Below are 96,627 nucleotides of genomic sequence, written 5' to 3' on the forward strand. Positions count from 1 at the left end.
ATCACGTAGAGCGTGGCCGGCAGGCGCTGCAGGATGAGCGTGTCGACGTTCATCCGGCTGACAAAGGAAAAACCCCAGTCGCCGTGCAGCATGGCGTTGAGCCAATGCAGATAGCGAAGGTAGATCGGATCGTCGAGACCGAACCTGGCCCGAAGCGCAGCTTGCACTTCGGGCGGCACGTTCGGATTGGTCGCAAGCTCGCTGAAGGGGTCGCCCGGCGCGAGCGCCAGGACGACGAACAGGACGAGCGAGATTCCGAGCAAGCTCGGAATCGCGATCATCAGACGGCGCAGGACGTACTGACTCATGAGCGAATAATCCGCCTAGACGCCCGTGCTCAGCCCTCTCGGTACCAGTCCTGCAGATTGTCAGTCTGGTTGGCCCAGCCCGACAGCGCCGGCCGAAGCGTGTTGCTGGCAGCCTCCACCGCGAGACGGTGCATCACGGGAATGACGACGGTGTCCTGCCACATCAAGTCATTGCACTTGATGTAGAGCGCCGCGCGCTTGACCGGATCGATCTCGATGTCGGCGGCGTCGATTGCCGCGTCGAATTCCTTGTTGATCCAGCGCGGGAAGTTCTGGCCCTGCCACTTGTTCTCCTTGGTAGCCACGTTGCGCGAATGGTAGCGGCGCATATGGAGGGCCGGATCGGGCTGCGTCATCGGGATCTGGAACATCTCGATGTCGGCGTAGAACTTTGAATAGGTATCGGGGTTGGCGACGTCGGAGGAGAAGAACACCGAGGCCACGACCGATTTCAGCTCGACGTCGATGCCCGCCTTCTGGCAGGCCTGCTTGACGATCGCCTGGGTCTTCTGGCGCGGACCGTTGATCGAGGTCTGGTAGACGAACTTCAGCTTCTTGCCGTCCTTCTCGCGAATGCCGTCGGCACCGGCCTTCCATCCGGCCTTCTCGAGCAGCGCGATCGCCTTGTCGACACTGAACTCCCATTTGGTGTTCTTGGACACGAAGTCATCGGGACCATTGAGATAGTTCGCGGTGGCGCGGCCGGCGCGGCCGTAGATCGCCTTCTTGATGGAGTCGCGATCGACCAGCAGCGCGAGCGCCTGGCGCACTGCCGGGTCCGACAGGGACGGATGCTTGGTCTTCAACGACGAACGCTCGCCGTCGACCTCGGTGTTGGGATCTGTGAAGTTGATGGCGATGAACTCGATGTCGCCGCCGACGGCGTAGAGGGTCTTGCCCTTGCCGCCCTTTTCCAGGCGCAGCAGGACCTCGTCCTCCACCTGCATGTTCCAGGCGAAATCATATTCGCCGGTCTGGATCACGGCGCGTGCCGCCGAGACCGCGTCACCACCGCCCTTCATTTCAACGCTGTCGAAGAACGGCCGGTTGGCCATGTGGTAGTCGGGATTGATCTCGCCGCGCACCAGATCGCCCGGCTTGAACTCGACGAATTTGTAGGGGCCGGTACCGACCGGCTTCAGATTGTTCGGCGCCTCGCGCGATTTCGCGCCCTTGTACTCGGCGAACAGATGCTTCGGGATGATGCAGCCATAGGCGCCGACGAAGGCGTTGGCCCAGAACGGAGTCGGGTTCTTGAAGGTGATGCGGACGCTGAGGTCGTCGATCTTCTCGACGGTGAGGTCGCTATAAGGACCGCTCGAAACCGCTGCCGTGGCAGGGTCACTGGCATATTCCCAGTTGAACACGAGGTCGTCGGCGGTGAGGGGCTTGCCGTCGTGCCATTTGACGCCGGGCTTGAGCTTCCAGATCACGGTCTTCGCGTCGGCGGACAGGCCGCCATTCTTGATCGACGGAATTTCGGCGGCGAGGATCGGATTGAGATGGCCGTCGACGTCCCAGCTTGCGAGCGGCTCATAGAAGAGACGCGAACCGTCCTGATCCTTGGTGCCGGTCGCGAAATGCGGATTGAGCAAGGTCGGTCCCTGCCACCACAGCAGCTTGAGCGGGCCGCCGCCACCGCGTTTTGTCGGCGGATAGGGCGACGGGCTCTGGGCCATGGCGACGCCGCCGATGGCGAGGATCTGGTTGGCCATGGGGGCGGTGAGACCGACGGCGGCCAGGCGCCGAATGAAGGCGCGGCGATCCATCCGCCCGTCCTTCACGTCACCGATCATCGAACGCAGTTCTTTGTCCAGCATGGTTGTCCCCCGTCTGGTTCCCGTATGGATGCAGGCGGCCGCGGGACGGCCGCCGGGTTTTGGCTGGCGGTAGATGGCACACTGAATAGGCCGCGCGTCAACTGCGACCGTGTGTGTGCAAACGGTCTTCTGGCTGTCTGTTGAGCAAAACTACCTTCCGCAGCCCAACGGTTCGGCATTCCCGCGTCAAAATCCGCCGGAAACCAAGTTGCACTGCGGAAAATTTGTTCTCCAGATCAGACGAAGTATCGAGATCGAATTCTACGCCACGGACATATCGAGCGGCGGCGCAACATGGTCCGGCAGCGGGCAGATATAAGGCGTCTTGGTCGTCCGCTTCGTGAGGTCAGCCTTCGCGGCCTTGATCAGTTCCGGTTCTGTCAACGCCTTGATGCCAAGGCCGGCCATCGCCTTGGCCGCCTGCACCATCGCCTTGTGGGCATGCGGGCTCTTGCCCTGCGCCACCACCTGCCAGGTGTGGAATGGCGTACCGATTGCAACCGTCGGTGCGTGAACCTGCACGGTCGGCACCACCCAGCTCACGTCGCCCACATCGGTCGACCCCACCAGCGGGTTACGCTTGGCGTCGAGCGGCACCAGGAAGTCGGCCAGCGGCCGATCGGTCGGCTCCATGCCGATCGCGTAGTAGACCGACGCGATGTCCTTGTCGGTCAGCGTGCCGCGAATCTGGCTGGCAAAGCCCTTGTCGGCGTCGTCGAAATGCGGCGGTCCAAGCTCCTCCATGACCCGATGCAGCGCCTGCTCCAGCGGCGTGTTCGGCAGGATGTTGGAGACCGCGGAGATGATCTTCATCTCGACCTTGGTCTCGGTCATCAAGGCCGCGCCCTCTGCAATCTTGCTGACGCGCCCGACCAGCTCGTTCATGCCGGGGAGATCACGGGCGCGAATGGAATAGCGCACGCGGGCATGGGCCTGCACCACGTTGGGCGCAATGCCACCGGTGTCGAGCAGCGCGTAATGCACGCGTGCGTCGCTCGGCATGTGCTCGCGCATATAGTTCACGCCAACATTCATCAGCTCCACTGCGTCGAGCGCGGAGCGGCCGAGATGGGGCGAAGCCGCCGCGTGCGAGGTGCGGCCGGTGAAGATGAAGTCGGCGCGGGTGTTGGCGAGCGACGGCGTCACCGCAACTTCCCAGAAGCTATGCGGATGCCAGGTGATGGCGATATCGGCGTCCTCGAATGCGCCGGAGCGCACCATGAAGGCCTTGGCCGCGCCGCCCTCTTCCGCCGGGCAGCCGTAATAGCGCACGCGACCCGGGACCTTGTTCTCGGCGAGCCAGTCCTTGACGGCCGTGGCGGCGAGGAGCGCCGCGGAACCGAGCAGATTGTGGCCACAGCCGTGACCGTGACCGCCGGTCTCGACCGGACGGTGCTCGGCAACACCAGCCTCCTGGCTCAGGCCCGGCAGCGCGTCATATTCACCCATGAAGGCGATGACCGGACCGCCCTCGCCCCATTCGCCCATCACAGCGGTCGGAATGCCCGCCACTTTCTCGGTGATGCGGAAACCCTGGTGGCGCAGCTCAGTGAGATGCTCGGCGGCGGAACGCGCCTCGGTGTAGCAGACTTCGGGCATCCCCCAAACCTTGTCGCTAAGGTCGATGAAACGTCCCTTGATCGTGTCGATGCCACGCCAGATGTCGCTGCGATTGTCCATGGTTTGGTCCGTGATCTCTTGGTCAAGCGAAGCCGCAATGGTTAGCAGCTTCATTGAACCCCGCCTAGCATCTCGCGGGACACCAGCCATGCGACCGATGCCGGATTGGGCAGCTGCCGACCGACTTCAGGCGAACAATTCCTGTCATGTTCGGAAATCGGCGGTGCGACTTCTGAATAGTTGCGGTCAAGTCTTTCAAGACGGCCTCCTCCGGCCTAAATTATGCTTGCTTCGCGCGCCGTTCCGCAGCCATGGCGGAGCGATGCTCTCAGCCAGGAGAACTCGATGGCCGCCTTGACCGAATGGAGAGTACCGCCGGCCAATCAGCCGCGAGCGAGCGATTACGGCTTCGATCTCGACCGTGCTCTCGCCTCCGTCGTCGGCCTGCACGCCATCATCCCGCCGGACGCCTTCAGCGCCGAAACGCTAGGCACCGAGCGCGCCGGTAACGGCGTCGTCATCGACGACGGGCTGGTGCTCACCATCGGCTATCTCATTACCGAAGCGGAATCTGTTTGGCTTCACCTCGGCGATGGGCGCGTTGTGGAGGGACATGTGCTCGGCTTCGATGCCGTCACCGGCTTCGGCCTGGTGCAGGCGCTCGGCCCGCTCGACATCGAACCGCTGCCGCTCGGCTCGTCGGCGCAGACCCGGCTTGGCGATCGCGTCGTCGTCGGTGGCGCCGGAGGCCGCACGCGATCGGTCGCGAGCCAGATCGTCGCCAAGCAGGAATTCGCCGGCTACTGGGAGTATCTGCTCGACGAGGCCTTGTTCACCTATCCCGCCCATCCGAACTGGGGCGGCACGGGACTGATCAACGAGCGCGGCGAACTGATCGGCATCGGCTCGCTCCAACTCGAGCGAGAACGCGACGGCAAGGCTGAGCACGTCAACATGATCGTGCCGATCGACCTGTTGACGCCGATCCTCGACGATCTCCGCAAGTTCGGCCGCGTCAACAAGCCGGCGCGCCCGTGGCTCGGACTCTATTCGACCGAGATCGACAACCGCGTGGTGGTCATCGGAATCTCCGCCAACGGTCCCGCCGCGCGCGCGGAACTCAAGACCGGCGACGTCATTCTTGCCGTGGATGGCGACAAGGTCACGAGCCAGACGGAGTTCTACAAGAAGATGTGGGGCCTCGGCGCCGCCGGCGTCGACGTGCCGCTCACCGTGCATCATGAAGGCGTCACCTTCGACGTCACGGTGACCTCGACCGACCGCTTCAAGCTTCTGAAAGCGCCGAAGCTGCACTGACCCAGCCAAAGGAAGCGGCGATGACCGAGGCCGTCGTTGACGACATCGTAGCCGTGCTGCCGCCGCTGCTCAATGCGCTGGAAGCGCTCGGCTACTTCGCCCGGCATTTGCATCCGCCGGCCTTCGCTACGGTGATGAATGCCATCGGCGCGCCGGACGATGCGCTTCAGTCGGCACATGCAGCGATTGGAGAATGGCCGGAGCAATTCGCCGGACTGCGAGACCGGCTCGATCGCGCCTGCAACGAGACACTCGCCGCTTTCGCCGGCATCCGCGACGTCGAGCGCGGCAATGGCGATCTTGTCGCTGTCTTCCGTGCGCTTCGCCATCTGCCCCGCGCGCAGGAAGCGCTGTATCCTTTATCGACCCAGTTTCCGCCGGTGAGCAACTTCTTCCTCAACACCGCCAGTCGCGGCAATGACGATCTGCTGGCGCGGCTGGAGGCCGGTACCAGCGAGAACACCGGCGTCTTTCACGATCACAACGAACCCGCCAGCCGCGGCGGCTTCTCGGTCTATGTGCCCGAATATTACACGGCCGATCGCACCTGGCCTCTGGCGATGGCGCTGCATGGCGGCAACGGCAACGGGCGTGGCTTTCTGTGGAGCTGGCTGCGCGATGCCCGCAGCCTTGGCGCGATTCTGGTGGCGCCGACCGCAACTGGCCAGACCTGGGCGCTGATGGGCGACGACACCGACACGCCCAACCTGATGCGGATCCTCGAAACCGTGCGCGGCCGCTGGTCGATCGATGCCTCACGGATGCTGCTGACCGGCATGAGCGATGGCGGCACCTTCAGCTATGTCAGCGGGCTGGATCACGCCTCGCCCTTCACACATCTCGCACCAGTCTCGGCGACCTTCCATCCGCTGATGGCCGAGATGGCCGACGCCACGCGACTGCAGGGCCTGCCGATCTTCATCACCCACGGCAAGCTTGACTGGATGTTTCCAGTGCAGACCGCACGGCAGACGCAAGCGGCACTCACCGCCGCGGGCGCCAATGTCACATACCGCGAGATCGACGATCTCAGCCACACTTATCCGCGCGAGATCAACACCGAGCTGCTGCAATGGCTGAATGAGGGATGAACGAGTCGTCCTTAGCTGCGCCGTCGTGCCGCGGAACCATCATTCCGGGCCGACGTTATCCGCCCGTCACCGGAGGTTCGCTATGCAGACTTTGTTCGGAATGATTTTGGGTGCGCTGCTGCTCGGCTGCGGCGTGTATGTCTACGATTCCATGCAGACGTCGTCCGTCGCCAATGGAGAGGTCGCGACTGCCAATCGCACCATCGTGAACTGGGATGTCGCCAAGGCCGACTGGAATGCGCTGCAAGACCGCGCGCACAGGGACTGGGTCCGCATCTCGTCCAAGTAATCGCGATCGACCAGACATAAACAAGGCGCCGTCGCATCCGCGGCGGCGCCTTTGTCGTGGCTGCGATCAGCCTAGCTCAGTTCATCTTGGCCTTGCGGGCGTCGGCGATGACCTGCTCGAACTCGGCCATGCTGAGCACACCGGGCACGCGGTACTTGCCAACGATGAAGGACGGCGTGCCGCGGAAGCCGAAGGCTTCGGCCTGCTCGTTGTTACGCTTGAGGATACCGTCGATGTCCTTGCCGTGCGCGGTGAGGTCGCTCTTGAGTCGGTCCATGTCGACGCCGGCAGCTGCCAGCAACTCGTTGACGCGCGACTCCGTCAGGCGCGAGCTGACGCCCATCATGGCGTCGTGGGCCTTGTGGTATTTGTCCTGATACTTCGCCGCGAGCGCAATCCGGGCGGCCGTTACGGAGACGGGCCCGAGGATCGGCCAGTCCTTCAAAACCAGCCTCACCTTGCCGTCGTCCTGAATGACCTGGCGCAGCTCGGGCTCGAGCTTGCGGCAATAGGGACAGTTGTAATCGGACCACTCGATGATGCTGATGTTGCCATCAGGATTGCCGGCAACGGGGACATCGGGATCGCGCAGCACCTTGGCTTCGGTGAGCACTTCGTCATCACCGGTGGCCGCCTGCGCCAAGGTCATACCGCCGGCCGCGATGGCGCCTGCCCCGATCAGCGTCAGCGCCGCGCGGCGCGTCGGCCCAAGGCCCTTAGTCCTGAATCCAGCCATATCTCGTCCCGTTTCGGTCCCATCACCGCAATTACGGCTCAGGACCGGGAAGTGTTACGCTCCATATAGAGTGTCGCGAGGGCGATGTCATCGCACCAGCAGCGTGACCACCAGGGGGACCAGGAACGAGGTCAATGGCAGGCCGATGCCCAGGACCACGGCCTCGCCGATCAATTGGCAGAGCAGGATGAGGCTGAGACTCGCAAGCATGACGCATCAAGGGATGCGCCACGAGGCCTGTCAATTGCTGCGCTACGCGCGGGCCGCAACGCGGGGCAGCATCGCCATCAGCGTTCCGGTCATCGTCGCGATCAGCGCGGTCTTGCCCTGGTGCTCGGCGAACGCCTTCGCCTCGCAGAAGGTCAACGTACGGCCGGGCTTGACCACCTCGGCCTTGAACACAAAACGTTCGCCCCGGGCGGGAGCGAGCAGCGTGGTCTTGAACTCGACCGTGAGGATATCGGCCTCGGACGGCATCAGCGTGAAAGCGGCGACACCGCAGGCGTTGTCGAGCCCGGCGGTGATGATGCCGGCATGGATAAAACCGTTCTGCTGCGTGAATTCAGCTGAGTGCAGCATGGCCAGCTCGACCTCGCCCGGCGCGAGGCGGACGATTACGATGCCAAGCGTGCGCATCGCCGGCTGTCCCTCGAACATAGCGATGGCCGCCGCACGGTAGCCCGGGTTCTTCGGCTCGAACGCAGCCATGGCTCAGGCCTCGACCGGTTCGGCAAGATATTTGAGCGCGGTCTCCCGGAATTTGCCGACATACCACATGATGTTCATACGACCGACATGATCGCACTGCCACGGGTAAACCGTGCCGCGATAGGTCGCCTCCCGCTCCATCGCCATTTGCTGCCCGTCTGTCTTTTGATCTTGATACGGTAGCGTATCAAGCATGAGACGCGTTAGCAATACGGCACCGTATCAAGAACCGGTGAGGCTTCCTTCATGAACGACGGCAGGGGCGATGTCTGGGTCGAGGCAGGGTTTACCGAGCTCGCCCGCGCTGGTGTCGAGGGGGTGCGAGTCGAAGTGCTCGCCAAGAATCTCGGCGTCACCAAGGGCGGCTTCTACCGCCGCTTCGCCGATCGCGCCGCGCTGCTCGAGGCCATGCTGGTGCACTGGCGCGAGGGACGCTCGGCCTCAATCGCACAGCAGACCAGCCTGGACGGGCAAGAGCCCCGCGAGCGGCTGAGGGCGGTGATCCAGCTCTATTCGGAGCGGCTCAATCCCGAGGGCATGGCGATCGAGCTCGCGATCCGGCAGTGGGCGCGCTCCGACGAGAGCGCCGCGGCGGCGGTGGCGAGCGTGGATGCGGCGCGGCTCAAGCACGTTGCCGAGCTCTATCGCGCGACCGGCCTCGGGGCCGAAGAGGCCGAGGCGCAGGCCTTCCTGTTCTATTGCTTCATCTTCGGCCAGAGTCTCTTGTTCGTCGAGCGCGGCCCGCGCAAGCGGTCGCAGCTCGTGGCGAAATCGGCCGAGAAATTGCTGGATTAAGCAAAGAGGCCGGAGCGTTGCTCCGGCCTCGGTGTCATCTTAAAGCTCAGGCGGCGCCCTTCAGCTTCTTGTTGCATTCGCTGTAATAGCCGCCGCCCTTCTCGATCCACTTCATGCCGCCATTGCCGTTGGTGGTCTTGTTGGCGTTGTACTGGTCGACGCAGGTATGAAGGCGAGCCTTGCCGGCGCTCTCCTTGGCATATTTCGCATCGACCGCGTTCGGGAAGACGGCGTTGCCCATCGGCATCGTCGGGGCCGGGGCAGCTGCGGGGGCTGTCTCCTTCTTGGCCTGCTTCGGCTCGGCAGCAGGCGGAGGCGCAGCCGGGGCGGCCGCGGTCGGAGCGGCGGCGGGCGTTGCATCGGCGCCGCACTGGGCCTTGCGGAAGTCATTCCACTTCATGGTGCCGAGCGAGCCGTCCTTCTTGGCGGCCTGATATTTTGCGCTGCACTCCTGCGACGTCAGCGCCTGCGCCGGCGCACTCACCATCAGCGCGGCAAATCCCGACACCGCAACTGCACACAACAATTTGGCTTGAATGGTCATCCTTGGTCTCCCTCAGGAAAGCAAAACGAGGACTGCTATCCTAGCGTGCTGGAAACATCCGACAAGGAAGTGATGCCGCTCGGCGCCAAAATATAGTGATCGCACCGTTCAGGATTATTCATGTGGCGTTCAGCAAGGCGGGCCGACGTTCGCGTCCCTCCGCAACTCTCGCAAGAAGAGCCACATCATGACCCTCGCCTCCCGTCTCGCCGTCGTTGCGATCGCCTCCCTGTTCGCCACCGGCACCGCCTTCGCGCAGACCGCCGCGCCGGCCGCCAAGACTGATGCTGCCGCCACCACCGACAAGAAGGCACCGAAGGAGCACTCGGCCGAGTCGCTCGAATGCTCCAAGCAGGCGGACGCCAAGGGCCTGCATGGCAAGGAGCGCAAGAAATTCCGCTCCGATTGCATCAAGACCGCCAAGGGCGGAATGGCTGCTCCGGCCGCCGCCGACAAGAAGTAAATCGGTCACAATTCTTCCCGCGTTTTTGGCGAGGGCGCGCGCATTGCGGCATGACGTAGCCGCAATTGTGCGCCTCTCGCCAATTTGCGATAAGGCGGTGTGAAGCAAATCACCGCCTCCCGTCCGTTTGAATGGCTGAGCCGTGCCAAGGTTTTGAGCACTGCGGAGACGCTCGTCATCGGCGCGGCCGGCGGGTTGGCGTTCCTGGCTGCGGGCCTTCCGGGCGGGTTGATCTCGGGCTCGATGATCGCGGTCGGGATCGCCGCGATTGCCGGACGCCAGCTTGCGGTGCCTCCGCTCCTGACCCAGACCGTGCTGGTGTTGCTCGGCATTTCCCTGGGCTCCGTGGTTTCGCGCCATCTGATCCAGCAGGTCAGCGCCTATCCGCTGACCATCGGGCTGTTGGCGCTCGCCACCTTCTGCTCGACCTTCGGCTCGAGCTATTACCTCCAGCGCATCCATGGCTGGGACCGCACCTCGGCTTTCCTCGCCGGCAGCCCCGGCGCGCTGTCGCAGATCACGATCTTGGCGGTCGAGCGCGGCGCCGACCTGCCCGGCATCGCAGTGGTCCAGACCGTGCGCGTGATCATCCTGACTGCCGCGCTGCCGATGGTGCTGGCGATCGCGGGCGTCGCGCCCTCTATCGCGCCCTCGCTGACGACGACGATTGCCTCACCGCTCGATCTCCTGGAGCTGGTTGCGGCTTCGCTGGCGGCATCGCTCGTGCTGCGGCTGATCAAGTTTCCCGCGAGCTGGATGTTCGGCGCGATGATCGCCTCCAGCGTGCTGCATGGCGCGGGCTGGGTCGAGGGCGGCTTGCCGAACTGGGTGCGCGGCGTCGCGCTGGTCGGCATCGGCGCGCTGATCGGCAGTCGCTTTGCCCGGATGCGGATCAAGACGCTGGCCGGCCACATCAACGCCGCGCTGGGCTCGTTCGCGGTCGCCATCGCCGTCTCCGCCATCTTCGTCGGCATCGTCGCGCTCACGACGGAGGTGAAGATCTCCGACGTCGTCGTCGCCTACGCGCCCGGCGCGATGGACGCCATGCTGGCGCTGGCGCTGACGCTCCACATCGACCCGATCTTCGTCGGCGCCCATCACCTCTCGCGCTTCGTGTTCGTCACGATCGCGACGCCGGGCATCGTGCACCTGTTCGGCCGCACGCAGGACGATGTCGACGATTAGCTCGTCTCTGCCGTTGCCTGCCCCTTTAGCGCCGCGACCTGCGCCTCGAGCTCCGCGATCCGCTGGTCCCTCGCAGCCAGCGCCGCCGCCACATCCGCGGCGTCGAACTTCTGCGGAATGTGCTGCGGGCAGTTGGTGTCCCAGGCCGCGATCTTGAACACGATCACCTGCTCGGGCCGGGCACGATAGCCCTTCGGCATCAGCGCGTCCGTCAGCGCATCGTCGTCCTCGACCACCCGCGCCTCACCCCAGATCTTCACTCGGCGTCGATGGGCGTAATCCATCAGGAAGATATAGGCCTTGGGGTTCTCCGAGAGGTTGCCCTGGGTCAGATATTGCTGGTTGCCGGCATAATCGGCGAAGGCGAGCGTCTGCTTGTCCAGCACCTCGAGAAACCCCTTTGGGCCGCCGCGATGCTGGATATAGGGCTGGCCGTCGGCCGAAGCGGTGGCGAAATAGAAGCTGTTGGCATCCGCGAGGAAGGCTTCGAGGTTTTCATCGACCTCGGTGCGCCAGCCGCGCTGCTCGACGCGGCCATAGGCTTCGCGGGAGCCCTTGCGCGCCTGGATGGCCTTCACCGCGGGGGTAAAGGCCACGTCGCTGGCATAGGTATGAATTGCTGTCATCGGAACATCTCCTGAAAATTCCGGCGCATCTCTGCGTCTTCGGCACCTAAAATGGACCTTCCACCGATCAAAACAATCAGCCCGCTTGACACTTCATCGTTGCAATATATGCAATAACGTCCATGGACCGCCTCGAAGCCATGCACGTCTTCGTCACCGTCGCCGATCTGCGCGGCTTTGCCCCGGCGGCACGAAAACTGCGGCTGTCGCCGTCCGCGGTAACACGGCTGATTGCTGCACTTGAAGAGCATCTCGGCGCGCGGCTGCTGCAGCGGACCACGCGGCAGGTGAGATTGACCGACGTCGGCACGCGCTATCTGGAACGCGCCCGGCGGATCCTCGCCGATGTCGAGGAGGCCGACGGGTCGGCGCGGGAGGAGCGCAACCGGCCCAGCGGACGCCTGGTGGTGTCGGCCCCGGTCGGCTTCGGCCGGCTGCATGTCGGCCCGGTCATGACCGACTATCTCAAGCGCTATCCGGAAGTGGCTTGCGAACTCAGGCTATCGGACAACCTCGTCAACCTCGTGGAGGACGCAGTCGACGCCGCCGTGCGGATCGGCCACCTCGCCGACTCCTCGCTGGTCGCGCGCCAGGTCGGCGAGATGCGGAGGATCACGGTGGCCACGCCGGGCTATCTGAAACGCCACGGCGAGCCAAAGACACCGGAGGCGCTGGCCGAGCATCAGACCATCCTGTTCGGTCCCACGACGGCGTGGCGCTTCGCGCAGGACGGCCGCGAGATCGAGGTGGTGCCGTCTCCCCGCTTCACCAGCAACAGCGCCGACGCCGCCCTGCAATATGCCGAGGCCGGCGGCGGCATCACGCGCGTGCTGGCCTATCAGGCCGCCGAGGGCCTGAAGCGCGGGCGGCTGAAAATCCTGCTGGCGAAATACGAGCAGCCGACGCTGCCGATCCACATCGTCTACCCGACCTCGCGCCTGCTCTCGGCCAAGGTGCGCGCGTTCATCGATCTCGTGGCGGAGACGGCGGAGTGGAAGTTTGGGTAGGCTTCGGCACCACGCGAAACGTGCCGCTCGCACGCGCGATCACGGCACCGTCGGCCTTGATCAGACTCTGCGCGAAGCAGATCGTCTTGCCGGTCTTGATCACGTCGCTCTCGATCGCACACCATTGCCCGATCTCGGCCGAGCCGACGAAATCGATCGAGAGCGAGACCGTCACGAACGACGTGGTCCAGTTCGTCACCTGGGCGCAGCTGTAGCCCATGGCGTTGTCGGCGAGCGCGGTGATCAGACCGCCATGGATCAAGCCACGGCCATTGGTGTGCGGTCGTGCCAGCCGCAGGCCAATGACGACGGCCCTCTCGGTTCTCTTCGCGTAGAGCGGCTCCCAGGGTTCGGTCATCGGGCTCTTGCGAGACAACGGCTCGAAGCCGTCAGGAATGTCGGTGTTGGTCATGTCTGTTCGGGTCCGTCGCAATGATTTTCGCCATTGAACGCGACGGACGCGACAGATGCATCAATTACAAAGTTTTAAACGGGATTTGCGCAGGTGTTTGAAACGCGGCGCGCCGCAACGACAGAGCCGGGTGAGCAAAGCGAAGCATGCCCCAACTTTCTCAATGGTGGAGAGATGGTGGGCACTGCGCTCCGCGCCTTTGCCCACCCTACGGCACCGACTCCGCCGCCCTCAGAACGGCAATCCCACGTAATTCTCCGACAGCGACGTCATCGCAGCCTGCGACTGCGTGACGTAGTCGAGCTCGGCAACCTGGATGCGCGCGCCGATGCTGCCGTTGTCAGGGAATTTGTGCAGCATCGAGGTCATCCACCACGAGAAGCGCACGGCCTTCCAGACGCGCGCAAGCGCCTTGGCGGAATAAGCATCGATGCCGGCGCTGGATTTCTCGTCGTAGAATTCGCGAAACGCGCTCGACAGATAATGGGCGTCGCTTGCAGCCAGGTTCAGCCCCTTGGCCCCGGTCGGCGGCACGATGTGGGCGGCATCGCCGCACAGGAACATCTTGCCGAAGCGCATCGGCTCGGCGACGAAGCTGCGCAAGGGCGCGATGCTCTTCTCGATCGAGGGGCCGGTGATGAGACTGTCGGCTGCTTCCTGGTCAAGGCGGCGCTTCAGTTCGTCCCAAAAGCGGTCGTCCGGCCACTGATCGACATGGTCGTCGAGCGAGCACTGCACGTAGTGTCGGCTGCGCTTCATCGAGCGCATGGTGCAGAGCGCAAAGCCGCGGGCGTGGTTGGAATAGATCAGTTCGTGGCTGACCGGCGGCGTCTCGGACAAAATGCCGAGCCAGCCGAAGGGATAGATCCGCTCGAACTCCTCGATCGCCGAGGCCGGAACGCTGGCGCGGCTGATCCCGTGAAAGCCGTCGCAGCCGGCGATGAAGTCGCAATCGAGCGTGTGGGTAACGCCGTCCTTGACCCAGGTTACGCGCGGGTGACTGCCGTCGAAATCGTGCGGCTGCACATCCTTGGCCTCGTAGACGGTCGTGAGTCCGGCAGCCTCGCGCGAATTCATCAGATCGAGGGTGACCTCGGTCTGGCCGTAGATCATGACCGTCTTGCCGGTCGCGCCCTTCATGTCGATGCGATGACGGCGGCCGGCGAAGGCGAGCTCGATGCCTTCATGCACCAGCCCTTCGGCATGCGCCCGCGCACCGGCGCCGATCTGATCAAGCAGCCCAACCGTTCCTTCCTCCAGCAGGCCGGCGCGAATGCGCCCGAGCACGTAATCCGGGCTCTGCCGCTCCAGAATGAAATTATCGATGCCGTATTTGTGCAGAAGTTGCCCAAGCAACAATCCTGCCGGCCCGGCCCCGATGATTGCGACTTTTGTCCGCAATACTTGCTCCTCCCGATCCTGTAGGCTTTCGTCGCGGCTCGCTTGTCGCGGTCGTCCGCGCGCGATAATTATATCATATAACGGTTGGGCAAAAGGGGAGGCTGGTCGCCGGGCAGCGACAAATCCATGCAACATCGCTGACGTAGATGACGCACCGGTTCCGGCTTGAACGCGCCGGCTAATTAGATAACATGTTAACTAACGAGACCGGGCCATCGAAGCCCGCCGTCACAAAGAGGGAGAGACACGTGATGAGGAAAGCCTGTCTGGCTTTGCTGCTGGCAGCAAGCGTGACGCCTGCGTTGGCGCAGGACAAGACCATCGACCTGAAGGTCTCGCACTGGGTGCCGGCTTCGCACCCGCTGCAGAAATCCCTGGAAGACTGGGTGGCCGCCGTGAACAAGGATTCCGGCGGCACCATCACGGGCAAGGTGTTTCCGGCGCAGCAGCTCGGCAAGGCCTTCGATCACTACGACATGGCCCGCGACGGCATCGCCGACGTCACCTACGTCAATCCCGGCTACCAGCCCGGCCGCTTTCCGATCATCGGTGCCGGCGAATTGCCGTTCCTGATCTCCGACGCCAAGGGCGGCTCGGAGGGCCTTGACGCCTGGTATCGCAAATATGCCGCGAAGGAGATGAAGGACGTCAAATACTGCCTCGCCTTCGTCCACTCGCCCTCCTCCTTCCACTCCCGCACCAAGAAGATCGTGATGCCGGAGGACGTGAAGGGGATGAAGATCCGCCCGGCCCACGCCACCATGGCGAATTTCGTCACCGCGCTCGGCGGCACCAACGTGCAGTCCTCGGCGCCTGAAGTGCGCGACATCATCGAGCGCGGCGTTGCCGACGGCGTCACCTTCCCCTGGGGCTCGCTGGTGCTGTTTGGCATCGACAAGGTCACGAAGTACCACATGGAGGCGCCGCTCTACACCACGACCTTCGTGTTCGTGATGAACAAGGACAAGTACGATTCGATGTCCGACAAGCAGAAGGCCGCGATCGACAAGAATTGCTCGACCGAAATGGCCGGCGTGGTCGGCGAGCACTGGGGCAAGTTCGAGGATGCCGGCATCGACAAGGTGAAGGCGGAAGAAGGTCACGAGGTCTACAAGCTGACGCCGGACCAGACCGCCGCCTGGAAGAAGGCGGCCGAGCCGCTGGTCAAGACCTGGGGCGATGGCGCCAGGAAGGCCGGCGCCGATGCCGACGCCGCGCTGGCGGAACTGAAGGCGTCGCTAAAGAAATACAACGCGCTGGCGGAGTAGTTTTCACCGAAACAGAAGCGGCAGCGGGAATCCCTCCCGCCGCCGCTTTCCTGCAAATCTGAGGACCCTCCGCCCATGAAGCGCTGGATGGATCGCGTCATCGACTCGATCGAATGGATCGCGGCCGCCTTCGTCGGCATCGTCGCGCTCGACATTTTCCTGTCGGTGCTGCTGCGCAACACGCTGAACTATTCGATTCCCGATAGCTTCGACATCGGCCGCATGCTGCTCGGCATCCTCATCTTCTGGGGCATCGCCGCGACCTCATATCGCGGCACCCACATCACGGTCGACCTGGTCTGGGGCAATGTCGGGCCGCGCTATCAGCGCTGGATCGACGTGTTCGCGACGCTGGTGCTGCTGTTCGTCGTCACCGTGCAGACCTGGACGCTGTTCGACAAGGTGCGCGGCACCTACAACGACAACGTCCAGACTTTCGACATGCATATGCCGACCTGGCCGTTCTTCGCGATCGCCTGGATCGGCGACGTCTCGGCCGTGCTGCTGATCGCGATCCGCACTTACCGCCTGATCTTCCATCCCGAAGAGATGCACGACCCCAAGCTGAAAGCGACGGAGTAATCATGAGCACCGATGCCGTCGCCGTTCTCGGCTTCGTTTCCCTGTTCGCGCTGATGCTGCTGCGCGTGCCCGTCGGCATGGCGATGGGCCTCGTCGGCGTCTCCGGCTTCTCCTATCTGGTCGGCGCAACGCCGGCGCTGAAGCTGGTCGGCCAGACCTCGATGCGCACGGTCACCGACTACACCTTTGGCGTCATCCCGATGTTTCTGCTGATGGGCTCCTTCGTCAGCAATTCCGGCATGAGCCGCGAGTTGTTCCGCGCCGCGAACGGTTTTGTCGGGCACTTGCGCGGCGGCCTCGGCATTGCCACGGTCGGCGCCTGCGGCGGCTTTGCCGCGATCTGCGGCTCGTCAGTGGCAACAGCCGCGACCTTCTCCGCTGTCGCCTATCCCGAGATGCGCCGTTTCGGCTATCCACAATCCTTTGCGACTGGCGTGATTGCGGCCGGCGGCACGCTGGGTGCGATGCTGCCGCCCTCCACCGTGCTTGCTGTCTACGGCATCATCACCGAGCAGGACATCGGAAAACTCTTCATCGCCGGCATCATTCCGGGCCTGCTCGCGATGACCATGTACATGATCACGATCTTTCTGATCGGCTATTTCCGCCCCGATTTCCTGCCCAAGGGCAAGGTGCTGCCGTGGCGCGAGCGCTTCGCCGGCCTGAAGGATATCTGGGCGCCGGTGCTGCTGTTCGTATTCGTGATCGGCGGCCTTTACGGCCTGCCGTTCCTGCCGCGCTTCACGCCGACGGAGGCCGGCGGCGTCGGCGCTGCCGGCGCCTTCATCATCGGCGTGGTTACGGGGCGGCTCGACCGTGAGAAGGTGCTGGCCTCGCTGCTGCAGGCGACGCGCACCGCGGCTGCGGTGTTCACCGTGCTGATCGGTGCGCTGATCTTCGGCTATTTCCTGACGGTGACGCAGACGCCGCAAAAGGTCACGGAGTTCCTCACCGGCCTGGGCTTGGGCCCCTACGGCGTGCTGGCGCTGATCATGATGATGTATCTCGTGCTCGGCTGCCTGATGGATGCCATGGCGATGATCATTTTGACCGTGCCGATCATCTTTCCCGTGATCACGCATCTTGGTTTTGATCCGATCTGGTTCGGCGTCATCATCGTCATGACCGTCGAGCTCGGCCTGATCCATCCGCCGGTCGGCATGAACGTCTTTGTCATCAAAAGCGTGGTGAAGGACGTCTCCTTCTCCACCATCTTCAAGGGCGTGATCCCGTTCGTGGCGACCGACCTGGTGCGTCTGGTGATTTTGATCGCGTTCCCGTTGCTGGCGACCTGGTTGCCGACGCGCATGATGGCGCATTGAGGAGCGTGATACGGTTGCCTGCCTTACGCCACGCTGTCTTCCCCTCTCACCTTGTGGGAGAGGGTGGCTCGCCGCACAGCGGCGAGACGGGTGAGGGGTCTCTCTCCGCACGTAGAGCTGCCGCAGTTCGCTGAAGCAACCCGCTCATCCGGCGCCATAGCCGAAGCTTCGCTTCGGCGTTCCTGAGAACGGCGGCCGAAGGCCGCCTATGCCACCTTCTTCCACAAGGGGAGAAGGAAGAGCAGCGCGTCGTTGGCGCGCTACATTGGAGGCGACTGATGACCACACCGACGCTCGAGACAAAATACGTGTTCACCATCACCGCTGAGATCGGCGACGTCATCACCGCCGGCGAGACCGGCATCGGCGTCCGCCGCATCATCCCGATCATCGGCGGCGAGGTGAAGGGAACGATCACCGGCAAGGTGCTGCCATTCGGCGCCGACTTCCAGACCATCCGCCCCAACGAGCTGATCGACCTCGAAGCCAAATACGCCTTCGAGGCCGACGACGGCGCCGTCGTCTATGTCGAGAACAAGGGCATGCGCTTCGGCCCGGTCGAGCTCTTGCAAAAGCTCAAGCGCGGCGAGCCGGTCGATCCAAAGCTGATCTATTTCCGGACGATCCCGAAGTTCGAGACGGGGCACGAGAAGTATCGCTGGCTGATGGAGCACATCTTCGTCGGCTCGGCCGCGCGGCATGCGGATCGCGTCGTGATCGACGTGCATCAGGTGGTGTGACCACACACTCCGCCGTCGTCCCTGCGAAGGCATGGCCTGCGCAGGGACGACACCGGCTTTGGGGCAAGGATCTTACCCACCTGACTTGCTCCATCCTCAGGGACCCCACCGTCCCCTCCTTGACTCCTCCAGAATTCGTTATACAACATAACTATTCTGATAAGGACGCAAATGACACAGGGAAACGCCGAGACCGCTGACGCGGGCGCCTCCGGGCTGCTGAGGATCGAGCGGGTGGACCGGGTTCTGACCGTGGGTCTGAACCGGCCGGCCAAGCGCAATGCGCTCAACGACGGCATCATCCTCGAAATCGGCGAATGCTTTGCGTCCCTGCCCGAGGACATCGGCGCGGTCGTCATTCACGGCATCGGCGATCATTTCTCCAGTGGACTCGACCTCTCCGAACTTCAGGATCACGACGCCACGGGCGGGCTCCTCCATTCTCAAATGTGGCACCGGGTGTTCGACCGCATCCAGTACAGCCGCGTGCCCGTGATCGCGGCGCTGAAGGGCGCGGTGATCGGCGGCGGGCTCGAGCTTGCCTGCTCCGCCCACATTCGCGTCGCCGAACCCACGGCCTATTTCGCGCTGCCTGAGGGGCAGCGCGGCATCTTCGTCGGCGGCGGCGGCTCGGTGCGGCTGCCGCGGCTGATCGGGGTCGCGCGCATGATGGACATGATGCTGACGGGCCGCGTCTATAGCGCGACCGAGGGCGCGTCTTACGGCTTTGCGCAATATGTCACCGAAGCCGGCAATGGCCTCACCAAGGCGCTGGAGCTCGCGACCAAGATCGCCTCCAACGCGCCGCTGACGAATTTCGCCGTGCTCCAGGCGCTGCCGATGATCGCGGAGGCCAATCCACAGACCGGCTTGTTGATGGAATCGCTGATGGCCACCGTCGCGCAAAGCGACAAAGAGGCAAAACGCAGGATCCGCGAATTCCTCGAGCACAAGACCGCCAAGGTAAAGCCGAAGTCATGAGTGCGAAGCCGTCCTCTTCCAGCACAGAGCGCGGCGAGAGCAATTCTCCGCTGCGGCCGATCTCGTTCGGCGATCCCGTCATCGACATCGAGCGTCGCGCCGACGGCACAATCTATCTACGGCCGAAGCAGCCGCTCGGCGATTATCCCGTCCGCATCACCGACCGCCTGCATCACTGGGCGACGACGACGCCGGATCGCGTGTTCATGGCGGAACGCGACGGCGGTCGCGGCTGGCGCAAGATCACCTATGCCGAGCTGCTCACCGCGAGCCGGCACATTGCCTCCGGCCTGATCCAGCGCGGCCTGTCGGCCGAGCGGCCGATCGTCATCCTCTCCGGCAATTCGATCGACCATGCGCTGCTGGCGTTCGGCGCGCTCTATGCGGGCATTCCGTTCTGTCCGGTATCGCCGGCCTATTCGCTGGTCTCGAAGGATTACGGCAAGCTCTCCTACCTGATGAAGCTGCTGACGCCCGGCCTCGTCTTCGCCGAGGACGCCGGCAAGTTCGCGGACGCGCTTGCCGCCAATGTCTCACTCGGCACCGAGATCGCCGCATCCTATGGCAGCGTGCCGGGCCGCGACGTCACCTTGCTCGCCGACCTCATGGCAACGCCGATCCGCAGCGACCTCGACGCCGTGCATGGCAAAATAGGCCCCGACACGATCGCAAAATTCCTGCTGACGTCGGGCTCGACCGGCAATCCCAAGGCCGTCATCAACACCCAGCGCATGATCTGCGCCAACCAGGTCATGCTGCGCGAGACGCTCGCCTTTCTCAAGGACGAGCCGCCCGTCATCATCGACTGGTTGCCCTGGAATCACACCTTTGGCGGCAACCACAATATCGGGCTGACGCTCTACAACGGCGGCTCGATGTATCTCGACGCCGGCAAGCCAATGCCGGGCGGCATCGAGGAGACGGTGCGCAATCTCCAGGAGATTTCGCCAACGGTCTATTTCAACGTGCCCAAGGGCTACGAATCGTTGCTGCCCTATTTGCGCGACGACCAGGGTCTTCGTGCAAAGTTCTTCGACCGGCTGCATGCGATGTTCTTCTCGGGCGCGGCGCTGTCGCCCTTCGTCTGGAACAGCCTCGACGAACTCGCGGTGAAGGAAAAAGGCTATCGCGTGCCGATGCTCACGGGCCTCGGCGCAACCGAGACCGCGCCGTTCTTCATGTCGGTCAATCCGCGCACCAGCCGTTCCGGTCATGTCGGCCTTCCCGTGTCGGGCAACGACGCCAAGCTGGTGCCGAACAACGGCAAGATGGAAGTTCGCGCCAAGGGCCCGAATGTGATGCCCGGCTACTGGCGCCAGCCCGACATCACCGCAAAATCCTTCGACGAGGAAGGATTTTACAAGTTGGGCGACGCGCTCAAGCCCGCCGATCCCGACAATCTCAACGCCGGCTTCGATTTCGACGGCCGCGTCAGCGAAGATTTCAAGCTTGCGAGCGGCACCTGGGTCAGCGTCGGTCCGCTCCGCGCGCGCTTCGTCGCGGCTTGCGCGCCGCTGGTGCGTGACGTCGTCATCGCCGGCATCAACCGCGACGAGGTCTCCGCGCTGGTGCTGCTCGATCTCGACGGCTGCCGGCTGATCAACCCGACGCTGCCCGCCGACAGTCTCACCGTCACCGCCCGCGACCGGCTGGTGCGCGAAGCCTTCCGTGAGCGCCTGACCCGCTTCCTCTCTTCGGCCACCGGCTCCTCGACGCGGATCACGCGTGCGATCCTGCTCGATTCGCCGCTGTCGATCGACAAGGGCGAGGTCACCGACAAGGGCTCGATCAACCAGCGCGCGGTGCTCGAGCATCGCGGCGCGCTGATCGAGGAGCTCTACGCTGCCAATCCATCGGACCGTGTGATATCGGTTGGCTAAGAATTCATCGAAGGAGAACGCCATGTTGTTGAAGGATCAGGCAGCCATCGTCACCGGCGGCGCATCGGGACTGGGCGCCGCCACCGCGCGAAAGCTGGCGGCACAGGGCGCCAAGGTCGCAGTGTGCGATCTCAATACCAAGCTTGCGGAAACCGTTGCCGCCGAGATCAAGGGCGTGGCCGTGACCTGCGACGTCTCCGACGCGGCCTCCGCTGAAGCCGCGATCGCTCAGGCGACCAAGGCCCATGGCCCGGCCCGCGTGCTGGTCAATTGCGCCGGCATCGGCGTGGCGAAGCGCGTGGTCGGCCGTGACGGTCCGATGGCGCTCGCCGATTTCGACAAGGTGATCAAGGTCAATCTGATCGGCACCTTCAACATGCTGCGCCTCGCCGCGACCGAGATGTCCAAGCTCGAGCCGCAGGCGAGCGGCGAGCGCGGCGTCATCATCAACACGGCCTCCGTTGCCGCCTATGACGGCCAGATCGGCCAGTCGGCCTATTCGGCCTCCAAGGGCGGCATCGTCGGCATGACGCTCCCGATCGCGCGCGAGCTGGCCCAGTTCGGCGTGCGCGTCCTGACGATCGCGCCCGGCCTGTTCCTGACGCCGCTGCTCGCGAACCTGCCGCAGGAAGCCCAGGATTCGCTCGCCGCCGCGATCCCCTTCCCGCGCCGGCTCGGCCACGCCGACGAATTCGCCGCGCTCGCGCTGCACATGGTCGAGAACTCCTACCTCAACGGCGAAGTGGTGCGCCTCGACGGCTCGCTGCGCATGGCGCCGAAGTAAGAGCCCCGCATGTTCGTGAACCGGCGCGACGTCCAGATCCAGTGGGGCGACTGTGACCCCGCCAACATCGTCTACTACCCGCGCTATTTCGCGATGTTCGACGATTCGACCTCGACCCTGTTCGAGGTCGCCGGATTCTCCAAGCAGGATCTGGTCCGCAAATACGGCCTGGTGGGCATCCCCATGGTCGACACGCGGTCCAAGTTCTACATCCCCTCGACCTATGGCGATTGGATCACCATCGAAACGAAGATCGAGAGCATCAAGCGCTCGAGCTTCGAGGTGAAGCACAATGTCTACAAGGGCGAGGCGCTCGCCATCGAAGGTTTTGAGACCCGCGTCCTGGTCGGCCGCGATCCCGTTAACCCCGACAAGCTGAAATCGGCACCATTCCCTCCGGAAATGGTAGCCAAATTCACAGGAAGCCAGGTCCGGAGCTAAATCGCCGCATCACCGAAAGACGGGGCTGAAATAGCCCCGAATTTCTGCTTTCAAAGAAACACGAAAAGGGAGGAATCAATGAAACGCTTTTACCTGACCGCCGCCATCGCCGCGGTGACGCTGGCACTGCCAACGTTGCCGGCGCTGGCGCAGACCGCTGAAATCACCGTCGGCATCACCACCACAACGACCGGCCCGGGCGCAGCGCTCGGAATTCCCGAGCGCAACGCGCTGGAATTCGTGCCGAAAGAGATCGGCGGCGTGCCGCTGAAGGTGATCGTGCTCGACGACGGCGGTGATCCCACCACCGCAACCACCAACGCCCGCCGCTTCGTGACCGAATCCAAGGCCGACGTGATCATGGGCTCGGCGGTCACGCCGCCGACGATTGCCGTGTCGAATGTCGCGAACGAGGCCGGCATTCCGCATTTCGGCCTCTCGCCATTCCCGATCACGCCGGAACGCATGAAGTGGTCGGTCGCAATGCCGCAGCCGATTCCAATCATGGGCAAGGTGCTCTACGAGCACATGAAGGCGCACAACGTGAAGACGGTCGGCTATATCGGCTATTCCGACTCCTATGGCGACCTCTGGTTCAACGACCTGAAGGCCCAGGGCGTGCCGATGGGCCTGACCATCGCCGACGAGGAGCGCTTCGCCCGTCCCGATACGTCGGTGACCGGACAGGTGCTGAAGCTCGTCGCAGCCAACCCGGACGCGATCCTGGTCGGCGCCTCCGGCACCGCCGCGGCACTGCCGCAGACCGAGCTGCGCGAGCGCGGCTACCAGGGCCTGATCTACCAGACCCATGGTGCGGCCAGTATGGATTTCATCCGCATTGCGGGTAAAGCCGCCGAAGGCGTGCTGATGGCGTCGGGCCCGGTGATGGACCCCGAAGATCAACCCGACAGCGCGCTCACCAAGAAGCCGGGCATGGCGCTGAATTCCGCCTATGAGGGCAAGTATGGCCCGAACAGCCGCAGCCAGTTCGCCGGTCATTCCTACGATGCCTTCGAAATCCTGAAGCGCGTCATCCCCGTCGCACTAAAGACGGCAAAGCCCGGCACGCCCGAATTCCGCGAGGCGATCCGCCAGGCGCTGCTGTCGGAGCGGGAAATCGCGGCGAGCCAGGGCGTCTACAATTTCACCGAAAAGGATCGCTACGGCCTCGACGACCGTTCGCGCATCCTGCTCACGGTCAAGGACGGCAAGTACACGCTCGCGAAGTAACCAGCGACAGTTTCCAAGACGAGAGCCGGCCGATGGGCCGGCTCTTTTATTTTACGCCACCCGCGTGATTGCGTCAGGCCGCCTGCTGCAGCGGCGTCCAGGCGAACTCCGGATAGTACGTATCCATCATCCGGTCGACATAGGCGGTGAGGTTTTGAAATCCTTCCGCGCGCTCGCGCAGACGGGATTCGAAGAACGGCGTCAAGATGCCCGCAAGCGCTCCGAACGCGGTCGCGTCGACCCCACTGGGCTTGTTCCCCATCAGATAGGATTTGTCGCCGAGCTGTACCGACAGTGCGAACAGCGAGCGGACCGCGAGCTCGACGTCGTCGTCGGGTGCATGACGACCGAGGCCGGAGAGCAGGTAATTCTCGGCGACGCGGAATTGCGCGTCCTCGCGCAGCTTCTCGCGGTTGTGCTCGGGCGCCCCGTCGAAGAAATGCGCAGGCCCCTTGGCGAAATTGGCAGCATCGACCCAGCGCGCACCGACCAGCGACCAATAGACGTGGTGCTCGATCATGCGCTCGAACGCCCAGGCCTGGGCGCGTTCGTGCAGGGAAAGGCCGGCGTCGAAGTCGAAGCCGTAGCGGCGCTCGATATGGGCGCGGATGAACGTGGAATCGGCCACCGCCTCGCCACCGTCATCGATGAAAGGCAGCTGCCCCTTCGGTGAAGCCGGCGGCATCGCGCGCTCCTTCCGGTAGGGCAGCCCCGCCATCTTGAGCTGCACCTCGGTCTTGGTGACGAAGGGGCTGATTTCCGGCAGGCCGAAGCCGGTGCCAAAGCCGTAAAGCGTGATCATTGAGCTCTCCTGAACCTGCCGAAAGAGTTGACGGAACCTAGTGCCGGGCTGCTGCCACCATGGTGGCAGCAGCCGTGATATCTTCTGCGAAACGGGCTCCCCGCCAGGCGCGGCCCATCACATGGCGGACCAGCGCGTCCGCAGCCTGGACCAGCGAGCGTGTCAGCATGGTCACGAGCGCGATTCGGAGGTCGACGACGGTGAGATCGAAAATCGTGAGGCGGCTGAAGGCCCAGGCATACAGCGAGGCATGCAACGAGGCCTGGCTCCGCCACAACGGACCGGCCGGACCGAAATGGGTTGGAATGATCATGGACAAATCCTCTTCAGTCGATGTGTTGTCCCGGTATAGAACTCCCCTGCTGCCAACATCCTGTCAGCAGTCACGCGCCGTTTTCTGATGTGCCCCCGATGAGAGAATTGTCATGAGACGCGCCGACCGGCTGTTTCAGATTATCCAGGTGCTGAGGCGCACCCGTAAGCCGCTGACGGCGGACGCGATTGCGGCCGAGCTCGAGACCTCGAAGCGAACGATCTATCGCGACATCGCAACACTGATGGGCCAGCGCGTGCCGATCCGTGGCGAAGCCGGCATGGGCTACATTCTCGAGAAGGGTTTTGACCTGCCGCCCTTGATGCTGACGCCCGACGAGATCGAGGCGGCGGTACTGGGCGCGCAATGGGTCGCGGGCCATGCCGATTCCACGCTGGCGCGCGCGGCGGAAGATCTGATGGCCAAGATCGCCGACACTGTACCCGAGCGCCTGCGCCCCTTCGTGCTGGAGCCTGCGAGCCGCGCGCGACCGAGCTGGAACAGGGAGCCGGACCGCCTCGACATGGCGCGCACGCGCACCCAGATTCACGAAGGCAAGAAAATCATGCTGCGCTATCGCGACGAGCAGGGCCGCCCCAGCGAGCGCTTGATCTGGCCCATCTCGGTCGGCTATCTCGAAGCCGTGCGCCTGCTCGCGGCGTGGTGCGAGCTGCGCAGCGACTTCCGCAGCTTCCGCACCGACCGCGTCGTCGATGCGACCTATCTCGACGAACGATATCCGGAGCGGCGCGACGTGCTGCGCGCGAAATGGCGGCAGAGCCTGGTCTGGGGCCCGCCCAAGGATACCTGATAAGGACACATGACGCTGATGGATGAGACGTCCGCGATCGACCTGTCGACCTGTTGCCAAAGCTGCGGCGCTTGCTGCGGCTATTCGCAGAACTGGCCGCGCTTCTCGATCGAAAGCGACGAGGAGCTTGCAGCTATTCCGGAGACCCTCGTCAACGCGCGACAATCCGGCATGCGCTGCGAAGGCGATCGCTGTTCGGCACTGCAGGGCGAGATCGGCAAGGCGACCTCGTGCGGCATCTATGCGGTGCGGCCGGAGGTGTGCCGCACCTGCATGCCGGGCGACGCCGAATGCGCCATGGCGCGGCGGAAGTTCGGGCTGCCTGTGATCGAGGCCGCTTAAGCGGGGACGGCTTCGCTGATCTCGTCGTCGATTTCGTCGTCCAGCGGTGCGAGCACCGAGAGCGGCTTGGTCGACAGCGTGATCGGCTTGCGGCCACCGGACAACGACGGTGACGATTTGGCCGAACCCGCGCGCGACAGCGCATGGAGCGTCGAGCCGACACGGCCGCCGTTTTCGATCAGGTCGCGCTCGCTGCAACTGGCTGCGATTGCGAGGGCCAGCGAATGAAGATGGCTGCGGTGATAGCAGAACAGCGCCAACTTGGCGCGCGCGTCAGGGGAAACACTCTCAACCAGCCTCGGCAGGCCACTCTCGCTGGCGCGGTACATCTCGCCAAGGAGTTCGTCGCGAACCGGGCAGAATTCGCTTTCATAAGCGTCGCGGCTTGAAAACATTGCAGTTCTCCCTCGTGTAGGGAAGATGCAGCGCAATTCTCTAATGAAAGGTTAACCACCCCGGGCGGTAGTCACCCGGGGGCGCTTGCGCACTGGCCGCGAATCAGTGCCGCCCCGGGCGGCTGAAAGCCGGATTGGCGACCACCACGTGGCCATCCTTCGAGACGTCCGCCTTTGGCGGGCTCTCAGGATGAGGTCGGATTCCACTGAAAAATTCTCACCCGTCATGGTGAGGAGCGCGGCTTGCGGCCCGTCTCGAACCACGCAGGCCCGGCGCCCATCGCAGGTAGCCGCCTCAGTTCGCCGCCATGAAGATGGAGAGGCCGAAGCCGGTCAGGTGGTGCAGCGCCTGGTCGACGCCGATCAGGGTCCAGAACCAGGGGTGCTCCTGGTTGACGCCGAAATTGGCCGAGACCAGTCCCTTGGCGCGGTCGATCGTGATGTGAATGATGAAGTCGATCACCGCCACGAACCAGAACTTTGGCGCGACGATCAGGATCAACGACAGCGCAACTGCAAGGTGAATCAGGCAATGCACCAGAAGCGGCAAAGCCCAGCCGTGCTTCTGATCCTTGCCGTGCGCCATCCAGGCGGTCTGCAGCACGAAATCTGCGATGATGTGCTTGAAGGTGAGCAGCAACATCCAGCCAATGAGCGCTTCGACCGGAACCGCCGATGACAGAGGTGGAAACGACAAAGCTGACGCCCTCGTTGACCTAAAAGAAAAATGGAGCGTTCAGCGCAGCTTCTTCTTGGACCCGTCAGAACGTCGGGACCGCTGATTTATGACATTTCCCGCGACGGAATGCAGCCGGGGGAACTGGAAAATCGCCAACTGTGGCTAAACGGTGATAGCATGGCCGAACCACGCGGATCGGTTGGGTAAGGTTACCTTCGGCGCGGAATTTGCATTCTCTCGCTGGAGCGCTATCATCCTCAGGTAGAGGAATATCGTTCTTTTTTCAGATGCTTACAAATTTTTCGAGCGTGCCGCCGACGATGGCCGTGCTGCCCGCCATGCCAGGAATAAGGCCAGTGCTGCGATGAGTGCTGAAGGCCCGACCTCGTCAACCGAGATCCCACCGCCACGGCGCCCCAAGGTGATCAAGACCAATCAGCAGCAGGTCCTGCTGTATGTCGTCCTGACCCTGCTCTTGTCGCTTGCGACCGTCTGGGCCGGGCGCGCCTGGTGGCACAATTCGGAGACGCTGACCTTTGCCGTCGGCGCTCCCAACAGCGACGAAGCACTGTTCGCGACCAAGCTCGCCACATTGCTGAAGAACAACGCCTCGCGTTTCCGGATCAAGATCGTCAACAACGCCGACAGCGCCAAGGCGCTCGCGCAGTTCGATCGCAGGCAGGCCGATCTTGCCGTCCTGCGCACCGATGCCAAGGTGCCGCTGCGGGCGCGCGCGCTCGCGATCCTCGAGCACGATCTCGTGCTGCTGCTCGGCCCCGGCAACAAGAAGATCAAGTCGCTCGCCGAGCTCAAGAAGAAGAAGGTCGCCGTTCTCGCCGAGAATGATTCGTCCCTCGCCTTGGTCCGCAGCGTCCTCGACATTCCCGCCGACAGCCCCGACGCCACGAAGATCCAGATGGCGCCGCAGGGTGCGACGCTGGATAAGCTGTTCGCCCCGGCCAACGGCTTCGGCGCGGTGATTGCCGTCGTCCACGCCTCCAGGGCCGTGCGCGACAAGGCCTATCAGCAGGTCGCCAAGCGCGGCGGCTTCACGCTCAATGCAATCGACGAAGCCAAGGCGCTGGCACGTAAATTCCCCGGTATTTCCGAGGAGACGCTGACGGCCGGCACGCTGTCCTCCTCGCCCGAGATCCCCGACGACGATCTCGACACGATCGGGCTTGAATGGCTGCTGGTCGCGCAATCCAGGATGTCGGCGACCACCGCCGGCGATCTCGCGCGCATCGTCTACGAGAACAAGTCCGCGCTCGGGCTCGACAGCGGGTTTGCGACCCATATCGAGCCGGCCTCCGTCGAGAAGGACGCTTACGTGATGGCGCATCAGGGCGCCGCCGACTACATCAACGACGACACCAAGTCGTTCATGGATAAGTACAGCGACATGATGTATCTGGGCGCCGCCGCGCTCAGCGTCATCGGCTCGATCTTCGCGGCGATCTACGCCAAGATCACAAGGATCGCGCCGGAGAAGGCTGGCGAGCTTTCGACCGCTGTCCTCGACGTCGGCGAGCGCATCGAGCACGCCCATTCGCTGGACCAGCTCGAATGCCTGCAGGACGAGCTCGAAAGCATCTTGCGCGGCGCGGTGATCGGCTTGCGCGACGGCACGATCAGTACCGACGGCCTGGATACGTTCAAGCTCGGCTACGAATTCGTCCGCGACGAGATCGGAATGCGGCGCGACTACCTCAAACGCCACGCCAGCGAGATCGAAAAGGCAACAATCCCTGCCGCGCTCCCCCCGCCGGAAGACAGCAACGTGGTGGTGGTGAAGACAGCTCAGAGTGCCTGACCTATCGATTCGCGCCTGGCCACAGGCCCGGCACGTTCCCAGCCACTGCACGAAGCTTCCGCGCCCTGATTCGGACGGATGGTGCGACTGCCCGCCCCGTCGTTGACGGCCCCGGTGCGGGCGGGCACTTTGGCGCCGAGGTCCCGGCCCGGGACCGCTAGAACCAGCACCGAGCCGCCATTTCGCATGTCCAAGCCGATGTTTCCCGCTCTGGCCCAGTTCGTGGCCGCGACTGCCGGCCGCAACATGACAAAGGCGGCCTATGTGGCCGTGACCGTCGGCGTGGTCAGCATGGTGCTGCTGACGGTCGATTCGACGTATGAGACGGCCCATCGCTGGGTGGATTTCCTGCTGTGGGCCTGTCTCGCCTATTTCGTGTTCGAATGGCTGGTGCGGCTGCGCCACATGGCACGGCAGGGACGGCTCGCCCTCTACATGTCTTCCTCCGCCGGGCTGGTCGACGCATTGGGGGCGCTGGCCGTGCCGGTCGCCCTGGTCCTCGGCGCCGAACCCAAGACGGCCTGGCTGCTGAGCGTGCTCTGGGTCTTGAAGGTAGTGCCGGGCATTCCCGGCCTGCGCCAGCTCCGTCGTGTGCTGGTGCTGGAATCGGGGCCGCTGGTCAGCGTGCTCGTGATCTTCCTGATGGTCGTCTTCCTCGCCTCCGTCGCCGAATATTTTCTGGAGCGGGACGTGCAACCGCAGACGTTTGGCAGCGTCCCTGCCGCGCTGTGGTGGGCGGTCGTCACGCTGACCACGACAGGCTATGGCGATGTCGTGCCGGTCACGCCGCTCGGCCGCATGGTCGCGGCATTGGTGATGATCTCCGGTCTTGGCGTGTTCGGCCTCTGGACCGGTATTCTGGCGACCGGATTTGCGGCGGAGACACGTCGCGACAACTTCCTCAAGACCTGGGAATCCGTCAGCAAGGTGCCGTTCTTCGCGGCGCTGGGCCCGGCGGCCATCGCCGACGTCACCCACATGCTGCGCACCATGGAGCTGCCGGCGCGCACCATGATCATCCGCAAAGGCGCGCAGGGCGACTGCATGTATTTCATCGCGGCCGGAGCGGTCGAGGTGGACCTGCCCGGCAAGAAGGTCCAGCTCGGCGAAGGTGCCTTCTTCGGCGAGATGGCCCTGCTCGGCAACAACATGCGGGGCGCCAATGTCTCGACCACGAAAGTGTCGCGGCTGCTGGTGCTCGACCTCGTCGACTTTCGCGTACTGATGGCGCGGCACCCCGACCTCGCCGAGACCATCGACGCCGAAGCGAAGCGCCGCACGCTCGAAAACAAATAAATGGAGACAAGAATGTCGGACACAGCCGACGCGGCCAGTGGCCCCGTGCTCGAGACCAGTGGTGCACGCGCCACCATCCGCCTGAATCGGCCGAAGCATCTCAACCGGCTCCAGGCGGAAGATCTCGGCGAACTGGTCAAACTGTTCGATCGGGTCGAGTCCGATCCTGATATCCACGTGCTGGTGCTGACCGGCACCGGACGCGCCTTCTCCGCGGGCTACGACCTCAATTCCGTCGCCGAGCGTGCGGTGAGCGCCAACGAGCAGCAGAGCGCGGGCTCGGCCTTCGAAGTCGTCGTCAACCGGCTGGAGGATCTCGGCGTGCCGACGATCTGCCGGCTTAATGGCGGCGTCTACGGCGGCTCGACCGACCTCGCGCTCGCTTGCGATTTCCGCATCGGCGTCGATACCGCCGAGATGTTCATGCCGGCGGCGCGGCTCGGGCTGCACTATTACAGGAGCGGCATCAAACGCTACGTGACGCGGCTCGGCGTCGACAACGCCAAGAAGCTGTTTCTCACCGCACAGAAAATCGGTGCGCCGGAGATGCTGCGGATCGGCTATCTCTCCGCCATGGTGCCGGTGGAGACACTCGACGAGGAAGTCGACAAGCTCGCCAGCATTCTCGCCGGCAATGCCCCGAACGCGATGCGCGGCATGAAACGCGCAATCAACGAATTCGCCCGCGGCGAGCTGGATGAGCAAGCTGCCGATCAGCGCCACCGCGACAGCATGCGCGGCGACGAGATCAAGGAAGGCATCAAGGCGTTCGCGGAGAAGCGTCTGCCGCGGTTTTGAGGATTAACCCCGTTTCGACCGCATCGCGCGTACCTGCGTGAGCTTTGGATCGCTCGACAGCGCTTGATAGCGTTTGCTGTCGACGGCGTAGATCGCGATGCGGCCTTCGCTGTCCGCATGCACGCCCCAGCCGAAGCGCTTACCGAGGCTTGAGGCGCGCATGCAGGCCTGCCCACGCGAGAAGAACGCTGCGTGGGCGGCGCTCTTCTCCGCCTTGGTCGCCTTGACATCGAGTTCGCGCCCCGGCGCGGAGGTCGCGAAGATCACGTCGTCGGACGTATACTTGTAGGGTGCCTTCATGATCATCGCATATTGCAAGCCTGCCACCGTCGGCTGTCCCGCGCGCGGCGGCGGCTCCTCGCCGGAGCGTGCCGGACAGTCTTCGGCAACCCGGATGAACGTGTCGAAACAGTTCGTCGTTTGGATCGGCTTGTTCATATGAGATCGGGCCTCTTCATCCTCCCGCAGCCACAGCGTGCTGCGCCGCCATCTCGTCATCCGCAGCATTGATGCGCTGGTACGTCGGCCGCGACGTGATCCGCTCGCTATAGCGGACGAACACATCCTTCTTCGGCACGATGCCGAACATCATGGTCCAGTTGAACGCGACGCCCCACAGGATATCGGCGGCAGTCATTCGCTCGCCGAGCAGATACGGCCCCTTCGACAACTGCGCCTCGAGCGCACCCAGCATGGTGTCGTAATCGGCGTAAGGTGACTGCGTGATCGGCGCAGGCTCGCGCTGCATGAACTTGTCGATCAGCGCGGGCTCAAAGGAGGAGCCGTAATAGGCGGTCCAGCGCAAATAGGGACCGCGCAGCGGATCGTTGAGCGCGGGCGCAAGGCCGGCCTGCGGAAACAGGTCGGCGAGAAAAATATAAATCGCGACCTGCTCGGTCACGAGCGCCTCGCCATGCCGGATCGCCGGCACCTTGCCGAGCGGATTGATGGCGAGATAGGGAGGCCTCCGCTGCTCGCCGGCCTTCATGTTGAGGACGTGGAGATCATAGGGCGCGCCAAGCTCCTCCAGCAGCATCCTTGTGCCGGTGGCCCGGCTTTGCGGCGAATAATACAACGTGATGCGGTTCGGATCGGTCATGGCGGATCTCCCTCGGGCCGGCTTGCGATGGAGACGCTTGTACTCGACCATACCTGACATCCTGTGTCAGGTATGGTTTAAAGGGATCATGCGCGCAAGCCGGATGCTGTCTATCCTCACCACTCTCCAGGCCAAGGGACAGGTCACTGCGCCCGAGCTTGCAGAGGCTTGCGAAGTCTCGGTACGCACGATCTATCGCGACATCGACGCACTCGCGGCATCCGGCGTCCCCGTCTATGCCGATCGCGGCGCGGAGGGTGGCTACCGCCTGCTCGACGGCTATCGCGTACGGCTGAACGGGCTGTCGCAGAGCGAAGCGGGCGCGCTGTTCCTGGCGGGATTGCCGGGCCCGGCAGCGGCGCTGGGGTTGGATGCCGCCATGATCGCCGCACAGAACAAGCTGATGGCGGCGCTGCCCGCAAACCTGCGCGAAGACGCCGGCCGCATGCAGGAGCGTTTTCATCTCGATGCTCCAGGCTGGTTCGGCGAGGCGGAGGAGCCAAACCATCTGCGCACCATTGCTGGCGCTGCTCTGCGCGGGACGCTGATAAAGATCCGTTATCAGAGTTGGCGGGCCGAAAAGCACCGCCATGTCGCCCCGCTCGGCCTCGTGCTGAAGGGCGGCAGCTGGTATCTCGCAGGCCAAGTCGATGGCAGCGTGCGCACCTATCGCATAGCGCGCGTGCTCGACTGCACGGCGCTCGACGACCGCTTCGATCGCCCCGCCGATTTCGATCTCGCCGGCTACTGGCAGGATGCGACGATGCGCCTCGAGGCAGAGATGCACCCGAACGTCGCAATCGTGCGGCTGTCGCCACTCGGCGTAAAACTGCTCGATGCGTTGAGCCAGCCTTACGTCAGGGCGCGCACGCGGATCGAAGAGACGACTGATGCCGACGGCTGGCGCATCGCAAGGGTGCCGACCGGGAAGACGTCGTGGCATGCCGCGTCCGAATTGCTACGGCTCGGGTCTGAGGTCGAGGTTCTCGAGCCCGTCGACCTCCGCGAGAAGATGGCCGAGATGACGCAGGCGATGGCCTCGCGCTATCGCGCGGCGCGGAAAGCCTGACGGCGGCGCATCTCGCCGCAGCCGACGAAACAATCCTGAAACACGATTCTCCTTTTCTCCGTGTGAACGCAATCACGCTTCAACCCGACCGAGATGCAGGGACACAACAACGGCTTCGCGCCATACTGGAGAATGAAAATGTTTCGTAAGCTTGCTCTTGGTCTGATCGCCGCCGGTTCGCTCGGCGCTGCCGCCCTCGCGCCCACCGCCGCGTCGGCCCACGGCTTCCACCACTGGGGTCCCGGCTGGGGCTTCGGTTATGGCGGCCTCTACGTCAACACCGGCGTCAACAATTGCTACCAGGAGCGCGTCGTCCAGACCCGCCACGGCATGCGCGTTCGCGTCGTAAACGTCTGCGCGTACGGTATCTACTGATACCGTGCCTTCGCGACAAAGCTCCGGTCGCATTGCGGCCGGAGTTTTGCGTCGAGCTAGGCGCTCTTCCGCTGCCGACGAAACCAGGTCCAGGTCTCGCCTGTCGTTCTGATGTACCCCCGACCGCGATAGACGATCTCGCCATCGACGATTCCGTTCAGCTTTGGCAGCGCGTGAAACGGGATCGAGGGATAGGCGTGGTGCTCGACGTGGTAGGGCATGTTCCAGGCAATCCATTTGACGATGGCGCCAGTATAGGTGGTTCGGGTGTTCTGGAACGCGCTACGAGTTCGCTCGCAACCGGTGTGCTCGGCGTAGAGATAGGGTCGCAGGAAGAATTGCCCGATCATCAACGGCACGATCCAGACCCACGGCAGCAGCGCCGAAGAGAACCACAGCGACAATGCGAGCAACAGCGCGTAGGACGCGACATAGACCCGCGCCTCGGTCACGATAGTGCCGCGCCTGTTCTCGGGAATCCAGGGTACGACCACCTTGCCGGTGACGGCATGGCCGAGCATCAGCCGGACGCGGCCGGCAACCTGGAGCAATCCGCTATAGGCGATCGCGAGTTGCGTATCCGATGTCGGCTTCACGCCGACGATCAGCTCCGGGTCCTTGTCCGGATCCTGGGTGTAGCGATGATGATCCCAGTGGAACAGGCAGTAATATTCGTAAGGCAAGCCGATGATGAAGGCCGAGAGATAGCCGACCGCGAGGTTGAGGCCACGACTCCTGAACGCGGTCTTGTGCGCAGTCTCATGCACCGCCATGAACAGGAACGCGACGAGATAGCCCTGCACCGCCATCAGCGGCGCCGCCCAGAGCACGCCATAGCGCGACGACACCAGCCAGATCAGCGCGCCCACCAGCACGATCATGCCGTAATGACCGAGGCTTTGCGCCGCACCCCTGAGGTTCGAGCGCACCGACAATTCGCGGAGCATGGCCGGACTCAGCGGCTTCAGGCGATGGCCAGGCTCTGAAACGGTCGCGTCTGTCATGATCGGTTGCCTGCGTTACTTGCTGAGAAGCGCTGCGACCTCGGCCTTGAGGAAGGCCTGGTCGCGCGGATTGTTGACGGGATTGCCGGCACGATGGCCGTGCAGCGACGGGATCGGATGCAACACGGCTGATTTTGCGTTGACCAGCTTGCCGAGCTCGTCTTCGTTGTCGCGGACGTCGAAATAGCGATCAGTCGCACCCGGCATCAGCAGCACATGAGCCTTGATCGCGGCGAGCGCCCGATCCAGGTCGCCGCCGAAAGCCGCGCAAGCGCTGATGTCTCCGCCCTGCCAGATACCGGCTTGCGCGAGGAGATCGCTGGCGTCGCGGCGCGCAAAAGTCGTGTCCCAAGCGCGGACGAGATAGTCTTCCAGCGAGGTGAAACCCGCCTCACGCCACAGCTCGTCGCGATAAAAACCATGCGACATCGCCCAGCCGGCATAGACACGCCCCATGGCGCGATAACCGCCGACAGGCTTTTCGACGAAGCGGCCATCGCGGAAGGCGGGATCGCCGGTCAGCGCGGCCTTCACGCTCTCGAGGAAAACATAGTTGTAGGGCGCGCAACGCGCGCTGCCGCAGACAACCGCGGCGCGATCGACCATCTCCGGATGGAGTGCCGCCCAGTGATAGGCCTGCATGCCGCCCATCGACCAACCATAGACCAGCGCGAGCTTTGTGATGCCGAAGCGCTCGGTCAGCAGCCGATGCTGGACCGTAATCGCGTCGTGATAGGTCAGTTGCGGGAACGGCCCATTGCCAGAGTTCGACGGCGAAGACGACAAGCCGTTGCCGAACAGATTCGGGATGATGATGAAATAACGCGTGGGATCGAGCACGCCGTCGGGCCCGATCAGCCACTCGGTGTCGACATGCTGCGCACTGAACGAGGTCGGATAGAGGATGACATTATCTTTGGCCGGGCTCAGCGTGCCATAGGTCTTGTAGGCAAGCTTCATCGCGGGGAAGACGGTGCCTGACTGAAGCGTGGTGTCACCAGCCTCAAAGATCTCGTAGTCGCGCTGCCCGGTCATGCGTCCAACTCCCGCTCACGCGGCCGCAAAACACGCCCGCCACGACCACGATGCATCGACCGTGCTGGACCAGCAAACGCGTCGTTGCGCCGCGCTTAATAATTGTACAAATAGTACATTTAATCGACTGAGGCAACGGGATTCTGGCCGTCGCCTGGCTCAAGCAATGGCCGCGATGTATCGCTCCACCGACGCCGCGAAGGCGGCCTTCGCGCCTGAGGCGATGTTACGGCCCCACCAGGCGCCATAGATGCGGTCGAAGGCCAGCGGCTCGACGGCCGCCGCGATCCGCCGCACCGCGGCGGCGTTGAGCGGCATGTAGTTCGGATAGGAGTACATGAAGCTGAGGAAGCGGCGGTCCATCGTCACTTGCGCGATATCGCCGGTCAGCAACGCGCCTTTGCCCTCCGCGCCGCGCTTATGATGCAGCATGGTGGCGCCTGCGAAATGGCCGCCGGTGCGCAGCAGCGACACGTCATCGGAGATGCGCTGGTGATCTCCAGTCCAGTGCACGATCGACGGATGTGGACGCGTCACCCATTCGCGATCATCAGCGTGAAGATAGACCGGCACACCACCGAACGCTTCGCTCCAATCCGCAAGCGCGCCATAGTAGTGGGGATGCGAGATCGCGATCGCCTTCAGCCCACCAAGCGCGCGGACATGCGCGATTGCCTCCGGTGTTGCCAGCGGGATGCAGTCCCACATCACGTGACCATCATCCAGCGGGACCAGAAGCGCCCGTTGACCGATCGCAAAGCTCGGCTCGAGCGCGATGCCGGTGAGGCCGAGATCGTCACGCCAGACGAGGCGGTGACGTTCAGCGAGCGTCTCGGGCGCGAGGAAGGTCTGGCCCTTCCAGTTCACGAATTGCCGCTCGTCCTCGCAAATCGGACAGGATGCGGGTGGCTTACCGCCGTCCGGGAATTGGGAGCCGCAGGTTTCGCAGGTCCAGAGAGGCATGGCCGTGATCCAGAAATGAGACCGTCGCAGATATGAAATGACATCGCGGTCCGGCGATCGCAAGTCCGGAGGAACCAACGCGGTTGGCACTGGTTACTTTCCTGTCCGCCCCGGCACGAATGGCCGGCCATATCCGCCTGCGCGAGACCACAGTCGGTCGGCAGCATCACGTTTAGCGTCTCGATGACATCGCGCCCTTCCTCACCTCGTCTCTGGCCTCTCTACGCCGTTAACTTCTTCATGGCCGACATGCAGTCCGGCATCGGGCCGTTCGTCGGAGTGTTCCTGCAAGAGCGCGGCTGGGCCACCGGATTGATCGGCACGGCACTGACGATCGGCAATGTCGCGGGCATGCTTGTCACGACCCCGATCGGCGGCTTCATCGATTCCAGCCGCCACAAACGGCTGTGGGTCGTCATCCCCGGCATTTGCGTCGTGCTGGCCTCCGCCATCATCCTGATCTCGCAAAATTTCTGGGCGGTGACGTTCTCGCAAGTGGCGCAATCGCTGGCGAGCGCTGCGATCGTACCGGCGGTCACCGGCATCACGCTCGGCATCGCCAAGCAAAAGGGTTTCAATGCGCTGAACGGGCGCAATCAGGCCTTCAACCATGCGGGCAACATGGTCGGCGCGGCGCTGTCGGGCTATCTCGGCTACAAATTCGGCTACGTCTGGGTGTTCGTTCTGGCTGCCGTCTTCGGCGCGGTCGCCGTGGCTTGCGTCCTGATGATTCCGGCCAAGGCCATCGATGACCGTCAGGCTCGCGGCAGCAAGGAAGACGAGAGCAAGAACCCGCCGGCAGGTCTCTCCGTTCTCCTCAAGCACAAGCCGCTGCTGGTGCTGGCGCTGGCCTTGGCCGTCTTCCATCTCGGCAACGCCGCCATCGTGCCGCTCTATGGCCTTGCCGCGGTGAGCGCGGGCCAGGCCAATGGTCCAAGCTTCGTCGCGACCATCGTCGTCATTGCGCAGGGCGTGATGATCGTGACGTCCCTGGTCGGCATGCAGGTCGCGGGAAAACGCAACTACTGGCCAGTGATCCTGGTCTCCTTCATGTTCCTGCCCATCCGCGGTGTGCTGGCGTATTTTCTCACCGGTTGGTGGGGTGTCGTGCCGGTCCAGGTGCTCGATGGTATCGGGACCGGTCTGCAGACGGTCGCCGTCCCCGGCATGGTCGCGCGCTCGCTCGACGGCACCGGCCGCATCAATCTCGGCCAGGGCGCTGTGATTACGGTGCAGGGCGTCGGTGCGAGCTTGAGCCCCGCGCTCGGCGGCTGGATCGCGCAATGGATCGGCTACGGTCCGACCTTCCTGCTGCTCGGCTGCTTCGGCCTCGCCTCAATGGCACTGTGGCTGGCGTTTGGCGCGCACGTGAAGAAGTACTGAGGCCAACAGGCCTTCACGGAAACTCCACCACGATCTTGCCGAAGTGCCCGCCCTGCTGCATCAGCCGTAATGCATCCGGAACCGCATCAAAGCCGAACACGCGGTCGATCACCGGCTTCATCGCGTTGCGCCCGATCGCAGCGGTCATCCCTTCGAACATGCGGCGGCTGCCGACCGAGAGGCCGATGACATACAAATTCCTGGAGAACAAAGTCGGCATCGCGATCTGCTGCGAGAAGCCGGAGAGCACGCCGATCACCAGGACGGTGCCGCCGACCCGCGCCGCCTCGAGCGACTGCGCAAACGTGTCCTTGCCGCCGACCTCGACGACGTGATCGACGCCGCCGCCGGTCCACTCCGCGGCGGCCTTGCCCCATTCGGGGATCGAGCGATAGTTGATGGTGTGGTCGGCGCCGAGCGCCCTGGCGCGTTCGAGCTTTTCGTCGCTCGACGACGTCACGATCACGCTGGCGCCGGCGAGCTTTGCGAATTGCAGCGCGAAGATCGAGACACCACCGGTGCCCTGCACCAGCACGGTATCGCCTGGCTGCACCCTTGCTTCCTCGAACAGCGCGCGCCAGGCCGTGAGCCCGGCGCAGGGCAGCGTCGCCGCTTCCTGGAACGACAGATGCGAAGGAATGCGGCTGACGCCCTCGGCGTCGAGCACCATCACTTCCTGCAATACGCCCGGTCGCGTACCGCCGAGCGCATAGCGGCGGGCAGCCGCCGACACCCTTCCATCGATCCAGGACTGGAAGAACATCGGGCAGACGCGATCGCCGACGGCGACGCGGGTCACACCCTCACCGACGGCGATCACCTCACCCGCTCCGTCGGAGAACGGGATCAGCGGCAATCTCGTGACGCCACCCTTGCCTTGCACCGTGAGCAGGTCGCGAAAGTTCAACGATGCCGCCTGCATCCGCACCGCGACCTGGCCCGGGCCAGTTGTCGGCTCGGGTAGATCGGCAAGCTCCATCCCCTCGATCGACCAGTCGCGCGCGACCTGCCAGACCTTCATGACGACCGCTCCGCCTCAGGTGCCAAAGCTTTTCTGGACCGCCTTGTCGAGGGTATCAGCCCCGACGAAGCGCTGCCGCAGTTCGCGCTTGAGCAGCTTGCCGCTCGGGTTCTTCGGCAAGCTGTCGACGAAGATGACGCGCTTTGGCACCTTGAAATGCGCCATCTGACCAGCGCAATGCTGGATGACGGCGTCTTCATCCAGCTTCTCGCCGGACTTGACCACGACGATCGCGGTCACAGCCTCGATCCAGCGCGGGTCAGGCAGGCCGACGACGGCAACTTCAGAGACCGCAGGGATGCGATAGACCATCTCCTCGACCTCGCGGCTCGCCACGTTCTCGCCGCCGGTCTTGATCATGTCCTTGACGCGGTCGACCACGGTGATGTGGCCCTCGGCGTCAACGGTGGCGAGATCGCCGGAGTGAAACCAGCCGCCGGTGAACGCCGCCGCTGTCTTCACGGGATCGTTGTAGTAACCGGAAAGAAGATGCGGCGAGCGGTGTACGATCTCGCCGACTTCGCCGACCTTGACGTCCTCCATCGAGGTGTTGACGACGCGCGTCTCGACATTGAGCACGGGCTTGCCGGCCGAGCCGGCCTTGCGCCGCTGGTCCTCCGGACGCAACACGGTTGCAAGCGGCGCGATCTCGGTCTGACCGTAGAAGTTCCAGAATTTTACGACGGGCAGACGGCGCTGCAATTCGAGCAGAACTTCCACCGGCATGATGGAGGCGCCGTAATAGCCCTTCTGCAAGGTCGACAGGTCGGCCTTGTCGAAATTGGGCGAACGCAGCATCGCGATCCAGATCGTCGGCGGCGCGAAGAACGAGGTGATCTTGTGGGCCTGGATCAGCGCCAGAATGTTGTCGGCGGTCGGCTTGCCGGTGATCACGCCGGAAGCGCCGAGATAGATTTGCGGCCCCAGGAACACATCGAGCTGCGCGCAATGATAGAGCGGCAGCGCGTGCAAGAACTTGTCGTCCACCCTCATGCCGCCGTCGATGATGCAGCTGACATACTGCCACATCACCGCTTCATGGGTCAGCATCGCGCCCTTGGGCAGGGATTCCGTACCGCTGGTGTAGACGATCTGCGCGAGATCGCGGCTGTCGACGGACGCCTCGAGGAACGAGCCGTCGGCATGAAGCAGACCGTCGAAGGTGGTGAGGTCCGCAGGCGCGGTGGCGGGATCCTCGCCCGGCAGCCAGATCATCTTCTCGACCGCGCAATCCTTCGCGCTCGCGGCCTTTGCCGGCTCGACGAAATCGGGGCCGGTCGCGAGCAGCTTTGCGCCGGAGCTTTTCAGGATGAAATTGATCTCGTCCGGATTGAGCATGAAGTTGATCGGCACCAGCACGGCGCCGATCCGGGCCACCGCGAAGCGCAGCGCGGCGAAGGCATGGGAATTGCGCGAGAGCACGGCAAGACGATCGCCCTTCTTCACGCCCAGGTTGAGCAGGCCGCGGCCGAGCCGGTTGCAGATCGTATCCATCTCGGCAAAGGTCCAGCTCACGCTGCCACAACTCACCGCGAGCTTTGCCGGCTCCCGGCCCGCGGAGCGGCGCAGGAGATCGCCGATGGAATGCTCGCGCGCTTTCGAAATGGTGGCTGCGATATCGCCGGTCATGTATCCCTCCGTGTGATGTCTTTATTTTCTGAGTTTATTCGTTTGAAATCTTGCGTCTTGTCCGTTCGCGCTATCTGCGCCGGGCCGCCTGCGCGTGCTCCATGTACACGTGCTCGACCGACCGATCGAGCGAAGCGATCTTCTCGAAACCGCGGCGCCAGTCCTGCAAATGCCGGCGCGTCCAGAGCACGCCGGCCTCGCGGTCGCGGCGACGGATCGCGTCGATGAGATGACCATGTGCGGCAACGAGGCGCGGGCCGCCTTCCGCCACGCCCGTCACGATCATCTCGGTGGTCGGATAGAACAGCTGCGCTGCGGGCTCGCGGGCGAGCTGGAGCACGCGGTTCTGCGACGCCTTTGCGACCAGCACGTGGAATTCGGCATCGCATTCGGCCAACGCCGCGGGATTGCCGACCACCGCCTCGCTGCGCACGAGATTGTCAGTGAGCTCCGCAAGATTCTCCTCGGTTGCGCTCTTCACCGCACCCTCGACGCTGGCGACCTCCAGCGTCATCGAAGCCTCGTAGAGCTCGCGAAACGTGACCTCATGCAGCACCAGCGCGCGGCTGAGACGGCTCGCGAGCTTGCTGTAGCGCGGCAGGCAGGCATGCAGGCGGCGCGAGGAGTCGCGGCTGATCAACCCGCCCTCCTCCAGCACCCGGATGCCTTCGCGAATGGTCGAGCGGTTGACGCCGAACTGCCGCACGAGGTCATGCTCTGTGCCGATGGGATCGCCGGGCTTGATGCGGCCGTTGACGATCTCGCGCTCAATGGCGTCGGCGACCTTCTGATAGGCCGGCGCGACATCGATCGGACGAAAGAGCGGCGAGACTGGCAAGACGACTCCTTATGGCGATTGTCCGACAAACTATAAGAGCGGCCCAAAAGGGCGTCAAACTCTGTCATTGATGACGCATCTGCAGCAAATTGACTCTTGCGGAACCCCACTCTAACTTTGTCGGACAAAGGGACGGAACAGTCCCGCAAGAGGAAACGTGTCCATGAGACCTATCGCAGCATTCGTGTCTGCGGCCGGCTTGCTGTCGGCTGCCCTGATCATCCCCGCCTCTGCACAGCAGACCCCGCTCAAGATCGGCGTGCTCTCCGACTTCTCCTCGGTCTATTCCGACATCGGCGGCCAGGGGAATGTCGAGGCCACCAGGATGGCGATCGAGGACTTTGGCGGACAGATGTTCGGCAAGCCGATCGACATGGTCGCCGCCGACGTGCTCAACAAACCCGACGTCGCCTCTTCCCTTGCGCGCAAATGGTGGGAGACGGAAAACGTCGACATGATCATCGACATGCCCACCTCGGCCACCGCGCTCGCCGTGATGGAGCTGTCGAAGCAGTACGAGAAAGTGCTGATCGTAACGGACGCGGCAAGCTCCGACATCACCGGCAAATCCTGCTCGCCCTACACCGCGCACTGGACCTACGACACCTATTCCAACGCCCACACCGTCGGCAGCGCCATCGTCAAGAACGGCGGCGACAGCTGGTTCTTCCTCACCGCCGACTACGTGTTCGGTCATTCCATCGAGCGCGACACCGGCGATGTCGTGAGGGCCGCCGGCGGCAAGGTGCTCGGCAGTGTCAAGCATCCGCTCAACACGGCCGACTTCTCGTCATTCCTGCTCCAGGCCCAGGCCTCCAAGGCCAAGATCATCGGGCTTGCGAACGGCGGCGGCGACACCATCAACGCGATCAAGCAGGCCGGCGAGTTCGGCATCGTCGCCGGCGGGCAAAATCTGGCGGCGATCGTGATGTTCATCTCCGACGTGCACAGCCTGGGGCTGAAGCTCGCGCAGGGGCTGATCGTCACCGAGGCCTATTACTGGGATCTCAACGACAGGACCCGCGCCTTCGGCAAGCGCTTCATGGAACGCGTCAAGCGCATGCCGACGATGAACCAGGCCGCCACCTACAGCGCGACGCTGCATTACCTCAAGGCCGTGCAGGCCGCCGGCACCAAGGACACCAAGACGGTGATGGCCAAGATGCGCGAGCTTCCAGTGAAGGATGCCTTCACCGACAACGGCATCCTTCGCGAAGACGGCCGCATGGTGCACAGCATGTTCCTGTTCCAGGTGAAGAAGCCCGAGGAATCCAAGGGCCCGTGGGACTATTACAAGCTGCTTGCCGAAGTCCCGGCCGACCAGGCTTTCCGTCCGCTGAAGGATGGCGGCTGTCCGCTGGTAAAGTGACGCAGCCGACGGCGGACCTGCATCGCATTGCACGCTGCAGGTCCTCTAGCGGCGCCGCAAATCCGACGGGCTGTGCCCGAACTTCTTGCGAAACACCGTGCTGAAATATGACGAGGAGCTGAATCCCAGTTGATAGGCAACCTCGGTGATCGACAGGGACCGCAACTCGGGACGCGTCAAGACGTCGTAGCAACGCTGCAACCGCCGATCCAAGATCCATTCGGACACCGAGACATCCGTGAGCCGGAAGAGATAGTGCAGATGCCTGAGCGACACGCCATTGCTCTTCGCGATCCTCTCCAGCGACAAGTCCGCATCGGTGAGGTGGGTCTCGATCCAGGCCTTGACCGAGCGCAGACGCGCCTGCTGCGCGCTCGCATCTTCGGAGAATTCGTCCCGGTCGCCCATGTCGAGCGCGAGCGCCAGCACGTCCATGAGCTCGCCGCCAAGGCGGGTCCTTACGGTCTCGTCGAGCGAAGCGCCTTCCGCCGCAAGCGTCGCGCAGAACTCGGCGGCAATCCGCCCAAGACCACGGCTCGTCGCCATGGTCGTGACCACAGGCAGGCGCCCCTCGCTGAAGCGGGCCGAAAATTCCGTACGGGGGATTTCGAGGTAGAGCGACCGGACCTTACCGACGCATTCGAGATCATAGGCTTCCGAGGCCGAGAAGATCGCGCCGACGCCGGGATTCGAAAGCAGGGTCTGGCCGGCCTGGAGCACGTTGACCCGGCCCTGCTGGACGAATTCGACGTAGTAGCAATCCTTGTCGAGTTTTGCGATGTGGCGCTCGCGCCGCGAGATACGCTGCTCCGACAACAGCACGTCCGTCATGGTGACGGCGCCGAAATGCGCCTCGCGGATGAAGCCGTGATAGTCGGACCGCTCCTCGGCATTGACGTCGACATGAACGTAGACATCGCAGATGGCGCCTTGCCATGCGGCGTAACGCTTGGACGGCTCCAGATCGTCTGTCGTGAATACCAGGTTCATCGTCAGCCCACCCATCGCGCAGCCAGAATGAACGTCGTTTGTGCGTCGCACAAGTTCGCCCGGCGCCGAGATTCTAGATGGCCGCCGCCTGCACGCAAGACCGGTTTGCGCGGACAAGCAAAAGCTTTGCGCTCCGGAGCAAGCCGGGTCCGGGCGTGTGGCCTATGAAGGACAAAAATCGGTCAACGTGCCAGGCAGGAAACGCTCGCTTGCATCAGGATAGATCAACTGCTGCACAATCCGCCGTGCCGCTTGGATGGTGGTGTCCGTGAGCGCGCCCTCGTTGATCACGACACGGTTCACGCAGCCGATCCGAACCATCGCCGACATCGAAGCGCTGGAAAGGCTGCCTTACGATTCCCTGATCCCTTCCCGTAATCTGCATGATCTCTTCGAAGCCACGGCGCGCCTGCATCCCGAACGTCCCGCGCTGACGGTGCTGACCAAAGGCTCGCGCGAGCCCGGCGATGTCACGCTGACGCATCGGCAATTGCTCGCGGAGATCACGCGCGCGGCCAATCTTTTCCGATCGCACGGCATCGACGGGAGCGGCGGCACCGTTGCGTTCCTCTGCCCGATCCTGCCGCAGCTCTTCCCGGCCTTGCTCGGCGCCCAGATCGCGGGTGTCGCCAGCTCGATCAACTATCTTCTGAACGAAGATGCGATTGCCGATCTGCTCGAAGCACAGAACGCAACTGTCCTGGTTGTCGCGTCAGAAGCGGCCGATCGTGCGATCTGGACCAGGGCGGTCAATGTCGCGCGCCGCGTCCCATCGCTCAAGACGATCTTCGTGATCGGTCCGAACGGCCGCCTGACCAGCGGCGCCGTGAGCTTCGACGAGGCGGTCGCGACCATGCGCGACACGCTGGACTTCGCACCATCGCAGGATCGCGACACGGTCTGCGCGCTGTTTCACACCGGCGGAACCACCGGACGACCCAAACTCGTGCGCCTGACACATGGAAACCAGATTCATGCGGCCTGGAGTTTCGCGCAGGTCCATGGGCTCGATGAGCTCGACGCCGCGATCAACGGCTTCCCGCTGTTTCACGTCGGCGGCACGATGACACTCGGCTTGTCCATTCAGGCGGCCGGCGGCCACGTGATCATTCCCTCGCCCTACAGCCTCAGAAGCCCGGATGCGATCCGCGACTATTGGCACACGGTCGAGCGGTTCGGCGCGACCATCGTCAGCGGCGTGCCGACCTCGATCGCCGCGCTGGCCGAAGTGCCGATCGGGTCATCCGATGTCCGCTCCGTCCGCATGGCCCTCACCGGCGGGGCGGTAGCGCCGAAAGCCGTTAGCGAGCGGTTTCAGGCCCGGACCGGGATCACGCTGTTCGAGACCTACGGCATGACGGAGACCGCGGCGGCGATCGCGTTCAATCCCGGCCGCGGCACACCGGTGCAGGGCAGCGTCGGCTTCAGGGCGCCGTTCGCGCAGACGAAGATCGTCCCGCTTAGCGATGCCGACCTCAAGACGGAATGCCCGCCGCTCACCAGCGGCCTCGTCCTTGTCAGGGGGCCGCAAGTGTTTCCCGGCTACGTCGATCCCCAGCACAACAAGGGTGTACTCACCGGCGGCCACTGGATCGTCACCGGCGACGTTGGCTACCTCACTGCGGACCAGCGACTGGTGCTGACCGGACGCGAGAAGGACCTGATCGTGCGCAGCGGTCACAACATCGACCCCGCCGCGATCGAGGACGTCGCGAATGCCTTCCCCGGCGTGCAGATGAGCTCAGCCGTCGGCATGCCGGACGCCTATGCCGGCGAAGTTCCCATTCTCTTCGTGGTACCGTCGCCGGGACAGACCATCGACCTGCCGCAACTGCGCGAGCATCTCGAACGCAATGTCAATGAGCCTCCCGCCCGGCCGAAGCGCGTCGTTCTGCTCGAGACTCTCCCCGTTACCGCTGTCGGCAAGATCTTCAAGCCGAGGCTTCGCGACCTCGCTGTGCAGGAAAAAGTCCGAACCGAGATCGATCGCATCTTCGGTCCGGACGCCCCGGCAGACATTCTCGTCGACAAAGACGCCAGACTGAATACGCTGGTCCACGTCTTGATCGGCTCCAACGACCAGGACCGGCTGAAGGCACTCGCGGAAAGCCTGACACCGCTTCCACAGACCTACCGCATAGAGACCCGATCGTCATAACGGCTCCACAGAGGCCGACGTCGAAGAAAGGCAATAAGGGGATGAAGCGCTTTCGGTTCAATCAGCAGGAGATCGTCTTCGCGGTCTTCGCGCTGCTGTTCCTTGTGTTCTCGATCTTCCTGAACGGTTTTCTGACGGCAGAAAACATGCTGACGCTGCTCCAGAACGTGGCAGTGCTCGGCATCCTGGGCCTCGCCATGGCGATCGTCGTGATCGGCCGCGGCATCGACATCTCGCTGATCGCGGCCCTCGCCGTGCCCCCGGGGCTCGCGCTTCAGATGGTGCAGAACGGCCATTCGCTGCCGTTCTCGCTGCTGATCGCGGTGCTGCTCACGATCGCCTTCGGCCTCGTCAATGGCTGGCTGATCGCTTATGCCGAGGTGCCCTCGCTGTTTGCGACGCTGGCAACGGGGCTATTGCTCGCCGGACTCGGCCAAGCTGCGCTGTTCCAGCTCGACGTCGTGCAATGGAGCCCCGGCATGGACGGCTTCGAACGTCTTGGACAAGGCACCGTTCTCGGTGTTCCGACCTCGATCTGGATGTTCGCGATCGCCTGCATCGTGGTCGCATTCCTGCTGCGCCAGACCCGCTGGGGCGCCTATATCTACGCGATCGGCGACAATCCTTACGCCGCGCGCGTCACCGGCATTCCCTCTCGCCCGATCATCGTGCTGCAATATGTGATCACCGCCCTAATCGGCTGCTTTGCCGGCCTCGTGCTGGCGGCCTCCGTCAATTCGATGCCGACCCGCATCTTCAACTCGACGCTGATCTACGACGTGATCCTGGTGGTCGTGCTGGGCGGCATCGGACTGTCAGGCGGACGTGGCGGCGTGCTGAACGTCATCATCGGCACGCTGCTGATCGGCACCATGCTCAACGGGATGACCATCATGGACATCTCCTACGCCGGACAGAATCTCATCAAAGGCGTGGTCCTGCTGCTCGCCGTCATCACGGACTCCTTCCTGAATCCGCGCAACGAAGAAACGGCACAGCAGGGCGACATCTGAACGACCGACAAGAACGACAACCATAACCAAGGAGGAAGCAATGAAGACCTTTGGCAACCCGACAAGGGCAACCCTCGCCGCACTGGCTCTCGCGACGCTGACCGGACCGGCTCTCGCCCAGCAGGGCCTGGACGAGCCATTCCAGAAACCATTCAAGGAAGCGCTCGCCGGCAAGACCGTGGCCTATGTGCCGGTGGCAATGAACTTCGACCTCACCGAGGGCTGGTATGCCGGGCTGAAAAAGGAGCTCGAGCCGTTCGGCGTCAAGTTCGTGATCCGCGACGCCAACTGGAACACCAATGCCGGCGCGCAGGCCGTCACCTCGCTGATCTCCGAGAAGCCGGCGGTGATCGTGGTGCATAATCCGGACGTGCAGACCTACGCCAAGCTGCTGCAGCGCGCTGAGAACGAAGGCATTTACGTCATCCAGATCAACATGGGCTCGGCTTATCGCAGCTCCGCCTTCGTCGGTGCCAACTGGGTCGAGATCGGCGAACGCCAGACCGAAGGCGTGGTCAAGGCCTGCGAGGGCAAGTCGAACAAGATTGCGATCATCCAGGGTGCGCTGTCCGCGGCAGCAAGCGCCTATACGCTCAAGGGCGTCGAGAACGTTCTCGCCAAGCATCCCGAGATCAAGGTGGTGTCAAGTCAAGCCGCCGATTGGGACGCCGCCAAAGCCAAGGCGATCACACAAACCGTGCTGAAGCAAAATCCCGACCTCTGCGGCATCGTCGGCTTCTGGGACGGCATGGACATCGGCACCGCGGCCGCAGTCAAGGAAGCAGGTCTCACCGGCAAGGTGTTCCTCGCGACATCGGGCGGCGGCGAGCGCAAGGGCGCCTGCGAGCTGGTGAAGTCGGGCGCATTCGATCTCAACATGAGCTACGACGTGCCGACCCAGGCGGCTCAGATGGCCGGCACGATCAAATGGCTGCTGTCGTCGGGCGCCAAGCCCGGTTCGATCAAGGGCTCGGAATACACCACGCTGATTCCGATCACCAAGGAGAACGCCGACAGCCCGATGTCCTGCTGGAATCTCAGCGACCTCAAGAAATAGTCCGACGCTGACGCTCGAAGTCCCCGAGGCCACACCTGCCTCGGGGACTTCCCTCCCACCATTGTCCATGCACTGCTGGAATGTCGATGCGCGATACCCTGACAAGCCTGCGTTACCGCTACTGGCCGGATCATCTGCTCGGCGAAATTCTGTCCAAGCGTTGGACCGAAACAGCCATTCCGGTCATCCTTCTCCTGATCGTTGGCTTTGCGTTCAGTCGATCCATCGACAACTTCCTGTCGCCAGCGAGCCTCGCCGACACCGCGCGCCAGGCCGGCGAGATCGGATTCATCGCGCTCGGACTCGCGCTCGTCGTCACCGTCGGCGGCATTGATCTGTCGGTCGGCTCGATCTTCGCGCTGACGGATTTTTGCGCGCTCTATCTGCTTGACGTCGCGGGCTGGCCGGTTCCGGCCGTGGTGGTTGCCACGCTGTTCTGCGGCGCGCTGCTCGGCGCCGTCAACGGCGTCCTGGTCGGATATCTGCGGCTGCGCGCCTTCATCACCACGCTGATCACGCTGATCATCTACCGCTCGGCCTACGATCTGCTGATCCAGCGCTACTCCAACGCCATCGCCTCGGCCTTCCCCGATATCCCGTCCTGGGATTTCATCGGCGCAGGTAGCGTCTTCGGCATCCCCACCGTGGCACTGGCCTATATCGTCATCGCGATCTTCGGCCACATCTTCATGACCCGGCTGCGGCCGGGCTGGCACATCACCGCGATCGGCGGCTCGCGCCGCTCGGCGTACAATTCAGGCATTCCCGTTCGCCGCACGATTGCGCTCTGCTACGTCGCGAGCGGCGTGCTGACCAGCGTCGGCGCGCTGTTCTTCGCCTCCCGGCTCGGCACCGTCGGCGGTGACATCGGCGTCGGCCTTGAGGTGATCGTGCTGACCGCGACCGTTCTGGGCGGCATCACGCTCGGCGGCGGCAAGGGCTCGGTCGCCAAATCGGCGGTCGGGGTGCTGATCGTGCTCCTGATCACCAACGGTCTCACGACCATGAACGCGCGCGGCGGCGTCAACCGCATGGCGCTGGCCGGCATCCTGCTCGTCGCAGCAATGGTCGACATTCGCTGGCAGAAAAACCGGACCCGCATCATCAGCAAGGTCTATGTCGCGCCGACCTACCACGAATTGCCACCGCCGCCACCGACCGAAATCGGGCAAGGCGGACCATTCGAGCAGAACGACAAGCTGCGTATCGTCGAGGCGATCGGCCTTGGCCGCATCGAGGCGCCGGAAGACGTCATCCTCGATCGCCACGACAACCTCTATGCCGGCTCACGCCATGGCGACATCATGCGCTTCCTCGCGCCCGACTACCAGAAAATGGAAGTATTCGCCCATATCGGCGGCCAGCCGCTCGGCATGGCCTTCGACCGCGAGGACAATCTCTATGTCTGCATCGGCGGCATGGGGCTCTATCGTATCAAGCCCGACGGCACGGTGGAAAAGGCGACCGACGAGACCAACCGCAGCATGCGCTCGGTCAACGACGACAGCCGGCTGCGGCTCGCCGACGACCTCGACATCACCGACGACGGACTGATCTTCTTCTCGGAAGCGACAGTGCGTTACGAGATGGACGAATGGCCGATCGACGGGCTGGAAGCGCGCGGCAACGGCCGCATCATCTCCTACGACACCAAGACCGGCGCGACACGCACCGAACTGCGCGGCCTCAAATTCCCCAACGGCATCTGCGTCGCCAGCGACGGCCAGTCGATCCTGTTTGCCGAAACCTTCGGCTGTTCGATCAAGCGCTATTGGTTCGCAGGCCCGAGGAAGGGCGCGGTCGAGGTCGTCATGGACAATCTGCCGGGCTACCCCGACAACATCAACCTCGCCTCCGACGGCAATTACTGGCTGGCACTGGTAGGCATGCGCAGCCCCTCACTCGACCTCGCCTGGAAGATGCCGGGCTTCCGCCGTCGCATGGCCAAACGCGTACCGGTCGACGAATGGCTATTCCCCAACATCAACACCGGCTGTGTGGTCAAGTTCAACGAGCAGGGCAAGATCGTCGAATCATTCTGGGATCTGCACGGCGAGAACCATCCGATGATCACATCGATGCGCGAGCATCGCGGCTATCTCTATCTCGGCGGCATCCTCAACAATCGGATCGGCCGCTACAAGCTCGACAATGCCGATCCGAACTTCGTCCAGTATGACAAGCGGTGGGGGAAGCAGTCGTGATCGCTGCCGTCAGAGACTTCGCCAACCGCTTTCTCGGGCGCGGCGACGCCACCATCACCGTGCCGTCCTTCGACGGGGCATTGAAGCCTAACCAGAAGCTGGAATCGGCCGAGACCTTGCTGACATGCGAGGCGCCAGAAGATCTCGCTACCGACGGAAGCAACCTGTTCATCGCTGACGGCCGGCGGCTGATGTGCCTGAGCGGCGGCACGGCATCGGAAGTGCGCAATTTCGAGCAGCCTATATCGGCACTCTGCGCCCTTCCCGGCGGTGGCCTTACCGTCGCGCTCGGGGGGCGCGAGGTGCGTATGTACGCGAGCCCCTCGGCCGAGCAGCCGAGCGTGACGTTCACCGACGCCGCGTTCAACGCCGTCAATGCGCTGGCGCTCGGGGACGACAACACGCTGATTGCGACGGACGGCTCAACGACATGCGGCGTCGACGATTGGGCACGCGACCTGCTGGAGCTCAACCGAACCGGCCGCGTGTTCAAGCTCGATCCCGGCAGCAAAGCCGTGACGCGATTGGCCCAGGGGTTCGGCTATGCCTTCGGCGCCTGCGCCTACGGCAATGCCATGCTGGTCAGCGAGAGCTGGCGTCATCGGCTCGTTCTCGTCTCGCCCGGTGCATCGCCAAAGGTCGTGCTTGCTCACCTTCCCGTCTATCCGTCGCGGCTGTCGAAGGCCTCAGGCGGCGGTTACTGGCTTACCGCTTTCACCGCGCGGACCCAGCTCGTCGAGTTCGTGTTGCGTGAGCCCGGCTATCGACGCCGCATGATGGCCGAGATCGATCCTGCCTATTGGGTCGCCCCGCGCCTGCGCTCCGGGCGTTCGTTCAAGGAGCCGATGCAGGGCGCGCACATCAAGACCATGGGCGTCATCAAGCCGTGGGCGCCGCCGCGTTCCTACGGCCTCGTCATCCGTCTCGATGCGGACGGCCAGCCGCTCTATTCGCTGCACAGTCGGGTCGACGGCTTCAATCACGGCGTCGTCGCCGCGATCGAGATGGGCAACGATCTCGTTCTGATCGCCAAGGGACCGGGCCGCGTCCTGCGATTGCCCCTTGCCGGCCTTGCCGAGGAATTTCACCCATGAGCAACATCGCACTCTCGCTGCGCAAGGCGACAAAACTCTACGCCGGCGTGCCTGCCATCGACGGGGTCGACTTCGACCTCCGCCGCGGCGAGATCCACGCACTGGTCGGCGAGAACGGTGCCGGCAAGTCGACCCTCACCAAGGTGATGGCGGGTGTGGTGACGCTGACCTCGGGAACCATGATGGTCGACGGCGCCGATGTCGCACCGAAGACGCCGCTCGAGGCGCGCAATCTCGGCATCGCCATGGTGTTCCAGGAGAACAGCCTGGTGCCGACCATGACGGTGGCGCAAAACCTGTTTCTCGGGCAGGAGAAGTTCTACAACCGCCTGCGCGGCATCTACATCGCCGCGCAGCAGTTTCTGCAATCGCTCAATTTCGACGTCACGCCGACCGCGACCGTCAGCGGCCTTGGCGCGGCCAAGAAGCAGATGGTGGAGATCGCGCGCGCGGTCCTGCACCGCGCCAAGGTCATCATCTTCGACGAGCCGACCGCATCGCTGACGCCCGAAGAGAAGAAGTACTTCTTCGACCTCGTGCGCGACCTCAAGAAGCGTGGCGTCTCGATCGTCTTCATCTCGCACGCCCTTGAGGAAGCCCTGCTGCTCGCCGACCGCATCACGGTTCTGCGCGACGGTAAGCATGTCGTGACCGACGATGTCGCCAAGTTCGACCGCGCCGCGATCGTGCAGGCCATGGTCGGGCGCGACCTCTCCAACACGCTCTATGGCGCGCGGAAGAGCAGCGTGCGGCCGGCGGGTGCGCGTGTTCTCACGGTGCAGAATTTGAAGATGGCGCCGATGGTGAAGAACAATTCGCTATCTGTGTTCGCCGGACAGATCACCGGCGTGTTCGGCCTCGTCGGCGCGGGCCGCACCGAGACGTTCAAGATCGTCGCCGGCGTGCTCAAGCGCGACTTCTTCCATGGCGGCGAGATCCTGCTGTACGACCAGCCAGTGCGCTACCGGGTGCCGGCCCCGGCCGTGAAGGCCGGCATCGCTTATGTCACGGAGGATCGCAAGGTCGAGGGCTTCTTCGAGACGTCCTCCATCGCGCGCAACATCTATCTCGGCCTGCTGTCGAAGTTTCCGAAGGGACGCATGATGCTGTCGCGGCGGGAGACCGATACGGTCGGCAAGAGCTGGATCGAGAAGCTCAAGGTTCGTGCCATCGGCAATGACGGCAAGGTGGTCGAGCTGTCCGGAGGCAATCAGCAGAAGGTCGTGATCGCAAAATCGCTGGTGCAGGAGCCCGATCTGATCATCTTCGACGAGCCGACCCGCGGCGTCGATGTCGGCGCCATCGTCGAAATCCACGAGCTGATCAACCGGCTCGCCGACGAGGGCAAGGCGGTCGTGGTCATCTCGTCCTATCTGCCCGAGATCATGGCGCTGTCCGACCGCATCCTGGTTTCACGTCAAGGCAAGGTCGTGGAAGAGTTCTCCGCGCTGGAGGCGACGGAGGAGAAGATCATGTACGCGGCGATTCACTAGAGGCCGCGCCTACGGCTTGTGCCCCTTCTGGCGCAGCGCCTCGGTGAGGCGCTGCTTCAGTTCGTCGACGGCCTTCTGGTTCGCGTCCTGGCCGATCTGTGCGCTCGCTTGCGCCAGCGCGTCCGATTTCTCCAAAAGCTTTCGGCCGGCCGGCTGGACATAGAACGCCTCGATCTGGCGCAGCTCTTCCACCGTGAAGCTGGCGGCATAGAGGGCGGCGATCTGGTCGATCATGGCAGCGGCGAACGGTGCGTAGATGTCAGAGCCCGGCGCGATCAAGGCATCATAGTCGTGCTCGATCTCCGGCCTGTCCTGCGCGACCACGGGTCTCAGTTTAAGCATGAGCTGCGGGAGAGCCGCACGATACTGATCCGCGATCTTCAGCGTGGTGACGAGTTTTCGCGCAGCATCCATCGCCTCGGGCGACGGCGCCTGCGCCGACGCGTCGCCGATGAGGAGCAGGAGAGCGCCGGCAATCGTCAACAAGAGTCTCGACATGGACATCTCCTGAAAAATCACCCGCGCGACGCAATGGCCCTCAGCGGCTAACGGGAGCTGCGGCGATGACCTTTACCGGTGCGCCTTCGGCCGCGGGCTCCGGCTCGTCGTCGACATCGGTCACCTTGACGAAGAGGCTGGGCACCCGCTCGGCGCGGTCGAGCAGCCACGCCGCCCCGACCATGATGGCGAAGCCGGCGAAGGAGACGGCGAGCTGCTCCCAGACGCCCCGGGTGTATTGCATCAGGATCCAATGCGCCGAGAACGACAGGAACACGCTGAGGCAAAAGATCGGGAGCGAATGCTGGCCGCACAGGATGACCGGGCGCATCCATTTCAGATGCAACGCCTTCCAGTGGCGCGGGACGAAATAGGTCACCCAGATCCCGAGCGCCAGGAAATGCGTGAAGCGCAGCATGTCGAGATCGGTCTTGTCGATCGGATAGATCGCCTTGATCATCCATTTCGGGATCAGGGCTTCGAGCGCGTGAACGTGCCATGTCATCACGATCAGGAGGGCGAACGCAATCCATGCCGCCGCCAGACCCATCACCGGCTTCGACCAGACCCATTTGGCAATCTTCTCGATCTGGCCGATGCCGCACCACGCGGCGACGACGAACATGAGCTGCCAGCAGAACGGATTGAAATACCAGGTCGTGCCGGGCGGATAGGAGGCGATGTTCCAGTCGAACCAGCGCGACAGCACATAGAGCACCGCGGACGCGGCGATCGTCAGGTTCGGCCGGCGCACCAGGCACCACACGATAAAGGGCGCTGCGAGCACCAGCGTGATGTAGAGCGGCAGTACGTCCAGATTGACCGGCTTGTAGCGCAGCGAGAGCGCCTGCCCGATCAGGATGTCCGGATGGTCGAGGAAACTGTGAACGTTGAACTCGTCCGCATACATCGGATTGTCGAATCTCCTGATCGTGCGGGCGATCTGCGCCGTGAACAGCAGGAACAGCATGATGTGGGCCACATACATTTCCGCCGCCCGCCGCCACAGCCGCTTCAGCGCGGCGAGAAACCAGCCGCCGGCGATGATCGGCCCGTAGATCCAGCCGACCAGATAGCCGGAGATGAAGACGAAGAACTCGGCGGCGTCGCTGAAACCGTAATTGCGCAGGGTCAGCCAGGCCACGACGTCGTGCGGGATGTGATCGAGGAAGATCATCCACAGGCCGATGCCGCGGAAGAGGTCGAGCCGCAAGTCGCGCTCGACCGGCGCCAACAGTGCTGCCTGGTCCCGTATCATCATGGGCCCCCTCGTCCGGTGGGCGTCGCGCCGTCGCGGCGCCGATGAATTCGGATGCTAAGAAAGATCAGTCAAAAGATCACCTAACCCTGCGGCTAGAATCCGGACGGTAGCCGACCTCAGCGCCCGCGCAAGGGACTTTGTCATCACAACGTGTGGGCCCGCTGCCGCAAAGGGCGAAAACAACCCCATGCACGGTAGCCAAGTCCTTGCATCGCCTGCGAAATTCATTTGACCCGTCGGGCAAAGACCCCTGATGTCGCGACCGAGGCTCAGGTGCGCTGATCGCCCTCGGCGAGCATGCCGTTCAGCATCGCCTCGGCCTTCTGCAGCAGCGGCTTCGCGCCGCTCTCGGAGGCGATCGCGATCGCGGCGCGCAGCGCGGAGAGGATGATGGTCCGGTTCTCCCCGCTCGAGGGCGGCGTCACCACGGCCTCGCCAAACAGGGCCTCGGCCTCGAGGCCGGAGAAGCCCTGCTGGCGCGCGGTGTTGCGCGCTTCGCGCAGCATGTTCTGGGCCGCCTGGACATCGCCGAGCTGGTTGGTCGCCAGCGCGAGGTAGATCGAGGAGCGCAGCACCGCCGAGGTATAGCCGACGTTGCGCGCCTCTTCGCGCGCCTCGGCCAGCATGCGGCGCGCCCGGTCGAACAGTCCCTGCTCCAGATAGGCGATGCCGAGATGGCAGGCGAGCACCGGCACGAACAGCCGGATACCGTGTTTTTGCGCCAGCACGAAACCCTGTTCGAGGATGGAAGCGGCCGCGGCCGGCTCGCCCCGGCCGAGCATCAGCCAGCCGCCGCTATAGGCGGCAGCAACGCGGTCATAGGGGCGGTTGGTTTCTTCCGCGATCGCGCCGGCGTGGCGCTGAAGCTGTTCCGCGGCATCAAGCTCGCCCATGACGGTGTGATTGATGCTGCCCATCATACAGCAAATCAGCAACGCGTATTTCGCTGTCGTCCCGAACGGCGCGCTCGCCTCCGGCCCCATCAATTGGGCGCGGGCCCGTGCGAACAAACCGTCCGCCTCGCGATAGCGTCCGGCGAGGAAGTACACCTGACCGAGGCCGTATTGCGCGGCGTTGAGCCAGCCCGAGCTGTTCGATTGCTCTGCGAGGCCCACGACTTCCTCGTTGAGCCTGACCGCTTCGGCCGGCGAGCCATAGAAATTCTGCGCCGCCGCCATGACCGTCATGGCCGCGACCTTCCGCCCGATATCGTTGATCGCATCGGCGCGACGCTCGGCTTCCTTGCCGAGGTTCAGCCATTCGGAGAGATTGCCTGATGCAGTGAACGCCGCCCGGGCCTCAATGCGAATGTCCACAGCGCTCGCTTCGCGCGTGGGGGTAGCCGGCGTCATATCCAGCGATCGCATCGCGGTCTCGAAATAATCAGCGGCATCCGTGAACGCCGATCGCGCCAGGCATTTTCGCGCCGAGGCCCGGCCGTAGGCGAACGCCTTGTCCCAGTCTTTCGCCCGCGTCGCGTGATAGCAGAGCTTGTCGGAATCCTCGCCCTCGCTGCCTTCAAGCGCGGCCAGAATGCGCGCATGGATGTCCTCGCGCACCTTTTCGACCATCGAATCGTAGGTAACCTGGCGAACCATCTCGTGGCGGAACTCCAGCGAATCCTCCAATTCGCTGTCAATCCGGACCAGCAGCTCGGCGCGATCGAGCGAGACGAGACAGCCGCGCAGGGCATCTTCGGGCAGGATCGCAATCTTCCGCAGGATGGCCTCGCTCGACCGCGCCCCCAGCGCGGCCGCGACCTGCAAGACGGACCGTTCCTGCTTCGACACGCGATCGAGACGCGCCGCGATCACACCCTGAATGCTGGTGGGAATACCGAGCTCGTCGATCGGGCGCACCAAAGCGAGGTCGCCCCACTCGCCGCGCAAGGTGCCGCTGTCCTTCAAGCCGCGGCAGACCTCCTCGATGAACAGCGGCACGTTGGCGGTGTGGGAGACGATCCGGCTCTTCAGATCGGCATTGGTCTCGGACGATCCGAGCATGTCGGACAGCATCTCCAGCCCCGAATCGTCGTCGAGCGGCCGTATCGCGACGATTTCGGCGTGGCACCGCGCGATCCAGACCGGCATGCCGTTGGGGCGGGAGGTAAGCAGCACGAGGAGATCGGGCGCCGCCAACGCGGCGATGGCGGCCACGACGACGTCGCTGGCCCGGTCGATCCAGTGCAGGTCCTCCAAAAGCAGGACTGTCGGCCGGCGACTGGCCAGGTTCTGGATGACGGCGCAGCTCGCATCGGAGATCACGCGCCCGCGGGCATGAGGCTCGAGCTCGTCCCATTGCGGGTTCGCGATCGGCACATCGAGCACCGCGTCGAGGGCGCTCTGCTGGATCGCGGTCAGGTCCTTCAGGGGATCGCCGGGGTCCCTTGCGGCTGCGTCCATGGCCGACAGCAGGATTCGCTTGAGCGTGCTGAAGGGCGCTCCTTGCAGATTCGGGCTGCACTCGGCGTCGATCAGCCGCCAGCCCTCGGCCCTGAGCTTCTGGGCGAACTCGTGCGCCAGCCGTGATTTGCCGATGCCGGCATCGCCGAGCAGCAGGACCGTCTGCCGGCCGGCCCTGGCCTGCCCGGCCGCACGGTCCAGCAGGGCTCGCTCGGTGGTACGATCGACGAATCGGGAGACACTGCGGGCGCGCCGGACCCGCCAGCTCGACAGATCGCTGGCACCCACGATCCGGTAGACCGGCACGGGCTGGCTGAAGCCGCGCAGCGATTTGCCGCCCAGAGATTCGAACCGGACATGCCCGTCGGCGAGATTTTGACAGGCTTCCGAGACGTAGATCTGGTTCGCCTCGGCCTCCTGCTCCAGCCGCGCGGCCAGATGCTGGGCGGCGCCGCCGATCTCGTAGACCTTGGAGAATTCGCTGGCGACCATGTAGGCAACGACGTGCCCGGAGTGCAGGCCGACCCGGACCTGAAGGGCGGGATCACCGAGGCTGGCAACGCGCCGGACCAGCTCGATCGCGGCATGGCACGCCAGCGGCGCATGGTTGTCGTCCGCGATCGGAGCGCCGAACACCGCGGCAAGCCCGTCGCCCAGCTCCTTGCTGACGATGCCGCCGAATTGTCGGACCGCGCCGCGCATGGCGGCCAGGGCCGGCTCCAGGCGCGAGACCGCCGCCTCCGGATCCAATTCAGCGACGAGGCCGGTGGAGTCGATGACGTCGGCGCGGAGGATCGTGACGAAGCGGCGTTCGCTGTCGGGATCGGGGCGCCGGACGGCCGCACCGCATTTGGGGCACCGGCTGTCGCCTGGGGCGAGCGTCGACTGACATACAGCGCAACGCATTCCCGTGCTCTCAAGTGATTTCAAAGGCACTGTCGATCGGGCTCCCGCGCGCGGATCCCAACAAGATCGCTTATCGAACCTTGCTTAGCAACGCCTAGTAACAGGGCAGGCGATCCATCCCCGGCGGAGTGCCGGCAAAGCGGTTGCTAATCTGGACGATTCACAGTCTCTGGTGGTAGCCTCGTGGATGCCGCGCGAAAAAGAGGCTGCGAATCGTGGGCTGCCAAGCACTCGTTCGAGCCGGCGAGTTTCGCAGAGCGGCATATTTCCCGGGGAAGCCAAGGGACTCATTGAGGGGCAAACATATGGGCATGCGAGTTTATACGGGCCGGCCATTTAAGGATCTGATGAATGCAAATTACTTTCCTTTGGAGAACATGAAGAAGAGCGTCAAAAAGCTCAAAGCGTCTGAAAACATTCACCTGCCGACTCTGGAATACGGCCAGTATCATTTGATCCTGGTGCCGAAGAGCAAGTGGCCGCAGGGCAGCGCGAAGCACTGGCAGAAGGAGAAGGGCCGCGCCCGCGTCGATCTCACCAACCAGCCGAACACCACGCCCCTGTCCAAGGACGAGCCCAAGGTCGTTCCGCTGACCCGATGCGCGCTGCTCGATGCCTGCGTCCGCAAGTGCTTCAATTCGGAGCCGCCGATTCCGATGAAAACCAACATCATCACGCACGAGGCGACCGACCGTAACGCCGACCAGCACGAGATTCGACTGGAGTGGGAGTACGAGGGCGACAGCAAGACGCCGAAGCTGCTCAATCTGACGATGGTCTGCCCGCACAAGCCTCCCAAGCCCTGATCTCGCGGCAGACCTGACAGGTCGACGAAGGGGAAGGTCCGATGTCATCGCCACCTCGCTCAGCGGCGAATGCGTTGCTCGACGGACCGATCCTGCGCACACTGCTCTCTCTCGCCTGGCCGAATGCGCTAGCGTTTTCGGCCGGCACTTTGGTTGCGATCGCAGAAACCTCGTACATCGGCAAGCTAGGAATCGAAGCTCTGGCGGCGATGGCGCTGGTGTTTCCTTGCGTGATGTTGACCATGAGCATGTCCGGCGCGGCAATGGGCGGGGGTGTGGCCTCGGCCATTGCCCGCGCGCTGGGCGCGGGCGACCGCGACCGGGCCGAGAGCTTGGCCACGCACGCGCTTTTGATCGCTGTCTTCTTCGGCCTGATCTTCATGCTGGGCATGCTGGTCGGCGGCCGGAAATTGCTGGAGCTGCTCGGCGGCCAAGGGGACGTGCTGGCACTGGCGGTCGCCTACAGCCAGGTCTACTTCGGCGGGGCCGTGCTCACCTGGCTGGTCAATATTCTGGCCGGCGTCCTGCGCGGCACCGGCAACATGAAATTGCCCTCGATGATGATCGTCAATTCTGCGGTCTGCCAGATCATCCTTGGCGGAACGCTGGGTCTTGGCCTCGGGCCGGTGCCGCAATTCGGGATGCCGGGAGTCGCAACTGGATCTTTGATCACCTACTCGATCAATATCGCAATCATGAGCTGGTACCTGTTCTCCGGCCGGGGACCCATCGTTCCCCGGCTGCACGGGTTTCGCATGCAATGGGCGTTGTTTGCCGACATCCTCAAGGTTGGCGCTGTCGCTTGTCTCTCCCCACTGCAAAACACGCTGACCAATCTGACCCTCACCCACCTGCTGGCCATTTTCGGCACCGCCATCCTCGCTGCCTACGGCATCGGCGCGCGCCTGGAATACGTGCTGGCGACCATTGCCTTTTCTATCGGCATCGGCTCTGTCCCGATGATTGGCGTGGCAATGGGCGCAGGGCGGATCGCGCGTGCCCGACGTATTGCCTGGACGACCGGCCTCGTCGCGCTCGTTGTGGTCGGGGCGCTCGCGTGCGCGGTCGCTCTCCTTCCGGACCCGTGGGTTCGCCTCTTCACGGACAACGCGGAAGCGCATGCCGACAGCCGGCAGTTTCTCCGGACTGTCGCACCGTTCTACGCTTTCGTCGGGCTAGCCTCCGCGATGTACTTCTCGTCACAGGGCGCCGGCAACGTGCTCGGTCCCGTGCTGGCGCAAACGGCGCGCCTGCTCTTTATCGTGCTTGGCGGCTGTTATCTGACGTCGCAGGCCGCGAGCGCCGACAGCTTTTTCTCACTCACGGCAGCTTCGATGACGTTGCTCGGTCTTCTCTCCTGCGCATCGGTTGCGTTTACTCGCTGGGGCCGCGCATAACCGACGTGAAAGGCCAACTGAATTTGGCGAACGCTGCCGACAAGTGAGGGCGCAAGGCCCGCACAACGAAATGCTATCCGCGTTGGTTTTCGTGAAGAGGCGTCAACGAGCACTCTGGCAGGGGTGTTAAGAGCACTGCTATTGTTGATCTGGACAACTCGCCCTCAGGTGGTATCGTTCGAGCGCCGTGCGAAGCTGAGGCTCCAATCGTTGGCCGCCGGGCTCTCGTTCCAGCCGACACGTTTCGCGGGGTTGAGCAAAAGACATATTGAGGGAAAAAAGCGATGGGCTCGAGACCTTACACCACGGCTGCATTCAGAAACTTGATGAACAGCAACTACTACCCTCTGGCAAACATGAAAAAGAGCGTGGCCAAGCTCAAGGCATCGGCTCACATCGATCTGCCGACCCTGGAATACGGCCAGTACCACCTGATACTGACGCCAGCCTCGAAGTGGCCTCAGGGCAGCGCGAAGCACTGGCACAAAGAGAAGGGCCGGGTGCGCGTCGATCTCGCGGCCCAGCCGAACACCACCCCGCTGTCCAAGGACGAGCCCGAAATCGTTCCGCTGACCCGATGCGCGCTGCTCGATGCCTCGGTCCGGAAATGCTTCAATTCGGAGCCGCCGATTCCGATGAAGACCCACATCATGACGCACGAAGCGACCGACCCCGGTGCTGACACGCATGAGATCCGGCTGGAGTGGGAATACGAGGGAGACAGCAAGACGCCCACGCTGCTCTACCTGACAATGGTCTGTCCGTACAAGCCGGCGCGCGATGCTCGAACTCAGTCCGTTGAAGCCGGCGAAGGGCTGAGCCTGAGCTAGATCGCAGCATCATCATCTGATCTGAACGGCGCGGGCCGGCAATTCGCCGGCTCGCGTTTTTTGTTGAGCCGGCTGCAAGCGCACCAAACCATCCCTGCGGCGGCGTGTCGCCGCGCCTCCTCCCGTCATGGGCCTGTCGTACGAAGATGGTCCGCTCTGACCAAATGCGTGCGAGTCGCCTTGCGGCCGCGGGCTCATTGGGAGGAGCGGCCAATGCCGGTTGGATTGCTGGAGGTCGAAGGCACGATCGAGGTCAGCCAGTTCTGGCCGGAGGGACGATCGGACGCCGACACCACCAAGGTCGTAGTGAACATCGCCCCAGACGCGATCCGCTTCCGCAAGAACGATCAATCGCCGTTCCAGCCGACCCACGTGTTCGACAATGCCAAGGTAAAAGGGCGGACCAACACGGCGCCGATCAAGAACGGCAAGCTCACCATTCGCCTCCAGGGCATCGACGCGCCCGAGCTGCACTATATGCCGTCTCCGCTGTCGCCCGCCGAGAAGAAGGGGCTGACCGATGCCAAGAAGCAGGCCTATCACGAGGTCACGCAGTCCTACCGGCAGTTCCTCGGCGCGACCTCGACCAAGGCGCTGCATGATTTCCTCGCCAGCACCGGCGAAGCGACGCTTGCCTGCCGCGTGTTCACCCATGTCGACGCGCCGAACGAGGTGTTCGATACCTACGGACGGCTGGTCGGCGACATCGAGGTGACGATCGCGAACCAGACGATCGACATCAACCACTGGCTGGTCGAGCAGGGCTTTGCCTATCCGACGTTCTACTCCTCGATGAACGACGACGAGATCAAGGCCTTCCTTGCGCTGACCAAGACCGCGCGCACCAAGAAGCTGCCGGTCTGGAAGAACCTCGCCAAAACCATTCCCGCCTTCGACTTCGATTTGCGCGAGCCGAAAAAGAACGAGACGGACGTACTCGCGACCGACAAGGGCCCGGTGATCCTGCCAAAGCTCTTCCGCCGTTACACGAACTGGTCGGCGCGCAAGAAGGCCAAGGTGACGAGCCAGAACTTCCAGAAGTTCCTGGGCGAAGGCTCCGGCGGCAAGCCCGACACCTGCTACGAGATCGACGACTTCCTGACCAACGGCGTGCACTCGGCCACGCCGAGGAATTTTGCGGAATTCGTCGAGGGCGGCAAGACGATCAAGTTTCAGCCGGAGGGGCTGGTGTTCGGCGAGGCGCCGTCGACGCTGGTGGGGGCGGATGGGAAGGTTATTGCGGGGTTTTGAAGGCTCGAGCCGCCAGACAAAAGTAGCCCGCGTGACGCGGGCTACTTTCTCTTCTGAAACTGTGAAGTCCAAACTTTGGCCTTCAGCGACGTCGGGCCGCCAGAGCACCTATGCGTTAGCGCAGCCCGCCGGTGACGTGAAGCGTCTCGCCGGTCACGTAGGACGCGTCGTCCGATGCGAAGAAGGCCACCGCGGCGGCGATCTCCTCGACTTTGCCGATGCGGCCAAGCGGGGTGGTGGATTCGATCCACTTGCGCATGTCGCCCTCGTGCAGGCCGGCCGAGACGACGCCTTCGGTGGCGATCATGCCTGGATTGACGGCGTTGACGCGAATCTTGCGCGGCGCAAGCTCCTTCGACAGCACGGAGGTGATCGCATCCACCGAGGCTTTGGTTGCGGTGTAGACGGCGGTGTTCGCCGGCGCGATGGTCGATACACCGGAGCTGATGTTGATGATGCTTCCGCCATTGGCGTTGAAGTGCTTCACCGCTTCACCCGAAACCAGCAGCAGGCCCAGCACATTGAGGTCGAAATGCTTGTGGAAATGCTCGGGCGTGATGGCCTCGAGCGGGGCGAACTCGTAGATGCCCGCATTGTTGACGAGGATGTCGATGGCACCGAACGCCTTCACGGTCTCCGCGACAACGCTCTTTGCGTCCTTCGCATCGGACAAGTTGCCATGGACCGCGACGGCTTTGCCCCCCTTGGCGGTGATGGCGGCGACCACGCGGTCGGCGGCCTGCTTGCTGGAGCTGTAATTGACGGCAACCGCCGCGCCCTCAGCCGCGAGCCGGGCGGCGATTTCGGCACCAATGCCTTTGGATGCGCCGGTCACGAGCGCAACTTTGCCTTCGAGTCTCTTGGTCATCGCATGTCTTCCGTTGTTCGGCGGGATGCCGGTATTCAATAGTTCAATACTAGTGAACTATTGAACGAGTTCAAGGGGCATGCTATATTTTGCGTATGGTGCAGTTCGTTCACCCATCGCGGGAGGAGATTACGCTGGCCGGAGTGCTCGGCGCCCTCGCGGATCCCATGCGGCTGCGCATCGTCAAAAGCCTGGTCGCTCAGAACGCCTGCATGTCGTGCACCGAGGCGGCGCCTTGCCCCGAGATGGCGAAGTCGACCCTGTCGAACCATTTTCGCATTCTGCGCGAGGCCGGCCTGATCCGGACGTCAAAGCAAGGTGTCCAGCACCGCAATGTCCTTCGTGAGGAGGACATCAATGCCCGGTTTCCGAAGCTGCTCAAAACGATCCTGAGCTGTCCGGAGTGAGGGATCAGTTCGCTCTCTCACATCACGACGGCTTGGCGCCCCGAAACGGCTTCCCATGATCCAAACAAAAATGGTCCGCTTCGCGCGGGCCATTTTCGGATCGGAACCGGTCATTCCGAATTTGGTTGCGGGGATAGGATTTGCTTAACAGCCTGACGAGCCACCGGGCTGCTCCACCCCGCGTTAAACCGTTGCTTTCAAGATCGCCGAACCTCGCGACATGCAGCAGCCGGATCGCTAGCTCTCGAAGAAGCCCGGATGCTTCTCCACGAAGGCATGGAGTTCGCGCGCGACGCGATCGAGATGGTTGGCCATCTCGGCCCTGGCCCTCTGGGCATCGCGATCCGCGATCCCGCGGTAAATCGCCTCGTGCTCGGTGTAAGTTCCTTTGGGCCGGCCCGGCTCGGGCAGCAACGTACGGCGCACGCGTTCAAGATGAGTTCGGATCGTATCGAGAGCTTCGCCGACGCGCGCGAGGCCCAGGCTCTCGGTCATCTGATGGTGAAACCGGGTATCGAGTTCGTGGAAGCCTTCAAGGTCTCCGCTCTCGATCGCAGCCTTTTGATAAGCGAGATTCTGGCTGAGCGCGCCGATCGCATCGTCCGGCATGCTGTCCGCGCAGACGCCGACGATTTCGACCTCCAGCGCGCGACGCATCAGCATCCACTGCCTCACATCCTCGAGATGAATCCTGGCAACATAGGAGCCGCGCTGCGGCTCGACCACGACGAGCCCTTCGAAGGCGAGCCTGTTGATCGCCGTCGTGACCGACAGTTTCGATACATCAAAGAGCGCACACCACTCGTTCTTGTCGATCGGCGTTTCGGGCGCGAGCGTGCCGGAGACGATGGCGCGCTTCAGCGCAAGATAGGCCTGATCGACTTTTGATCCACCTGCGCTACGCCCGCGCGCTGGCCTTGCGCCGCCACTGAACCCGCCGACTGAATGCATGCTGTGTTCCCCCGGCCGATCTACACATTTCAATGCCGCAACGCCAATCGCGCGGCCAAAGAGGCTTGACGAGCATCAACTGATATAACTAGCATATCAGGTAACAAATAAACGATCACCTGCGGCTCGAATGTCTTCCCAAGGACTGACGGCACGCCGGGAGGAAAACCCGATGGAGACACGCTTCGGCGCGCCCGGGGCAGACGACGAGCGCGGCGCGCCGCGCTCGTCTCGCGTGGTCGAGCTTGGCAGCCGTGCCGGCGTTCCGGGCGGGCACGCCGTGCTCTGTGCGGAGCGGATCTCCAAATCCTTTGCCGGCGTGAAGGCGCTCCACGACGTCGACTTCGATCTGCGCCACGGCGAAGTGCACGCGCTGATGGGTGAGAACGGTGCCGGCAAGAGCACCCTGATGAAGATCCTTGCCGGCGTTCACACGAGCTACGACGGCACCATTCTGGTCGAGGGCTGTGCTGCGTCCTTTAACGGCGTGCGAGACGCCGAAGAGGCCGGCGTCGCCATCATCCACCAGGAGCTCAACCTCGTTCCCGAGCTGAGCGTCGCCGACAATATCTTCCTTGGCCGAGAGCCGCTGATCGGCGGCGTATTGATCGACCGGCGCCGGATGGTCAGGGCGGCCGAGCGCCTGCTGGCGCGCCTCGGCCTCACCATCGCGCCGGACACCAGGATTGCGGGCCTGCGCGTCGGCGAGCAGCAGCTCGTCGAAATCGCCAAGGCGCTGTCGCTCAATGCGCGCATCCTCATCATGGACGAGCCGACCTCGGCGCTATCGTCGTCGGAATGCGACAGGCTGTTCAAGATCGTACGCCAGCTCGCGCGCGAGGGCGTCGCGATCATCTACACATCGCATCGCATCGAGGAGGTGCTGGAGCTTGCCGACCGCGTCACGGTTCTGCGCGATGGCCGGCGCGTGGTGACGGCACGAATCGATGAACTCTCGCGCGGAGCCATCATATCGGCGATGGTCGGCCGCGAGATGGCTGCGAACGAGCGCGGCGCGACGGCGCAGGACGGTGCGGTCGTCCTCTCGGTGCAGGACCTGACGCTTGATACGCTCGGTCCGCACGGATGGCGGCGGATGCTGCGCGGCGTGAGTTTCGAGCTGAAGCGCGGCGAGATCCTCGGTGTCGGCGGCCTGCTCGGGTCAGGCCGGACGGAAATCCTGGAGTCGATCTTCGGCGTGGCGCGCGGCTGGCGGACCGGCAGCATCGCGATCGACGGTGCGGCGGTCGACATCAACTCTCCCTCCGACGCCTATCATCTCGGCGTCGCGCTCGTCAGCGAGGATCGCAAGGAGCGCGGCCTGCATCTGGCCGCCTCGATCTGCGACAATGTCGCGCTGCCCTCGATCGGGGCGCTCTCGCGATTTGGCCTGCGCGCGTTCGCCCGCGAACGCGCACTCGCCGCCGACATGGTCAAGCGGCTCTCGGTTCGCTGCACCGGTATCGGCCAGGAAGCCGCCGCGCTGTCCGGCGGCAACCAGCAAAAGGTCGTGATCGGCAAATGGCTGGCAACCGAGCCACGCATCCTGCTGCTCGACGAGCCGACCCGCGGCATCGACATCGGCGCCAAAATGGAGATCTACCGGTTGATCTTCGATCTCGCCGCACAGGGGCTCGGAATCATCGTGGTCACCTCTGAAATGCCCGAACTCCTGCTGTTGTCCGACCGCATCCTCGTCATGTGCGAGGGTCGGCAGACCGGCATCCTCGCACGCGAGACCGCGACACAGGAGGCGGTGATGCGCCTCGCGGCACCTGGGATGGCGAATTGGTCGCAGGAAGCCGCATCATGAAAGCCCTGTTCCGCCTGCTCTCCCGCACCAAGCTCTATTGGGGTCTTGTGCTGATCTGCCTGATCGGCGCCCTCATCTCGCCGCACACCTCATCCGGGCACAACATCTTCCTGTCCTACGGCAACCTGACCGATGTGCTGCGCCAGGTCTCGATCACCGGACTGGTCGCGACCGGAATGACCATGGTCATCCTGCTCGGCGGCATCGATCTGTCGGTCGGCTCGGTGATGGGCTTCTCGACGGTGATCTGCGCGATGCTGCTGACCAAGCCCGGCTGGACCTCGGCGTCCGTCATCGGCGTGCCGGCGGCGATCCTGGTCGGCGGCGCTGCCGTGGCGCTGGCTGCACGCTTCGTATTCGCCGGCCTTGCGCGTGGCCGCGACGTCAGCGCCGGACGGCGACGGGAGATCTCGCTGACGCGCTGGCAGAGCATGGGCATTCCGGGCTTGCTCGGCCTTGTCGCCGCCATCGCAATCGGGTGGTGGACGATGAACCAGGTGCCGGCCAAATTCGGCGTTCTCGGCGTGCTGCTGATCGCGCCCTGCCTCGCGATGGTGCTTGGCGGCATCAACGGGCTCCTGATCGTCGCCGGCCGGCTGCAACCCTTCATCGCGACGCTCGCGATGATGGTCAGCGCGCTCGGCATCGCGCGATTGACGGCCGGGTCCGACAACGCCGTGGTCCCTGTCTACACCGGCACCAATGCGACCGAGGCCTTCGAGCTGTTGCGTTCGATGCTGTGGGGCGTGTTGCCTGTCCCGAGCGTCTTCTTCCTCGCGGCCATCTGCCTGTTCGGCGCGATCCTGCGCTTCACCACCTTCGGACGCTATGCCTACGCGATCGGCGGCAACATCGAGGCCGCAAAGCTCTCCGGCATCAAGGTCGCGCAGGTGCAGCTCACGGCCTACCTGTTGTCGGGCCTTCTTGCGGGAATCGCCGGCGTGCTGTTCGTCGCGCAGTACCGGCAGGGCAAGCCCGACGCAGGCACCGGCCTCGAGCTCGACGCGATCGCTGCCGTCGTGATCGGCGGCACCAGCCTGATGGGCGGCCGCGGCGGCCTTGCCGGCACTTTCGTCGGCGTCCTGATCTTCGGCCTGCTCTCCGACATCCTGCAGCTTCAGAACATCGACTCCAACGTCCAGCTCGTGATGAAGGGATTGATCATCGTCTGCACCGTGCTGGTGCAGGAACAGAATCTCGGCCAGCTCGTCGCGCGATGGCGATTCCGCCGATCGGGCGAGGCACAGGCCGATCCGAAAACAGCCGAAACCCATCGGCTGCCAAGTGCCGCAAAGGCCCAACTCGCAAGGGAGGATCTCGATGAAGCGTCGTGAATTCCTGAAATTGTCGACCACCGCGGCGGGTGCCGCAATGACGATCTATCTGCCGGCCGGTTGGACGCCTGCAAAGGCTGCCGGCAAATCGAAAGTCGGCTTCAGCCAGTGCACAACGCTGGAGCCTTGGCGCGTGCAGTTCAACAAGGACATCCAGGCCGAGGCGAAGAAACATCCGGATATCGACCTCATCATTACAGACGGCCAGGACAAGACCGAGAAGCAGGTCGCCGATTGCGACAATCTGATCGTACAGCAGGTCAACGTGCTCCTGATCTCGCCGAAGGAGTCGGCCGGCCTGACCGGCGTGGTCGAAAAGGCGATCGACGCCAAGATTCCCGTGATCGTGCTCGACCGCAACGTCGATACCAAGCGCATCACCCAGTTCATCGGCGGCGACAATGTCGCGATCGGCAAGGCAGCCGGCGAGCACGCGGTGAAGCTGCTCGGCGGTCCGGGCAAGGCGGCGGGCAACGTCGTCGAGATCTGGGGCGGCATGGGCACGCAGCCCGCGCACGACCGGCACGACGGCTTCCACGCCTTCACCGACAAGGAGCCTGGCATCAAGTTCCTGCTCAATAACCAATCGGGCGACTGGAAGCAGGACAAGGCCTACGACATCATGACAACGGCGCTCCGCAACAACGAGAAGATCGACATGGTCTACGGCCACAACGATCCGATGGCCTACGGCGCTTATCTCGCCGCCAAGGACGCCAACCGCGACAAGGACATCAAGTTCATCATCGGCATCGACGGATTGCCGGACGAAGGCGTCACCTGGGTCTCCAAGGGCCAGCTCACCGCGACGTTCCTCTACGCAACGCCCGGCGCGGAAGGATTGAGGCAGGCGGCAAAGCTGCTCAAAGGCGAGAAGCTCGAGCCGGTCATCACCTTGCCGACGATGCTCATTACCAAGGAGAATGCGTCGGAGATCCTGAAGAAGAATGGATAGCTCCGATTTGGCTATACCGAAGTAGCGTCCGCGAGAGCCAGGTGCGTCAAATCCCGCGCCAGGCTCTCCGTTCGCCCCGCGGTCGCTTCACCGTTCCAGATCGACGTCCGGTGCGATCGGCCGCTTTGCTCGAGGTTTGATATGAACGTTGCCGTCTTTGCCAGACAGGATGGTGTTTGGCTGAATGAGCCGACGCGATGGACCGCGCAGGGCGACAGCCTCGAGATCGTCACCGACAAGGCCACCGATTTCTGGCAGAAGACCCACTACGGATTCTGCCGCGACAGCGGCCATTTTCTGGGATTTCGGACCGCGGAGGCGTTTACGGCCGAATTGCGCATCCAGTGCAATTATCAAGAACTCTACGATCAAGCCGGCATCATGGTGCGCATCGACGCGGAGCACTGGATCAAAGCCGGAATCGAGTTTTCGGACGGGCGCGCCATGCTTTCGAGCGTCTTGACCAACGGGCAGTCGGATTGGGCAACGGCCCCGTATGCGCACGACGCCGGCGATTTCCGGATGCGCGTCACCGTCGCCGGCGGCGTCCTGCGATTGCAGACCTCGGTTGACGGCAAGAGTTGGCCACTGGTCCGATTGGCTCCTTTTCCCGAAGCGCAATCTTACCGGGTCGGGCCGATGGCCTGCACACCCGAACGAAAGGGATTGCCGGTGAAGTTCACGGGATTTTCTCTGAAACCGCCGCTCGGCAAGGATTTGCACGATCTCAGCTAGAGCAGACACATGCAGGGCGAACGGCGACCGCCCCAAAACAAAAATGGCCCGCATCAAGCGGGCCATTTTCGTATCGGAACCGGTCATTCCGAATTTGGTTGCGGGGACCCGCAACAGCCGCCCCCACAGACTTGCTCCGCTTGGTAACCGTCCGGTGAGGGCCGCGGGATGATCGCGCGGTGCAGTGGGCCCGATCAGGCCGCAGACTGAACAGGGCTGTTCTGCCATTCCCAAGGGAGCAGCTCATTGAGCCGACCTTGCGGGGTGCTGGCGATGCGGGCCAAGACGTCCGCCAGCCAGGCTTGCGGATCGATGTCGTTGAGCTTTGCCGTCATGATCAGCGTCGCCATGATGGCGGCGCGGTCAGCGCCGCGTTCCGAGCCGGCGAACAGCCAGGACTTGCGGCCGAGAGCAAAGCCGCGCAGCGCGCTCTCCGCCGCATTGTTTGTCAGGCAGATCCGCCCTTCATCGAGGAAGCGAGTGAACCGATCCCAGCGGCGCAGCATGTAGTCGATTGGCTTGGCGACCGATGAGGAGTTCGATAGCCGAGCACGCTGCTCGCGCAGCCACGCTTCCAGCACCGCCAGCAGGGGTGCGCTTTGCTCTTTGCGCACCCGTAGACGTTGTTCGGCGCTTTGGCCGTTGATGCCGCGCTCAATATCGAACAGTGCATCGATGCGCTTGACCGCCTCGAGGGCAATCGGCGAGATCGCCGCGGCATTCTTGTCTCGCCTCGCATTGGCGGCGACGTCCGCCAGCTCGAAGAACTGCCGCCTAGCGTGGGCCCAACAGAGTGCAGGCGTGACCGGTCCCTGGGCGCGCGCGGCGTCATACAGCTCGTTGTAGCCGCTATAGGCATCGGCCTGGAGGATACCGGAGAAGCTTTGAAGATGCCGTGTGGGATGCTCCTGCCGCCGGTCGCGCGAGGCGTAATAGAGCGCACCCGGGGGCGCCGGTCCGCCGAATGGCCGATCGTCGCGAACGTAGGTCCAGATGTGCCCCTTATTGGAAAAGATCCACCCGCCATCGTTGCCTCCTCAATATTGTTAAAAATAAATCTTCAGTCTCAAAAAAAGGATACTCAGAATGAAGATCACAACCAATGGTTTTGTCAATACGGAAAACCAAGAAGAGATCCCTTTTGGAGTCGAGATAGTTGGAGCGCCTCCAGCTTGGAAGTTCACCCGCGGAGAGGGCGTTCGACTTTGCCTTCTAGATTCGGGCATCGATGCTGCGCACGAAGACTTGAACGTAGTGGTTCAACGCAGTTTTTGTGCAAATGATTCCGACCCATCAGATTTGAATGGCCATGGTACTCTATTGGCCGGTAGCGTGGCGGCAAAGCAAAATGACGTTGGTGTCGTCGGCGTCGCCCCTGCGGCCTCGCTCGTTTCAGCAAAGGTGTTAGGTGCTGAGGGCAGTGGAACGATAGAGGATATTAATCGCGCACTTCAGTGGTGCGTTTCTGAGTTGCCTGACGTGATTTGCATGAGCTTCGGTGCCGCTGGCGAAGCAGATATCGCCTCGCAAGAACTCATCCTAAAACTCGCGGATGCAGGCGTCATAGTCGTCACAGGACCATCGCGAACTGCCCAAGGCGTTCCTTTGTATCCAGGAAACTGCAGAGGCGTCATTTCAGTATCCTCTTGGCCAGATAGCTGGGGTGAGGATGTGGGCGACGTCGCCTGTTGGGCTGGCTCGATGAAAACGACGGGTGTCGGCGGCGGCTATACCCGCGTAGCCTCTCGCAGCAGCTCGGTGGGATTGGTCGCTGGAGCCGCTGGCCTTTTGAAGGCTATCAAACGAAATATTGGTGTGGACGAGATGAGAATGCTACTTCAAACAACAAGCGACAACCCAAGCATTTGGCAGCACAAGCAAGTCAATGTTTTCGCTGCGATCAAGCAGATAACTTCTGCATAATTCACTGAGAGCGAGATTCGAAACCGACAAAGCAAGCTGGCTATCGTCTCTTAGGAGATGCTGTCCGCGGCTGGTCGCAGGCCCGAAAGAAATTGTTGCAAGGGGCGTCACCGGTCGCGATCAACCTAGGGTCCGCGCTGAGTCATGCCAACGGCAGTGGAAGACTCTCAACGATCCACCGTTCGCGGTCGATGTTGGTTGCGGGTCTAGAAAACAAAAACCCCTGAAATCATTCTGATTTCAAGGGCTTAATGTTTTTGGTTGCGGGGATAGGATTTGAACCTATGACCTTCAGGTTATGAGCCTGACGAGCTACCGGGCTGCTCCACCCCGCGTTAAACCGTTGCTTTGCCTTCGCTTAAATGCCGGGGACGGTGGATCAGGGCCGACGCTGTTGGCGTGGCTGCTTCTCCCGTCCCGAAGGCTTCCCTGGAAGGCAATCCCGGGGCAAAGCCCATCGGGTGCGAGGGGTATGTACCAACCCGGACCGCCTTTGGAAAGGGCCGAGGGGACGTTTTTTTCGACTTTATGACAGGCCGTGGGCGCGGATTCCGGCCGATTTGCCACACACTTGCCAGAAGTTCCGCAAACCGCCAGCTTGCGGCAACAAAACAGAGGCGAAACGCCGATCTGGGGAGGACCGCCTTGAACAATACCTTGGATCGCCCCCTGGCGAGCGCCCCACTGACGGCGCTCAACGACAGCTTCCAGGCCATGGTCGCGCGGTCGCGAGCCGAGCCGGCGCCTGATTGCGCCGCGCGGCTCGATCGGCTTGCGCGTTTGCGCGCCGTGGTCGCGGACAATGAGGAGCGTTTCCGGCAGGCGATCTCGGCCGATTTCGGCCACCGCTCGGCGATCGAGACCAATATCGCCGAGACGATGATGGTGTTCTCCGAGATCCGGCATGCGACCAAACATCTGAAAAGCTGGATGGCGCCGCAGCGCGTCGCGACTGCGCTGCAATTCCTGCCCGCGCGCAATCGGCTGATCCCGCAGCCGCTCGGCGTCGTCGGCATCATCGCGCCCTGGAATTATCCGCTGCAGCTGACGCTCGCGCCTGCGATCGGCGCTATCGCCGCCGGTAACCGCGTCATCATCAAGCCGAGCGAGCTCGTGCCGCACTTTGCCGCGCTGCTGAAGGAGACGGTCGCCGAGAGGTTCGACGCCATGGAGCTGCTGGTCACCGGGGTCGAGGATGAGGTCGCAAAGGATTTTGCCAGCCTGCCGTTCGATCACCTCGTGTTCACCGGCTCGACCCGGGTCGGGCGGCTGGTCGCGGAAGCCGCGGGGCGCAATCTCACGCCTGTCACGCTCGAGCTCGGCGGCAAGTCGCCGGCGATCATCGATGTGTCAGCCGATCTCGACGAGGCGGCCGAGCGCATCGCCTACGGCAAGCTGCTCAATGCCGGGCAGACCTGCATCGCGCCGGATTACGTGCTGGTGCCGGAGGGCTCATTGCAGGTCTTCACTGAGAAGGTGCGCACGCAGATGCGCCGCATGTTCGGCACCGATCCCGCCAACAAGGACTACACCTCGATCATTTCCGACCGTCACTATGCGCGACTGGAAAGGCTGGTCGCGGACGCCGCGCAGCGCGGCGCCAAGATCCTGCAACCGGCGAAGACGGACGATCCGAACTGGAAGGCGCATCGCAAATTTCCGCCGACGCTGATCGTCGGTGCCACCGAAGAGATGGCGGCGATGCAGGAGGAGATCTTTGGTCCAGTGCTGCCGGTGCTGGGCATTCGCGATTCCGCAGACGCCATCGCCTTCATCAACCGTCGCGACCGGCCGCTGGCGCTGTACTGGTTCGGCAGGGATCGCGACGCGCGCGACGAGGTGCTGGCGCGCACGGTCTCCGGCGGCGTCACCGTCAACGACTGCCTGTTTCACTTCGCGCAAACCAACCAGCCGATGGGGGGCGTCGGCGCCTCCGGCACCGGCGCCTATCACGGCGAATGGGGCTTTAAGACGTTCAGCAAGCTGAAGCCGGTATTCTATCGCTCGAAATTCAACCGCCTCGCCGATCTCTACCCGCCCTATGGCGGCAAGATCGCGCGGCTGGAAAAGATGATGAGGTTCATGTCGTAGCTCTCCGTCATTGCGAGGAGCGAAGCGGCGAAGCAATCCAGACTGCACCAACGGAGGGAATCTGGATTGCTTCGCTGCGCTCGCAACGACGACAGGAAAGAAAACGCAAGGGGGAAACAGTGGTGACTGACACATTCGATTTCGTCGTCGTGGGCGCGGGCTCGGGCGGCTGCGCGGTGGCGGGGCGGCTGTCGGAGGATGCGGGGACATCCGTGGCGCTGCTCGATGCCGGCGGACGCAACGACAATTGGCGGATCACCACGCCGTTCGGGCTCGCGTTGCCCTACAAGGCCGCCAACTGGGGCTTCGACACCGTGCCGCAGAAGGGATTGAACGGCCGCATCGGCTATCAACCGCGCGGCAAAGGCCTCGGCGGCTCCTCCGCGATCAACGCCATGGTCTACATCCGCGGCCACAAATGGGACTACGACCATTGGGCCTCGCTCGGCAATGAAGGCTGGTCGTATGCGGACGTGCTGCCCTATTTCAAGCGCTCGGAGAACAACAGCGATTTCGACGGCGAATATCACGGCAAGGGCGGCCCGCTGCACGTCAACCGACTGCGCTCGGACAATCCGATCCACGACGTCTTCCATCAGGCCGCGCGCGAGGCGCAATTCCGCATCCGCGAGGACTTCAATGAAGGGGATCACGAAGGGCTCGGCAGCTACCAGGTGACGCAGCACAAGGGCGAGCGCTGGAGCGCGGCGCGCGCCTATCTGCAGCCCCACATCGACAAGCGCGCGAATTTGCGCGTCGAGACGGGGGCGCATGCCACGAAAATCCTGATCGAAGCAGGGCGCGCCGTCGGCATCGAATATGTCCAGGGCAAGCAGACGAAGCAGCTGCGCGCGCGCCGCGAGGTGATCCTCGCTGGCGGCGCCTTCCAGTCACCGCAATTGCTGATGCTGTCAGGCGTCGGCGACGGCGATGCGCTTCGTACGCACGGCATCGAGGTGGTGCATCATTTGCCGGGCGTCGGGCGCAATCTGCAGGACCATCCGGATTTCGTGTTCGTCTATGCGTCCGACTATCCGCACTTCGTGCACGCGTCGCTTGGCCGGCTGCCGTCCCTGCTCCGCGCCATCCAGCGCTATCGCCGCGAACGGCGCGGCCTGATGACCACCAATTTCGCCGAGTGTGGCGGCTTCCTGAAGAGCAGCCCCGACCTCGACGTGCCCGACATTCAGCTCCACTTCATCATCGCGATGCTCGACGACCACGGCCGCAAGAAGCACAAGGAAGCAGGCTTCTCATGCCATGTCTGCCTGCTGCGACCGAAAAGTCGCGGCAGCGTCTGGCTGAAGAGCGCCGATCCGCTCGCCCCACCCCTGATCGATCCGAACTTCCTCGGCGAGGCGGAAGATCTCGAGACGATGGTCGCGGGCTTCAAGACCACGCGCCGCCTGATGGAGACGCCCGCGATGCGCGCGCTGCAGAAGAAGGACATGTTCACGTCCGATGTGCGAACGGACGACGACATCCGCGCCATCCTGCGCAATCGCGTCGACACCGTCTATCACCCGGTCGGCACCTGCAAGATGGGCACGGATGCGATGGCCGTGGTCGATCCGAAGCTGAAGGTGCATGGCGTGGACGGCCTGCGCATCGTCGATGCCTCGATCATGCCGACACTGATCGGCGGCAACACCAATGCGCCGACGATCATGATCGGAGAGAAGGCGGCGGATATGATCCGGGCGGAGGTGCGGTAGCTGTTTTCTCCCCTCTTTCCGTTCTTACGGGGAGAACTGCCGTCGAATAGCCCTGAACGGACGCAATCCTGAGCTGCTGAAAGTATAGATACGATTTTAACGATCTGAAACCGGAACGATCGGTTCAGCGTTCATTCGTTCCATCGGCAGGGTTCGCTCATGAATAGCTTCGATCTGGCGGTCTATGCGGCGCTCGGCATCGCGATCGGCTTTGGCTTCAAGTCCGGCCTGCTCCGCAGCGCCGTGACCATCCTCGCCTATCTCCTCGCCGCCCCCATCGCGGTCTCGCTGATGCCGATGATCGCGCCGCAGATCGCCGCCAATCCGAATGCGCCGCAATTCCAGGACTGGATCTGGTTCTTCGGCATCTTCCTGGTGGTCGGCATGTTGCTCGGATATATCGGCCGCTTCGTGCTGGACGACACGATCCGTGACGCCGGGATCGGCGACCGCCTCGGCGGCGCCGCGCTCGGCGCCATCAGGGTCGGCCTCGTCGCCACGACGCTGGTGCTGGTGTTCGACCAGATCGTGCCGGCCAACGACCAGCCGCCCTTCCTCGCCGGCTCGCAGCTGCGGCCGCTGTTCTCGGCGGTCGGGAAGATGGGCTTCAAGTCGCTGCCGCCGGAAGCGGCGGCTGCGATCGACCGCCTCAAGCAGGAGCGGCACATCTAGGGCGCATTTGCATCGCCACGGCGAGCGCCATGCATTTTGACGCGGCTCCATCCCTTATCAGCGGCGCCGAGGTTGGCTAGAGTGCCGCTCATCCAAAAACCTGCCTGACATTACGGGAGTGAAACAGTGGATCTTGGGATCAAAGGTCGCCGCGCCATCGTCTGCGCATCCAGCAAGGGCCTGGGGCGCGCTTGCGCCATCTCGCTGGCCGAAGCCGGCGTTGACGTCACGCTGACCGCGCGCGGCGCCGACGCCCTGAAGAAGACGGCCGACGAGATTCGGAAAGCCTATCCGAGCGTGAAGGTCACCGAAATCGTCGGCGACATCACGACGCCTGCGGGCCGCGAAGCCGTGCTGAAGGCCTGCCCCGAACCGGACATTCTCATCAACAATGCCGGCGGTCCGCCGCCCGGCGATTTCCGCAACTGGACCCGCGACGACTGGATCAAGGCGATCGACGCCAACATGCTCACGCCGATCGAGCTGATCAAGTCGACCGTCGACGGCATGATGGCGCGCAAGTTCGGCCGTATCGTCAACATCACCTCGGCGGCGGTGAAGGCGCCGATCGACATCCTCGGCCTCTCCAACGGCGCGCGCGCCGGCCTCACCGGCTTCATCGCCGGCCTGTCGCGCAAGACGGTGATCAACAACGTAACCATCAACGGCCTGTTGCCGGGCCCGTTCGAGACCGACCGCCTGACCGGCACCGCGAAGGCCGAAGCCGACAAGCGCGGCACCACGCCGGAGCAGGTCTTGGCCGAGCGCGCCAAACTCAATCCGGCCGGCCGCTTCGGCCAGCCCGACGAGTTCGGCTATGCCTGCGCCTTCCTGTGCGGCGCCAAGGCCGGCTTCATCACCGGCCAGAACATCTTGCTCGACGGTGGTGCGTTCCCGGGAACGCTGTGAGAGCGGTCTGGTACGAGCAAACGGGACCGGCGGCGGACGTTCTCGCCTATGGTGAGATGGCGACGCCGGTCGCAGGTCCAGGCGAAGTTCGCATTCGCCTGGAAGCCTCCGGCGTGAATCCTGCCGATGTCGGCCGGCGCGGCGGCTCCTATCGCGCGATGGACTATCCGCGCGTGATTCCGAACAGTGATGGCGCGGGATTCGTCGATCAGATCGGTGACGGCGTGACGCGCTTCAAGATCGGCGACCGTGTCTGGCTGTTCAACGGCCAGCGCAACGGCCGCGCCTTCGGCACGGCCGCGGAATATATCGCGCTTGCCGAGCAGCTGGTGACGCCATTGCCGGATAGTCTGTCCTTTGCGGAAGGTGCAACGCTCGGCATTCCAGCGATGACCGCGTGGTGCTCGCTGTTTGCGGACGGACCGATCGTCGGCAAGACCGTGCTCGTCACTGGTGGCGCCGGTGCAGTCGGGCACTATGCGGTACAACTGGCAAGATGGGGCGGCGCGCAGGTGATCGCGACCGTCAGTTCGGCGATGAAGGGCGAGCAGGCGCGGCGCGCGGGCGCCGATCTCGTGATCAATTACAAGGAAGAGGACGTCGTCGCGAAGGCAATGGCCTTCACTGGCGGACGCGGTGTCGACCGCGTCGTCGATGTCGATTTCGGCGGCAACATCGCGACGACGCTGAAGCTGATGGCGATGAATTCAACCATCGCGGTCTACGCCACCAACGGCAACCGAGCGCCGGTTGTACCGATGCGCGAGCTGATGGAAAAGTGCATCGCGCTGCGCGCGCTGGTGCTGTTCGCGCTGCCGCCGGCACTGCTCGCGGCGGCGCAGGCCGGCATCTCGAAATGGCTGGCGGCGGGGCCGCGCATTCACAACGTCGCGGCGCAGTTTGCTCTATCCGATACGGCCCAGGCGCATCTCACCGTCGAGAAGGGCGACAAGCTCGGCACCGTGATCATCGACTGCGCTCGATAAGAACTACGCCACCGGCGTGGTCCGCTCGTCGCTCCAGTCGATACCGAGCTCGTCCATGCCGTCGGCGAGCAAATCGCCGAGCATCGGCTCACCCAGCAGATACTGCACGGCCTCGCGCCGCGGCGCCCTGTATTCGGCGCGCGCCTCGGCGGCGCGGGAACGCAGATCGTCCCATTCGTCCACTTCGCCATCGCCGCGACCGAGCCACATCAGCGTGACGAGGTCGAGCTGCTCGTCCTCGTTCAGCGCCCCGATGAAGCCAGCGAGCTCGGCTGCGACCGGGTCGGACGAATCGTCCTCCAGCACGTCGGTCTCGCCGTCGTCAGCGGCATTGGAGCCGGAGTCCGGATCGGAATCCGCTTCCTTGACGTCGAATTCGCGTGCCTTCTCGATGATGAAGGCGACCTTGTCGGCGGAAATCGCAAGCTCTGGCATGGGCTCCCTGCTCGTCGTTTGGCTGGTTCCAGTCTCCCCGGATAACGCAACATCGCGGCAGATGATCCATTGCGTTCGACGGCGGAAGACCGCATCTTTCGCGAAAGCAAGAAAATAAGGGGCGCTCCCGATGCAGTGGACGGTAGGCCGAGTCAAAATCACCAAAGTCGTGGAATTGGAGACGGTCGGCTCGACTCGCTTCATCCTGCCCTTGGCCAGCAACGATGAGATCCGGAAGCTGCCCTGGCTGATTCCGCATTTCGCCACCGAGGAAGGCCGGCTGAAGATGTCGATCCATTCGCTGGTGGTGGAGACGCCAGCGCGACGGATCGTGGTCGATACCGGGCTTGGCAACGACAAGCAGGGCCGCAACGTCCCGACCTGGAATAACCGCAACACGCCATTTCTGGAGATGATGGCGGCAGCGGGCTTCGAGCCCGACAGCATCGACACCGTGCTGTGCACGCATCTTCACGTCGACCATGTCGGCTGGAATACGAAGCTGGTCGGCGGCAAATGGGTGCCGGCCTTCCCGAAGGCACGTTACGTGTTCGGCCGCACCGAATACGAGCATTGGCGCGACCACTCGACCGAGCCGGACAAGCAGGCGGTCTTTGACGATTCCGTGAAGCCGATCGTCGATGCCGAGCGCGCCGATCTGATCCCGAGCGACCACAGGCTCAGCGAGGAGATCAGCATGATCCCGACGCCCGGCCACAGCCCCGGCCATATGAGCATTTTGATCCAGTCGGACGGCGAACAGGGCCTGCTGACCGGCGACGTCGCCCATCACCCCTGCCAGATGGCGCATCTCGGCTGGTCCTCCACCGCGGATTCCGACCAGGCCCAATCGGCCGCAACGCGGGCCGCGCTGTTCGGCCGGTTTGCCGATACGCCGACGCTTGTGATCGGCGGGCACTTCTCGGCCGGGCACATCCGCCGGGAAGGCGATGCCTTCAGGTTTGTGGCGCTGGAATCGTAGCAAGGGTGGGCAAAGCGAAGCGTGCCCACCATCGCGGCCATTAATGGAAGTTGGCGGGCACGGCGCTTTGCGCCTTTGCCCACCCTGCAAGGAAGGGCTGCAATGCGCCCCGTTTTGAGCGGTTGAATTTCCCGCCGCCCTGTTCCATGAAGCTATTTAACCGATCAGTCCATCCCAAGGGAGAAACCAGAATGAAGCTTGTTCGTTACGGCGAAAAGGGTGCGGAAAAGCCCGGCCTGATCGACAAATCCGGCCAATTGCGCGACCTGTCGGCGCATGTGAAGGACCTGACCGGCGAGGCCTATTCGCCGGCCTCCCTGAAGAAGCTCGCCGCCATCGACCCGGCCTCGCTGCCCGCCGTCTCCGGCAAGCCGCGCTTCGGCGCGCCGGTCACCGGCATCTCGAAATTCGTCGCGATCGGCCTCAACTACAGCGACCACGCCAAGGAGACCGGCGCCGCGATTCCGACCGAGCCGATCATCTTCATGAAGGCCAACACCTCGCTGTCCGGCCCGAACGACAAGGTCGAGAAGCCGCGCGGCTCGACCAAGCTCGACTGGGAAGTCGAAATCGCCGCGATCATCGGCACCCAGGCCAAATACATCTCGGAAGCCGATGCGCTGAACTACGTCGCCGGCTATTGCGTCTGCAACGACGTCTCCGAGCGCAACTTCCAGACCGAGCGCCTGGGTCAATGGACCAAGGGCAAGTCGCACGACACGTTCGGCCCGGTCGGCCCCTGGCTCGCCACCAAGGACGAGATCAAGGACGTGCAGAACCTGTCGATGTGGCTCGACGTCAACGGCCAGCGCCGCCAGACCGGCTCGACCAAGACCATGATCTTCTCGATGGCCAAGTGCATCTCCTATGTCTCGCAGTTCATGACGCTGCTGCCGGGCGACATCATCACCACGGGCACCCCGCCCGGCGTCGGCCTCGGCATGAAGCCGCCGACCTTCCTCAATGTCGGCGACGTCGTAACGCTCGGCATCGAAGGCCTCGGCGAGCAGCGCCAGGAGATCGTGGCGGCGTAAGGCCTCCGGCTTCCGCCCTCATCCTGAGGAGCGCGCAACGCGCGCGTCTCGAAGGATGCGCCAGGAAAAAGGTCGCCCGACGTTCGCGTCGGGTGACGAGAAGGCACCTCCCCGTTGCCATCCTTCGAGACGCGCGCCAAGGGGCGCGCTCCTCAGGATGAGGACCGTCTGTTTGGATAGAGGTATTTCCCCATGAAACTCTCCTTCTCCCCAGCCTCGCCCTTCGCCCGCAAGGTGCGCATTGCCGCGATCGAGCTTGGGCTGATCGACAAGATCGAGTTCACGCCCGCGACCGTCGCGCCCGGCACGGACAACGAGGACTATTCGAAGATCACGCCGCTGAAGAAGCTGCCGGTGCTGATCACCAATGACGGCGACGTCATCCTGGATTCCTACGTCATCGTCGAATATCTCAACGAGATGGCCGGCGGCAGCCTGATCCCGGATTACGGTCCGCGGCGCTGGAAGGCCAAGACCAATCACTCGCTGATCAACGGCATGCTCGATTCCATGCTGCTGTGCCGCTACGAGAAGATGGTGCGGCCGCAGGGCCTGCAATGGCAGGCGTGGTCGGACGACCACTGGAACCGGGCCTGGACCGGCATGGCGCGCTTCGAGAACATGCCCGATGTCCTCAACGGTCCGTTCGACATCTCGCAGATCGGCCTCGTTTGCGTGCTCGGCTATGCCGACTTCCGCTTCGCCGATTGCGGCTGGCGCAAGGCCTACCCGAAACTCGACGCCTTCCATCAGAAGATGCTGGAGCGCCCTTCCGTGAAGATCTCGGTGCCGCCAGCGGCGTAAACCGCAGGAATTCTCATGAGCTTGAAATACTCGGTCGGCGATCTCACCATCCATCGTGTCATCGAGCAGGAAACCGCGTTCGTCCCGGCGCTGGAGATGCTGCCGGGGCTGACACCCGAGGTGCTGGCCGAGAACCGGGCCTGGATGCGGCAGGCCAAGGCATTGGACGAGCAGGACGTGCTCCTCCTCTGCTTCCAGTCCTATGTGGTGAAGACGCCGCATCACACCATCCTGATCGATAGCTGCATCGGCAACGACAAGCCGCGCCCGAATCGCCCGAAATGGAACATGAAGACCGACGACACGTACGCGCGTGCACTCAATGCCGCTGGTGTCTCCGTCGACGACATCGATTTCGTGATGTGCACGCATCTGCATGTCGATCACGTCGGCTGGAACACGCGGCTGGAGAACGGCCGCTGGGTGCCGACCTTCCCCAAGGCGCGTTATTTGTTTGCCAAGCAGGAATACGACCACTGGGTCGCGGAGAATGCGAAGACGGAGGTTCCGCCTTTCGTCGACAGCGTGCTGCCGGTGGTCGAGGCCAAGCGGCACGAGCTGGTCGGCAACGATCACCAGATCGGCGATCACGTCCGCATCGTGCCGACGCCGGGCCACACGCCCGGCCACATCGCCATCGCGATGGGTCGCGGCAAGGACGACGCGGTGTTCTCCGGCGATCTCATGCACTCCCCGCTGCAGACGCTTTATCCGGAACTGTCGATCAAGTTCGACGTCGATCCGGCCAAGGCGGCCACGACGCGCCGCAGCTTCCTGGAACGCTATTGCGACACCGACACGCTGTGCTGTACTGCGCATTTCCCCTCGCCATCGGTGGGGAAGATCAAGCGCAAGGGCAACGCGTTCGTGTGTGCGGCGGTTTAACGAGGTGCCGTAGGGTGGGCAAAGGCGCGCGCTTCGCGCGCCGTGCCCACCACTCCTCATGGTGGGCACGCTCCGCTTTGCCCACCCGATTCCACCCGTGTGGAGAAGGCAATGACAACACTCCCAAGCATCCCCCTCCCCGCCGGCATCCGCTCGCGCTACGTCGACGGCATCAACGGGTTGCGCATTCATGTGCTCGAAGCGGGCTTCGAGACCAAGGGCCGTCCCTGCATCCTGCTGCTCCATGGGTTTCCCGAACTCGCGTTCTCCTGGCGCAAGGTGATGCCGGCGCTCGCGGCCGCCGGGTATCACGTGCTCGCGCCCGACCAGCGCGGCTATGGCCGCACCACCGGCTGGACCGCGGATTACGACGGCGATCTCACTCCGTTCTCTCTTCTCAACCTCGCGCGCGATGCGCTCGCCCTGGTGTCGGCGTTCGGCTACAGGCAGGTCGATCTCGCCGGACATGATTTCGGCAGCCCGGTCGCGGCGTGGTGCGCGCTGATCCGGCCCGACGTGTTTCGTTCGGTGACGTTGATGAGCGCGCCATTCGGCGGAGCGCCGCCGTTGCCCTTCAACACGGTCGATGGCCCCGCGAAGCCTGCGGCCGAAGATCCCGTGCATCGCGAGCTCGCCGCGCTGCCGCGCCCGCGCATCCACTATCAATGGTACTATGCGACGCGACCCGCGAACGCCGACATGCAGCACGCGCCGCAAGGCGTGCATGATTTCCTGCGCGCCTATTATCATCACAAGAGCGCAGACTGGATCGACAACAAGCCGTATCCGCTGAAATCGTGGTCCGCGGGCGAGCTCGCAAAGCTGCCGACCTATTACGTGATGGACCTCGGCGAGACCATGGCCGAGACGGTCGCGAAGGAGATGCCATCGCCGGCTGCGATCGCCGCCAATCAATGGCTGCCGGACAGCGACCTCGCTTTTTACAGCGCCGAATATGGCCGCACCGGATTCCAGGGCGGTCTGCAATGGTACCGCTACGGCACGTCAGGCATGCTCAACGATGAGATGCAGCTGTTCTCGGGCCGCAGCATCGATGTGCCCTCGTGCTTCATCTCGGGCAGGCAGGATTGGGGCACGTATCAACGCCCCGGCGTGTTCGAGGCGATGCAGGGGCGCGGCTGCACCAGGATGCTAGGTTGCCATCTCGTCGATGGTGCCGGCCATTGGGTGCAGCAGGAGCAGCCAGCTGAGGTCGGCCGGCTGCTGCTCGACTTCCTCAAAAAGGCAGCCTGAGCAAGGCCCGCACCGCCTGATTTGACCCGGGAACCGTTGCGCCCTATATAGTTTAGAATAATTCTAAACTAGTGGGACAGGCCGTCGTGAAGAATTTCGCCGATTTGACCGAGCGCGAGGTGCTTGCGGTCGCGATCTCCTCCGAGGAGGAGGACAGCCGCATCTACATGAGCTTCGCCGAGGACCTCCGCGAGCGTTACCCGGACACGGCAAAAATCTTCGAGGAGATGGCCGAGGAAGAGCGCGGCCACCGCCATCGCCTGCTGAAACTCTACGAGGAGCGGTTCGGTCCGCATCTGCCGCCGATCCGCCGCGAGGACGTCAAAGGCTTTCTGCGCCGGCGCCCGATCTGGCTGACCAAGAACCTGCCGCTCGACACGATCCGCAAGGAGGTCGAGACCATGGAGCTGGAGGCCGAGCGCTTCTACGCGCGCGCCGCCGAGCAGGCCGAGGATGTCGGCGTGCGCCGCCTGCTCGGCGATCTCGCAGAGGAAGAGAAGCATCACGAGAACCGCGCGGTCACGCTGACCGACGAGATTTTGAAGCCCGACGTGCGCGCCGAGGAAGATCGCACGCGGCGGCGGATGTTCGTGCTGCAATATGTGCAGCCGGGCCTCGCCGGCCTGATGGACGGATCGGTCTCGACACTGGCGCCGCTGTTCGCGGCGGCCTTTGCCACGCACCAGAACTGGCAGACCTTTCTGGTGGGCCTCGCCGCCTCGATCGGCGCCGGCATCAGCATGGGATTTGCGGAAGCGCTGTCTGACGACGGCTCGCTGACGGGCCGAGGCTCGCCCTGGCTGCGCGGCATCACCTGCGGTGCGATGACGACGCTCGGCGGGCTCGGCCACACCATGCCCTATCTCGTGCCGGACCACTGGGCCAACGCGTTCTGGATTGCCACGGGAATCGCCGGCATCGTCGTGTTCTTCGAACTCTGGGCGATCGCCTTCATCCGCGCGCGCTACATGGACACGCCGTTCCTGCAGGCGGTATTCCAGATCGTGCTCGGCGGCGCCATCGTGTTGGCGGTGGGGATCCTGATCGGGGCGGCGTAGGCGCTCCACATCCCGCATATCAATCGCGATCAAACGGCGGTTGCGGCGTTCAGCCAAACTGCGCATCATCCCTCCAGTGAAGCGCAGGAGCATGTCGTGGCGAAATCGGAATGGAGTTACAAGAGCGCGGTCGAGCTGTCGGCCGCATTGGCGGCGAAGAAAGTCTCCGCCGTCGAGCTGACGCAGGATGCGATCGACCGCATCGAGCGTCACGACGGCAAGGTCAATGCGATCTGCGTCCGGGATTTCGGCCGCGCGCTCGACGCGGCGCGCGCAGCTGACGCGGCACTTGCCCGTGGCGAGCGCAAGCCGCTGCTCGGCCTGCCGATGACGGTGAAGGAATCCTACAACATCGCCGGTCTGCCGACGACCTGGGGTATTCCCGCGCAAAAGGACTTCATTGCCAGGGAAGACTCGCTGCCGGTCACGCGGGTGAAGGATGCCGGCACCGTTGTCATCGGCAAGACCAACGTGCCGCTCGGCCTCGGCGACTGGCAGAGCTACAACGATATCTACGGAACCACCAACAACCCCTACGATCTCGGCCGCACGCCGGGTGGCTCCTCCGGCGGCTCCTCGGCGGCGCTCGCTGCCGGTTACGGCCCGCTGTCGATCGGCTCTGACATCGGCGGCTCCTTGCGCGTACCGGCGTTCCATTGCGGCGTTTACGCGCACAAGCCGACCTTCAACCTCGTCGCCATGCGCGGCCATACGCCGCCGCCGCTGCCGCCATTGCCGTTCGAGCGCGATCTCTCGGTCATCGGCCCGATGGCGCGCAGCGCCGCCGACCTGTCGCTGGTGCTGGACGTGATGGCCGGTCCCGACCCGATCGATGCCGGCTTGGCCTATCGGCTCGAATTGCCGGCGGCACGGCACACCGCGTTCAAGGATTTTCGCGTGCTGGTGATCGACACCGATCCGGTGCTGCCGACCGACACTGCCGTCCGCGGCACCATCAACACGCTCGCCGACAACCTCGCCAAAGCAGGCGTCAAGATCGAACGCAGCAGTCCGCTGCTGCCGGATTTCGCGGCCTCCTCACGGCTCTATATGCGCATGCTGATGTCGTTCCTCGGTTCGACCTTTGCCCCCGACATCTATGCCGGCGCCAAGGCAGCGGCGGCAGCGCTTCCCGAGGGCGACAACAGCCTCGCCGCCGAGCGGCTGCGCGGCATCGCGCTCAGCCACCGCGACTGGCAGATGGCGAATGGCGGACGCACCCGGTTGCGCGCGCAATGGCGGGAGCTGTTCAAGAGCTTCGACGCGGTGATCTGCCCGGTGATGCCGACGGCAGCGTATCCTCACGACCATTCGCCTGATCAGGAAACGCGCCGGATCAGGATCGACGGCAAGGAGCACGTCTATCCAGACCAGCTCGCCTGGCCCGGCATTGCGACGCTCCCCGGCCTGCCCTCGACCGCGATCCCGACCGGCTTTGCGCCGGATGGACTGCCGGTCGGCGTCCAGATCGTCGGCCCGTGGCTGGAGGACCGCACGCCGCTGAAGCTCGCCGAGCTGATCGAGCGTGAGTTCGGCGGCTTCGTGCCGCCGAAGATGTTTGACGATTGACGCTCGCCCCGCGCGTCATTGCGAGCGCAGCGAAGCAATCCAGACTGTCACCGCGGAAAGATACTGGATTGCTTCGTCGCTTCGCTCCTCGCAATGACGGGGCGGGCGTCGACGTGACGGGACGACACAGTCAGCTGTCAAACATGATCACACTGCGCAGCGTCTTGCCGGCCTTCATATTGGCAAAACCCTCGTTGATCTCCGACAGCTTCAGCTTGGCCGAGATCCAGTCTTCCAGGTGCAGCCGGCCGCGCAGGTAGAAATCGACCAGGCGCGGCATGTCGACGCGAAAGTGGTTCGAGCCCATCGACGAGCCCTGGATCCTGCGCTCGCGCAGGAAGTCGAAACCGTGCAGCTCGATCTTCTGGCCGAACGGGATCATGCCGACGATGGTGGCGGTGCCGCCGGACGCGAGCATGCCGAAAGCCTGCTCGGCAGTTTCCTTGCGGCCAAGCACCTCGAAGGAATGATGCACGCCACCATTGGTGAGGTCACGCACCTGCTTCACGACGTCGCCGTCAGCGGGATTGATGATGTCGGTGGCGCCCAGCTTGGTCGCGAGCTTGAGCTTTGCCGGATTGGTGTCGATGGCGATGATACGGCCGGCACCAGCGATCTGCGCGCCGTTGATCGCGGCCATGCCGACGCCGCCGCAGCCGATCACGGCCACGGTCTCGCCGGCCGTCACCTTTGCCGTGTTCACCACCGCGCCATAGCCGGTGATGACGCCGCAGCCAATCAGCGCGGCGAGATCGAGCGGCATCTCCTTGCGGATTTTGACGATGGCATTTTCGTGCACCAGCATTTGCTCGGCGAAGGACGACAGGTTGAGGAACTGGTGCAGTTTCTCCGACCTATTCCACTGCATCCGGTTCGACGCGCCAGGGAGCATTTTTACCGTGGTGTCGGTGCAGAGCACGGTGCGGCCCGTGGTGCAATTGTCGCAGGTGCCGCAGAACACGGAGAGGCAGGTGACGACGTGGTCGCCGGGCTTCACATAGGTGACGTCGGAGCCGACCTGCTCGACGATGCCGGCGGACTCATGTCCGAGCACCGCGGGCAGCGGATGCGGGTAGAGGCCTTCCATGAAGTGCAGATCGGAGTGGCAGAGCCCGGCGACTGACGTGCGGATCAGGACTTCGCGCGGGCCGGGCTTCGGCAGGCTGACATCCTCGATGACCAGGGGCTTGTTGACTTCATAGAGGACAGCGGCCTTCATCGAGCACTCCCTATCGCGTTTTTTGTTTGATCGCGGAACGCAGCCTACGCTGCCAGAACCAGTTCGCCAACCTCGCTCATGGAGGCCACGCGGTCGCCGAGCAGCAGTGCTGCGATCTTCGCCTGCGTGGCATTTTCCGTCAGCCGGAACGGATCGCTTGGCGCGACGCGATGGTCGACCACCAGCCGCGACAGCAGCAGCCGGCGCGCATCGCCGCGCATCGCGTGGATGCGGTGCGCCTCCCAGGCGAGCGCGACGGCGCTGGCGACGTGATAGAGCACGCTCGTGGCGCGGCGCGCATCGGCCTCGTTCTCCGACTTGCCTGCGACCTCTCGCGCGAAGCCGACGGCGCGATCGACGAGGCCGCGCAAATTGTCGCGCCAGGCCTGCGGCACGGAGGCGCTGTCGTCGAGGCGGGCGTGCAGATCGGCGGCCAGCGCCGACTCGGCACCATGGCGGCCAACCGCACGGCGGAGCGCATCGATCGCGACGATGTTGCCGGTGCCCTCCCAGACCGAGCCGAGATGGGCATCACGCAGCAGGCGCGCCGTGGCAAATTCCTCGATGTAGCCAATGCCGCCGCGCATCTCGAGCGCATCACCGCAGACTTTTCGCGCGTCACGCGTGGCGCGGAATTTCAGGGTCGGCGTCAGGATGCGCAGCAGCGCCGCCGCATCCTGGCTGCCGGCTTCCGCACGATCGAGCGCGTCCGCGGTGAGAAAGCTCATCGACAGTGCCTGCTCGACCGGCAGCATGATTTTCAGCATCTGCCGTCGCCCGAGCGGCAGGTCGATGATGCGGTTGCCGAACACCACGCGGTTCTTCGCGACGGCAAGCGCGTCATGATAGGCGCGGCGCATCAGCGCCGTGGATTTCACACCATTGGAGAGCCGCGACGAATTCACCATCTCGGCCATCTGCACGAAGCCGCGGTCGAGCCTGCCGACGGCATAGGCGATCGCGCCTTCGAGCTTGATCTCGCCCGAGGCCATCGAGCGGGTGCCAAGCTTGTCCTTGAGGCGCACGATCCGGTAGTGGTTCTGCGAGCCATCGTCGAGAAAGCGCGGCATCAGGAACAGGCCGACGCCGCGCGTGCCGGGGCCGGCGCCCTGGGGGCGCGCCAGCAGCATCACGACTTTCGCATCGGCATTCGAGCAGAACCATTTCTCGCCGGTGAGGCGCCAATGGTCGCCCTCCTGCACGGCCGTCGTCGTGAGCGTGCCGACGTCGGAGCCGCCTTCCTTCTCGGTCATGAACTGGCCTCCTTGCGTCAGCTTGCTCATGTCGGTCGAGGTCAGGCCGTCCAGGTATTTTTCCTTCAATGCGTCGCTGCCAAAGTTCGCCAAGAGTTTTGCGCAGCCGTCGGTGACATTGATGGGGCAGCCCATGCCGAATTCGGTCTGGTTGAACAGGAAGGTAAAGGCGTGTTTAGCCACCACCGGATATTTATCCGGCCAGCCCATGATGCCCTTGCGGATCGAGAGCGCATGGATGCCGAACTCGCCGAAGGCAGCGTTCTCCAGCTCGCGATAGGCCGGGTGGTATTCGATCCACTGCACGTCGCGGCCGAACTTGTCGCGCTGGTGCAGCACCGGCGTATGCCGGTCGGCGAGCCGCGCGCAATCGTCGAGATGGCCGCCGGCGAGTTCGCCGAGCCGGTCGAGATGCGGCTCGATGTGGCGGAATAGTGATTCCGGCAGATGGATGCGCAAGAGATCCGTCAGCGCCTGATCGGCGCGATAAAAGTTCATGCCTGTGGTGTCTGGCGCCAGCAGGCCCGACTGCTCCGCCGCGACATTTTTCGGCTGCGCCGTGACCGGCTTGTGCATGATCGTCCTCTTCGTTTCCGCCGACGGCAATTCTTATCGCTTGCCGCTTGGGATGATGTCGATCATGCTCCCATCGTTTGAGGCGATAAAGCCGCAAATTGTCAGGGAGGCATGATCGCCGTGAAGGAGCAATTCGCTCTGCGGAATTGTGATCGGCTGGCCCTGGATTCTGGCTGGTTGTCCGCGCAGGCGATGCATAGATCAGCGGCGTCCCGTCCCCGAGAGATCACGCCAGAGACCACATCATGGAACATCCGAAATACAAGATCGCCCTCATCGTCGGCGCCGGCGAAGGCCTGAGCGCCTCGCTGGCGCGGCTGCTGTCCGCGCAAGGGATCCGTGTTGCCCTTGCCGCGCGAAAAATCGAGAAGCTCGGCGCGCTCTGCAGCCAGACCGGCGCCAAGGCCTATGCCTGCAACGCCACCGAGCCCGAGGAGGTCGAGCGCCTGTTCGGCCTGGTCGAGCGCGAGATCGGCATGCCCGACCTCGTCGTCTACAATGCCAGCGGCCGCGCACGCGGCCCGTTCGTCGAGCTGGTCCCGGCCGAGGTCGCGAATGCAATCGCGGTCAGCGCCTATGGCGGCTTCCTGGTCGCGCAGCAGGCCGCCAAGCGCATGGTGCCGAACAAGCATGGCGCGATCCTGTTTACCGGAGCTTCGGCAAGCGTGAAGGGCTACGCGCAATCCGCCCCGTTCGCGATGGGCAAGTTCGCGTTGCGCGGGCTGGCGCAGAGCATGGCGCGCGAATTGTCGACGCAAGGCATCCATGTCGCGCATTTCGTCATTGACGGCGGCATCCGCAGCGCGGCGCGGACGGAAGCACCCGACAAGCCGGATTCGATGCTCGATCCCGACGCGATCGCGGAGAGCTACTGGAACGTCTTGCAGCAGCCGCGCAGCGCCTGGAGCTGGGAGCTGGAGCTGCGGCCCTGGGTAGAGAAATTTTGAGGCGCGACTGACGTAGGGTGGGCAAAGGCGCGTAGCGCCGTGCCCACCATCAACAACGAGAACAACAAATGGTGGGCACGCTGCGCTTTGCCCACCCTATAGGAGTAGGGAGCGACGATGACCACCGAAACCACCATCGAGACCGGCACAGACGAACTCCTGTGCGTCATCCGCGACCGCGTCGCTGTCATCACGCTGAACCGGCCGGAGGCGCGCAACTCGTTGTCGGACACGCTGACGCCGGCGCTGCGCACGATGATCCGCACCTGCGGCGAGGACCCCAATGTCGGCGCACTCTTGATCACCGGTGCGGGCGAGGCGTTCTGCGCCGGCGGCAACGTCAAGGGCATGGGCGCGCATCGCGATCCCAAGAAGCTCGAAATGTCGCTGGAGGACCGTGTCGCCGATCTCCAGGAGCGGCAGCGGCTGCTCACGGGCGCACTGGTGTCGGTGCGCAAGCCGACCATCGCCGCCCTCCCCGGCCCCGCGGTTGGTGCCGGCCTTGCGCTGGCCATGGCCTGCGACATCCGCATCGCCGCCCAATCGGCCTTCGTCGCCACCGGCTATGCCCGCATCGCGCTCTCCGGCGATTATGGCATCGCCTGGCTGCTCACGCGCCTCGTCGGCACGGCGCGGGCGCGCGAGCTGCTGTTCACCGGCGATCGCGTCGATGCCGCACGTGCCGAAGCCATCGGCCTCGTCAACCGCGTAGTGCCCGATGACAAGCTGCAGACCGAAGCCTTCGCTCTGGCAAAGTCGCTCGCCGAAGGCCCACGCCTGGCGCTGCGCTACATGAAGGACAATCTCGACGAGGCCCTGCTGTTCGATTTCGAAACCGCCAGGGATCACGAGGCCGAGCGGCTGATCCGCCTCACCACCACCGCCGACCACAAGGAGGCCGTGCAGGCCTTCATCGAGAAGCGCAAGGCGGTGTTCACCGGGAAGTAATGCGCCGATCGAATGTAGCCCGAATAAAAAAAAGCCCGGCACTGGCTTGGCCAGGCCGGGCTTGGAGTGATGTCAGACCGAGGCTGAGGGGCTATCGGCCTGACGGGAAAGTGCTGCGAGCCGCCAGCTCGCGCAGGGAATGTCCTTCGGCGCGAGGTGGATCTCCTTGTCGAAACGCACCAGCTTCCAGTCGTCCGGATGATTGACGAAGGCGAAGCCAGATTTACGCGCGAGCGAGATCATGGTCTGGTTGGAGCGCAGCGTGTCGCCAAAGATGTGCTCCGCGCCAAGCGCAGCGGCGCGGCATTCGAGATTCCTGAGAAGCGCGGTCGCGATGCCGTGGCCCTGCCAGCGGTCGTCAACCGAGAGGCCGAACTCCAGCGTCGAGGTCTCGACATGAAAGGCGTAGCGCGCTTCGGCAACAATGGTCTCGAAGCCGTCGACCATCTTGGTCGCAACGACGGTGAAGCGCTCGCGCGCCCCGACGTCGAGGAACTCGTTCAGCAACCCCTTCGGCAGTTCGCTGAGCGCACCGAAGAAACGGTTGTAGCGGGAGCGGGTCGAGAGCGAACGGAAATAGTGCTGAAGCTCCTCGGTGTCGCGCGGCTCGACGAAGCGGACGTTGATCGGCTCGCCCTGCCGGGTGCGCAGCACGTCCGAATATTGCTTCAGGTCTTCCAGGCGGAGGGTGCTCATGACACGAGCCTCAAGACAAAGAGGGACCGCCGGCGCCCCTGTGATCAGGCGGCGCCGGCCTGGCGGCCAATCAGGCCCGCCAGAACGGTTTCTCAGCCTCAAATGCGATATCGCTCCAGGACAGGCCGACATCGTGGAGATCGCGGGCGGTCCAGTTGGTCAGTTCGCGACGGGTGCGATAGCGCTCGTGCCAGACATGGAGCGTTTCGCCGATCTGCGAGATCAAGCCCGGCGCATGATGATTTGTCATCGAATTCTGGGTTAAAGTAGACATTTTGAGCTCCTTGAGCTAACTTGACCGCTAATATCTGCTTCCAAGTGCACCGCGACAAACGACAATTTGTACCTCTTCGCATGAAATAAACTCATGCATCCTGCTGCCAAATGACTGCCAGATTGCCCTCCCTGAACGGATTGCGGGCGTTTGAGGCCGCCGCACGCCATCTCAGCTTCACGCTGGCGGCGAGCGAACTGAACGTGACGCAGACCGCGATCAGCCATCAGATCCGCCGGCTCGAGGAGGAGCTCGGTATCCGCCTGTTCATCCGGCAGAACCGCGCACTGGCGCTGACGCCGGAGGCGCGCGACTACCTCCCCGGGGTCCGCGCCGCCTTCAACGACCTCCGCCTTGCGACCGACCGGCTGCTGCGCAAGGACGACGACAAGGTGCTGACGGTCTCGACCCTGGCCTCGCTCGCCGCAAAGTGGCTGCTGCCGCGGCTGACCGATTTTCAGGAAGCGCATCCCGGCATCGACGTCCGCATCACCACCTCGACCAGTCTCGTCGACTTCCAGCGCGACGATGTCGATGCGGCGATCCGGTACGGCCGCGGCCAATGGCCAGGCCTGCGCGCCGACTGGCTGATGGCGGACGAGCTATTCCCGGTGTGCAGTCCCTCGCTGCTGCGCGGCGACAAGCCACTGCGCCAGCCAGAGGATCTCCGCGGCTATCCGCTGCTGCACACATCCAACGCCAACAGCGACGACTGGCGGCTGTGGCTGACGGCGGCGGGCCTGCCAGCCGACATTGCCAAGCAGCCCGGCATCACCTTCGACATGATCTTCATGACCATCCAGGCCGCGATCGACGGCATCGGCGTCGCGATGGGGCGGACCTCCTATGTCAGCGACGACATCGCCAAGGGCCGTCTCGTGGTTCCCTTCAAGATCGCGCTGCCTGCCGATGCCGGCTTCTATCTGGTCTCGCCGGACGGCCGCCGCGAAGCGCCGAAGCTTGCCGCGTTTCGCCAATGGATGATCGCTGCAACGCAGAATAAAGCCTGAAAAACCATCAGCTTCCAAAGCAAAATGGGTTGACTCGCGAGGCCCCGCGCGAGAGGGGTTAGACAGATTGTCGCAGCAACAATCTGCCGCCTTGCCGAGAAAATGAATTCCGGTCCGGCCACGTTTTCAGGGGAGTAAACGCCATGGCTGGACCAGCAGCATCAACCAATCCGCCCGCAATCAAGTCACGCATCGGTGCGATCCTGCGCGCCACCAGCGGCAATTTCCTCGAACAGTTCGACTTCTTCCTGTTCGGATTTTATGCCGCCGCGATCGGCAAGGCATTCTTCCCCTCGAGCAACGAGACCGCATCGCTGCTCAACACCTTTGGCGTGTTCTGGCTTGGCGCGCTGATGCGCCCGGTCGGCGCGATCGTGCTCGGCGCCTACATCGATCGCATCGGCCGTCGCCAGGGCCTGATCGTCACGCTCGCCATCATGGCCATCGGCACGGTCGTGATCGCATTCTGCCCGAGCTACGCCACGATCGGCATCGCGGCGCCTGTGATCGTCCTGATCGGTCGCCTGCTGCAGGGCTTTTCCGCCGGCGTCGAGCTCGGTGGCGTGTCGGTCTATCTCGCGGAAATCTCCACGCCCGGCAATCGCGGCTTCTACACCTCGTTCCAGTCGTCGAGCCAGCAGGTCGCGATCTTCGTGGCCTCGATCCTCGGCTACATCCTGTCCGAGGTGATGCCGGCCGACACGGTCGCGGCCTGGGGCTGGCGCATTCCCTTCTTCGTCGGCTGCCTGATCATTCCGTTGATCTTCTTCCTGCGGCGCACGCTGGAGGAAACGCCGGCCTTCCTCGCCATGAAGAAGCATCCGACCGCCAGCGAGGTGTTCGCCTCCGCACTCGCCAACTGGCGCATCGTGATCCTCGGCATGATGATCGCGGTCCTGACCACGACGACATTCTACTTCGTCACCGTCTACACGCCGACCTTCGGCAAGACCGTGCTGAAGCTGTCGACGCAGGATGCGTTGCTTGTGACCCTGCTCGTCGCCGTCACGAACTTCATCTGGAATCCGGTCGGCGGCGCGCTGTCCGATCGCATCGGCCGCAAGCCGGTGTTGATCGGGATCGCCTGCCTGGCGCTGGTCACCGCCTATCCGGCGCTGTCCTGGCTGGTGGCCGCGCCGACCTTCGGCAAGCTGCTCGCGGTCGAGATGATGTTCTCGTTCTATTTCGGCATGTACAGCGGCACCATGCTCGGCGCTCTCGTCGAGATCGTGCCGGCGCATGTCCGCACCACCTGCTTCTCGCTTGCGTTCGCGCTCGCCGCGGCCCTGTTCGGCACCTTCACACCGTTCGCCTCGACCCTGCTGATCGACTACACCGGCAACAAGGCCTCTCCCGGCTTCTGGCTGATGTTCGCCGCCGTGCTTGGTATCATCGCCGCGTCGATCGTCTATCGCGGTGGCCGCCAGGCGGTGACGACGTATGATACGGCGGCGGAGCCGGTGGCGGGGCACTAGCTCGGCGTCATTCCGGGGCGCGCATAGCGCGAGCCCGGAATCCATTTCTCCGAGCATTCCCGTCGCACGATGGATTCTCTGATGCGCAATTGCGCATCATAGTTCGATGCTTCGCATCGCCCCGGAATAACAGAGAGGGCTACAGCTCCACCACCACGTAGTCGCTCTCGACCTTCACGGGGATCGTCTCGGCGACATACGGCCCTTTCACCACGCTCGCGCCCGGCTCGACATGGGCCGCATACGCCTTCACGCGGAAGCGACGAGGGTCGCAGTAGGACTGGCCGGTGCGGATGTCGAACTCCCAGCCGTGCCAGGGGCAGCGAATGATCTCGCCGAGTTTTGTATACTCGATCTCGCCGGGGTCGCTGGACTGCGCGAGCCCGATCAGCGGACCCTCGCACAGCGCCGCGCCCTGATGCGGGCAGCGGTTCATCAGGCCGAAATACTCGCCCTTGATGTTGAAGACCGCGATCGGCCGTCCCTCGATCTCCAGAAATTTTCGCGTGCCGGGCGGCAATTCATCGACCGCGGCAATCACATGCCGCGCCATCAACTGATCCCGTAGAGCGTCTTCGCATTGCCCAGATAAAATGCGTCGCGGTTGGCCTCGCTGACACCCGCCGGCAGCACGCGCGACGGCTCGTCATAGTCCCAATGCGGATAGTCGGTTGCGAACAGCAGGCGGTCCCAGCCGATCCAGTTGATGACGTCGAACAAATCCTCGCGCCGCTCCGGATCCTCCATCGGCTGCGTGGTCCACCACACCTGCTCGCGGATATATTCCGACGGCGGCCGCTTGACATGCGGCACCTCGCTCCTGAGCCGCTGCCAGACCTTGTCGAGCCGCCATGCCAGCGACGGCGCCCAGCCGAAACCGGCCTCGATCATCACCATTTTCAGTTTCGGAAAGCGCTCGAACACGCCTTCCAGAACAAGGCTCGCCAGCGCCGATTGCTGGCACTGCGAGTGTCCCACCATCTCCTCGATATAATAGGACGGCCAGCCAGACGGCGTGATCGGGTTGCCGCCGAAGCCGAAGGCGTGAACGCCGACGGGAAGACCCGCCTCTTCCGCGGCCTGATAGATCGGCCAGTAGCGGCGCTGGCCGAGCGGCTCGACATTACGGCTGAGCAGCAGCACCTGGACAAAGTTCTTGTCGCCGGCGCGCTCGCGGATTTCGGCAGCGGCCGACAACCCATCCTCATTGCCGACGACGATCGAGGCCTTCAGACGCCTGTCCTTGCTGGTCCATTTGTCGATCTGCCAGTCGTTGATGGCCGAGCAGAGCGCGGCCGAAAGCTCGTGATTGCGGATGCCCTGCCCCGTGTTGAGCGGATTGAGCACGCCGAGTTGCACATTGTTGGGATCGAGCAGCTGCTTCTGCATGAAGGACAGCGAGGAGCCCTGCGGGCCGCCCTCCGGCGGATAGGCATCCCGGCGCGAGGCATTGGGCTGCGCCTTCGGATAGGGCGGGCCTTCCATCATGCCCTGATAGGCATGAACGCCGTAGATCTCGAGGTGATGCTGCCAGCGTTTGGCGAGATAGGGATACAGCTCGGTGCGGGTCGCGCGCGCCGGATGGATGTCGCAGTCCGCAATCGCGGTCTTGGTCGTCAAGGGAGAAGCGGCTTCAGAGTTCTCGCGGAACTGGATATTCATCGCCTTGCCTCCTTTGGCAGCGGGCTCACGTCAGTCGGGGATAGGTTGCATGCGGATTGTCGATCATGATCTTGCGCACGAGATCGGGGGACAGACCTTGAGGCAGCGCGTCCAGGCCGTCGAACTGCCAGTGCGGATAGTCCGTGGAGAATAGGACCAATTCGTCGGACTGCATATGATCAAACAGGCGAATTAATGTCGCTTCGTCCGGCGGCACATCAAAAGGCTGTAACGAGAAGCGGATGTTGCTGCGCACAATTTCCAGCGGCGCACGATCGACCCAGGGCGTCTCCATCCGCACCCCGCGCCAGAATTTGTGCAGGCGCCAAAGATAGGGCGAGATCCAGGAGACGCCGGATTCCAGCATCACCATTTTCAGCCGCGGATATTTGGCGAACACGCCCTCGACGATCAGGCTGGTGAGCTGGGTTTGGAAGGCCTGGGCCTGACCGACATAATCCTCGATGTGATAGGAACCCCACCCCACCGCGGTCGGTGGATTGTGATAGGCGGAACCGGCGTGGACGCCGACCGGAAGATCCAGCCGTTCCGCCGCCTCATAGATCGGCCACAGCGCGCGCTTGCCGAGCGGCGTGTCGCCCATGACAAGCATCATCACCTGGACGAAGCGCTTGTCCTGGGCGCAGCGCTCGATCTCGGCGACGGCCTTCTCGACGCTCTGCGTCGGGATCACGATCGAGCCGCGCAGCCGGGAATCGCGATCGAGCCATTCCTTCGCGAGCCATTGGTTCAGTGCGTGGCAGAACGCGGCCTGCAAATCTTCCGAAAACACCATCTGCACGCCGTAGAGCGGGTTGCAGATGGCATGCGAGAGCTGGAAGGGATCGAGCACATGGCGCTGCATGTCCTCCAGGCTTTCGCCCGGCTTGCCATTCTCGGGGCGCCAATCGGGCCGCGCCACGATCGGCGAGTTCTTCGGATAGGATTGCGAGACGAGATCGACCATACCGCGTGTCGTCACCTGATCGCGCCAATAGTCGTTCAGGTACGGCAGCAGGCTGGTCAAATGCGGCACAGCCGGATGCACGTCGCAATCCACCCCGCCGGCGATCAGGGACGCCATGACGTCTCTCTTCTCGGGTTTCCTCGTCGCGTCTTGTCGGTCGCGGGCGGCACCTGGCCGCTTCGCCTTGTCCGCCATTCAAGCAGGCCTGCCCTCCGCCCGCAACTCGGCCAAGGCTTCTGTCATATGCTAGGAAGGCTGAGCTCAGTTGCGAAGGAA

General features: G+C 63.7%; 94 protein-coding genes, 1 tRNA gene and 1 pseudogene (1 of these 96 running past the window's edge). 57 read left to right on the forward strand and 39 right to left on the reverse strand.

Features of this window, described 5'->3' with window-relative positions; all coding sequences use genetic code 11:
• The 3 genes from K3F49_RS30300 to K3F49_RS30310 all read right to left on the reverse strand — a co-directional run.
• Positions 1 to 308, reverse strand: the 5' portion of a protein-coding gene (locus K3F49_RS30300) for an ABC transporter permease (RefSeq protein ID WP_234684557.1). It extends 652 nt beyond the left edge of the window; the window shows 308 of its 960 coding nt (coding positions 1–308); its start codon is at positions 306 to 308; its stop codon lies beyond the left edge, outside the window.
• A 29-nt stretch (positions 309 to 337) separates the two neighbouring features.
• A complete protein-coding gene (locus K3F49_RS30305) occupies positions 338 to 2,128 on the reverse strand; it encodes a peptide ABC transporter substrate-binding protein (RefSeq protein WP_234684558.1) in 1,791 nt (596 codons plus the stop codon).
• Positions 2,129 to 2,389: 261 nt separating this feature from the next.
• Positions 2,390 to 3,808 carry a M20 family metallopeptidase gene (locus K3F49_RS30310; protein WP_234684559.1) on the reverse strand — a complete coding sequence of 473 codons (1,419 nt, stop codon included), beginning with the start codon at positions 3,806 to 3,808 and terminating at the stop codon, positions 2,390 to 2,392.
• A 285-nt stretch (positions 3,809 to 4,093) separates the two neighbouring features.
• Between K3F49_RS30310 and K3F49_RS30315 the strand changes: the two genes are divergently transcribed.
• From K3F49_RS30315 to K3F49_RS30325, 3 genes are all read left to right on the forward strand, one after another.
• The gene (locus K3F49_RS30315; protein WP_234684560.1) at positions 4,094 to 5,065 is read left to right on the forward strand and encodes a S1C family serine protease; all 972 of its coding nucleotides are present in this window, start codon (positions 4,094 to 4,096) and stop codon (positions 5,063 to 5,065) included.
• A 20-nt stretch (positions 5,066 to 5,085) separates the two neighbouring features.
• Positions 5,086 to 6,156, forward strand: coding sequence for a carboxylesterase family protein (locus K3F49_RS30320; protein WP_234684561.1), 1,071 nt, complete (start codon positions 5,086 to 5,088; stop codon positions 6,154 to 6,156).
• An 82-nt stretch (positions 6,157 to 6,238) separates the two neighbouring features.
• Positions 6,239 to 6,445 (forward strand): hypothetical protein, encoded by a 207-nt coding sequence (locus K3F49_RS30325; RefSeq protein ID WP_234684562.1) that lies wholly within the window; start codon positions 6,239 to 6,241, stop codon positions 6,443 to 6,445.
• A 76-nt stretch (positions 6,446 to 6,521) separates the two neighbouring features.
• On the opposite strand, the gene K3F49_RS30330 is transcribed toward K3F49_RS30325, so the two are convergent.
• The 4 genes from K3F49_RS30330 to K3F49_RS30340 form a co-directional block, all read right to left on the reverse strand.
• Positions 6,522 to 7,181 (reverse strand): DsbA family protein, encoded by a 660-nt coding sequence (locus K3F49_RS30330; RefSeq protein WP_234684563.1) that lies wholly within the window; start codon positions 7,179 to 7,181, stop codon positions 6,522 to 6,524.
• A gap of 87 nt (positions 7,182 to 7,268) precedes the next feature.
• Positions 7,269 to 7,391 (reverse strand): hypothetical protein, encoded by a 123-nt coding sequence (locus K3F49_RS39260; protein ID WP_276575430.1) that lies wholly within the window; start codon positions 7,389 to 7,391, stop codon positions 7,269 to 7,271.
• A gap of 42 nt (positions 7,392 to 7,433) precedes the next feature.
• Positions 7,434 to 7,889 (reverse strand): PaaI family thioesterase, encoded by a 456-nt coding sequence (locus K3F49_RS30335; RefSeq protein WP_234684564.1) that lies wholly within the window; start codon positions 7,887 to 7,889, stop codon positions 7,434 to 7,436.
• Positions 7,890 to 7,892: 3 nt separating this feature from the next.
• Positions 7,893 to 8,036 (reverse strand): hypothetical protein, encoded by a 144-nt coding sequence (locus K3F49_RS30340; protein WP_234684565.1) that lies wholly within the window; start codon positions 8,034 to 8,036, stop codon positions 7,893 to 7,895.
• A gap of 99 nt (positions 8,037 to 8,135) precedes the next feature.
• Here K3F49_RS30340 and K3F49_RS30345 point away from each other — a divergent pair, with 99 nt between their 5' ends.
• Positions 8,136 to 8,684 (forward strand): TetR/AcrR family transcriptional regulator, encoded by a 549-nt coding sequence (locus K3F49_RS30345; RefSeq protein WP_234684566.1) that lies wholly within the window; start codon positions 8,136 to 8,138, stop codon positions 8,682 to 8,684.
• Positions 8,685 to 8,730: 46 nt separating this feature from the next.
• On the opposite strand, the gene K3F49_RS30350 is transcribed toward K3F49_RS30345, so the two are convergent.
• Positions 8,731 to 9,228: a hypothetical protein gene (locus K3F49_RS30350; protein ID WP_234684567.1), complete on the reverse strand. Its 498-nt coding sequence runs from the start codon at positions 9,226 to 9,228 to the stop codon at positions 8,731 to 8,733.
• Between the two features lie 187 nt (positions 9,229 to 9,415).
• Here K3F49_RS30350 and K3F49_RS30355 point away from each other — a divergent pair, with 187 nt between their 5' ends.
• Positions 9,416 to 9,691, forward strand: a complete 276-nt coding sequence (locus K3F49_RS30355) for a PsiF family protein (RefSeq protein WP_234684568.1) — start codon at positions 9,416 to 9,418, stop codon at positions 9,689 to 9,691.
• A gap of 99 nt (positions 9,692 to 9,790) precedes the next feature.
• Positions 9,791 to 10,876, forward strand: a complete 1,086-nt coding sequence (locus K3F49_RS30360) for an AbrB family transcriptional regulator (protein ID WP_234684569.1) — start codon at positions 9,791 to 9,793, stop codon at positions 10,874 to 10,876.
• On the opposite strand, the gene K3F49_RS30365 is transcribed toward K3F49_RS30360, so the two are convergent.
• Positions 10,873 to 11,502, reverse strand: coding sequence for a pyridoxamine 5'-phosphate oxidase family protein (locus K3F49_RS30365; protein ID WP_234684570.1), 630 nt, complete (start codon positions 11,500 to 11,502; stop codon positions 10,873 to 10,875). The two genes, K3F49_RS30360 and K3F49_RS30365, sit on opposite strands and share 4 nt — an antisense overlap.
• A gap of 122 nt (positions 11,503 to 11,624) precedes the next feature.
• Between K3F49_RS30365 and K3F49_RS30370 the strand changes: the two genes are divergently transcribed.
• A complete protein-coding gene (locus tag K3F49_RS30370) occupies positions 11,625 to 12,509 on the forward strand; it encodes a LysR family transcriptional regulator (protein ID WP_234684571.1) in 885 nt (294 codons plus the stop codon).
• Here K3F49_RS30370 and K3F49_RS30375 read toward each other — a convergent pair.
• On the reverse strand, positions 12,466 to 12,921 hold the full coding sequence (locus tag K3F49_RS30375; RefSeq protein WP_234684572.1) for a PaaI family thioesterase: 456 nt from the start codon (positions 12,919 to 12,921) through the stop codon (positions 12,466 to 12,468). The genes K3F49_RS30370 and K3F49_RS30375 overlap by 44 nt on opposite strands.
• A 231-nt stretch (positions 12,922 to 13,152) precedes the next feature.
• Positions 13,153 to 14,322, reverse strand: coding sequence for a 4-hydroxybenzoate 3-monooxygenase (gene pobA, locus K3F49_RS30380; protein ID WP_234684573.1), 1,170 nt, complete (start codon positions 14,320 to 14,322; stop codon positions 13,153 to 13,155).
• A gap of 251 nt (positions 14,323 to 14,573) precedes the next feature.
• Between pobA and K3F49_RS30385 the strand changes: the two genes are divergently transcribed.
• The 9 genes from K3F49_RS30385 (at position 14,574) to K3F49_RS30425 (ending at position 23,550) form a co-directional block, all read left to right on the forward strand.
• Positions 14,574 to 15,590, forward strand: coding sequence for a TRAP transporter substrate-binding protein (locus K3F49_RS30385; RefSeq protein ID WP_234684574.1), 1,017 nt, complete (start codon positions 14,574 to 14,576; stop codon positions 15,588 to 15,590).
• 75 nt (positions 15,591 to 15,665) lie between these two features.
• Positions 15,666 to 16,172 (forward strand): TRAP transporter small permease, encoded by a 507-nt coding sequence (locus tag K3F49_RS30390; RefSeq protein WP_234684575.1) that lies wholly within the window; start codon positions 15,666 to 15,668, stop codon positions 16,170 to 16,172.
• Between the two features lie 2 nt (positions 16,173 to 16,174).
• A complete protein-coding gene (locus tag K3F49_RS30395) occupies positions 16,175 to 17,494 on the forward strand; it encodes a TRAP transporter large permease (protein ID WP_234684576.1) in 1,320 nt (439 codons plus the stop codon).
• Between the two features lie 278 nt (positions 17,495 to 17,772).
• Positions 17,773 to 18,234 (forward strand): DUF3237 domain-containing protein, encoded by a 462-nt coding sequence (locus K3F49_RS30400; protein WP_234684577.1) that lies wholly within the window; start codon positions 17,773 to 17,775, stop codon positions 18,232 to 18,234.
• A gap of 171 nt (positions 18,235 to 18,405) precedes the next feature.
• A complete protein-coding gene (locus K3F49_RS30405) occupies positions 18,406 to 19,215 on the forward strand; it encodes a crotonase/enoyl-CoA hydratase family protein (RefSeq protein ID WP_148749780.1) in 810 nt (269 codons plus the stop codon).
• Positions 19,212 to 21,095, forward strand: a complete 1,884-nt coding sequence (locus K3F49_RS30410) for a feruloyl-CoA synthase (RefSeq protein WP_234684578.1) — start codon at positions 19,212 to 19,214, stop codon at positions 21,093 to 21,095. The genes K3F49_RS30405 and K3F49_RS30410 overlap by 4 nt, the downstream gene beginning before the upstream one ends.
• A gap of 22 nt (positions 21,096 to 21,117) precedes the next feature.
• A complete protein-coding gene (locus K3F49_RS30415) occupies positions 21,118 to 21,879 on the forward strand; it encodes an SDR family NAD(P)-dependent oxidoreductase (protein WP_234684579.1) in 762 nt (253 codons plus the stop codon).
• A 9-nt stretch (positions 21,880 to 21,888) separates the two neighbouring features.
• Positions 21,889 to 22,320: an acyl-CoA thioesterase gene (locus tag K3F49_RS30420; RefSeq protein ID WP_234684580.1), complete on the forward strand. Its 432-nt coding sequence runs from the start codon at positions 21,889 to 21,891 to the stop codon at positions 22,318 to 22,320.
• Between the two features lie 78 nt (positions 22,321 to 22,398).
• Entirely contained in the window at positions 22,399 to 23,550 is a 1,152-nt protein-coding gene (locus K3F49_RS30425; RefSeq protein WP_234684581.1) for an ABC transporter substrate-binding protein, read from the forward strand.
• Between the two features lie 73 nt (positions 23,551 to 23,623).
• Here K3F49_RS30425 and K3F49_RS30430 read toward each other — a convergent pair whose 3' ends face one another.
• On the reverse strand, positions 23,624 to 24,352 hold the full coding sequence (locus tag K3F49_RS30430) for a glutathione S-transferase family protein (RefSeq protein ID WP_234684582.1): 729 nt from the start codon (positions 24,350 to 24,352) through the stop codon (positions 23,624 to 23,626).
• Positions 24,353 to 24,389: 37 nt separating this feature from the next.
• Complete coding sequence (locus tag K3F49_RS30435) at positions 24,390 to 24,665, reverse strand: hypothetical protein (protein WP_234684583.1); 276 nt, start codon at positions 24,663 to 24,665, stop codon at positions 24,390 to 24,392.
• Positions 24,666 to 24,777: 112 nt separating this feature from the next.
• Between K3F49_RS30435 and K3F49_RS30440 the strand changes: the two genes are divergently transcribed.
• Together K3F49_RS30440 and K3F49_RS30445 are read left to right on the forward strand one after the other, a co-directional pair.
• Positions 24,778 to 25,476: a helix-turn-helix transcriptional regulator gene (locus K3F49_RS30440; protein WP_234684584.1), complete on the forward strand. Its 699-nt coding sequence runs from the start codon at positions 24,778 to 24,780 to the stop codon at positions 25,474 to 25,476.
• An 18-nt stretch (positions 25,477 to 25,494) separates the two neighbouring features.
• Entirely contained in the window at positions 25,495 to 25,818 is a 324-nt protein-coding gene (locus K3F49_RS30445) for a YkgJ family cysteine cluster protein (protein WP_234684649.1), read from the forward strand.
• Here K3F49_RS30445 and K3F49_RS30450 read toward each other — a convergent pair.
• Positions 25,815 to 26,213: a hypothetical protein gene (locus K3F49_RS30450; RefSeq protein ID WP_234684585.1), complete on the reverse strand. Its 399-nt coding sequence runs from the start codon at positions 26,211 to 26,213 to the stop codon at positions 25,815 to 25,817. The genes K3F49_RS30445 and K3F49_RS30450 overlap by 4 nt on opposite strands.
• A gap of 295 nt (positions 26,214 to 26,508) precedes the next feature.
• Positions 26,509 to 26,856 (reverse strand): DUF3307 domain-containing protein, encoded by a 348-nt coding sequence (locus tag K3F49_RS30455; RefSeq protein WP_234684650.1) that lies wholly within the window; start codon positions 26,854 to 26,856, stop codon positions 26,509 to 26,511.
• A 400-nt stretch (positions 26,857 to 27,256) separates the two neighbouring features.
• Here K3F49_RS30455 and K3F49_RS30460 point away from each other — a divergent pair, with 400 nt between their 5' ends.
• The 3 genes from K3F49_RS30460 to K3F49_RS30470 all read left to right on the forward strand — a co-directional run bounded on the left by K3F49_RS30460 (position 27,257) and on the right by K3F49_RS30470 (position 30,799).
• Positions 27,257 to 28,705: a TAXI family TRAP transporter solute-binding subunit gene (locus K3F49_RS30460; protein ID WP_234684586.1), complete on the forward strand. Its 1,449-nt coding sequence runs from the start codon at positions 27,257 to 27,259 to the stop codon at positions 28,703 to 28,705.
• Positions 28,706 to 28,891: 186 nt separating this feature from the next.
• Positions 28,892 to 30,001: a cyclic nucleotide-gated ion channel gene (locus K3F49_RS30465; protein WP_234684587.1), complete on the forward strand. Its 1,110-nt coding sequence runs from the start codon at positions 28,892 to 28,894 to the stop codon at positions 29,999 to 30,001.
• A 12-nt stretch (positions 30,002 to 30,013) separates the two neighbouring features.
• Positions 30,014 to 30,799 (forward strand): enoyl-CoA hydratase/isomerase family protein, encoded by a 786-nt coding sequence (locus tag K3F49_RS30470; RefSeq protein WP_234684588.1) that lies wholly within the window; start codon positions 30,014 to 30,016, stop codon positions 30,797 to 30,799.
• 3 nt (positions 30,800 to 30,802) lie between these two features.
• Here the strand turns inward: K3F49_RS30470 and K3F49_RS30475 are convergent, their stop codons facing one another.
• Both K3F49_RS30475 and K3F49_RS30480 read right to left on the reverse strand, forming a co-directional pair.
• A complete protein-coding gene (locus K3F49_RS30475; protein WP_234684589.1) occupies positions 30,803 to 31,237 on the reverse strand; it encodes a DUF6157 family protein in 435 nt (144 codons plus the stop codon).
• 16 nt (positions 31,238 to 31,253) lie between these two features.
• Positions 31,254 to 31,898, reverse strand: coding sequence for a glutathione S-transferase family protein (locus K3F49_RS30480; RefSeq protein ID WP_234684590.1), 645 nt, complete (start codon positions 31,896 to 31,898; stop codon positions 31,254 to 31,256).
• Positions 31,899 to 31,986: 88 nt separating this feature from the next.
• Between K3F49_RS30480 and K3F49_RS30485 the strand changes: the two genes are divergently transcribed.
• Positions 31,987 to 32,967: a helix-turn-helix transcriptional regulator gene (locus tag K3F49_RS30485; RefSeq protein ID WP_234684591.1), complete on the forward strand. Its 981-nt coding sequence runs from the start codon at positions 31,987 to 31,989 to the stop codon at positions 32,965 to 32,967.
• 138 nt (positions 32,968 to 33,105) lie between these two features.
• Positions 33,106 to 33,342, forward strand: a complete 237-nt coding sequence (locus tag K3F49_RS30490) for a hypothetical protein (protein ID WP_234684592.1) — start codon at positions 33,106 to 33,108, stop codon at positions 33,340 to 33,342.
• A 56-nt stretch (positions 33,343 to 33,398) separates the two neighbouring features.
• Here K3F49_RS30490 and K3F49_RS30495 read toward each other — a convergent pair whose 3' ends face one another.
• From K3F49_RS30495 to K3F49_RS30505, 3 genes are all read right to left on the reverse strand, one after another.
• Positions 33,399 to 34,346: a fatty acid desaturase gene (locus K3F49_RS30495; RefSeq protein ID WP_234684593.1), complete on the reverse strand. Its 948-nt coding sequence runs from the start codon at positions 34,344 to 34,346 to the stop codon at positions 33,399 to 33,401.
• Positions 34,347 to 34,361: 15 nt separating this feature from the next.
• Positions 34,362 to 35,381 (reverse strand): alpha/beta fold hydrolase, encoded by a 1,020-nt coding sequence (locus K3F49_RS30500; protein WP_234684594.1) that lies wholly within the window; start codon positions 35,379 to 35,381, stop codon positions 34,362 to 34,364.
• A gap of 159 nt (positions 35,382 to 35,540) precedes the next feature.
• Positions 35,541 to 36,344 carry an MBL fold metallo-hydrolase gene (locus K3F49_RS30505; protein WP_234684595.1) on the reverse strand — a complete coding sequence of 268 codons (804 nt, stop codon included), beginning with the start codon at positions 36,342 to 36,344 and terminating at the stop codon, positions 35,541 to 35,543.
• A gap of 183 nt (positions 36,345 to 36,527) precedes the next feature.
• Here K3F49_RS30505 and K3F49_RS30510 point away from each other — a divergent pair, with 183 nt between their 5' ends.
• A complete protein-coding gene (locus K3F49_RS30510) occupies positions 36,528 to 37,727 on the forward strand; it encodes an MFS transporter (protein ID WP_234684596.1) in 1,200 nt (399 codons plus the stop codon).
• A gap of 13 nt (positions 37,728 to 37,740) precedes the next feature.
• Here the strand turns inward: K3F49_RS30510 and K3F49_RS30515 are convergent, their stop codons facing one another.
• From K3F49_RS30515 to K3F49_RS30525, 3 genes are all read right to left on the reverse strand, one after another.
• Positions 37,741 to 38,748: a zinc-dependent alcohol dehydrogenase family protein gene (locus K3F49_RS30515; RefSeq protein ID WP_234684597.1), complete on the reverse strand. Its 1,008-nt coding sequence runs from the start codon at positions 38,746 to 38,748 to the stop codon at positions 37,741 to 37,743.
• 15 nt (positions 38,749 to 38,763) lie between these two features.
• On the reverse strand, positions 38,764 to 40,377 hold the full coding sequence (locus tag K3F49_RS30520) for an acyl-CoA synthetase (protein WP_234684598.1): 1,614 nt from the start codon (positions 40,375 to 40,377) through the stop codon (positions 38,764 to 38,766).
• Positions 40,378 to 40,447: 70 nt separating this feature from the next.
• Positions 40,448 to 41,215, reverse strand: coding sequence for a FadR/GntR family transcriptional regulator (locus K3F49_RS30525; RefSeq protein WP_234684599.1), 768 nt, complete (start codon positions 41,213 to 41,215; stop codon positions 40,448 to 40,450).
• 163 nt (positions 41,216 to 41,378) lie between these two features.
• Here K3F49_RS30525 and K3F49_RS30530 point away from each other — a divergent pair, with 163 nt between their 5' ends.
• Complete coding sequence (locus tag K3F49_RS30530; RefSeq protein WP_234684600.1) at positions 41,379 to 42,584, forward strand: ABC transporter substrate-binding protein; 1,206 nt, start codon at positions 41,379 to 41,381, stop codon at positions 42,582 to 42,584.
• Between the two features lie 45 nt (positions 42,585 to 42,629).
• On the opposite strand, the gene K3F49_RS30535 is transcribed toward K3F49_RS30530, so the two are convergent.
• Positions 42,630 to 43,574, reverse strand: a complete 945-nt coding sequence (locus tag K3F49_RS30535; protein ID WP_234684601.1) for a helix-turn-helix domain-containing protein — start codon at positions 43,572 to 43,574, stop codon at positions 42,630 to 42,632.
• Positions 43,575 to 43,842: 268 nt separating this feature from the next.
• Here K3F49_RS30535 and K3F49_RS30540 point away from each other — a divergent pair, with 268 nt between their 5' ends.
• The 6 genes from K3F49_RS30540 to K3F49_RS30565 all read left to right on the forward strand — a co-directional run bounded on the left by K3F49_RS30540 (position 43,843) and on the right by K3F49_RS30565 (position 52,593).
• Entirely contained in the window at positions 43,843 to 45,732 is a 1,890-nt protein-coding gene (locus K3F49_RS30540; protein WP_234684602.1) for an AMP-binding protein, read from the forward strand.
• Between the two features lie 41 nt (positions 45,733 to 45,773).
• Positions 45,774 to 46,745 carry an ABC transporter permease gene (locus K3F49_RS30545; RefSeq protein WP_234684603.1) on the forward strand — a complete coding sequence of 324 codons (972 nt, stop codon included), beginning with the start codon at positions 45,774 to 45,776 and terminating at the stop codon, positions 46,743 to 46,745.
• Between the two features lie 40 nt (positions 46,746 to 46,785).
• Positions 46,786 to 47,802, forward strand: coding sequence for a sugar ABC transporter substrate-binding protein (locus K3F49_RS30550; RefSeq protein WP_234684604.1), 1,017 nt, complete (start codon positions 46,786 to 46,788; stop codon positions 47,800 to 47,802).
• Between the two features lie 80 nt (positions 47,803 to 47,882).
• Positions 47,883 to 50,006 (forward strand): ABC transporter permease, encoded by a 2,124-nt coding sequence (locus K3F49_RS30555; protein WP_234684605.1) that lies wholly within the window; start codon positions 47,883 to 47,885, stop codon positions 50,004 to 50,006.
• The gene (locus tag K3F49_RS30560; RefSeq protein ID WP_234684606.1) at positions 50,003 to 51,100 is read left to right on the forward strand and encodes an SMP-30/gluconolactonase/LRE family protein; all 1,098 of its coding nucleotides are present in this window, start codon (positions 50,003 to 50,005) and stop codon (positions 51,098 to 51,100) included. Before K3F49_RS30555 ends, K3F49_RS30560 begins: the two co-directional genes overlap by 4 nt.
• On the forward strand, positions 51,097 to 52,593 hold the full coding sequence (locus K3F49_RS30565; RefSeq protein ID WP_234684607.1) for a sugar ABC transporter ATP-binding protein: 1,497 nt from the start codon (positions 51,097 to 51,099) through the stop codon (positions 52,591 to 52,593). Before K3F49_RS30560 ends, K3F49_RS30565 begins: the two co-directional genes overlap by 4 nt.
• Before the next feature lie 9 nt (positions 52,594 to 52,602).
• On the opposite strand, the gene K3F49_RS30570 is transcribed toward K3F49_RS30565, so the two are convergent.
• From K3F49_RS30570 to K3F49_RS30580, 3 genes are all read right to left on the reverse strand, one after another.
• On the reverse strand, positions 52,603 to 53,091 hold the full coding sequence (locus K3F49_RS30570) for a DUF2059 domain-containing protein (protein WP_234684608.1): 489 nt from the start codon (positions 53,089 to 53,091) through the stop codon (positions 52,603 to 52,605).
• Positions 53,092 to 53,131: 40 nt separating this feature from the next.
• On the reverse strand, positions 53,132 to 54,352 hold the full coding sequence (locus K3F49_RS30575; RefSeq protein WP_234684609.1) for an OpgC domain-containing protein: 1,221 nt from the start codon (positions 54,350 to 54,352) through the stop codon (positions 53,132 to 53,134).
• Positions 54,353 to 54,621: 269 nt separating this feature from the next.
• On the reverse strand, positions 54,622 to 57,660 hold the full coding sequence (locus K3F49_RS30580) for an ATP-binding protein (RefSeq protein WP_234684610.1): 3,039 nt from the start codon (positions 57,658 to 57,660) through the stop codon (positions 54,622 to 54,624).
• A gap of 305 nt (positions 57,661 to 57,965) precedes the next feature.
• Here K3F49_RS30580 and K3F49_RS30585 point away from each other — a divergent pair, with 305 nt between their 5' ends.
• From K3F49_RS30585 to K3F49_RS30600, 4 genes are all read left to right on the forward strand, one after another.
• Positions 57,966 to 58,466, forward strand: a complete 501-nt coding sequence (locus K3F49_RS30585) for a hypothetical protein (RefSeq protein WP_234684611.1) — start codon at positions 57,966 to 57,968, stop codon at positions 58,464 to 58,466.
• 41 nt (positions 58,467 to 58,507) lie between these two features.
• Positions 58,508 to 59,863: an MATE family efflux transporter gene (locus tag K3F49_RS30590; protein WP_234684612.1), complete on the forward strand. Its 1,356-nt coding sequence runs from the start codon at positions 58,508 to 58,510 to the stop codon at positions 59,861 to 59,863.
• 326 nt (positions 59,864 to 60,189) lie between these two features.
• Positions 60,190 to 60,693 carry a hypothetical protein gene (locus K3F49_RS30595; protein ID WP_234684613.1) on the forward strand — a complete coding sequence of 168 codons (504 nt, stop codon included), beginning with the start codon at positions 60,190 to 60,192 and terminating at the stop codon, positions 60,691 to 60,693.
• Positions 60,694 to 60,906: 213 nt separating this feature from the next.
• A complete protein-coding gene (locus K3F49_RS30600; RefSeq protein ID WP_234684614.1) occupies positions 60,907 to 61,944 on the forward strand; it encodes a thermonuclease family protein in 1,038 nt (345 codons plus the stop codon).
• A 115-nt stretch (positions 61,945 to 62,059) separates the two neighbouring features.
• On the opposite strand, the gene K3F49_RS30605 is transcribed toward K3F49_RS30600, so the two are convergent.
• Positions 62,060 to 62,812: an SDR family NAD(P)-dependent oxidoreductase gene (locus tag K3F49_RS30605; protein ID WP_234684615.1), complete on the reverse strand. Its 753-nt coding sequence runs from the start codon at positions 62,810 to 62,812 to the stop codon at positions 62,060 to 62,062.
• A 95-nt stretch (positions 62,813 to 62,907) separates the two neighbouring features.
• Here K3F49_RS30605 and K3F49_RS30610 point away from each other — a divergent pair, with 95 nt between their 5' ends.
• Entirely contained in the window at positions 62,908 to 63,219 is a 312-nt protein-coding gene (locus K3F49_RS30610; protein ID WP_234684616.1) for an ArsR/SmtB family transcription factor, read from the forward strand.
• A 237-nt stretch (positions 63,220 to 63,456) separates the two neighbouring features.
• Here the strand turns inward: K3F49_RS30610 and K3F49_RS30615 are convergent, their stop codons facing one another.
• Positions 63,457 to 64,170, reverse strand: coding sequence for a GntR family transcriptional regulator (locus K3F49_RS30615; RefSeq protein ID WP_234684617.1), 714 nt, complete (start codon positions 64,168 to 64,170; stop codon positions 63,457 to 63,459).
• 172 nt (positions 64,171 to 64,342) lie between these two features.
• Between K3F49_RS30615 and K3F49_RS30620 the strand changes: the two genes are divergently transcribed.
• From K3F49_RS30620 to K3F49_RS30635, 4 genes are all read left to right on the forward strand, one after another.
• On the forward strand, positions 64,343 to 65,983 hold the full coding sequence (locus K3F49_RS30620; protein ID WP_234684618.1) for a sugar ABC transporter ATP-binding protein: 1,641 nt from the start codon (positions 64,343 to 64,345) through the stop codon (positions 65,981 to 65,983).
• On the forward strand, positions 65,980 to 67,317 hold the full coding sequence (locus K3F49_RS30625) for an ABC transporter permease (protein ID WP_234684619.1): 1,338 nt from the start codon (positions 65,980 to 65,982) through the stop codon (positions 67,315 to 67,317). Before K3F49_RS30620 ends, K3F49_RS30625 begins: the two co-directional genes overlap by 4 nt.
• A gap of 37 nt (positions 67,318 to 67,354) precedes the next feature.
• A complete protein-coding gene (locus tag K3F49_RS30630; RefSeq protein ID WP_452101130.1) occupies positions 67,355 to 68,272 on the forward strand; it encodes a substrate-binding domain-containing protein in 918 nt (305 codons plus the stop codon).
• Positions 68,273 to 68,413: 141 nt separating this feature from the next.
• Positions 68,414 to 69,007, forward strand: coding sequence for a DUF1349 domain-containing protein (locus K3F49_RS30635; RefSeq protein ID WP_234684621.1), 594 nt, complete (start codon positions 68,414 to 68,416; stop codon positions 69,005 to 69,007).
• Between the two features lie 194 nt (positions 69,008 to 69,201).
• On the opposite strand, the pseudogene tnpC reads toward K3F49_RS30635, so the two are convergent.
• Positions 69,202 to 70,017 (reverse strand): annotated as a pseudogene (gene tnpC / locus K3F49_RS30640) (IS66 family transposase); the annotation flags it as partial.
• 76 nt (positions 70,018 to 70,093) lie between these two features.
• On the opposite strand from tnpC, the gene K3F49_RS30645 reads away from it, so the two are divergent.
• Positions 70,094 to 70,930 (forward strand): S8 family peptidase, encoded by an 837-nt coding sequence (locus tag K3F49_RS30645; RefSeq protein ID WP_234684622.1) that lies wholly within the window; start codon positions 70,094 to 70,096, stop codon positions 70,928 to 70,930.
• A 258-nt stretch (positions 70,931 to 71,188) separates the two neighbouring features.
• On the opposite strand, the gene K3F49_RS30650 is transcribed toward K3F49_RS30645, so the two are convergent.
• Positions 71,189 to 71,265 (reverse strand) — tRNA-Met (locus K3F49_RS30650).
• Between the two features lie 379 nt (positions 71,266 to 71,644).
• Between K3F49_RS30650 and K3F49_RS30655 the strand changes: the two genes are divergently transcribed.
• The 5 genes from K3F49_RS30655 (at position 71,645) to K3F49_RS30675 (ending at position 77,303) form a co-directional block, all read left to right on the forward strand.
• The gene (locus K3F49_RS30655) at positions 71,645 to 73,021 is read left to right on the forward strand and encodes a coniferyl aldehyde dehydrogenase (RefSeq protein ID WP_452101131.1); all 1,377 of its coding nucleotides are present in this window, start codon (positions 71,645 to 71,647) and stop codon (positions 73,019 to 73,021) included.
• Positions 73,022 to 73,143: 122 nt separating this feature from the next.
• On the forward strand, positions 73,144 to 74,736 hold the full coding sequence (locus K3F49_RS30660) for a GMC family oxidoreductase (RefSeq protein ID WP_234684624.1): 1,593 nt from the start codon (positions 73,144 to 73,146) through the stop codon (positions 74,734 to 74,736).
• A gap of 159 nt (positions 74,737 to 74,895) precedes the next feature.
• The gene (locus K3F49_RS30665; protein ID WP_234684625.1) at positions 74,896 to 75,408 is read left to right on the forward strand and encodes a CvpA family protein; all 513 of its coding nucleotides are present in this window, start codon (positions 74,896 to 74,898) and stop codon (positions 75,406 to 75,408) included.
• Positions 75,409 to 75,534: 126 nt separating this feature from the next.
• Positions 75,535 to 76,317 (forward strand): SDR family oxidoreductase, encoded by a 783-nt coding sequence (locus tag K3F49_RS30670; RefSeq protein WP_234684626.1) that lies wholly within the window; start codon positions 75,535 to 75,537, stop codon positions 76,315 to 76,317.
• Entirely contained in the window at positions 76,314 to 77,303 is a 990-nt protein-coding gene (locus K3F49_RS30675; protein WP_234684627.1) for an NADPH:quinone reductase, read from the forward strand. The genes K3F49_RS30670 and K3F49_RS30675 overlap by 4 nt, the downstream gene beginning before the upstream one ends.
• A gap of 3 nt (positions 77,304 to 77,306) precedes the next feature.
• Here K3F49_RS30675 and K3F49_RS30680 read toward each other — a convergent pair whose 3' ends face one another.
• Positions 77,307 to 77,738, reverse strand: coding sequence for a DUF3775 domain-containing protein (locus K3F49_RS30680; protein ID WP_234684628.1), 432 nt, complete (start codon positions 77,736 to 77,738; stop codon positions 77,307 to 77,309).
• Between the two features lie 130 nt (positions 77,739 to 77,868).
• On the opposite strand from K3F49_RS30680, the gene K3F49_RS30685 reads away from it, so the two are divergent.
• The 7 genes from K3F49_RS30685 to K3F49_RS30715 all read left to right on the forward strand — a co-directional run bounded on the left by K3F49_RS30685 (position 77,869) and on the right by K3F49_RS30715 (position 85,324).
• Positions 77,869 to 78,720 carry an MBL fold metallo-hydrolase gene (locus K3F49_RS30685; RefSeq protein WP_234684629.1) on the forward strand — a complete coding sequence of 284 codons (852 nt, stop codon included), beginning with the start codon at positions 77,869 to 77,871 and terminating at the stop codon, positions 78,718 to 78,720.
• 191 nt (positions 78,721 to 78,911) lie between these two features.
• Entirely contained in the window at positions 78,912 to 79,754 is an 843-nt protein-coding gene (locus K3F49_RS30690) for a fumarylacetoacetate hydrolase family protein (RefSeq protein ID WP_234684630.1), read from the forward strand.
• A gap of 192 nt (positions 79,755 to 79,946) precedes the next feature.
• A complete protein-coding gene (locus K3F49_RS30695; protein WP_234684631.1) occupies positions 79,947 to 80,558 on the forward strand; it encodes a glutathione S-transferase family protein in 612 nt (203 codons plus the stop codon).
• Positions 80,559 to 80,573: 15 nt separating this feature from the next.
• Positions 80,574 to 81,443 (forward strand): MBL fold metallo-hydrolase, encoded by an 870-nt coding sequence (locus K3F49_RS30700; protein ID WP_234684632.1) that lies wholly within the window; start codon positions 80,574 to 80,576, stop codon positions 81,441 to 81,443.
• Positions 81,444 to 81,554: 111 nt separating this feature from the next.
• Positions 81,555 to 82,697 (forward strand): alpha/beta hydrolase, encoded by a 1,143-nt coding sequence (locus K3F49_RS30705; protein ID WP_234684633.1) that lies wholly within the window; start codon positions 81,555 to 81,557, stop codon positions 82,695 to 82,697.
• Between the two features lie 86 nt (positions 82,698 to 82,783).
• Complete coding sequence (gene mbfA, locus K3F49_RS30710) at positions 82,784 to 83,755, forward strand: iron exporter MbfA (protein WP_234684634.1); 972 nt, start codon at positions 82,784 to 82,786, stop codon at positions 83,753 to 83,755.
• 96 nt (positions 83,756 to 83,851) lie between these two features.
• Positions 83,852 to 85,324: an amidase gene (locus tag K3F49_RS30715; protein ID WP_234684635.1), complete on the forward strand. Its 1,473-nt coding sequence runs from the start codon at positions 83,852 to 83,854 to the stop codon at positions 85,322 to 85,324.
• A 130-nt stretch (positions 85,325 to 85,454) separates the two neighbouring features.
• Here the strand turns inward: K3F49_RS30715 and K3F49_RS30720 are convergent, their stop codons facing one another.
• Together K3F49_RS30720 and K3F49_RS30725 are read right to left on the reverse strand one after the other, a co-directional pair.
• The gene (locus K3F49_RS30720; protein ID WP_234684636.1) at positions 85,455 to 86,543 is read right to left on the reverse strand and encodes a Zn-dependent alcohol dehydrogenase; all 1,089 of its coding nucleotides are present in this window, start codon (positions 86,541 to 86,543) and stop codon (positions 85,455 to 85,457) included.
• A gap of 44 nt (positions 86,544 to 86,587) precedes the next feature.
• Positions 86,588 to 88,372 (reverse strand): acyl-CoA dehydrogenase family protein, encoded by a 1,785-nt coding sequence (locus K3F49_RS30725; RefSeq protein WP_234684637.1) that lies wholly within the window; start codon positions 88,370 to 88,372, stop codon positions 86,588 to 86,590.
• Positions 88,373 to 88,617: 245 nt separating this feature from the next.
• Between K3F49_RS30725 and K3F49_RS30730 the strand changes: the two genes are divergently transcribed.
• Both K3F49_RS30730 and K3F49_RS30735 read left to right on the forward strand, forming a co-directional pair.
• Positions 88,618 to 89,319: an SDR family NAD(P)-dependent oxidoreductase gene (locus K3F49_RS30730; RefSeq protein WP_234684638.1), complete on the forward strand. Its 702-nt coding sequence runs from the start codon at positions 88,618 to 88,620 to the stop codon at positions 89,317 to 89,319.
• A gap of 117 nt (positions 89,320 to 89,436) precedes the next feature.
• On the forward strand, positions 89,437 to 90,267 hold the full coding sequence (locus K3F49_RS30735) for an enoyl-CoA hydratase (protein ID WP_234684639.1): 831 nt from the start codon (positions 89,437 to 89,439) through the stop codon (positions 90,265 to 90,267).
• Between the two features lie 72 nt (positions 90,268 to 90,339).
• On the opposite strand, the gene K3F49_RS30740 is transcribed toward K3F49_RS30735, so the two are convergent.
• Both K3F49_RS30740 and K3F49_RS30745 read right to left on the reverse strand, forming a co-directional pair.
• Entirely contained in the window at positions 90,340 to 90,963 is a 624-nt protein-coding gene (locus K3F49_RS30740) for a GNAT family N-acetyltransferase (RefSeq protein WP_234684640.1), read from the reverse strand.
• Between the two features lie 70 nt (positions 90,964 to 91,033).
• Positions 91,034 to 91,237 (reverse strand): DUF1127 domain-containing protein, encoded by a 204-nt coding sequence (locus tag K3F49_RS30745; protein WP_234684641.1) that lies wholly within the window; start codon positions 91,235 to 91,237, stop codon positions 91,034 to 91,036.
• Positions 91,238 to 91,347: 110 nt separating this feature from the next.
• On the opposite strand from K3F49_RS30745, the gene K3F49_RS30750 reads away from it, so the two are divergent.
• Together K3F49_RS30750 and tcuC are read left to right on the forward strand one after the other, a co-directional pair.
• Positions 91,348 to 92,247, forward strand: coding sequence for a transcriptional regulator GcvA (locus K3F49_RS30750; RefSeq protein ID WP_234684642.1), 900 nt, complete (start codon positions 91,348 to 91,350; stop codon positions 92,245 to 92,247).
• Between the two features lie 143 nt (positions 92,248 to 92,390).
• A complete protein-coding gene (gene tcuC, locus K3F49_RS30755) occupies positions 92,391 to 93,722 on the forward strand; it encodes an MFS transporter (RefSeq protein ID WP_234684643.1) in 1,332 nt (443 codons plus the stop codon).
• 139 nt (positions 93,723 to 93,861) lie between these two features.
• On the opposite strand, the gene K3F49_RS30760 is transcribed toward tcuC, so the two are convergent.
• The 3 genes from K3F49_RS30760 to K3F49_RS30770 are packed head-to-tail and all read right to left on the reverse strand — an operon-like array spanning position 93,862 to position 96,468.
• Positions 93,862 to 94,275 (reverse strand): Rieske (2Fe-2S) protein, encoded by a 414-nt coding sequence (locus K3F49_RS30760; protein WP_234684644.1) that lies wholly within the window; start codon positions 94,273 to 94,275, stop codon positions 93,862 to 93,864.
• Complete coding sequence (locus tag K3F49_RS30765) at positions 94,275 to 95,384, reverse strand: amidohydrolase family protein (protein ID WP_234684645.1); 1,110 nt, start codon at positions 95,382 to 95,384, stop codon at positions 94,275 to 94,277. Before K3F49_RS30765 ends, K3F49_RS30760 begins: the two co-directional genes overlap by 1 nt.
• A gap of 25 nt (positions 95,385 to 95,409) precedes the next feature.
• Positions 95,410 to 96,468: an amidohydrolase family protein gene (locus tag K3F49_RS30770; protein WP_234684646.1), complete on the reverse strand. Its 1,059-nt coding sequence runs from the start codon at positions 96,466 to 96,468 to the stop codon at positions 95,410 to 95,412.
• Positions 96,469 to 96,627 lie beyond the last annotated feature (159 nt).

The organism is Bradyrhizobium monzae, assembly GCF_021458635.1.
Taxonomy (GTDB): domain Bacteria; phylum Pseudomonadota; class Alphaproteobacteria; order Rhizobiales; family Xanthobacteraceae; genus Bradyrhizobium.

What these genes read in the sequence shown, in the direction of transcription:
- K3F49_RS30480 (WP_234684590.1), bottom strand. Translation starts at nt 31,898, where the DNA reads ATGACCGATCCGAACCGCATCACGTTGTATTATTCGCCGCAAAGCCGG.
- K3F49_RS30550 (WP_234684604.1), top strand. Translation starts at nt 46,786, where the DNA reads ATGAAGACCTTTGGCAACCCGACAAGGGCAACCCTCGCCGCACTGGCT.
- K3F49_RS30770 (WP_234684646.1), bottom strand. Translation starts at nt 96,468, where the DNA reads ATGGCGTCCCTGATCGCCGGCGGGGTGGATTGCGACGTGCATCCGGCT.
- K3F49_RS30510 (WP_234684596.1), top strand. Translation starts at nt 36,528, where the DNA reads ATGACATCGCGCCCTTCCTCACCTCGTCTCTGGCCTCTCTACGCCGTT.
- K3F49_RS30500 (WP_234684594.1), bottom strand. Translation starts at nt 35,381, where the DNA reads ATGACCGGGCAGCGCGACTACGAGATCTTTGAGGCTGGTGACACCACG.
- K3F49_RS30375 (WP_234684572.1), bottom strand. Translation starts at nt 12,921, where the DNA reads ATGACCAACACCGACATTCCTGACGGCTTCGAGCCGTTGTCTCGCAAG.
- K3F49_RS30420 (WP_234684580.1), top strand. Translation starts at nt 21,889, where the DNA reads ATGTTCGTGAACCGGCGCGACGTCCAGATCCAGTGGGGCGACTGTGAC.
- K3F49_RS39260 (WP_276575430.1), bottom strand. Translation starts at nt 7,391, where the DNA reads ATGCTTGCGAGTCTCAGCCTCATCCTGCTCTGCCAATTGATCGGCGAG.
- K3F49_RS30310 (WP_234684559.1), bottom strand. Translation starts at nt 3,808, where the DNA reads ATGGACAATCGCAGCGACATCTGGCGTGGCATCGACACGATCAAGGGA.
- K3F49_RS30590 (WP_234684612.1), top strand. Translation starts at nt 58,508, where the DNA reads ATGTCATCGCCACCTCGCTCAGCGGCGAATGCGTTGCTCGACGGACCG.
- K3F49_RS30765 (WP_234684645.1), bottom strand. Translation starts at nt 95,384, where the DNA reads ATGAATATCCAGTTCCGCGAGAACTCTGAAGCCGCTTCTCCCTTGACG.
- K3F49_RS30440 (WP_234684584.1), top strand. Translation starts at nt 24,778, where the DNA reads ATGAGACGCGCCGACCGGCTGTTTCAGATTATCCAGGTGCTGAGGCGC.
- K3F49_RS30485 (WP_234684591.1), top strand. Translation starts at nt 31,987, where the DNA reads ATGCGCGCAAGCCGGATGCTGTCTATCCTCACCACTCTCCAGGCCAAG.
- K3F49_RS30635 (WP_234684621.1), top strand. Translation starts at nt 68,414, where the DNA reads ATGAACGTTGCCGTCTTTGCCAGACAGGATGGTGTTTGGCTGAATGAG.
- K3F49_RS30395 (WP_234684576.1), top strand. Translation starts at nt 16,175, where the DNA reads ATGAGCACCGATGCCGTCGCCGTTCTCGGCTTCGTTTCCCTGTTCGCG.
- K3F49_RS30745 (WP_234684641.1), bottom strand. Translation starts at nt 91,237, where the DNA reads ATGTCTACTTTAACCCAGAATTCGATGACAAATCATCATGCGCCGGGC.
- tcuC (WP_234684643.1), top strand. Translation starts at nt 92,391, where the DNA reads ATGGCTGGACCAGCAGCATCAACCAATCCGCCCGCAATCAAGTCACGC.
- K3F49_RS30350 (WP_234684567.1), bottom strand. Translation starts at nt 9,228, where the DNA reads ATGACCATTCAAGCCAAATTGTTGTGTGCAGTTGCGGTGTCGGGATTT.
- K3F49_RS30720 (WP_234684636.1), bottom strand. Translation starts at nt 86,543, where the DNA reads ATGAAGGCCGCTGTCCTCTATGAAGTCAACAAGCCCCTGGTCATCGAG.
- K3F49_RS30680 (WP_234684628.1), bottom strand. Translation starts at nt 77,738, where the DNA reads ATGCCAGAGCTTGCGATTTCCGCCGACAAGGTCGCCTTCATCATCGAG.
- K3F49_RS30655 (WP_452101131.1), top strand. Translation starts at nt 71,645, where the DNA reads ATGGTCGCGCGGTCGCGAGCCGAGCCGGCGCCTGATTGCGCCGCGCGG.
- K3F49_RS30575 (WP_234684609.1), bottom strand. Translation starts at nt 54,352, where the DNA reads ATGATGATACGGGACCAGGCAGCACTGTTGGCGCCGGTCGAGCGCGAC.
- K3F49_RS30535 (WP_234684601.1), bottom strand. Translation starts at nt 43,574, where the DNA reads ATGAACCTGGTATTCACGACAGACGATCTGGAGCCGTCCAAGCGTTAC.
- K3F49_RS30335 (WP_234684564.1), bottom strand. Translation starts at nt 7,889, where the DNA reads ATGGCTGCGTTCGAGCCGAAGAACCCGGGCTACCGTGCGGCGGCCATC.
- K3F49_RS30705 (WP_234684633.1), top strand. Translation starts at nt 81,555, where the DNA reads ATGACAACACTCCCAAGCATCCCCCTCCCCGCCGGCATCCGCTCGCGC.
- K3F49_RS30600 (WP_234684614.1), top strand. Translation starts at nt 60,907, where the DNA reads ATGCCGGTTGGATTGCTGGAGGTCGAAGGCACGATCGAGGTCAGCCAG.
- K3F49_RS30460 (WP_234684586.1), top strand. Translation starts at nt 27,257, where the DNA reads ATGAGTGCTGAAGGCCCGACCTCGTCAACCGAGATCCCACCGCCACGG.
- K3F49_RS30465 (WP_234684587.1), top strand. Translation starts at nt 28,892, where the DNA reads ATGTCCAAGCCGATGTTTCCCGCTCTGGCCCAGTTCGTGGCCGCGACT.
- K3F49_RS30345 (WP_234684566.1), top strand. Translation starts at nt 8,136, where the DNA reads ATGAACGACGGCAGGGGCGATGTCTGGGTCGAGGCAGGGTTTACCGAG.
- K3F49_RS30400 (WP_234684577.1), top strand. Translation starts at nt 17,773, where the DNA reads ATGACCACACCGACGCTCGAGACAAAATACGTGTTCACCATCACCGCT.
- K3F49_RS30410 (WP_234684578.1), top strand. Translation starts at nt 19,212, where the DNA reads ATGAGTGCGAAGCCGTCCTCTTCCAGCACAGAGCGCGGCGAGAGCAAT.
- K3F49_RS30455 (WP_234684650.1), bottom strand. Translation starts at nt 26,856, where the DNA reads ATGTTGCTGCTCACCTTCAAGCACATCATCGCAGATTTCGTGCTGCAG.
- K3F49_RS30610 (WP_234684616.1), top strand. Translation starts at nt 62,908, where the DNA reads ATGGTGCAGTTCGTTCACCCATCGCGGGAGGAGATTACGCTGGCCGGA.
- K3F49_RS30735 (WP_234684639.1), top strand. Translation starts at nt 89,437, where the DNA reads ATGACCACCGAAACCACCATCGAGACCGGCACAGACGAACTCCTGTGC.
- K3F49_RS30430 (WP_234684582.1), bottom strand. Translation starts at nt 24,352, where the DNA reads ATGATCACGCTTTACGGCTTTGGCACCGGCTTCGGCCTGCCGGAAATC.
- K3F49_RS30695 (WP_234684631.1), top strand. Translation starts at nt 79,947, where the DNA reads ATGAAACTCTCCTTCTCCCCAGCCTCGCCCTTCGCCCGCAAGGTGCGC.
- K3F49_RS30330 (WP_234684563.1), bottom strand. Translation starts at nt 7,181, where the DNA reads ATGGCTGGATTCAGGACTAAGGGCCTTGGGCCGACGCGCCGCGCGGCG.
- K3F49_RS30325 (WP_234684562.1), top strand. Translation starts at nt 6,239, where the DNA reads ATGCAGACTTTGTTCGGAATGATTTTGGGTGCGCTGCTGCTCGGCTGC.
- K3F49_RS30740 (WP_234684640.1), bottom strand. Translation starts at nt 90,963, where the DNA reads ATGAGCACCCTCCGCCTGGAAGACCTGAAGCAATATTCGGACGTGCTG.
- K3F49_RS30370 (WP_234684571.1), top strand. Translation starts at nt 11,625, where the DNA reads ATGGACCGCCTCGAAGCCATGCACGTCTTCGTCACCGTCGCCGATCTG.
- K3F49_RS30730 (WP_234684638.1), top strand. Translation starts at nt 88,618, where the DNA reads ATGGAACATCCGAAATACAAGATCGCCCTCATCGTCGGCGCCGGCGAA.
- K3F49_RS30390 (WP_234684575.1), top strand. Translation starts at nt 15,666, where the DNA reads ATGAAGCGCTGGATGGATCGCGTCATCGACTCGATCGAATGGATCGCG.
- K3F49_RS30685 (WP_234684629.1), top strand. Translation starts at nt 77,869, where the DNA reads ATGCAGTGGACGGTAGGCCGAGTCAAAATCACCAAAGTCGTGGAATTG.
- K3F49_RS30690 (WP_234684630.1), top strand. Translation starts at nt 78,912, where the DNA reads ATGAAGCTTGTTCGTTACGGCGAAAAGGGTGCGGAAAAGCCCGGCCTG.
- K3F49_RS30625 (WP_234684619.1), top strand. Translation starts at nt 65,980, where the DNA reads ATGAAAGCCCTGTTCCGCCTGCTCTCCCGCACCAAGCTCTATTGGGGT.
- K3F49_RS30445 (WP_234684649.1), top strand. Translation starts at nt 25,495, where the DNA reads ATGGATGAGACGTCCGCGATCGACCTGTCGACCTGTTGCCAAAGCTGC.
- K3F49_RS30645 (WP_234684622.1), top strand. Translation starts at nt 70,094, where the DNA reads ATGAAGATCACAACCAATGGTTTTGTCAATACGGAAAACCAAGAAGAG.
- K3F49_RS30425 (WP_234684581.1), top strand. Translation starts at nt 22,399, where the DNA reads ATGAAACGCTTTTACCTGACCGCCGCCATCGCCGCGGTGACGCTGGCA.
- K3F49_RS30595 (WP_234684613.1), top strand. Translation starts at nt 60,190, where the DNA reads ATGAACAGCAACTACTACCCTCTGGCAAACATGAAAAAGAGCGTGGCC.
- K3F49_RS30545 (WP_234684603.1), top strand. Translation starts at nt 45,774, where the DNA reads ATGAAGCGCTTTCGGTTCAATCAGCAGGAGATCGTCTTCGCGGTCTTC.
- K3F49_RS30605 (WP_234684615.1), bottom strand. Translation starts at nt 62,812, where the DNA reads ATGACCAAGAGACTCGAAGGCAAAGTTGCGCTCGTGACCGGCGCATCC.
- K3F49_RS30585 (WP_234684611.1), top strand. Translation starts at nt 57,966, where the DNA reads ATGGGCATGCGAGTTTATACGGGCCGGCCATTTAAGGATCTGATGAAT.
- K3F49_RS30470 (WP_234684588.1), top strand. Translation starts at nt 30,014, where the DNA reads ATGTCGGACACAGCCGACGCGGCCAGTGGCCCCGTGCTCGAGACCAGT.
- K3F49_RS30630 (WP_452101130.1), top strand. Translation starts at nt 67,355, where the DNA reads ATGACGATCTATCTGCCGGCCGGTTGGACGCCTGCAAAGGCTGCCGGC.
- K3F49_RS30620 (WP_234684618.1), top strand. Translation starts at nt 64,343, where the DNA reads ATGGAGACACGCTTCGGCGCGCCCGGGGCAGACGACGAGCGCGGCGCG.
- K3F49_RS30530 (WP_234684600.1), top strand. Translation starts at nt 41,379, where the DNA reads ATGAGACCTATCGCAGCATTCGTGTCTGCGGCCGGCTTGCTGTCGGCT.
- K3F49_RS30490 (WP_234684592.1), top strand. Translation starts at nt 33,106, where the DNA reads ATGTTTCGTAAGCTTGCTCTTGGTCTGATCGCCGCCGGTTCGCTCGGC.
- K3F49_RS30520 (WP_234684598.1), bottom strand. Translation starts at nt 40,377, where the DNA reads ATGACCGGCGATATCGCAGCCACCATTTCGAAAGCGCGCGAGCATTCC.
- K3F49_RS30315 (WP_234684560.1), top strand. Translation starts at nt 4,094, where the DNA reads ATGGCCGCCTTGACCGAATGGAGAGTACCGCCGGCCAATCAGCCGCGA.
- K3F49_RS30365 (WP_234684570.1), bottom strand. Translation starts at nt 11,502, where the DNA reads ATGACAGCAATTCATACCTATGCCAGCGACGTGGCCTTTACCCCCGCG.
- K3F49_RS30435 (WP_234684583.1), bottom strand. Translation starts at nt 24,665, where the DNA reads ATGATCATTCCAACCCATTTCGGTCCGGCCGGTCCGTTGTGGCGGAGC.
- K3F49_RS30355 (WP_234684568.1), top strand. Translation starts at nt 9,416, where the DNA reads ATGACCCTCGCCTCCCGTCTCGCCGTCGTTGCGATCGCCTCCCTGTTC.
- K3F49_RS30415 (WP_234684579.1), top strand. Translation starts at nt 21,118, where the DNA reads ATGTTGTTGAAGGATCAGGCAGCCATCGTCACCGGCGGCGCATCGGGA.
- K3F49_RS30665 (WP_234684625.1), top strand. Translation starts at nt 74,896, where the DNA reads ATGAATAGCTTCGATCTGGCGGTCTATGCGGCGCTCGGCATCGCGATC.
- K3F49_RS30700 (WP_234684632.1), top strand. Translation starts at nt 80,574, where the DNA reads ATGAGCTTGAAATACTCGGTCGGCGATCTCACCATCCATCGTGTCATC.
- K3F49_RS30555 (WP_234684605.1), top strand. Translation starts at nt 47,883, where the DNA reads ATGTCGATGCGCGATACCCTGACAAGCCTGCGTTACCGCTACTGGCCG.
- K3F49_RS30565 (WP_234684607.1), top strand. Translation starts at nt 51,097, where the DNA reads ATGAGCAACATCGCACTCTCGCTGCGCAAGGCGACAAAACTCTACGCC.
- K3F49_RS30450 (WP_234684585.1), bottom strand. Translation starts at nt 26,213, where the DNA reads ATGTTTTCAAGCCGCGACGCTTATGAAAGCGAATTCTGCCCGGTTCGC.
- K3F49_RS30385 (WP_234684574.1), top strand. Translation starts at nt 14,574, where the DNA reads ATGAGGAAAGCCTGTCTGGCTTTGCTGCTGGCAGCAAGCGTGACGCCT.
- K3F49_RS30760 (WP_234684644.1), bottom strand. Translation starts at nt 94,275, where the DNA reads ATGGCGCGGCATGTGATTGCCGCGGTCGATGAATTGCCGCCCGGCACG.
- K3F49_RS30615 (WP_234684617.1), bottom strand. Translation starts at nt 64,170, where the DNA reads ATGCATTCAGTCGGCGGGTTCAGTGGCGGCGCAAGGCCAGCGCGCGGG.
- K3F49_RS30515 (WP_234684597.1), bottom strand. Translation starts at nt 38,748, where the DNA reads ATGAAGGTCTGGCAGGTCGCGCGCGACTGGTCGATCGAGGGGATGGAG.
- K3F49_RS30340 (WP_234684565.1), bottom strand. Translation starts at nt 8,036, where the DNA reads ATGGCGATGGAGCGGGAGGCGACCTATCGCGGCACGGTTTACCCGTGG.
- K3F49_RS30305 (WP_234684558.1), bottom strand. Translation starts at nt 2,128, where the DNA reads ATGCTGGACAAAGAACTGCGTTCGATGATCGGTGACGTGAAGGACGGG.
- K3F49_RS30505 (WP_234684595.1), bottom strand. Translation starts at nt 36,344, where the DNA reads ATGCCTCTCTGGACCTGCGAAACCTGCGGCTCCCAATTCCCGGACGGC.
- K3F49_RS30405 (WP_148749780.1), top strand. Translation starts at nt 18,406, where the DNA reads ATGACACAGGGAAACGCCGAGACCGCTGACGCGGGCGCCTCCGGGCTG.
- K3F49_RS30570 (WP_234684608.1), bottom strand. Translation starts at nt 53,091, where the DNA reads ATGTCGAGACTCTTGTTGACGATTGCCGGCGCTCTCCTGCTCCTCATC.
- K3F49_RS30725 (WP_234684637.1), bottom strand. Translation starts at nt 88,372, where the DNA reads ATGCACAAGCCGGTCACGGCGCAGCCGAAAAATGTCGCGGCGGAGCAG.
- K3F49_RS30750 (WP_234684642.1), top strand. Translation starts at nt 91,348, where the DNA reads ATGACTGCCAGATTGCCCTCCCTGAACGGATTGCGGGCGTTTGAGGCC.
- K3F49_RS30475 (WP_234684589.1), bottom strand. Translation starts at nt 31,237, where the DNA reads ATGAACAAGCCGATCCAAACGACGAACTGTTTCGACACGTTCATCCGG.
- K3F49_RS30580 (WP_234684610.1), bottom strand. Translation starts at nt 57,660, where the DNA reads ATGCGTTGCGCTGTATGTCAGTCGACGCTCGCCCCAGGCGACAGCCGG.
- K3F49_RS30320 (WP_234684561.1), top strand. Translation starts at nt 5,086, where the DNA reads ATGACCGAGGCCGTCGTTGACGACATCGTAGCCGTGCTGCCGCCGCTG.
- K3F49_RS30495 (WP_234684593.1), bottom strand. Translation starts at nt 34,346, where the DNA reads ATGACAGACGCGACCGTTTCAGAGCCTGGCCATCGCCTGAAGCCGCTG.